This window comes from Pandoraea sp. XJJ-1 (assembly GCF_026802345.1).
Classification (GTDB): domain Bacteria; phylum Pseudomonadota; class Gammaproteobacteria; order Burkholderiales; family Burkholderiaceae; genus Pandoraea; species Pandoraea cepalis.
In genome coordinates this window covers 972593-1087935 of sequence record NZ_CP113827.1, presented here as the reverse complement: position 1 = coordinate 1087935, position 115343 = coordinate 972593, and the positions used below count along the sequence as shown (strand labels likewise).

General features: G+C 62.3%; 106 protein-coding genes, 2 tRNA genes, 3 rRNA genes and 1 pseudogene (1 of these 112 cut by a window edge). 48 read left to right on the top strand and 64 right to left on the bottom strand.

The window, feature by feature from the left end; translation table 11 throughout:
- Positions 1 to 50 precede the first annotated feature (50 nt).
- Positions 51 to 1256 carry a pyridoxal phosphate-dependent aminotransferase gene (locus OYT13_RS05010; protein WP_017235284.1) on the top strand — a complete coding sequence of 402 codons (1206 nt, stop codon included), beginning with the start codon at positions 51 to 53 and terminating at the stop codon, positions 1254 to 1256.
- A gap of 172 nt (positions 1257 to 1428) precedes the next feature.
- Here OYT13_RS05010 and OYT13_RS05005 read toward each other — a convergent pair whose 3' ends face one another.
- Complete coding sequence (locus OYT13_RS05005) at positions 1429 to 2472, bottom strand: lytic transglycosylase domain-containing protein (protein WP_051060320.1); 1044 nt, start codon at positions 2470 to 2472, stop codon at positions 1429 to 1431.
- Between the two features lie 570 nt (positions 2473 to 3042).
- Here OYT13_RS05005 and OYT13_RS05000 point away from each other — a divergent pair.
- Positions 3043 to 4593, top strand: a complete 1551-nt coding sequence (locus OYT13_RS05000; protein ID WP_261939139.1) for a UbiD family decarboxylase — start codon at positions 3043 to 3045, stop codon at positions 4591 to 4593.
- A gap of 537 nt (positions 4594 to 5130) precedes the next feature.
- Positions 5131 to 6747, top strand: a complete 1617-nt coding sequence (locus tag OYT13_RS04995) for an APC family permease (RefSeq protein WP_017235281.1) — start codon at positions 5131 to 5133, stop codon at positions 6745 to 6747.
- 94 nt (positions 6748 to 6841) lie between these two features.
- On the opposite strand, the gene OYT13_RS04990 is transcribed toward OYT13_RS04995, so the two are convergent.
- The 8 genes from OYT13_RS04990 to OYT13_RS04955 form a co-directional block, all read right to left on the bottom strand.
- Entirely contained in the window at positions 6842 to 8734 is a 1893-nt protein-coding gene (locus OYT13_RS04990) for an EAL domain-containing protein (RefSeq protein ID WP_261939140.1), read from the bottom strand.
- A gap of 420 nt (positions 8735 to 9154) precedes the next feature.
- Positions 9155 to 9967: a MetQ/NlpA family ABC transporter substrate-binding protein gene (locus OYT13_RS04985; RefSeq protein ID WP_017235279.1), complete on the bottom strand. Its 813-nt coding sequence runs from the start codon at positions 9965 to 9967 to the stop codon at positions 9155 to 9157.
- 57 nt (positions 9968 to 10024) lie between these two features.
- Entirely contained in the window at positions 10025 to 10678 is a 654-nt protein-coding gene (locus OYT13_RS04980; protein ID WP_017235278.1) for a methionine ABC transporter permease, read from the bottom strand.
- Complete coding sequence (locus tag OYT13_RS04975; protein ID WP_026132220.1) at positions 10668 to 11702, bottom strand: methionine ABC transporter ATP-binding protein; 1035 nt, start codon at positions 11700 to 11702, stop codon at positions 10668 to 10670. The genes OYT13_RS04980 and OYT13_RS04975 overlap by 11 nt, the downstream gene beginning before the upstream one ends.
- 158 nt (positions 11703 to 11860) lie before the next feature.
- Positions 11861 to 12283: a response regulator gene (locus OYT13_RS04970; protein WP_017235276.1), complete on the bottom strand. Its 423-nt coding sequence runs from the start codon at positions 12281 to 12283 to the stop codon at positions 11861 to 11863.
- A gap of 13 nt (positions 12284 to 12296) precedes the next feature.
- On the bottom strand, positions 12297 to 12941 hold the full coding sequence (locus tag OYT13_RS04965; RefSeq protein ID WP_017235275.1) for a response regulator: 645 nt from the start codon (positions 12939 to 12941) through the stop codon (positions 12297 to 12299).
- Between the two features lie 139 nt (positions 12942 to 13080).
- Positions 13081 to 13242: a DUF1328 domain-containing protein gene (locus OYT13_RS04960; protein WP_017235274.1), complete on the bottom strand. Its 162-nt coding sequence runs from the start codon at positions 13240 to 13242 to the stop codon at positions 13081 to 13083.
- Between the two features lie 97 nt (positions 13243 to 13339).
- On the bottom strand, positions 13340 to 13516 hold the full coding sequence (locus OYT13_RS04955) for a DUF1328 family protein (protein WP_017235273.1): 177 nt from the start codon (positions 13514 to 13516) through the stop codon (positions 13340 to 13342).
- 269 nt (positions 13517 to 13785) lie between these two features.
- On the opposite strand from OYT13_RS04955, the gene OYT13_RS04950 reads away from it, so the two are divergent.
- The 5 genes from OYT13_RS04950 (at position 13786) to OYT13_RS04930 (ending at position 17533) form a co-directional block, all read left to right on the top strand.
- Entirely contained in the window at positions 13786 to 15267 is a 1482-nt protein-coding gene (locus tag OYT13_RS04950; RefSeq protein ID WP_268567360.1) for a sensor histidine kinase, read from the top strand.
- Between the two features lie 267 nt (positions 15268 to 15534).
- Positions 15535 to 15741, top strand: coding sequence for a CsbD family protein (locus OYT13_RS04945; RefSeq protein WP_017235271.1), 207 nt, complete (start codon positions 15535 to 15537; stop codon positions 15739 to 15741).
- Between the two features lie 106 nt (positions 15742 to 15847).
- Positions 15848 to 15985 carry an entericidin A/B family lipoprotein gene (locus tag OYT13_RS04940; RefSeq protein WP_017235270.1) on the top strand — a complete coding sequence of 46 codons (138 nt, stop codon included), beginning with the start codon at positions 15848 to 15850 and terminating at the stop codon, positions 15983 to 15985.
- A gap of 117 nt (positions 15986 to 16102) precedes the next feature.
- Complete coding sequence (locus OYT13_RS04935; RefSeq protein WP_268567359.1) at positions 16103 to 16693, top strand: hypothetical protein; 591 nt, start codon at positions 16103 to 16105, stop codon at positions 16691 to 16693.
- Between the two features lie 537 nt (positions 16694 to 17230).
- The gene (locus tag OYT13_RS04930) at positions 17231 to 17533 is read left to right on the top strand and encodes a hypothetical protein (RefSeq protein ID WP_017235268.1); all 303 of its coding nucleotides are present in this window, start codon (positions 17231 to 17233) and stop codon (positions 17531 to 17533) included.
- 124 nt (positions 17534 to 17657) lie between these two features.
- On the opposite strand, the gene OYT13_RS04925 is transcribed toward OYT13_RS04930, so the two are convergent.
- Entirely contained in the window at positions 17658 to 19070 is a 1413-nt protein-coding gene (locus tag OYT13_RS04925) for a methyl-accepting chemotaxis protein (protein ID WP_017235267.1), read from the bottom strand.
- A 308-nt stretch (positions 19071 to 19378) separates the two neighbouring features.
- Here OYT13_RS04925 and OYT13_RS04920 point away from each other — a divergent pair, with 308 nt between their 5' ends.
- Positions 19379 to 20287 carry a LysR family transcriptional regulator gene (locus tag OYT13_RS04920; RefSeq protein WP_017235266.1) on the top strand — a complete coding sequence of 303 codons (909 nt, stop codon included), beginning with the start codon at positions 19379 to 19381 and terminating at the stop codon, positions 20285 to 20287.
- 67 nt (positions 20288 to 20354) lie between these two features.
- Here the strand turns inward: OYT13_RS04920 and OYT13_RS04915 are convergent, their stop codons facing one another.
- From OYT13_RS04915 to OYT13_RS04890, 6 genes are all read right to left on the bottom strand, one after another.
- A complete protein-coding gene (locus tag OYT13_RS04915) occupies positions 20355 to 20501 on the bottom strand; it encodes a flagellar hook-basal body complex protein FliE (protein WP_268567358.1) in 147 nt (48 codons plus the stop codon).
- Positions 20502 to 20714: 213 nt separating this feature from the next.
- Positions 20715 to 22313: an alkyl hydroperoxide reductase subunit F gene (gene ahpF, locus OYT13_RS04910; protein ID WP_268567357.1), complete on the bottom strand. Its 1599-nt coding sequence runs from the start codon at positions 22311 to 22313 to the stop codon at positions 20715 to 20717.
- A 206-nt stretch (positions 22314 to 22519) separates the two neighbouring features.
- A complete protein-coding gene (gene ahpC, locus OYT13_RS04905) occupies positions 22520 to 23083 on the bottom strand; it encodes an alkyl hydroperoxide reductase subunit C (protein ID WP_017235263.1) in 564 nt (187 codons plus the stop codon).
- Between the two features lie 191 nt (positions 23084 to 23274).
- Positions 23275 to 23952 carry a Vgb family protein gene (locus tag OYT13_RS04900; RefSeq protein WP_017235262.1) on the bottom strand — a complete coding sequence of 226 codons (678 nt, stop codon included), beginning with the start codon at positions 23950 to 23952 and terminating at the stop codon, positions 23275 to 23277.
- Positions 23953 to 23996: 44 nt separating this feature from the next.
- Positions 23997 to 25229 carry a helix-turn-helix domain-containing protein gene (locus tag OYT13_RS04895; RefSeq protein WP_268567356.1) on the bottom strand — a complete coding sequence of 411 codons (1233 nt, stop codon included), beginning with the start codon at positions 25227 to 25229 and terminating at the stop codon, positions 23997 to 23999.
- A 143-nt stretch (positions 25230 to 25372) separates the two neighbouring features.
- Entirely contained in the window at positions 25373 to 25615 is a 243-nt protein-coding gene (locus tag OYT13_RS04890; RefSeq protein WP_150563235.1) for a hypothetical protein, read from the bottom strand.
- Between the two features lie 241 nt (positions 25616 to 25856).
- On the opposite strand from OYT13_RS04890, the gene OYT13_RS04885 reads away from it, so the two are divergent.
- Positions 25857 to 26294, top strand: a complete 438-nt coding sequence (locus OYT13_RS04885) for a MarR family winged helix-turn-helix transcriptional regulator (RefSeq protein WP_051060326.1) — start codon at positions 25857 to 25859, stop codon at positions 26292 to 26294.
- Positions 26295 to 26346: 52 nt separating this feature from the next.
- Complete coding sequence (locus OYT13_RS04880; protein WP_017235259.1) at positions 26347 to 28101, top strand: chloride channel protein; 1755 nt, start codon at positions 26347 to 26349, stop codon at positions 28099 to 28101.
- A gap of 101 nt (positions 28102 to 28202) precedes the next feature.
- Here the strand turns inward: OYT13_RS04880 and OYT13_RS04875 are convergent, their stop codons facing one another.
- Positions 28203 to 29579: an MFS transporter gene (locus OYT13_RS04875; protein WP_017235258.1), complete on the bottom strand. Its 1377-nt coding sequence runs from the start codon at positions 29577 to 29579 to the stop codon at positions 28203 to 28205.
- Between the two features lie 268 nt (positions 29580 to 29847).
- Entirely contained in the window at positions 29848 to 31026 is a 1179-nt protein-coding gene (pobA, locus tag OYT13_RS04870) for a 4-hydroxybenzoate 3-monooxygenase (protein ID WP_261939147.1), read from the bottom strand.
- Between the two features lie 279 nt (positions 31027 to 31305).
- Between pobA and OYT13_RS04865 the strand changes: the two genes are divergently transcribed.
- Entirely contained in the window at positions 31306 to 32235 is a 930-nt protein-coding gene (locus OYT13_RS04865) for a helix-turn-helix domain-containing protein (RefSeq protein ID WP_051060325.1), read from the top strand.
- A gap of 94 nt (positions 32236 to 32329) precedes the next feature.
- Here the strand turns inward: OYT13_RS04865 and pcaD are convergent, their stop codons facing one another.
- From pcaD to pcaH, 5 genes are all read right to left on the bottom strand, one after another.
- Positions 32330 to 33136, bottom strand: a complete 807-nt coding sequence (gene pcaD, locus OYT13_RS04860; protein WP_017235255.1) for a 3-oxoadipate enol-lactonase — start codon at positions 33134 to 33136, stop codon at positions 32330 to 32332.
- 13 nt (positions 33137 to 33149) lie between these two features.
- A complete protein-coding gene (pcaC, locus tag OYT13_RS04855; RefSeq protein WP_268567355.1) occupies positions 33150 to 33575 on the bottom strand; it encodes a 4-carboxymuconolactone decarboxylase in 426 nt (141 codons plus the stop codon).
- Positions 33572 to 34948, bottom strand: a complete 1377-nt coding sequence (locus tag OYT13_RS04850; protein ID WP_268567354.1) for a 3-carboxy-cis,cis-muconate cycloisomerase — start codon at positions 34946 to 34948, stop codon at positions 33572 to 33574. Before OYT13_RS04850 ends, pcaC begins: the two co-directional genes overlap by 4 nt.
- Before the next feature lie 140 nt (positions 34949 to 35088).
- Positions 35089 to 35679 (bottom strand): protocatechuate 3,4-dioxygenase subunit alpha, encoded by a 591-nt coding sequence (pcaG, locus tag OYT13_RS04845; RefSeq protein WP_268567353.1) that lies wholly within the window; start codon positions 35677 to 35679, stop codon positions 35089 to 35091.
- A 3-nt stretch (positions 35680 to 35682) separates the two neighbouring features.
- Entirely contained in the window at positions 35683 to 36393 is a 711-nt protein-coding gene (pcaH, locus tag OYT13_RS04840) for a protocatechuate 3,4-dioxygenase subunit beta (RefSeq protein ID WP_017233227.1), read from the bottom strand.
- 119 nt (positions 36394 to 36512) lie between these two features.
- Between pcaH and pcaQ the strand changes: the two genes are divergently transcribed.
- Entirely contained in the window at positions 36513 to 37460 is a 948-nt protein-coding gene (pcaQ, locus tag OYT13_RS04835; protein WP_261939151.1) for a pca operon transcription factor PcaQ, read from the top strand.
- Between the two features lie 43 nt (positions 37461 to 37503).
- Here pcaQ and OYT13_RS04830 read toward each other — a convergent pair whose 3' ends face one another.
- The 19 genes from OYT13_RS04830 to OYT13_RS04740 form a co-directional block, all read right to left on the bottom strand.
- Positions 37504 to 38409 (bottom strand): amidohydrolase family protein, encoded by a 906-nt coding sequence (locus tag OYT13_RS04830; RefSeq protein ID WP_261939152.1) that lies wholly within the window; start codon positions 38407 to 38409, stop codon positions 37504 to 37506.
- Positions 38406 to 40148: an acyl-CoA dehydrogenase family protein gene (locus OYT13_RS04825; RefSeq protein WP_261939153.1), complete on the bottom strand. Its 1743-nt coding sequence runs from the start codon at positions 40146 to 40148 to the stop codon at positions 38406 to 38408. Before OYT13_RS04825 ends, OYT13_RS04830 begins: the two co-directional genes overlap by 4 nt.
- A 1-nt stretch (position 40149) precedes the next feature.
- A complete protein-coding gene (locus OYT13_RS04820; RefSeq protein ID WP_268567352.1) occupies positions 40150 to 42024 on the bottom strand; it encodes a feruloyl-CoA synthase in 1875 nt (624 codons plus the stop codon).
- 81 nt (positions 42025 to 42105) lie between these two features.
- On the bottom strand, positions 42106 to 43557 hold the full coding sequence (locus OYT13_RS04815) for an aldehyde dehydrogenase (protein WP_268567351.1): 1452 nt from the start codon (positions 43555 to 43557) through the stop codon (positions 42106 to 42108).
- 40 nt (positions 43558 to 43597) lie between these two features.
- On the bottom strand, positions 43598 to 44428 hold the full coding sequence (locus OYT13_RS04810; RefSeq protein WP_017233221.1) for a p-hydroxycinnamoyl CoA hydratase/lyase: 831 nt from the start codon (positions 44426 to 44428) through the stop codon (positions 43598 to 43600).
- A 141-nt stretch (positions 44429 to 44569) separates the two neighbouring features.
- Entirely contained in the window at positions 44570 to 45712 is a 1143-nt protein-coding gene (locus tag OYT13_RS04805) for a porin (RefSeq protein ID WP_017233220.1), read from the bottom strand.
- Between the two features lie 146 nt (positions 45713 to 45858).
- Positions 45859 to 47115 (bottom strand): 3-(3-hydroxy-phenyl)propionate transporter MhpT, encoded by a 1257-nt coding sequence (gene mhpT, locus OYT13_RS04800; protein ID WP_017233219.1) that lies wholly within the window; start codon positions 47113 to 47115, stop codon positions 45859 to 45861.
- Positions 47116 to 47396: 281 nt separating this feature from the next.
- On the bottom strand, positions 47397 to 47939 hold the full coding sequence (locus OYT13_RS04795) for a MarR family winged helix-turn-helix transcriptional regulator (RefSeq protein WP_268567350.1): 543 nt from the start codon (positions 47937 to 47939) through the stop codon (positions 47397 to 47399).
- A gap of 149 nt (positions 47940 to 48088) precedes the next feature.
- Positions 48089 to 48454, bottom strand: coding sequence for a response regulator (locus tag OYT13_RS04790; RefSeq protein WP_017233217.1), 366 nt, complete (start codon positions 48452 to 48454; stop codon positions 48089 to 48091).
- Positions 48455 to 48501: 47 nt separating this feature from the next.
- Positions 48502 to 49143 (bottom strand): chemotaxis protein CheX, encoded by a 642-nt coding sequence (locus OYT13_RS04785; protein ID WP_268567349.1) that lies wholly within the window; start codon positions 49141 to 49143, stop codon positions 48502 to 48504.
- A gap of 39 nt (positions 49144 to 49182) precedes the next feature.
- Positions 49183 to 49752: a hypothetical protein gene (locus OYT13_RS04780; protein WP_150563246.1), complete on the bottom strand. Its 570-nt coding sequence runs from the start codon at positions 49750 to 49752 to the stop codon at positions 49183 to 49185.
- Between the two features lie 16 nt (positions 49753 to 49768).
- A complete protein-coding gene (locus OYT13_RS04775) occupies positions 49769 to 50497 on the bottom strand; it encodes a methyl-accepting chemotaxis protein (RefSeq protein ID WP_268567348.1) in 729 nt (242 codons plus the stop codon).
- Positions 50494 to 52899, bottom strand: a complete 2406-nt coding sequence (locus OYT13_RS04770; protein ID WP_268567347.1) for an MCP four helix bundle domain-containing protein — start codon at positions 52897 to 52899, stop codon at positions 50494 to 50496. Before OYT13_RS04770 ends, OYT13_RS04775 begins: the two co-directional genes overlap by 4 nt.
- A gap of 316 nt (positions 52900 to 53215) precedes the next feature.
- Positions 53216 to 54853 carry a gamma-glutamyltransferase family protein gene (locus OYT13_RS04765; protein ID WP_261939161.1) on the bottom strand — a complete coding sequence of 546 codons (1638 nt, stop codon included), beginning with the start codon at positions 54851 to 54853 and terminating at the stop codon, positions 53216 to 53218.
- A 77-nt stretch (positions 54854 to 54930) separates the two neighbouring features.
- Positions 54931 to 55854 carry an ABC transporter permease gene (locus OYT13_RS04760; protein WP_268567346.1) on the bottom strand — a complete coding sequence of 308 codons (924 nt, stop codon included), beginning with the start codon at positions 55852 to 55854 and terminating at the stop codon, positions 54931 to 54933.
- A gap of 13 nt (positions 55855 to 55867) precedes the next feature.
- Positions 55868 to 56812 (bottom strand): ABC transporter permease, encoded by a 945-nt coding sequence (locus OYT13_RS04755; protein ID WP_017233210.1) that lies wholly within the window; start codon positions 56810 to 56812, stop codon positions 55868 to 55870.
- 40 nt (positions 56813 to 56852) lie between these two features.
- Positions 56853 to 58355, bottom strand: coding sequence for an ABC transporter substrate-binding protein (locus OYT13_RS04750; RefSeq protein ID WP_268567345.1), 1503 nt, complete (start codon positions 58353 to 58355; stop codon positions 56853 to 56855).
- A 41-nt stretch (positions 58356 to 58396) separates the two neighbouring features.
- The gene (locus tag OYT13_RS04745) at positions 58397 to 59494 is read right to left on the bottom strand and encodes an ABC transporter ATP-binding protein (protein ID WP_268567344.1); all 1098 of its coding nucleotides are present in this window, start codon (positions 59492 to 59494) and stop codon (positions 58397 to 58399) included.
- The gene (locus OYT13_RS04740) at positions 59491 to 60516 is read right to left on the bottom strand and encodes an ABC transporter ATP-binding protein (protein ID WP_425494730.1); all 1026 of its coding nucleotides are present in this window, start codon (positions 60514 to 60516) and stop codon (positions 59491 to 59493) included. Before OYT13_RS04740 ends, OYT13_RS04745 begins: the two co-directional genes overlap by 4 nt.
- 152 nt (positions 60517 to 60668) lie before the next feature.
- Here OYT13_RS04740 and OYT13_RS04735 point away from each other — a divergent pair, with 152 nt between their 5' ends.
- Positions 60669 to 61538: a LysR substrate-binding domain-containing protein gene (locus tag OYT13_RS04735; RefSeq protein WP_268567343.1), complete on the top strand. Its 870-nt coding sequence runs from the start codon at positions 60669 to 60671 to the stop codon at positions 61536 to 61538.
- Between the two features lie 82 nt (positions 61539 to 61620).
- Here the strand turns inward: OYT13_RS04735 and OYT13_RS04730 are convergent, their stop codons facing one another.
- Positions 61621 to 62955: an MFS transporter gene (locus OYT13_RS04730; protein WP_174975098.1), complete on the bottom strand. Its 1335-nt coding sequence runs from the start codon at positions 62953 to 62955 to the stop codon at positions 61621 to 61623.
- Between the two features lie 160 nt (positions 62956 to 63115).
- Between OYT13_RS04730 and cyoA the strand changes: the two genes are divergently transcribed.
- The 7 genes from cyoA (at position 63116) to OYT13_RS04695 (ending at position 71923) form a co-directional block, all read left to right on the top strand.
- Entirely contained in the window at positions 63116 to 64150 is a 1035-nt protein-coding gene (cyoA, locus tag OYT13_RS04725; protein ID WP_268567342.1) for a ubiquinol oxidase subunit II, read from the top strand.
- 65 nt (positions 64151 to 64215) lie between these two features.
- Positions 64216 to 66207, top strand: a complete 1992-nt coding sequence (gene cyoB, locus OYT13_RS04720; protein ID WP_261939164.1) for a cytochrome o ubiquinol oxidase subunit I — start codon at positions 64216 to 64218, stop codon at positions 66205 to 66207.
- Positions 66200 to 66868 carry a cytochrome o ubiquinol oxidase subunit III gene (gene cyoC, locus OYT13_RS04715; protein WP_017233202.1) on the top strand — a complete coding sequence of 223 codons (669 nt, stop codon included), beginning with the start codon at positions 66200 to 66202 and terminating at the stop codon, positions 66866 to 66868. The genes cyoB and cyoC overlap by 8 nt, the downstream gene beginning before the upstream one ends.
- A complete protein-coding gene (cyoD, locus tag OYT13_RS04710; protein WP_017233201.1) occupies positions 66865 to 67272 on the top strand; it encodes a cytochrome o ubiquinol oxidase subunit IV in 408 nt (135 codons plus the stop codon). Before cyoC ends, cyoD begins: the two co-directional genes overlap by 4 nt.
- A gap of 12 nt (positions 67273 to 67284) precedes the next feature.
- Positions 67285 to 68130, top strand: a complete 846-nt coding sequence (locus tag OYT13_RS04705; RefSeq protein WP_369751564.1) for an SURF1 family protein — start codon at positions 67285 to 67287, stop codon at positions 68128 to 68130.
- A 582-nt stretch (positions 68131 to 68712) separates the two neighbouring features.
- Positions 68713 to 70335, top strand: a complete 1623-nt coding sequence (gene ggt, locus OYT13_RS04700; RefSeq protein WP_232424580.1) for a gamma-glutamyltransferase — start codon at positions 68713 to 68715, stop codon at positions 70333 to 70335.
- A gap of 787 nt (positions 70336 to 71122) precedes the next feature.
- Positions 71123 to 71923 carry a serine hydrolase gene (locus OYT13_RS04695; RefSeq protein ID WP_315973449.1) on the top strand — a complete coding sequence of 267 codons (801 nt, stop codon included), beginning with the start codon at positions 71123 to 71125 and terminating at the stop codon, positions 71921 to 71923.
- A 237-nt stretch (positions 71924 to 72160) separates the two neighbouring features.
- On the opposite strand, the gene OYT13_RS04690 is transcribed toward OYT13_RS04695, so the two are convergent.
- The 7 genes from OYT13_RS04690 to OYT13_RS04660 all read right to left on the bottom strand — a co-directional run bounded on the left by OYT13_RS04690 (position 72161) and on the right by OYT13_RS04660 (position 79460).
- On the bottom strand, positions 72161 to 72382 hold the full coding sequence (locus tag OYT13_RS04690; protein WP_268567341.1) for a hypothetical protein: 222 nt from the start codon (positions 72380 to 72382) through the stop codon (positions 72161 to 72163).
- Between the two features lie 233 nt (positions 72383 to 72615).
- Positions 72616 to 72728, bottom strand: a 5S ribosomal RNA gene (rrf, locus tag OYT13_RS04685).
- A gap of 132 nt (positions 72729 to 72860) precedes the next feature.
- Positions 72861 to 75738 (bottom strand): 23S ribosomal RNA (locus tag OYT13_RS04680).
- A gap of 327 nt (positions 75739 to 76065) precedes the next feature.
- Positions 76066 to 76141: transfer RNA gene (locus tag OYT13_RS04675), tRNA-Ala, on the bottom strand.
- Positions 76142 to 76253: 112 nt separating this feature from the next.
- A tRNA-Ile gene (locus OYT13_RS04670) sits at positions 76254 to 76330 on the bottom strand.
- A gap of 64 nt (positions 76331 to 76394) precedes the next feature.
- Positions 76395 to 77927 (bottom strand): 16S ribosomal RNA (locus OYT13_RS04665).
- The 16S, 23S and 5S rRNA genes sit together here with 2 tRNA genes alongside, the layout of an rRNA operon.
- Before the next feature lie 834 nt (positions 77928 to 78761).
- The gene (locus tag OYT13_RS04660; RefSeq protein ID WP_198288634.1) at positions 78762 to 79460 is read right to left on the bottom strand and encodes a response regulator transcription factor; all 699 of its coding nucleotides are present in this window, start codon (positions 79458 to 79460) and stop codon (positions 78762 to 78764) included.
- A 232-nt stretch (positions 79461 to 79692) separates the two neighbouring features.
- Between OYT13_RS04660 and OYT13_RS04655 the strand changes: the two genes are divergently transcribed.
- Genes OYT13_RS04655 through OYT13_RS04645 form a run of 3 tightly spaced genes read left to right on the top strand, consistent with a single transcriptional unit; the run spans position 79693 to position 82560 of the window.
- Complete coding sequence (locus tag OYT13_RS04655) at positions 79693 to 80379, top strand: hydrolase (protein WP_017231634.1); 687 nt, start codon at positions 79693 to 79695, stop codon at positions 80377 to 80379.
- A 13-nt stretch (positions 80380 to 80392) separates the two neighbouring features.
- Positions 80393 to 82252 carry an amidohydrolase gene (locus OYT13_RS04650; RefSeq protein ID WP_268567340.1) on the top strand — a complete coding sequence of 620 codons (1860 nt, stop codon included), beginning with the start codon at positions 80393 to 80395 and terminating at the stop codon, positions 82250 to 82252.
- A gap of 26 nt (positions 82253 to 82278) precedes the next feature.
- The gene (locus tag OYT13_RS04645) at positions 82279 to 82560 is read left to right on the top strand and encodes a XapX domain-containing protein (protein ID WP_017231632.1); all 282 of its coding nucleotides are present in this window, start codon (positions 82279 to 82281) and stop codon (positions 82558 to 82560) included.
- A gap of 109 nt (positions 82561 to 82669) precedes the next feature.
- Here OYT13_RS04645 and OYT13_RS04640 read toward each other — a convergent pair whose 3' ends face one another.
- From OYT13_RS04640 to speB, 3 genes are all read right to left on the bottom strand, one after another.
- Entirely contained in the window at positions 82670 to 83272 is a 603-nt protein-coding gene (locus OYT13_RS04640) for a hypothetical protein (RefSeq protein WP_268567339.1), read from the bottom strand.
- Positions 83273 to 83561: 289 nt separating this feature from the next.
- A complete protein-coding gene (tauA, locus tag OYT13_RS04635) occupies positions 83562 to 84596 on the bottom strand; it encodes a taurine ABC transporter substrate-binding protein (RefSeq protein ID WP_150562489.1) in 1035 nt (344 codons plus the stop codon).
- 78 nt (positions 84597 to 84674) lie between these two features.
- Entirely contained in the window at positions 84675 to 85649 is a 975-nt protein-coding gene (gene speB, locus OYT13_RS04630) for an agmatinase (RefSeq protein ID WP_261939170.1), read from the bottom strand.
- A gap of 209 nt (positions 85650 to 85858) precedes the next feature.
- On the opposite strand from speB, the gene OYT13_RS04625 reads away from it, so the two are divergent.
- The 3 genes from OYT13_RS04625 to OYT13_RS04615 all read left to right on the top strand — a co-directional run bounded on the left by OYT13_RS04625 (position 85859) and on the right by OYT13_RS04615 (position 89086).
- Entirely contained in the window at positions 85859 to 86764 is a 906-nt protein-coding gene (locus OYT13_RS04625; protein ID WP_268567338.1) for a LysR family transcriptional regulator, read from the top strand.
- A 289-nt stretch (positions 86765 to 87053) separates the two neighbouring features.
- Entirely contained in the window at positions 87054 to 88304 is a 1251-nt protein-coding gene (locus OYT13_RS04620) for a tyrosine-type recombinase/integrase (protein ID WP_268567337.1), read from the top strand.
- 50 nt (positions 88305 to 88354) lie between these two features.
- Positions 88355 to 89086 (top strand): hypothetical protein, encoded by a 732-nt coding sequence (locus tag OYT13_RS04615; RefSeq protein ID WP_268567336.1) that lies wholly within the window; start codon positions 88355 to 88357, stop codon positions 89084 to 89086.
- A gap of 14 nt (positions 89087 to 89100) precedes the next feature.
- Here OYT13_RS04615 and OYT13_RS04610 read toward each other — a convergent pair whose 3' ends face one another.
- Together OYT13_RS04610 and OYT13_RS04605 are read right to left on the bottom strand one after the other, a co-directional pair.
- On the bottom strand, positions 89101 to 89940 hold the full coding sequence (locus tag OYT13_RS04610) for a hypothetical protein (RefSeq protein ID WP_268567335.1): 840 nt from the start codon (positions 89938 to 89940) through the stop codon (positions 89101 to 89103).
- A 590-nt stretch (positions 89941 to 90530) separates the two neighbouring features.
- Positions 90531 to 90755, bottom strand: a complete 225-nt coding sequence (locus OYT13_RS04605; RefSeq protein WP_268567334.1) for a helix-turn-helix transcriptional regulator — start codon at positions 90753 to 90755, stop codon at positions 90531 to 90533.
- A gap of 1253 nt (positions 90756 to 92008) precedes the next feature.
- Here OYT13_RS04605 and OYT13_RS04600 point away from each other — a divergent pair.
- Both OYT13_RS04600 and OYT13_RS04595 read left to right on the top strand, forming a co-directional pair.
- Positions 92009 to 93139, top strand: a complete 1131-nt coding sequence (locus tag OYT13_RS04600; protein ID WP_268567333.1) for an inovirus-type Gp2 protein — start codon at positions 92009 to 92011, stop codon at positions 93137 to 93139.
- Between the two features lie 78 nt (positions 93140 to 93217).
- Positions 93218 to 94428, top strand: a protein-coding gene (locus tag OYT13_RS04595) for an IS3 family transposase (protein ID WP_268567851.1) whose coding sequence is annotated in 2 segments (ribosomal slippage) — positions 93218 to 93536 and positions 93536 to 94428 — 1212 coding nt in all. Because the reading frame shifts where the segments join, the coding sequence is not laid out codon by codon here.
- A gap of 70 nt (positions 94429 to 94498) precedes the next feature.
- Here the strand turns inward: OYT13_RS04595 and OYT13_RS04590 are convergent.
- Positions 94499 to 95697, bottom strand: a protein-coding gene (locus OYT13_RS04590; protein ID WP_181762485.1) for an IS3 family transposase whose coding sequence is annotated in 2 segments (ribosomal slippage) — positions 94499 to 95382 and positions 95382 to 95697 — 1200 coding nt in all. Because the reading frame shifts where the segments join, the coding sequence is not laid out codon by codon here.
- Between the two features lie 109 nt (positions 95698 to 95806).
- Here OYT13_RS04590 and OYT13_RS04585 point away from each other — a divergent pair.
- The 7 genes and pseudogenes from OYT13_RS04585 (at position 95807) to OYT13_RS04555 (ending at position 103716) form a co-directional block, all read left to right on the top strand.
- Positions 95807 to 96844: a hypothetical protein gene (locus OYT13_RS04585; RefSeq protein WP_268567332.1), complete on the top strand. Its 1038-nt coding sequence runs from the start codon at positions 95807 to 95809 to the stop codon at positions 96842 to 96844.
- Positions 96845 to 96903: 59 nt separating this feature from the next.
- Positions 96904 to 98012 (top strand): IS3 family transposase gene (locus OYT13_RS04580; protein ID WP_150728839.1). Its coding sequence is split into 2 segments (ribosomal slippage): positions 96904 to 97153 and positions 97153 to 98012, totalling 1110 coding nucleotides; the frame shifts between segments, so codons are not numbered across the junction.
- A 566-nt stretch (positions 98013 to 98578) separates the two neighbouring features.
- Positions 98579 to 98845, top strand: a pseudogene (locus OYT13_RS04575) (IS3 family transposase); the annotation flags it as partial.
- Between the two features lie 352 nt (positions 98846 to 99197).
- A complete protein-coding gene (locus tag OYT13_RS04570) occupies positions 99198 to 100916 on the top strand; it encodes a Mu transposase C-terminal domain-containing protein (RefSeq protein WP_013521181.1) in 1719 nt (572 codons plus the stop codon).
- Between the two features lie 2 nt (positions 100917 to 100918).
- Complete coding sequence (locus tag OYT13_RS04565) at positions 100919 to 101827, top strand: TniB family NTP-binding protein (RefSeq protein WP_011137966.1); 909 nt, start codon at positions 100919 to 100921, stop codon at positions 101825 to 101827.
- Positions 101824 to 103041 carry a TniQ family protein gene (locus OYT13_RS04560; protein ID WP_011137967.1) on the top strand — a complete coding sequence of 406 codons (1218 nt, stop codon included), beginning with the start codon at positions 101824 to 101826 and terminating at the stop codon, positions 103039 to 103041. The genes OYT13_RS04565 and OYT13_RS04560 overlap by 4 nt, the downstream gene beginning before the upstream one ends.
- A gap of 60 nt (positions 103042 to 103101) precedes the next feature.
- Positions 103102 to 103716 (top strand): recombinase family protein, encoded by a 615-nt coding sequence (locus OYT13_RS04555; RefSeq protein ID WP_000904941.1) that lies wholly within the window; start codon positions 103102 to 103104, stop codon positions 103714 to 103716.
- A 52-nt stretch (positions 103717 to 103768) separates the two neighbouring features.
- Here OYT13_RS04555 and merE read toward each other — a convergent pair whose 3' ends face one another.
- Genes merE through merT form a run of 6 tightly spaced genes read right to left on the bottom strand, consistent with a single transcriptional unit; the run spans position 103769 to position 106916 of the window.
- Positions 103769 to 104005, bottom strand: a complete 237-nt coding sequence (merE, locus tag OYT13_RS04550; protein WP_001087809.1) for a broad-spectrum mercury transporter MerE — start codon at positions 104003 to 104005, stop codon at positions 103769 to 103771.
- Positions 104002 to 104367, bottom strand: a complete 366-nt coding sequence (gene merD / locus OYT13_RS04545; protein WP_003465059.1) for a mercury resistance co-regulator MerD — start codon at positions 104365 to 104367, stop codon at positions 104002 to 104004. The genes merE and merD overlap by 4 nt, the downstream gene beginning before the upstream one ends.
- 16 nt (positions 104368 to 104383) lie before the next feature.
- On the bottom strand, positions 104384 to 106030 hold the full coding sequence (gene merA / locus OYT13_RS04540) for a mercury(II) reductase (RefSeq protein WP_000136268.1): 1647 nt from the start codon (positions 106028 to 106030) through the stop codon (positions 104384 to 104386).
- Positions 106027 to 106272 carry a mercury resistance system transport protein MerF gene (gene merF / locus OYT13_RS04535; protein WP_000654684.1) on the bottom strand — a complete coding sequence of 82 codons (246 nt, stop codon included), beginning with the start codon at positions 106270 to 106272 and terminating at the stop codon, positions 106027 to 106029. Before merF ends, merA begins: the two co-directional genes overlap by 4 nt.
- 2 nt (positions 106273 to 106274) lie before the next feature.
- Entirely contained in the window at positions 106275 to 106550 is a 276-nt protein-coding gene (merP, locus tag OYT13_RS04530) for a mercury resistance system periplasmic binding protein MerP (protein WP_000735441.1), read from the bottom strand.
- A gap of 15 nt (positions 106551 to 106565) precedes the next feature.
- Positions 106566 to 106916: a mercuric ion transporter MerT gene (merT, locus tag OYT13_RS04525; RefSeq protein ID WP_001294667.1), complete on the bottom strand. Its 351-nt coding sequence runs from the start codon at positions 106914 to 106916 to the stop codon at positions 106566 to 106568.
- Between the two features lie 71 nt (positions 106917 to 106987).
- Here merT and merR point away from each other — a divergent pair, with 71 nt between their 5' ends.
- Positions 106988 to 107422 carry an Hg(II)-responsive transcriptional regulator gene (gene merR / locus OYT13_RS04520; RefSeq protein WP_000429838.1) on the top strand — a complete coding sequence of 145 codons (435 nt, stop codon included), beginning with the start codon at positions 106988 to 106990 and terminating at the stop codon, positions 107420 to 107422.
- Between the two features lie 124 nt (positions 107423 to 107546).
- Here the strand turns inward: merR and OYT13_RS04515 are convergent, their stop codons facing one another.
- Positions 107547 to 108011 carry a cytochrome P460 family protein gene (locus OYT13_RS04515; RefSeq protein WP_208458422.1) on the bottom strand — a complete coding sequence of 155 codons (465 nt, stop codon included), beginning with the start codon at positions 108009 to 108011 and terminating at the stop codon, positions 107547 to 107549.
- Between the two features lie 111 nt (positions 108012 to 108122).
- Positions 108123 to 108656, bottom strand: a complete 534-nt coding sequence (locus tag OYT13_RS04510) for a carboxymuconolactone decarboxylase family protein (RefSeq protein ID WP_013521184.1) — start codon at positions 108654 to 108656, stop codon at positions 108123 to 108125.
- 117 nt (positions 108657 to 108773) lie between these two features.
- Between OYT13_RS04510 and OYT13_RS04505 the strand changes: the two genes are divergently transcribed.
- The 11 genes from OYT13_RS04505 to OYT13_RS04455 all read left to right on the top strand — a co-directional run.
- Entirely contained in the window at positions 108774 to 109616 is an 843-nt protein-coding gene (locus OYT13_RS04505; RefSeq protein WP_079436164.1) for a helix-turn-helix transcriptional regulator, read from the top strand.
- Between the two features lie 177 nt (positions 109617 to 109793).
- Positions 109794 to 110084 (top strand): nucleotidyltransferase family protein, encoded by a 291-nt coding sequence (locus OYT13_RS04500; RefSeq protein WP_001247892.1) that lies wholly within the window; start codon positions 109794 to 109796, stop codon positions 110082 to 110084.
- The gene (locus OYT13_RS04495; protein ID WP_003100872.1) at positions 110081 to 110467 is read left to right on the top strand and encodes a HepT-like ribonuclease domain-containing protein; all 387 of its coding nucleotides are present in this window, start codon (positions 110081 to 110083) and stop codon (positions 110465 to 110467) included. The genes OYT13_RS04500 and OYT13_RS04495 overlap by 4 nt, the downstream gene beginning before the upstream one ends.
- A gap of 15 nt (positions 110468 to 110482) precedes the next feature.
- Entirely contained in the window at positions 110483 to 110656 is a 174-nt protein-coding gene (locus OYT13_RS04490; RefSeq protein WP_003154411.1) for a hypothetical protein, read from the top strand.
- A 47-nt stretch (positions 110657 to 110703) separates the two neighbouring features.
- Positions 110704 to 111060 (top strand): cupin domain-containing protein, encoded by a 357-nt coding sequence (locus tag OYT13_RS04485; RefSeq protein WP_003465043.1) that lies wholly within the window; start codon positions 110704 to 110706, stop codon positions 111058 to 111060.
- 254 nt (positions 111061 to 111314) lie between these two features.
- Positions 111315 to 111641 (top strand): hypothetical protein, encoded by a 327-nt coding sequence (locus OYT13_RS04480; protein WP_003100858.1) that lies wholly within the window; start codon positions 111315 to 111317, stop codon positions 111639 to 111641.
- 67 nt (positions 111642 to 111708) lie between these two features.
- On the top strand, positions 111709 to 112140 hold the full coding sequence (locus tag OYT13_RS04475) for a hypothetical protein (protein ID WP_011875607.1): 432 nt from the start codon (positions 111709 to 111711) through the stop codon (positions 112138 to 112140).
- On the top strand, positions 112137 to 112508 hold the full coding sequence (locus OYT13_RS04470) for a hypothetical protein (protein WP_003100853.1): 372 nt from the start codon (positions 112137 to 112139) through the stop codon (positions 112506 to 112508). Before OYT13_RS04475 ends, OYT13_RS04470 begins: the two co-directional genes overlap by 4 nt.
- The gene (locus tag OYT13_RS04465) at positions 112502 to 113059 is read left to right on the top strand and encodes a recombinase family protein (protein ID WP_003100847.1); all 558 of its coding nucleotides are present in this window, start codon (positions 112502 to 112504) and stop codon (positions 113057 to 113059) included. Before OYT13_RS04470 ends, OYT13_RS04465 begins: the two co-directional genes overlap by 7 nt.
- Positions 113060 to 113215: 156 nt before the next feature.
- Positions 113216 to 113839: a recombinase family protein gene (locus OYT13_RS04460; RefSeq protein WP_268567331.1), complete on the top strand. Its 624-nt coding sequence runs from the start codon at positions 113216 to 113218 to the stop codon at positions 113837 to 113839.
- Positions 113836 to 115343, top strand: partial view of a class I SAM-dependent DNA methyltransferase gene (locus OYT13_RS04455; protein WP_268567330.1) — the 5' portion only. The gene runs 1282 nt beyond the window's last position; 1508 of the gene's 2790 nt are visible here — the first part of the coding sequence; its start codon is at positions 113836 to 113838; its stop codon lies off the right edge, out of view. The genes OYT13_RS04460 and OYT13_RS04455 overlap by 4 nt, the downstream gene beginning before the upstream one ends.

Sequence of the window (115343 nt, the reverse complement as noted above, 5' to 3'; positions counted from 1 at the left end):
TTCGCCCCGCAAGTCCCCCACCCTCTCCTTCCTGTCTCCCCCCCGACATCATGGATCGAACGCCCGACCTCGCCCCCGCCGCACTGAAGCTGGCGCAACGTGTCGACGACATCGCCCCGTTTCACGTCATGGAGCTGGCCAAGCAGGCTGCGCTGCGCGAAAAGGCGGGGCATCGCGTCATTCACATGGGCATCGGCGAGCCGGACTTCACGGCCCCCGAGGCAGTGATCGAGGCGGCGGTGAAGGCTATGCGTGACGGGCGAACCCAATACACGGGGGCGATGGGCATCCCCGCCCTGCGGGAGGCCATCGCCGGTTATTACCGTAGCTTTTACGGCGTGGAGGTCGAACCGTCGCGTATTGTCGTGACGGCCGGTGCATCGGCCGCCCTCGTGTTGGCGTGTGCCGCGCTGGTCGGCGTGGGCGACGAAGTGCTCATGCCGGATCCCTGCTATCCGTGCAACCGACATTTCGTCTCCACCTTCGACGGAAAACCCGTGTTGATCCCCTCGGGCCCCGCGGAGCGATTCCAGCTGACGGCCGAGCGCATCGAATCCCATTGGGGCGCGGCAACGAAAGGGGTGCTCCTCGCCTCGCCGTCGAATCCAACGGGCACGTCCATCGAGACAGCGGAATTGGCCCGCATCGTCAAAGCCGTGCGCGCGCGCGGCGGCTTCACGCTTGTCGACGAGATCTACCAGGGCCTGTCCTACGACAGCCAACCCACCACGGCGCTAACCTTCGGCGACGATGTCCTGGTCGTGAGCAGCTTCTCGAAGTACTTCAATATGACAGGCTGGCGCCTCGGTTGGCTGGTCGTGCCGCCGTCGATGGTGTCGACGTTCGAGAAGCTCGCGCAGAATCTGTTCATCTGCCCCTCCGCCGTGGCGCAACATGCGGCGACGGCCTGCTTCCAACCGGAAACGATGGCGATCTTCGAGGCGCGCAAGAATGCCTTCCGTGAGCGACGCGACTACATCGTGCCGGCGCTCGAGCGCCTTGGCTTCCAGGTGCCCGTGATGCCTGACGGCGCGTTTTACGTCTACGCGGACTGCACCGGCGTATCGCATCCGGACGCCGCCGACAGCGACCGCCTCACGCAGTCTCTCTTGCAACAAGCCGACGTCGTGCTCGTGCCGGGACTCGATTTTGGTTTTTCCGAGCCGCGCCGCTACATCCGATTGTCATATGCCACGTCGCTCGATCAATTGCACGAGGCGATGGACCGCATCGAACGGGTGTTCGCTGCCGGCTGAGTCGCCGGCCAGCCCCGTATTCGGGACGCAGAAACAAAAAAACCCATCGAATCACTTCGATGGGTTTTTTCTTGGGCCGCGATGGCGCTCTCTATAGAGAACCGTCGCGTGCCGACGGCTCGACGGGAAAAACGATGCACCGGCCCAGGCACACCACGCCGCCGATGGCCGATCAGGCGGCGGTGCTGTCGTCCGCTTCGAGCGACTTGGCGGCCGCCTTGCCCACCGAGGCCGCCGGCGTCGCCACCGAATCCGTCGGTTCGCCCGACTTGCCAGCCGAGACCGGTTTCGCCACAGGCTTGGCCGAGCTGACGATAACCGGCGCTTGCGGCGCGTTCGGCGAGACCTTGTGTCCCATGGCAACGCTACGCAGTCGATCGCGCTCGGCGAGTACCTTGGCACCGTATCCACCGTCGCCTGCGCTGGTCGACCCCACATAGCGGCGCAGACCACCAGCGAGCGAGCCGCCGCTGGCGATACATTCCTTCAGGATCAGCGCACCCACCTTGATGTTGGCAATGGGGTGCAGGGCCGCCTCGGGACCGCCGAAGTACTCAAGCTTGTCACGATGCACCTTCGACATCACCTGCATGAGGCCCTGCGCACCCACGGTACTTTCGGCGTACGGGTTGAAGCCCGACTCGATGGCCATCACAGCCAGCAGCAGCAGCGGATCGAGGCCGACTTCCTTGCCGGTCGAGTACGCCGCGCGCACGAGGTTGCCCGTGACGTCTCCGGCCACGCGATAGCGACGTGCCAGATAGTCGGCGACGGCGATTTGCTCGCGCGAGTCCAGCGGCTTGGTGGCGCGCGCATCGGCGGCCACACGCTGATTCGGAATATAGGCCGCGAGCACGGCGGCCGACGGCACGTGCTGCGCCGCTTGCGCCATCATCGACGCGTCCGACGGCGAGCGCTCAGCGACCACAGCGCCGTTGCCGCCCGGATCGGCCGCATGGGCGGATCCCGTGGCGGCCTCGAGCAGCGGACCGACTTGCGACGCCAGATCGGCGCGCCACGTCGGCTGCGCCCACAGCGCCAGCGTGCCGACCACGGCAACCAGGCCCACCGCGCTGGACGTATAGAGTCCAACACGACCGCCGTGCCATGCGAGGCGACGCCAATCGCGACGAGCCAAGGCTACCGTTGCCGTACCTCGCGCGCCGAGCGCACGGATCACGGCCAGTAGCCAGGGTGATAAACCAGACTTCTTCATACTACGTACTCCGGTTACGCCGTCACCACGGGGTGGCCCCGGGGCGTATGGAAATGAGCCGCGATGCCCGCCAGGCATCCCGTGTAACGCTCATTTACGGCATAGGGAACAAGGCGGGGCATCGTGTGTGTCTTGGACGATGCCACTACCGCCGCAGCACGCCGACCTGTTCAGGTCTCTGGCGCTGACGAGCTATTGCCCGCGCTGCTTCCTAAAACACTGGTTTCCCGACCTCGGTGAGAAAACCAGCGACTGAAAATCCACGTCAATGTTGTAGTTGTCGCTAAGCTTGAGCGGGTCGGCCTACCCGTCTTCAAAGCCGCCTTTTTGGATTCAACGGGCGGATTGTAGCAGCCATATATAAACAGTCAATACTATTATCACGACAGAACATTACCAAAAGTAATTTGTAACAGCTGTTTTGCCGTGACGTCTGGACACCTTGACCGGTAAAATGCCCTGCCTAAACCCCGCGTTTACAAGGGTGTCACTCCGACTTTCCTGGAATTCAAACGGCCGTTTTCACCGGCCGTATGAATTCCGTAAAAATTTTTGGTAACGGTTTGTTTCATGAAATATGTCGATCTTCGTGACTTCACCGCGCAACTGGAGCGATCCGGCCAGCTTCGTCGCATAGACGTGCCGGTATCGCCGGTGCTGGAGATGACGGCGCTCGCCGACCGCGTCCTCAAAGCGGCCGGCCCGGCGCTGTGGTTTGCGCGGCCGACCGGTTACGACATGCCCGTGCTGGCCAACTTGTTTGGCACCCCTGAACGAGTGGCGCTCGGCATGGGCGTCGATAAAGGCGAGAACGCGCTCGGTTCGTTGCGCGATATCGGTCGCCTGCTCTCGACGCTCAAAGAACCCGAACCGCCACGCGGGCTCAAGGATGCGGGCAAGCTGCTGGGCATGGCCAAGGCCGTTTGGGACATGGCGCCCAAGGAAGTCGGCAGCCCGGTGTGTCAGGAGATCGTCTGGGAGGGCGACGATGTCGACCTCGCGCGGCTGCCGATTCAGACCTGTTGGCCCGGCGATGCCGCCCCGCTCATCACGTGGGGCCTGGTCATTACCAAAGGGCCGCATCGCAAACGCCAGAATCTCGGCATCTACCGCCAACAGGTCATCGGACGCAACCAGGTCATCATGCGCTGGCTCGCCCACCGGGGCGGTGCGCTCGACTTCCGCGAGTTCGCACAGGCGAACCCCGGCAAGCCTTTTCCGATGGCCGTCGCACTGGGCGCCGATCCGGCGACGATGCTCGGCGCCGTCACCCCCGTGCCCGATTCGCTGTCCGAGTATCAGTTTGCGGGCTTGCTGCGCGGCAGCCGCACTGAGCTGGCCAAGTGTTTGACACCGGGATTGGAGTCGCTGCGCGTTCCCGCACGTGCCGAGATCGTGCTCGAAGGCTTCATTTACCCCGCCGCGACACCGCCGCGCGCACCCGATGGCGCACCGCCGCCGCCGTCGCGCGGCGCGACAGCGGGTTACGCCCATGCGCTCGAAGGCCCCTACGGCGATCACACCGGCTACTACAACGAGCAGGAGTGGTTCCCGGTGTTCACGATCGAGCGCATTACCCTGCGCCGTAACGCGGTCTATCACTCCACCTACACGGGCAAACCGCCCGATGAGCCGGCCGTGCTCGGCGTCGCGCTCAACGAAGTCTTCGTGCCGCTGCTGCAGAAGCAATTCCCCGAGATCACGGATTTCTATCTGCCTCCGGAAGGCTGTAGCTACCGAATGGCCATCGTGCAGATGAAGAAGGCGTATCCGGGGCATGCCAAGCGCGTGATGTTCGGCGTCTGGAGTTTCCTGCGGCAATTCATGTATACGAAGTTCATCGTCGTGGTCGACGAGGACGTCGATATCCGGGATTGGAAGGAAGTCATCTGGGCCATCACCACGCGCGTCGATCCGACCCGGGATACGACGCTCGTCGACCAGACCCCCATCGACTATCTCGATTTCGCGTCGCCCACGGCAGGACTGGGCTCGAAGATGGGGATCGACGCGACCAACAAATGGCCCGGCGAAACGTCGCGCGAATGGGGACGCCCCATCGAAATGACCGCCGACATCGATGCGCGTATGGCTACCCTATACGCGGATCTCGGCTTGTAAGCACGGTCCGGGGGCCGGGGCGCACCGAGCGTCCTACCCCCTCCCCCGGCATCTGACAGCGACATCACACCGCGCCGTGCCCAGTGGCGAATTCGCGCCTCATTCGGGTCCGATATTCATCTGACCCTTTAATAATCTGTAATAAGGGCTTTCCCGCCCCCTGAGATCCGCATGCTGACTGGCTTGCGCGCATTTCGACCTGATGTCGGCGAACCCGATCCCATCGCGAAAGTGTCACAAAGTCCCACACAACGCCATTCCCTCGGGTAGAATCGCGCTTTTTTTCGCGAATGGGAACTCCGACCCCAATTCGGGGTAGCCGCGCTCGCAAGTACGCCGCGACGTGGAAATCGTTCGATATTCGCGAAACTCAGTAGCAGAAGTCAGAAGTCGCGCCCCGCCAGCGCCGCCCCCGAACCGTCAGGCCCGTGCTGACGGCGACCGGCCTGCGGGAAATTTGTCCGCCCTCGCGCAGCGTACCGCCCGCCCTCATCGGGACCGGTGCCTGCCCCCCCCCGGGCGTGGAGAAGACATCGAATGGATAACAATCAACCCCTCATGCGTAACATCGGGCCCTTCGCCCTGATGTTGACCGGTCTTGGCTCGATCATCGGCTCCGGCTGGTTGTTCGGTGCCTGGAAGGCCGCCAAGATCGCCGGCCCCGCCGCCCTTTTCGCGTGGCTCATCGGCGCCGTCGTCATCCTGGCCATCGCGCTCACTTACGCCGAACTCGGCGCGATGTTCCCCGAGTCAGGCGGCATGGTCCGCTACTCGCGTTATTCGCACGGCAGCCTCGTCGGCTTCATCGCCGCGTGGGCCAACTGGATTGCCATCGTCTCGGTTATTCCGATCGAGGCCGAAGCATCGATTCAGTATATGAGTACGTGGCCGTACGACTGGACGCACGCCCTGTTTGTCGACGGCACGCTCAGCACGAGCGGCCTCATGCTCTCCGCGCTGCTCGTGATCGGCTACTTCATGCTCAACTACTGGGGCGTGAAACTGTTCGCGCGCGCCAACACGGCCATCACGTTGTTCAAGTTCGCCATTCCGGCATTGACCATTGCCGGCCTGATGATCGCGGGCTTCCACCCGGGCAACTTCAACGTTGCGGAGCACGGCGGTTTCGCGCCGAACGGCATGTCGGCGGTGTTCACCGCCGTCGCCACGTCGGGCATCGTGTTCGCGTTCAATGGCTTCCAAAGTCCGGTGAACCTCGCGGGCGAAGCACGCGACCCGGGGCGCAGCATCCCGTTCGCGGTGGTCGGCTCGATCCTGCTCGCCACCGTCATCTACCTGCTGCTGCAAGTGGCCTACATCGGTGCGCTCTCCCCCGAACAGCTGGCCGGCGGCTGGCACATGGTGAGCTTCAGCTCGCCGTTCGCGGAATTGGCGATCGCACTCGGCCTGAACTGGCTGGCCATCGTGCTGTATTTCGATGCTTTCCTGAGCCCGAGCGGCACCGGCACCACCTATATGGCCACCACGAGCCGCATGATCTACGCGATGGAGCGCAACCGCACATTGCCCGCGATCCTCGGTCACGTGCATCCGCTGTATGGCGTGCCGCGCCCGGCGATGTGGTTTAACCTGGCGATCTCGTTCATCTTCATGTTCTTCTTCCGCGGCTGGGACTCGCTGGCCGCCGTGATCTCGGTCGCGACCGTGATCTCGTACCTGACGGGCCCGATCAGCGTGATGGCGCTGCGTCGCTCGGCCCCCGAGCTGCACCGTCCACTGCGCCTGCGAGGCCTGTCACTGATCGCACCGTTCGCCTTCGTGTGCGCGTCGCTGATTCTTTACTGGGCTCGCTGGCCGCTCACGGGCCAGATCATCGTACTGGTGATCGTGGCGTTGCCCGTCTACTTCTACTATCAGGCGAAGGATCGGTGGCAGGGTTTCGGCCGTGACCTCAAGGCATCGTGGTGGCTGATCGGCTACCTGCCGGCGATGGCGCTGTGCTCGTATATCGGCAGCAAGGAGTTCGGCGGTCTTGGCCTGCTGCCGTATGGCTGGGATATGGTGATTGTGGCCGCCATGTCGCTTGCGTTCTATCACTGGGGCGTGAAGGCCGGCTGGCGTACGCCGTACCTGGCGGGTGAGCGTGAAGAAGACGTCGCCAGCATGGAAGGCATGCCCGCGCTCTCGCACTAAGCGCTCCGAACATCGGCAGCGCCGACGGAAAAGCCCGCCTGCAATGCATTTGCGGCGGGCTTTTTTTACGTCATGTGCGGCATGCCGGGCACGCTCACCGGTGGGCGCGCCTACGCTCGACGAACAGGCTGTTGCCGAGCGCGCGCTTGGCCATCTTCTTGGCGTCGGCGGCCGCGGCCGAGACTTCCACGTGCGAGGGAAAGCTCTCCGGCGTGACCGCCACCACGCCGATCGACAAGCTCGTGATCGGGTGAAAGATGATCATGCCGCGACGATCTTCCGCTTCGAACCCGCCCGCCGCGATCTGATCCGGATGGAAGTATTCCGTCACGGCCTCGCCGAAGCGCCTGAGCGCCTCGCGGCAACGCGCCTCCCAATCGGGGCTGCGAAACACCACCAGAAAGTCGTCGCCACCGATGTGACCAAGGAAGTCGCGCTCAGGGTTGCGCACCGCCATGAGCACGCGCGCGACCAGTTGGATCAGGTCGTCGCCGCGCCGGTAGCCGAACACGTCGTTGAACGGCTTGAAGTTATCGAGATCGACATAGCAGGCGAAGAACGACTGCCGCTCACCGATCATGCGATCCATGTAGTCGTCGATCGGCACGTTGCCCGGCAGCAGCGTGAGCGGGTTGGCGTACCGCGCCGCGTCGAGCTGCATATCGGTGATGTGACGCATCAGCGCGTGGCCCTGCGCCACGCCCAGATATCGCCCTTGATCGGTGACGATCAAACCGCCCGCGATTTGCCGGCTGGCGCCTTCGGCAATCATGCGGCTCAGATCCTCAATGCGCGCGCTCTTGTCGAATGTGAGCGGGCGCGGCTCCATCACGGCCGAGCAAGGCTTGCGTCCGTAGAGTTCACGCGTAAAAGGCCGAGCGAACCGGCCGATCAGCGACGCGCGTCCGATCAATCCCACGGCACGGTCATGCTCGACCACCGGCAGCACGTCGAGCGTCGCATCGCTCTCGAAACGGGCCACGACATCTTCGCTGCGGATCTCCGGTGAGACTGGCTGCACATACGACGCGATTCGCTCCAGCGTCACATTGCCCGCACCGAGTTGACTCGGTTGTTGATGTACATAGGCGCGGCGCTCGTTGACAACCGCCCGCACGTGGGCCGTGATCGCCCGTTGCGGCTTCGCTTCCGGGCGCGCGATGAAATACCCCTGACCGAGGAAGATGCCGAGATCGCGCACGACCTGCAGTTCCTCGGCGTGCTCGATGCCCTCCGCGATGACCCGCGTGCCGCTCGCCTCCGCGATCTGGCGCATCGACCGCACGAACTGGAGTTTGACGGTGTCGGTGTCGATGCCGTCGACGAAATGCCGGTCAATCTTGACGTAATCGGGCCGCAGCTCGGACCACAGCCGCAGGCTCGCATAGCCCTCGCCCATATCGTCGAGCGCCACTTCGAAACCCAGCGCGCGATACGCCGTGAGCGAAGCGCGCGTGCTTGCCAGATCCAGCGCAGGCGCATGCTCCGTGAGTTCGAGCACGACACGCTCGGGGGCGAGGCGCAGCGGCTGGAGCATGGCAAACGTTTCGTCGAGACCCAGCGATTCGCTCACGCCGCCGACCGGGTGCGCTCGAGTGACCGGACCGATGTTCAGGAAGAGGCGTTCCGGCAGGTCCTGCTCGACGAAGCCACGCAGCACCGTGCGACGGCAAGCCAGTTCGAGCGGCGCGAGCAGACCGTGGCGACGCGCGGCGGCGAACAGCGCCAGCGGCGAATGGATCGCCGTGCCGGCGGGCCCCCGCACCAGCCCCTCGTAGCCGGCAACGCCCGACGTGCGAAAGTCGAGAATCGGCTGGAACACGCAGGTCAGACCGATACCCTCGCACAGCTCGGCGAGCCATGCGGCCTCGTCGGGTTCCGCATCGGGCACTGACGCCGCGACGGACGTCGATATCGCATCGTGCAGTGTTCCAGGCGCGGCAAAGCGCTCCGGCGGACGTATCGCGACAGGCGGGGGAAGGTTCAACGGGAACTCCGTAGGTCGGTGCGGTGCGCCGCCATCATGCAAATCGCATTGCGTTGTGCGGGCATGTGCCGGGCGCGTCCATACCCATCGAAGGCGCGCTGCGCTTCGATGAAGCGTTTCACCCGTTCCCCGTGCTTCGCTTGCGGTAGCTGCTCTATGGCCCGTATCCGCGTCTGTTGACGGTGCCCGCAGGCACCGTCTTTTACTTGCCCTCAGGCTATCGCCGTTGTTTGACAAATCTGTGACAGTGTCGGATTTGCCACACACGCCGAGACGGCGAAACCCCCACCGTCGAACACCCTGGATATCCATCGCGTGCGCCCGGCATTCCTCCGGCGCGGAGACGAAAAAAAACGGCAACGCCGCAAAGCGTTGCCGTTGCCTCGCGAGGGTGCCGCCGACCGGCGCGCCCTCCCGAACTTACCAGGCGGTGACCACCGAGCCGCCGAACTTCTTCTCGATGAAGGCCTTCACTTCCGGCGAATGGTAAGCCTTGATCAGCTTGGCCACCCAAGGCTTGTTCTTGTCGGCCGTGCGAATGACCAACACGTTGGCGTACGGGCCGTTGGCGTCTTCGATGGCAATCGAATCACGCTTCGGGTTCAGACCGGCTTCCATCGCAAAGTTCGTGTTGATGACGGCCACCGCCACATCGTCGAGCGAGCGCGGCAGTTGTGCGGCGTCCAGCTCGACGAACTTCAGCTTCTTTGGGTTATCGACCACGTCGAGCGGCGTCGCCTTCAGACCGGCGTCGGCACGCAGCTTGAGCAGGCCCTGCTTCTGCAGCAACAGCAGGGCACGGCCGCCGTTGGTCGGGTCGTTCGGCAGCGACACCTTGTCGCCGGCCTTCAGATCGGCCAGCGACTTGATCTTCTTGGAATAGATGCCCATCGGGAAGATCACGGTCTTGGCGATCGACTCAAGCTTGTAGCCACGGTCCTTCACCTGGGCGTCGAGGTACGGCTGGTGCTGGTAGCTGTTCGCGTCCAGGTCGCCCGACGACAGCGCGGCGTTCGGTTGCACATAATCGCTGAACTCGATGACCTTGATATTCAGACCGTCTTTGGCCGCGACCTTCTTCACTTCGTCGAAGATCTGCGCGTGCGGGCCGCCCGTGACACCGATCTTCAGATTGACGACATCGGCGGCAACCGCCGACGCGGCGAATTGCGTGGCGAAAACCGTAGCGGCACCGACACCGGCCAGCAGTTTGAAAAGCGTGCGACGTTGCATGGAAAAACCTCGTGTGTGTGATGTGCCGGTGCGCCGGCGACGTTGTTATATGAGATGTTACTTATGGCTCAGGCGACGCACCAGCCAGTCGCCGAACGTCTGTACCAACTGCACGAAGACGATCAGGATCAGCACGACGGTAATCATCACTTCGGGCAGGAAGCGCTGATAGCCGTATCGGATGCCCAGGTCGCCCAGACCGCCGCCGCCGATGGCGCCGGCCATTGCCGAATAGCCGACCAGACTGACGAACGTGATCGTCAGACCGGCCACGATGCCCGGCAAGGCCTCGGGCAGCAACACCTTGGTGACGATCTGGCCGGTGGTCGCGCCCATCGACTGCGCCGCCTCGATCAGGCCACGGTCGACCTCGCGCAGGGCCGTCTCCACCAGGCGCGCGACGAACGGCGCGGCGGCGATGGTGAGCGGCACCACGGCCGCCATCGTGCCGATGGACGAGCCGACAATCAGACGCGTGAACGGGATCACCGCGACGAGCAGGATGATGAACGGTGTCGAGCGCACCGCGTTGACGAGGATGCCGACGACACGATTGGTCGGCAGGTTTTGCAACACGCCGTTGCGATCCGTCAGATAGAGCAGCACGCCAAGCGGCACGCCGACCACGGCACCGATCAGGCCGGAAATCCCGACCATGATGAGCGTCTCCCAGAAGGAGGAGACGAAGAGATCGAACATTTCACTCCACATGGCTCAGCTCCTCAACGACAACACCTTGACTGGCGAGGAACGCCATGGCTTCGGCCACCCGGGCCGGGGTGCCGCCCGCCAGCACGGCGAGCGATCCGAACGCCTGCCCCTGGATCTCGTCGATCTGGCCGTGCAGGATGTTGAAATCGAGTTCGTAGCGACGAATCGCCTCGGAGAGCAGCGGCTGATCGACGCCTGCGCCGGAGAACGCCAGACGATATAGGTGATCGTGACCGTTGCCGATGCGCGACGCGACACGCTCGCGAACGCCCGCGGGCAGCTCCTGCGAAATCACGTCGCCGATAAGCGCACGCGTGACGTCGTGACGCGGGCGCAAGAACACTTCGATGACACGGCCCTGCTCGACCACACGGCCGGCATCGAGCACGGCGACGCGGTCGCACACCTGCTTGATGACTTCCATCTGGTGTGTAATCAGCACAATGGTCAGGCCCAGCTCGCGATTGATGCGCTTGAGCAACTCGAGAATCGAGCGCGTCGTTTCGGGATCGAGCGCCGACGTCGCTTCATCCGAGAGCAGCACCTGCGGCTCGCTCGCCAGCGCGCGGGCAATGCCCACCCGCTGCTTCTGGCCACCGGAAATCTGCGACGGATAACGATCCTTTTGTGCCGTCAGACCGACGAGTTCGAGCAGCGGCAGGATCTTCGCGCGAATCTCCGCCGCCGACAGACCCGCCAACTCCAGCGGCAACGCCACATTCTCGTAGACGGTGCGCGAGTTGAGCAGATTGAAGTGCTGGAAGATCATGCCGATGCGGCGGCGCGCCTGACGCAGCGCGTCGGACGACAGCGACGTGAGGTCCTGCCCGTCGACGCGCACGCTGCCGTCGCTCGGGCGATTGAGCAGATTGATGACACGCACGAGCGTGCTCTTGCCGGCGCCGCTTCGGCCAATGATGCCGAAGACTTCGCCGCGCTCGATCGACAGGCTGATATTGGAAAGCGCGTCGATCGGCCCCTTGGGCCCAGCGAAACGCTGGGTAATGTTCTGGAGTTCGATCATGCAAAAAAATAGCAGCCCCACTGCTGAAACCGCCCGCAGTGCCGCCGCCTTGACTCGATATTCAGTGCAAAGACAACATTCTAGCCCATGCATCTAAATAGATGAAAATAATAAAACTTGATCTCCTTATATCGGATTTCGACTGAACCTGACGGCGATCACGCTTGTCTGCGAGAGGCGAAGTCGTCGAGCACTTCGATCACGCGGTCAAATTCGAGCGATTTGTCGAAGAAGTACTGCACGCCCAGTTGCTGGCAACGCTTGCGGTACGTGGCCAATGCATAGTTCGTGAGCACGATGGCCATCAGTTGGGGCAGCAGTCCCGCGTCGTGCAGGTAGGAGAGCACGTCCATGCCCGAGCCGCGTCGCAGTTGAATATCGACGATCACCGCGTCGAACGAATCTTCCTGGAGTGTGCGGACCGCGTCGTCGGCCGTCTCCGCCACGCCTGTCACCTGGAGCATCCCGGTCGAACCGAGCGCTTCGGACAGGCTCTCGCGGATGACCGCCGAGTCTTCGATCAAGAGCACCTTGAGGGGCAAACCGGACCCCGTATGCGTTGCCGCGTTCCCGGTTGGCATGACAACCTCGCTATCAACTGATCAAGCCGTTCTTGAGCGCGTAGAGCGTCAGGTCGGCATTGGTTTTCAAATGCATCTTTTCCAGCACGCGCGCGCGATACGTGCTGACGGTCTTTACCGACAGATGCAACTCGTCCGCAATTTCGGTGGGCGTGCGGCCCTGCGCCAGCTTGCAGAACACCTGGAACTCGCGCTCCGAGAGTTGCTCGTGGATCGGTTCGTCGCCCGGCTGGTCCAGCTTCTGCGCGAGCAGGTCGGCGGTACCTTCGCTGACATAGCGGTGGCCGCGCGCCACCGTGCGGATAGCCCGGATGATTTCCTCGGGCGCCGCATCCTTCATCAAATATCCGTTCGCGCCGGCGCGCAGCAGGTTGACCGCATACTGCGCTTCAGGATACGTCGACAGGAACAGTACGCCCTGCGCCGGGCGCAATTGTTTGATCACGCGCAACGTGTCGATTCCGTTCTTGTCAGGCATGGCGATATCCAGCAACACGACGTCGAAGGCTGTATCGCGAACCGCACGGATCACTTCGTCGCCGCTCGCCGCTTCGCCCAGCACTTCCATGTCCGACTCGTCGGCAATGAATTGCTTGAAGCCGGTACGGACAATCGCGTGGTCGTCGGCAATCAGGATTTTTATTGTTGTCGGTGACATCTCAGCTCCAGTGACGCTCGGTCGCTCGAATAATGAATCATCTGCCGGTAACTCTCAATGGTGCCGCACGAGATCCTGCGCCTCCACAGCCAGCACGCCGGGCCGCCTGGCGAGCTGCCCGGGCGGCCCCAGACGTCGTCTATCGTCGGAACACCCCAAAGAGAAGCGTGACCAGGAAGATCACCAGAAAGATGAAGAACAGGATCTTTGCGATCTCTGCGGCACCGACGGCGATTCCCGTAAAGCCGAACACTGCAGCGATCAACGCGATCACGAAAAAAACGACAGCATAGTGAAGCATCGCAACCTCCTTGTAGGGGAACGGGCCGCGCGCGTCTGCATGACGCGTCACAGTATCGCTTCAGCGCACGGACAAGCCCCGTGCGGCAGCGCTCCGTCTAATCGACGATCTTCTTGGCGACAGTCAGTCCAAGCAGCAGGAAGATCACAAACAACACCAGGAACAGCACGAATAGAATCTTCGCGATCCCGGCGGCACCCGCGGCGATCCCGGTGAAGCCCAACAGGCCCGCCACGATCGAGATCAGTGCGAACATCAACGCCCACTTCAACATAGCGCTCTCCTCGGTCAATGCATCGTTTCCCGGAGACTTCGTTCGCCTCCGACGGCGCGACACCGGTTTGCGCAACGCGGCGCGAACCCTCGGACGCTGAGTGAATGGTAGAAAAACGGCGCGTAGGCGACTGCCCGGACCCCGCTGGTTTTTGCGTAGGAATTGACTGACAATTCGCGAAACAACGCGATTTTCGACTTATGATCGAAACGCGTTCGATCATCGGTATTCCCTGCACGCCCCTCCTCAACACCTCGCCACAGGCCCTCATGTCTCGATTGCTCACGTCCTGGTTGCGTCGCCGAAGCTGGATCATCGCCATGATCGCGGCGATCGCCATCACCGTTGGCAGCCTGATCGGGCTGGAGTCTGCGCACCGCCGACTGGCGTCCACCTACGAGGCGGCCTTGCAGGCCATGACCGCGGCCAACGAGCTCAACGAGATCATGGCGCGCACGTCGACCGTGGTGTCGAGCCAACGCGGCTATTTGCTCACGAACGACCCGATCTATCTCGATCCCTACCTGTCGGCCGTGCGACGCATTCGTGATCTCGCCGCCCTGATCGTGCGGCATTACGAAGCGACGGGTGACACGCAGGCCACGAAGGACTTTGCCAATGTGATGACGCTGTTCTCGCAGCGCATCACCGCCATGGAAACGGCACGCGCGGCGGTCAAGCAAGGGAAGATGAATTTCGAAGAGGCGCTCTCGCCTGCCAATCTCGGCATCGGCACGATGGAGCCGGTGCAAGACGGCATCACCGACCTATACAACCGCGAGCTGGCGCGCGCGCGCACCGCGCAGGACGACGGGCGCTTCGATCAGGCGATCTCGGCGATAAGCGCCGGCGCGCTCTCGGTGCTCACCATCCTGCTGTTCGTGCTGCTGTTTCGTTCCCTCGGCCGGCAGATGCGGCAGGAGCGACTCGCGCGCGACCGGTTGAGCGAACAGCAAGCGCATCTGGATCGCGTCGTGCGTGAGCGCACCGAGCAACTGGACGAGTTGGCCACCCACTTGCAGAACGTCAGCGAAGACGAGAAGACCCGTCTGTCGCGCGAGCTGCACGACGAACTCGGCGCGATTCTCACCGCCTGCAAGATGGACGTGACCTGGGCGCATCACAAGCTGCGCAACGTCGATCCGGTGATTGCCGAGAAACTCGCTCGCGCGCAACGCAATCTCGACGCCGGCATTCAGACGAAGCGCCGCATCATCGAGAATCTTCGTCCGACGGTGCTGATCAACTTCGGTCTCGTGACGGCGTTGCGCTCGCTCGCCGAAGAAACCGCCGATCAACAGCACTGGCAGCTCGATCTCGACCTGCCCGAAGAGGACTTCGCCCTGCCGGAGTCGACGGCCATCGTGCTGTTCCGCGTTGCCCAGGAAGCGCTCACGAACGCGGGCAAGTACGCGCGTGCCACCACCGTGCGCGTGGCCCTGGCATGCGACGATCAGCGGGTGCGTCTCGAAGTCATCGACAACGGGATCGGTCTCACGCCGGATCAGTTCAACAAGCCCAAGACACATGGTCTGTTCGGGATGCGCCAACGGGTCTCCGCCAAGGGCGGACGCATCGACATTCACTCGCTGCCGCTGCGAATCGGCACCGAGATCCAGGTCGTGCTGCCGCTGTGCAATCCGGCGGACGCGCCCAACATCGCGACCGAAGTCACCGAAAGCACCGCCACACAGACACCTGCCCCCGGGAAGCCCGACGACGGCGCGAGCGCCTCGCCGCAAACGCCTTGATCCCCTGACCCTCAAACTGGCGCCCTGGGTACTGCGTCCTCGGTACTGCGTCCTCGATACCGAGCACGTCGGAATGCGCCGACAGCGCAACCCGACGCCACCTACGCCGCGATGCTATCGCGGCTGACATCGCGAACACTTCGCACTCCCTACCATGGAATCTCGTGCCGCATCGAAAGCGCGGCAACGAGGCGCGCCGCTTTGCGTGCCGATGCGATGAAAATTCTCCGAACCGAACCTATCCCAACCCAATATGAAGGAGTTGCTATGAACTCGGATCTGATCAAGGGCAAGTGGAACCAACTCAAGGGCGAAGCGAAGAAGCAGTGGGGCAACCTGACGGATGACGATCTGCTCAAGATCGAAGGCAACCGCGACAAGTTCGTGGGGACGATCCAGGAACGATACGGCAAAGCGAAGGCCGAAGCCGAACGCGAAGTCGACACGTGGAACGACCAACACAAGCTCTGGTAAGCGCTTGCCGCCGTGCCCGCCGGGAGGCGGGCGCCCCGACGCGTCCCTTTCATTTCGCGCGCGTGCCGCGCGTCGCACACCATCCCCTTTCAAAGGAGACATTCAAATGAAACGACTGATCGCCATCGCACTGCTCTCCGGCTTCGCGCTGGGGCTCGCCGGTTGCAACACCATTCACGGCGCGGGCAAGGACGTCGAACGAGGAGGCGAAGCCATTCAGGGCGCCGCCGATCGCGCCAAGTAATCCGGCATATCGCCGAATCCACGTTCCCCGCATGTCCCCCCGCCCCCCCGAAACTTGTGATGCATCGGCATTGCGCCTCATGCGCATTCCATTGCCCGCCTGAAGGAGGACCCCGACATGTCACATCGAACTGTCATGAACATTCTGACCTGCGCCAGCCTGAGCGTGGGCACCGCGGGAATGCTGAGCACCGCGGCGGCCCACGCGGCGGACGCGGCGACCAAGGATCGCTACGAGGCGACGCAGAAATCGGCCGAGGCCGACTACAAGGCGTCGGTCGCGCGTTGCAAAGCGCTCAAGGACAACGCGAAGCGTGTCTGTGTCGCGAGTGCAAAGGGCAACGAAGCCATTGCCAAGGCCAATGCGCAAGCCGACTATGAGCAAACACCCAAGGCGCGCTACGAGGCCGCCGTCGCGAAGGCCGACGCCGATTACAGCGTTGCCAAGTTGCGCTGCGACGACAAGAAAGGCAACGACGAGGACGTTTGCGTCAAGGACGCCGAAGCCGCCAAAACCAAGGCCTACGGCGATGCCAAGGTCATGCGCACGAGCCGGGAATCGTCGAAGGACACGATGGCCGCGCGGCAGGACGCCAATGCCGAGGCGGACAAGGCGCAGTACAAGGCCGCGCTCGAACGCTGCGACGCGCTGGCCGGCAATCCCAAGGACACCTGCGAGGCGGACGCCAAGGCGCGCTTCCACCAGTAAGCGCAGGGATCTCCCAAACCATGCGGATCGCGGCCACGGATCCGTCCCAAAAACAGCAGATCCGGACGCACCGGGCGAACCGGTTAGGCCGGGAGGAGACGGCGGCGTTGCGTGCAGCCCCGCGACGTCGATGGTGGGCGAATGCGGCAAAAGCGGCATTCGCCTGCTGTTTTTGTGCCACAGGCGGCGAGCGTGCGTGTAAATGAATGTAACAAGCGCAGCCCGACCTGACGCTCCCCGACGCGAGCGCGGCAACGCAAGACGCTCACCGAAACGAGCGCAAATCGTTGATTCTGAATAGAATGACGACTTGATCTACACGTTTGGCGGCCGCTTTTCCTCGCCCGGACGTTCCCTGTGCCGTGTCAATGCGCATACTTTGCAACAATTGCGCCACGCCCGCGTTTCGGAACTTCAGTAAAGTTAAGCCAAGGAATCTGACGAACAACGGTGCTTAAGGGCACCCGGCGCGTCGCACGGCATGGTGCCGTCCGGGCGCTGTCATCAGTACGCTGCCAAGTCCGCAGGAGAAATGTCATGAAAACCAAGTTTGCCGCCCTTGCCATCGCGGGGATCGCGCTCGCTGCGGGTGCCGTCGGGACAGCGCAGGCTCACGTCTCGGTCGGTATCGGCATTGGCCTGCCGCTGGTCGTCCCGGCACCGGTCTATGCGCCGGCGCCCGTGTACGTCGCGCCCCCGCCGCCGGTCTACTACGCCCCGCCGCCCGTCTATGTCTCGCCCGCGCCGGTGTATTACGGTCCTCCGCCGGCGTATTACGGCCGTCCGTACTACGGGTACGGGCACGGTCGCTGGCGCCGCGACCACTGGCATCGCGATTGAGCGACGGCCGGCCCCACGCGGGCAAACGCATCGGATAACACACCGGTCGCCGAAAAATGAACGCGCCACCGACTGCGAAGTCGGTGGCGCGTTGTCTTTGGCCGCGCCGGTCGGCGCAACGCGGCTACCTGCCGACGCGATAGGCGATGCGAAAGCCGCCCCAATGACGCCCATTCACATAGATCGGCGCCGAGGCATCTTTCATCACCATGAACGCCCCGCCGCCCATATCTCGCCGGTAAGTCTGCAGCAACAGCGGTTGGGTGTTGCGTCCGGCGGCCGCGCCCGTGCGGTCGTTGAACAAACGCCGGTTGCGGCAATTCGCGGCATTCCAGACCGGATCGTTGGTCGGTGCCTGCGAGAACTTGCGGTTATGCGTCGGCAGATAGCCGTTCTCGTCGACGGCGGCGCAAAAGGCGATACGCTCGTTGAGCGCGAGCAACGGCTCCTGGATGGCCGGGAGCGTCTCGTCGGTAAAGCGCGTGAAGCTGGCCATCAACTGCTGCGGGTTCGAACCGGGGATCGGCTCGTAGCGGCGGTCAAACAATGCCTGCTCGGTGATCTTGCCCTTGGCAAGCGCCGCCTCGAAGCTCTCCCCCACCTGCTTGGCCGCGCGGCGTACCGCGCGAATGAACGGTGTGTCCTCCGTCTCGACGTCGCTGCCGGCGATCAGGCCGATCAGATGTTCCGAGACGCCTAGCAAACCGTTGATACGCTCGCGCGCACGCTCAACGTGTTCCGCCGAATGCGAAACGCCGTCGGCCATTTCATCGACGTGGGCGACGAGCGTGGCGCATTCGCTTTCGATGGCTTCGCTGGCCTGCGCGATCTGTCCGGCCTGACGGTCGAACGTGTCGAGCGCAGTCCCGGCCGTCTCGATCACGCTGGCGATGGCGCGGGTGCCTTCGCGGGCGTCGTTGGCGCGCGCGACGTTCGCGTTGCTCTCGCGCATCAGGCGCTCGGTGCGCTCGCCCAGCGTGGCGAGCGTGTGCTCGATCTGCTGCGTCGCCTCGGCCGTCTTGCTCGCGAGCAGTTTGACCTCGGTAGCCACGACCGCGAAGCTGCGCCCAGCCGCGCCGGCGCGCGCGGCTTCGATGGCGGCGTTGAGCGCCAGCAGATTGGTCTGACGCGCGATCACCGAAATACCCTCAGCCACCTTGCCGACGTGATCGAGCGCGTCGCGCAGCCCGGCGATCTCGCCGGCCATGCCGGAGACGCCCTCCACGAGACCGTGGATCGACGCCAGCGACGCGTCGGCCGTGTGGCGCGACGCCGCAATTTCGGCGCTCGCGCGATCGGCCACATCGCGGGCCTCACGCGCGGCGCTGGCGATACGTTGGTTGCCTTCGCTGGTCTCGGTGGCGGTTTGGTGAAGCGCCTGAAACACGTCGGCCTGACGCTTGATGCGAACGGCGATCTCGTCGACGTTACCGGCGATGTCGCACAGTTCAACGCCGAGGGTGCCGGCATTGGCCGCCACCTCCTTCATGATGTTGACGGTTTGCGCCGCTCCCCGGGTGCGCGTGAATAGCCCCATTGTCAGTCTCCTCGCGTCTCTGATCCACTTGTTATGACGAGGGCGCGACAGTCGCCGTACCGCACGGAAAACATCGGGGCAGACGTTCGCGCCACACGCTGGTGTGTCGAAAGAGATAACGGGAGAAAAAACGGTCGACTTGAGGGTTGCCTCACTGGTCGCCGCCCCGCGCTTCCGACTTTATAGGACCACCCTCTCATGCACGGCTTACGCGGGACTTACTGACCCGGCCGTGTCGCGTCGGCACGCAATCATCCGAATAGTGGCTATGATGGCGATCAATCATCACCCTATCCGATGGATTCGACATGACGCCGGACCAATTGCTGACCTTCGCGACCGTGGCCGAACTTGGCAACATCAGTCATGCGGCGCAAGCGCTGCACCTATCGCAACCGGCCGTCTCCGGCCAGTTGCGGCTGTTGCAGGAGTCGTTCGGCGAGCCGTTGTATCGACGCGATGGACGCGGTATCCGGCTGACGGCCGTGGGCGAGCAGGTCGCCGTATATGCCAACAAGCTGCGGCAGGACTATCGCCAGGCCATGGCACTGCGCGATAGCCTGCGCGGCATGGAAACCGGGGCGCTGCGCATCGGGGCGAGTACGACGCCGGCAAGCTACCTGCTGCCCTACGCGATTGCGGAATTCCATCAACGCTACCCTGCGGTCGCACTGCATATCATCGACGGCAACACCAGTGAAATCGTGGCGCAGCTCGATCGGCTCGACGTGGCATTCATCGAAGGCGCCGTGCCGCCGGGTCTGTCGCCGGAGATCGCGGTGCGTCCGTGGCGCGACGACGAAGTCGTTGCCATTGCCCGGGCCGACCATCCCCTCGCGCAGCATCCGCAAGGCGCATCGCTGCAGGCCATCGCCGAGTACCCGTTGATCCTGCGTGAACCGGGGTCGGGGGTACGCGCGCTGGTCGCGCGCGCGTTCTCGGTGGCCGGACTCGCGCCACGCGTGGCGCTGGAATTGGCCGGGGTGGAGAGTATCAAGGAAGCCGTGCGGGCGGGCATGGGCGTGGGCTTCGTGTCCGCGATGTCGATGCGTCACGAAGACGCGGCGCTCGCCTCGGTTCGCATCGATCCCCCGCATGGCCTCAAGCGACTGCTGACGGCGCTTGTGCCGCATGCCGATGCCCTGTCACGTCCGACCGAGCGATTTCTCGCCCAGTGCTTCGCCAGGGCCGCCGACGAACCGGCAACGTTGCGGTAACCGCGCGCGGTTCGTCCGTACGTCGGTACGGGTGCGCCAGCGACGCATGGCGCTTGCCGCATCCCGCTCAGAACGGCATGCGTACCCAGTCCTCCACGGCACCCACGACCTTGTCACGCGTTCGCATCAGCAACGAAAACGACAAATCGGCCTGAGCGCTCGACAGCATTGCACCGGTCAGGTCGTCGCTCTGGCCCAGATCGAATGCGCGCATGCGCTCGCTGGCGTCGCGCCCCCCCCGTCACGCTATCCAGTTAGCGCTGTGTCGCATGCATGCGACGCCTCTCGGCCATCAATGACTGTTCCATCGAGACGGGCATCGGCGATCGGCCCCACGCGTGGCCCATATGTAGCAAAGCCCTCACGCGCGTCACACGTGAGGGCTTTGCTGTCTTGCGGCAGCGGCGCCAGGCTGCGTCGGTTCGCGTCAGGCGGCGATTTTCTCAGGCGTTACCGCCTCGTCCTCCACCGAGCTGAGCATCAGATGTTCGAAGGCGCCCAGTGAGGCCTTCGCGCCTTCCCCGACGGCGATCACAATCTGCTTGAACGGCACGGTCGTGACATCGCCCGCGGCGAACACGCCGGGCACCGACGTCGCGCCCTTGGCATCGACTTCGATTTCGCCGTGACGCGTGAGCGACACGCTCCCCTTGAGCCACTCGGTGTTCGGCACGAGACCGATCTGCACGAACACGCCTTCGAGCGCAATCGTGGACGTCTCGCCCGAGGCGCGGTCGCGATACACAAGACCGTCCACCTTCTGCGCGTCGCCACGGATCTCGGTCGTCTGTGCGTTCATTAGCACACGCACATTCGACAGGCTGCGCAGCTTGCGCTGAAGCACGTCGTCCGCGCGCAGTTGCGTGCCGTATTCGATCAGCGTGACTTCCTTGACGATGCCGGCCAGATCAATGGCCGCTTCCACGCCCGAGTTGCCTCCCCCGACCACCGCCACGCGCTTGCCCTTGAAGAGTGGGCCGTCGCAGTGCGGGCAATAGGCCACACCGCGGTTGCGATATTCGCGCTCGCCCGGCACGCCGATTTCACGCCAGCGCGCACCGGTGGCCAGCACGACCGACCGCGCCCTGAGCACCGCGCCGCTGGCCAGATGCACTTCGTGAATCTTGCCGGGAATCAAGGCTTGCGCGCGCTGCGTGTCGATCACGTCGACGTCATACGTCTTCACGTGCTGTTCGAGTGCTGTGGCGAACTTCGGTCCTTCGGTGTGCGTCACCGAGACGAAATTCTCGATGGCCATCGTGTCGAGCACCTGGCCGCCGAAACGCTCGGCGACCACGCCCGTCACAATCCCCTTGCGGGCGGCGTAGATCGCGGCGGCAGCCCCTGCAGGGCCGCCGCCCACGATCAGCATGTCGTAGACAGGCTTGTTCTCGAGCGCCTTCGCGGCGCGCACGCTTGCACCCGTGTCGAGTTTCGCGAGCAATTCCTTCACGCTGGTGCGGCCCTGCGTGAACGATTCGCCGTTGAGGAACACGGTGGGGACCGCCATCACCCGACGCGCCTCGACTTCGCCCTGGAATAACGCGCCGTCGATGGTGACCTGCTGGATGCGCGGGTTGATCAACGCCATGACGTTCAACGCCTGCACGACTTCCGGACAGTTCTGGCACGACAGCGAGATGTAGGTCTCGAAGCGGAAATCGCCGTCGAGCGCACGAATCTGCGCGATGGTCTCGTCGTCGAGCTTGACCGGGTGACCGCCCACTTGCAGCAAAGCGAGCACCAGCGACGTGAACTCGTGCCCCATGGGCAGCCCGGCGAAGCGGATGCGCGGGGCTTCCCCCGGCGTGCCGATGGCGAACGACGGACGACGCTCGCCGGCGCTGTCGCCGCCCTCGGCGTGCGCCACGACGGCGATCTGTGGCGAGAGCGGGGCGATCTCGTCGACCAGCGCCTTCATTTCAGCCGACTTCGGACTATCGTCGAGCCACACGGCGATTTCGATCGGACGCGTGACTTTCTGAAGGTACGTTTGCAACTGGGCTTTGAGGTTCGCGTCCAGCATGGCGTTTCTCCGTCTCGATAGGGAGTGATGGGGTGAGCGAGGCCCACCGCGCGGGCCACAGGCAGGCGCAGGTCGGCGTCGGGGTTCGGGGTCAGGGGCCGGCGCGCCAGACTCAAGCGGCTGGCGCGCTGGCGAGGCGCTTGCGGCGGCGATCGTGCGTAGCGCAGGACGCGGCCCGTTAGTGCCCCGTAGCGCTTGGATCTTGCTTAGATCTTGCCGATCAGGTCGAGCGACGGGCTCAGCGTTTGCGCGCCCGGCGTCCACTTGGCGGGGCAGACCTCGCCCGGATGGGCGGCGATGTACTGCGCGGCCTGGACCTTGCGCAGCAATTCCTTGGCGTCGCGGCCGATGCCGTTGTCGTGAATTTCGCACAGCTTGATCTCGCCTTCCGGGTTGATCACGAACGTGCCGCGCAGTGCCAGACCTTCTTCCTCGATCAGCACGTCGAAGTTGCGCGAGATCGCCAACGTCGGGTCGGCAAGCATCGGGTACTGGATCTTCTGGATCGTGTCCGACGTGTCGTGCCAGGCCTTGTGGGTGAAGTGGGTATCCGTCGATACGCTGTAGATCTCGACGCCCAGTTTCTTGAACTCGTCGTAGTGATCGGCCAGGTCGCCCAGCTCGGTCGGGCATACGAAGGTGAAGTCGGCCGGGTAGAACACGACCACCGACCACTTACCCTTCAGGGTCTCGTCGGTCACGGTGATGAAATCGCCATTTTGGTAGGCGTTGGCTTTGAACGGCTTGATCTGGCTGTTGATGATCGGCATGTCGTTGTCTCTCTGACGGGGTGGAAAGTGTTGACAGTATGCCGAAAACTATTGATTTACTAAAATTGATTATTAAAATCTATGCAATTGGCTCAGGCTATCGGCGCCGATAGCCTTCGCGCGCGCTTCCGACATGGCCCGCCATGTCGTCCCTGCCGCGTCAGACCGGCCATTGTCCGACGCTCGGTGGCTCAGCGCTGCGGATAGCGCACCGCGCGAACCTTGCCGCTGCCACCGCCGCCGCAGAAGAACAGATCGGCACCGTTATGCTCCAGGCCGCTCACGCCAATGCCCTGCGGCATCTCCACGTGCATGAGCACTTCACCGCTGGCGGGGTCGACCTGACGCAGTTCGCTCTCGTCGTTCTCCCACGTGCCGTGCCACAGTTCATCGTTCACCCAGGTCACGCCGGTCACGAACCGATCGGACGCGATGCTGCGCAACACCTGCCCGGTGGCAGGATCGATCTGGAGAATGCGGCGATCGCGATATTGCCCGACCCAGAGGCTGCCCTCGGCCCACGTCAGTCCCGAGTTGCTGCCGCTGTCGGGCGCGGGAATCGACGAGACGACCTTGCCGGTCGACGGATCGATCTTGTCGATACGCGATTCGGCGATCTGATAGAGGTGCGTGCCGTCGAAGGCCGTGCCGGCGTCGCTCGGGGCGGCGATCGTGCGACGAACTTCGCCCGTGGCGGGATCGAAGGCGATCAGGGTATCGCCCGTTGCGGCCCATACCTGTCGGCCGTCGAACGTAACGCCATGGATTCGCTCGTTGCCCGCGAACGGACCGTACTCACAGGCGATATCGGCCGCCATCACGGCGGCTTGGGGACGCGGACGTTCCGCTCGTTGCAGTTTGCTTGTCATGTCAGGCTCCGGTTGTGACGCCGTCGTCGGCGTGCAAGTCCACTCTAGCCAAACGACCATCCAACAGGGAGTAACAATGTCGTCGTGAATTCGGCGAGGGGCGGCGATGTCCATCGACGAGCCCTTGCGCGGCCCAGCGCGCACACGCGGCCCTCGTGCTCCAGCGCGGACAAGGCGCGCTGCACGGTGCGTTGACTCGCACCGAGTGCAAGGGCCAGGGCGGAAGTCGACCACGCCGCACCGTCCGACAGCAGAGCGACAAGCGACGCGCGATTGCCGTCGATGGGCGGCAGCAGCACCGACACTGCGCGCCCACCTTGCGTGCGCAGCACGAACCCGCGCGGCGTCGCGTCGATGTCGGCGAGTCCCTTGAGCAACGCGCGCAGACGGCCAATCTCCACACGCAGGTGAGCGCGGTGGGTGTCGTCGGGGCGCCGCAGTCGAAACACTTCCGCGATGAGCGTATCGCGGTCGACGTCGCCGGGCCAGGCGCGCGCGAGTTGCAGCGCCAGGGTGAAGAGCGCCGGACGCCGTGCCAGCGGTCGCCAGCTGCTACCGGCTCTATTGCCGGCGCTGATGCCGCGCCGACAGGCATCGACAACGAGCCCATCCGAATGCAGCAGTCGTGCCACTTCGTCGAGGTTCAAGGCGCGCTCGCCGTCGGACTGCGCAAGGCGAGCCGCCGGTCGCGCCAGGGCGGCGTGCACGGTCTCGACTTCGGCGATCAGCGCGGGAATGTTGGCCGCGGACGCGGCCGTTTGGGCATGTGCGAGCATGGCATGCGCTTGTGGAATGCGCAGTGTGCGCAGCGCCAGCTCGGCACAGATCAGCGCATGTCCGGCGACGAGGCGCGCCGGGACGGCGTCTGACGGGGTGTCCTGCAGGGCTTGCGCAGCGGCGTCGACCTTGCCGAGCAGCACGAGGCGGCGGGCAAGCACCAGATGCGCAAGCATGGCATTGGGGATGTCCGCATGCGCAAGCAGCACAGCGGCGGCGGCGTGGAGCGATCGCGTCGACCCGCCAAGGTCGCGCATGGCGAGCGCGACTTCGGCGTCGGCGACTACACATCGAGCGCGTGCCAGGGCCTCATGCGGGCCGAAGCTACGCGCCGCCCGCTTGAACAGCTCTCGCGCGCGGGCAAACTCGCCCAGCTGTGCCATCGCGATGCCGCGCAGCGCGAGTGCTGGCGCATCGTCGCGCAACGCGATCCGACGCAAGGCACCCAGCGAATCGCCGGCAGCGAGCGCGCGCGCGGAAGCAGCAATGAGGGAGTCCATCGCGCGATATTACCGGGGATCACGCATGGCGCGCCGGAATGCAACGCAACCCAGAACACCATCACCGTCGGTCTGCGTGACGTTTTCTAAGCGGGAACGACGCGCCCTGCAAGAGGGCGCGGCAGGCATGCCGTGCGGACGATTCAATGGGACTGAGACGCCGGGTCGCCGCGACAATCGCTCCCGGAACAGGACGACGCCGCTTTGCGCACGTGCGCTCCCGGCCCGGACGACGTGCCCTGACGTCCGAAACCGATCTGCTGAAAAACGCCGCCACCCAGTTCAAAACCGGAGGCGTAGTGATAGGCGGCCACTGTGGAGCCCAGCGCCACCGATAGCAACAACAACGTTCCCGTACGCCAGCGGCGTCGGACCGTGGAAGCCATGTCTCCTCCCTGTCAGAGGTCGGCCCGCTCGAACGGCGCTTGTCACCGACTATCGGCAACGAGCGTTCCGTCATCTCGGCGGGGATCGAGTTCCCGTCACTACTGAGTCTCGTTTTTTCGCGATTCTGCACGCACTGGCCCCCATTTGTCATCCCGGCTATCCCTAAGCCCGCCAAATGTATCGCGATATGATATATTTTTTTGTTTTTGGACTATGCGGCGCTTCTCGCCCGCCCGACTCATGCCTGCGCCTGCCTCGCCCAATCCAACGGTCACCACCGATGCGCTGACCAAGAGCGATTTCGAAGCCCTATCGGAATTCCGCTATCGGCTGCGCCGTTTTCTCAATTTCAGCGAGTCCGCCGCACGCGACGAAGGCATCACGCCGCAGCAGTACCTGTTGCTGCTGCACGTCAAAGGTATCCCGGGGCGCGACTGGGCGTCCATCAGTGAATTGGCCGAGCGCCTGCAAGCCGTGCATCACAGCGTGGTGGCGCTCGTTGCGCGCTGCGAGAAAGCCGGGCTCGTCACGCGCCGCCAAAACGAAAGCGACCGGCGAGTGGTGGAAGTGCACCTCTCAGCGGCGGGCGACGCGTGCCTCATGAATCTCGCCGCCCAGCACCGCAACGAGTTGAGCACCTTTGCGGACATCTTCCACATTCGTGGCGTTCATTTGTAATCACGGCATTGTCATGGCTTCCGTTCCCCATACTCCTTCGCCTCACTCCACCATGGCCGCGCCCGCCCATGCACGGGACTTTTCGCGTGCGCCGGGCCTGCCTCGACTCATTGCGCTGGCCGCCGTCATCGGCTTTTGCGGTGTGCCTGCCGCGTGGTTGCTGCTGCACCTCATCCAGGGCTTCACCAACCTTTTCTTCTATCAAACGCTCTCGTTCGCGCCACGCTCGCCCGCCAATAACACGCTCGGCGCAGCGGTCATCGCTCTACCGGTCATCGGCGGACTGATCGTCGGCGCGATGGCCCGCTTCGGCAGCGACAAGATTCGCGGTCACGGCATTCCCGAAGCCATCGAGGCGATTCTGTTCGGCAAGAGCAAGATGTCGCCGCGCGTCGCCATCCTCAAACCGTTGTCCTCGGGCATTGTGATCGGCAGTGGCGGGCCATTCGGCGCGGAAGGCCCGATCATCATGACGGGCGGCGCCGTCGGCTCGCTCATCGCCCAATACTTTCACCTGAGCGCCGCCGAGCGCAAGACACTGCTCGTGGCCGGCGCCACCGCCGGCATGACGGCCGTATTCGGCACGCCGGTCGCCGCCGTGCTGCTCGCCGTGGAACTGCTGCTTTTCGAATGGCGTCCGCGCAGCCTGCTGCCGGTGATCGCTGCATGCGCGGTCGCCGGTTTCGCACGGCCGCTGATGCTCGACGCAGGTCCGCTCTTTCCGATGGCGGAATCCGTCGTCGCCCCCATCGCCCTGCTGTCGTGCGTGATCGCCGGCGTATGTGCGGGCGTTCTGTCCGCCGGCATGTCGCGCGCCCTCTACGCCATCGAAGACGGCTTTCACAAGCTTCCCGTGCATTGGATGTGGTGGCCGGCCATCGGCGGTGTCGCCATCGGCATTGGCGGCTATCTCCAGCCGCGTGCGCTCGGCGTGGGCTATGACGTCATCGCAGACCTGCTCGCCGGACACTTCACGCTGCATGCCGCGCTGGCGCTGCTGGTGGTCAAGGCGATCATCTGGGCGATTGCCCTGGGATCGTGCACCTCGGGCGGGGTGCTCGCACCGCTGCTCATGATCGGTGCCGGGCTCGGCACGCTCCTCGCACCGGTGCTGCCGGGTGGCGACGTCTCGCTGTGGGCACTGGTGTGCATGGCGGCAACGCTCGCGGGCGTGCTCGGCGCGCCGCTGACGGCCATCGTCTTCGCCCTTGGTCTCACACACAACGTGAACGCGTTGCTGCCGCTACTGCTCACTTGCGGCATCTCCTACGGCATCACGATCTGGATCATGCCGCGCTCGATCATGACGGAGAAGATCGCGCGACGTGGCCGTCACATCCACCGCGAATACGGCGTCGATCCGCTGGAGCGCCTGCACGTTGGCGAGTTGATGACCCGAGAGCCGGTGTCATTGGCCGCCAACATGCTCATCGACGAAGCCGCGCAGCAAGCCTTCGGCGCGGGCCAGCGCCATCGCGCCTACCCCGTGGTCGACGCCGAGCACAGCGTGCTCGGCATGGTCGACCGGCAAGCACTCACGCGCGCGCAGACACAAGGGTTGCAAACGCTGGGCCAACTGTATGGCGCGAATCCGCCGCTCGTCGCGCTGGCGTCGGAGACGGGGCGTATCGTGTCGGCACGCTTCGCCGCGCATCACCTGGAACGACTGCCGGTCGTGAGCGATGCCGCCTCACGCAAGCTCGTCGGCATCATCAGCCGCAGCGATCTGGTCAAACCGGCTGAGCACTGGCGCTCGGAAGAAGAAGTGCGCGAGCGCATGCTTCATCTCGGACGCCGACGTAGCTGATTCTCGATACGACGACGTAGCTGATTCTCGATACGACGACGCGCCGTCAACCAGGGTTGACGGCGCGTCAGAGCGAGAAGCGACGAGACGACCGTTATTGGTCAGTGCATCGGCGCCGAGTTGCGCGCGTCGCGCGACGCGGACGTCGAATTGCCGTGGGCCCGTTCCCAGGCATTCTTCGCTAGCAACGCCAGCATGGCGATCACAGCCGGCATGGCCAGCAGCGAGAACGTCGATGCGAACCCCATGTGACGGCGCATCAGTTCCGCGCCCAGCAACGCACCCGCAATCCCGCCGAAGCGCCCCACACCGAGCATCCACGCCACGCCCGTGGCGCGGCCGTGCGTCGGATAGAACATTGCAGCCAACGACGGCATCGACGACTGCGCACCGTTCATCGCCGTGCCTGCCAGGAAAATCAGCACGACCAGCGCGCCGATGTTGCCCATCGCCTGCCCCACCGCATACACCAGCACGGCCGTGAGCGCGTAGCCTACGGCGACCACTTTCTGCGCGTTGAACTTGTCCATGCACCAGCCCGACAGAATCGTGCCGATGCCGCCGCCCAGCGGGAACAGGGCCGTGATCAGCGCAGCCCGTTCGATGGTGAACCCGGCATCCTTGAACAGCAGCGGCATCCAGCTCGTGAGCAGATAGAAGATGACGAGTCCCATGAAGTAGGTCACCCACAGCATCAGCGAACCGAAGCCATATTGCTTCGAGAGCACGACACCGATGGCGGAACCGGCCCGCTTCGGGGCCGCTTCATTGACCGTAAAGGTGCCGACGTCATCGAGCGACTCGCCCGAAATCCGCGACAGGATGCGGCGCACCCGCTCGATCGGCTTTTGACGCACCACGAGAAACTTGACGGACTCCGGCAGGCAAAGCATCAGCAGCACCGACAGCACCAGCGGCAGCACGCCGCCGAGCACCAGCACGCTATGCCAGCCAAAGTGCGGAATCACCCACGAGGCAACGAATCCCCCCACCGACGCACCCAGCGGGAATCCGCAGAACATGGTGTTGACGATCACCGCGCGACGCGCTTCCGGCGCGTACTCGGAAATCAGCGTCACGGCATTTGGCATGGCCGCGCCGAGCCCCAGCCCTGTCAGAAAGCGCAGCGCCGTGAGCGTTTCGAGATCCTGAGCGAAAGCCGTCGCGAGACTTGCGATGCCGAAGAATACGACCGAGAGCACCAACAGCGTCTTGCGCCCGAGCTTGTCGGCGAGCGGCCCGGCGAAGATCGCCCCGCCCGCCAGACCGAAGAGCGCCGCAGAGAGCACCGGACCCAGCGAACCTCTGTCGATGTGCCACTGCTGCACCAGCGAAGGCGCAATGTAACCGATGGCCGCGGTATCGAAGCCGTCGATGGCGACGACGAAGAAGCACAGGATCAACGCCACCCACTGATAGCCGGAAAACCGGTGTGCGTTGATATAGGTGGGCACATCCACCGTTCTCGTCTGATGCATGAAACTGTCTCCTCGGGGCGTGGCCGCCCCGGTTGTCGTCCCGTCATTATTTTGGATTTCGCCGCCACCGATGCGCGTCCGGTGCCATGGCGTGGCGCGCTTGTCGGTCGGCTTGATTCGACGGATTTGCGGCGTCGATTTTGTGCCGCTACTGTAAGGCCTTCCAGTGGTCGTCAAAATGATCTTTCGTCAGATCATCCATAACGGCCGGTTATACGCGCGAGCAGGCGAGCACTGGCGCCCGCGCGCCGATGCCCCGCCCTGCGCCTCAGGCAAGCGGCAGCCCGACATAATTCTCCGCGAGCATGAGCGATGCCGCGCGCGAACTGACAACGTACTCCAGTTCCGAGCGCTGCATCTGTTGCTCGAACGGCGTGGCGTCGTCGAGGCGGTGCATCATGCGCGTCATCCAGTACGAGAAGTGCTCCGCGCGCCAGATCCGCTTGAGCGCCGCCTCCGAATATCCGTGCAAACCGGCTTCATTATCGCGATGGAAGAAATCGTCGAGCGCGCGCGCCAGACGCCACACGTCGGCCACGGCCAGATTCATGCCCTTGGCGCCAGTCGGCGGCACGATATGCGCCGAGTCGCCCGCCAGGAACAAGCGACCGTACTGCATCGGCGTGGCGACGAAGCTTCGCATCGCGATCACGCTCTTCTGGAAGATCGGCCCCTCCTTGAGGCGCCAGCCATCGTCGCTTTCCGTGCGCATGTGCAGCTCTTGCCAGATACGCTCGTCGCTCCACGTCTCGGCGCGCTCGCTCGGATCGCATTGGAAGTACATGCGCTGCACCGTCGGGGAGCGCGTGCTGATCAACGCGAAGCCGCGCTCGTGTGCCGCGTAGATCAGTTCGTCGGACGACGGCGGCGCCTTCACCAGCACACCGAACCAGCCGAACGGATACACGCGCTGATATTCCTTGCGCACCGAGGCGGGCATGGCCGGGCGGCACACCCCGTGGAAGCCGTCGCAGCCCGCGATAAAGTCGCACGTCAGCCGTCGCACCTGGCCGTCCACTGTGAATTGCACGCTCGGTTTCGTGCTATCGATGTCATGCACCGAGACGTCCGACACGTCGAACAGAATGTCGCCCTGCACCGCTTCGCGCGCTGCGATCAGATCCTTGATGACTTCGTGCTGCGCATAGACCGTAATGGCGCGGCCGGTCAGTTCGGTCAGCGCAATGCGATGACGCTGGCCGCCGAATGCCAGCTCGATACCGTGATGCAGCGCACCTTCGCGACGCATGCGCTCGCCCACGCCCGTCTCGTTGAGAATATCCATCGTGCCCTGCTCCAGCACACCGGCGCGAATGGTCGATTCCACGGCAGCGCGCGTGCGCGATTCGAGCACGATCGATTCGATGCCTTGCAGATGCAGCAGATGGGAAAGCAGCAGTCCGGCCGGACCGGCACCGACGATGACGACGGGGTAATGGGTTCGCATGCGTTGTCTCCTGTAGTGGCATTGCCCGTGCCTGGCACACCCGTGCCGGGGCATCTCGCGACGGGTCGACGGCCTGCATGCGGCTTGCATTTCTCTGCTGCCTTGCGCTTGCTGCACCGAATTGGGACTACGCGTAAACGAGCATCCCTGAACCGATGGACACGCCTTGTCACGAGGGGCGAATGCGTCATATCTTATGGACCGCACGCGTCGAGTTGAATGGATGAATCGACGCCTTTCTTGTACTTTTTCGACAACTTCGACCAAGGGAAAACCAGTATGTCAGGCGCGTCACCCCGGCTGCGCGCGGCGCGCGAGGCGATTCCGGAATTCTCGCTGTATGGTGAATTGACGGGCACCGACAGCGCCGATTTCGTCCATATCGAGTGGATTGAGACGCGCAGCCGCCTCTACGACTGGCATATCGACACGCACCGGCATCTGGGACTGTTCCAGGTGCTGGCGATCTTCGAAGGCGCGGTGGAGGCGAACGTCGACGACGCCACGTGGGAGGTGCAAGGCCCGGCCGTCATCACGGTGCATCCGTCGGCCGTCCATAACTTCCGCTTCTCGCGCGGCGCGCACGGCTTCGTGTTGACGATGGCGCAGAGCGTGCCGTTCGATGCCGCGCTCGGCGCCGATGCCGACATGGCGTCGCTGCTGCGCAAGCCGTGGCTATTCCCGCTGGGCGACGCACCGCAAACGCGCGACCGTCTCCATACGTTGCTCGGTCTCATCATGGACGAGTTTTCACGCCCGCAACTCGGGCATGCGGAAATGGTGGGATGGCTCACGCGCAGCGTGCTGCTGCTGCTCGCGCGCCTGCATGCGCATCACGATTCGGCGACACGGGCCGGACGCACGGAGCTGGATTTGTTCGCGCGCTTTCGCGCCCTTGTCGAGACGCATTACACCGAGGCATGGGCTGTACCGGCCTACGCCGAACGACTGCACGTCACCGAGAGCAAGCTCAATCGGTTGTGCCGTCGCATCGCGGGAAAATCGGCCTTCGATCTGGTGCAGGACCGATTGATGCTCGAAGCGCGCCGCAAGCTGATCTATATTCCCGCGCCGGTCTCGCACGTGGCTTACGAACTCGGATTCCAGGACCCGGCGTATTTCTGTCGCGTCTTCAAACGGCATGTCGGCGTCACACCGTCGGCGTTCCGCCGCAACGCGCAACATGCCCACTTGGGCGACGCCTCATAACCTGATGCCCCGGGGGGCGGGCCTTCCCTGTTGAAGGCCCGCCCCCCGGCGACGCACCGATTCGCAGATTCCCCGATGCGTCGGCGCTCAGTGCTTACGCATTGGCCGGCGTCGGCACGCGCAGGAAGCTCAAGAGCGCCTCAGTCACGGCCGGGGCACACTCGATATTGGAGAGATGCGCGCCCGGCACGACGATCTGCTGCGCGCCAGGAATCCGTTCGAGCATCGCGCTCGACATCGCGGGCGGCGTTGCGAGGTCCCCCGCGCCGGTCACGATCAATGTCGGCGCGGTGATCGACGCAATCTCGTCGAGCTGATTCATATCGCGCACGGCAGCGCAGGCGGCCGCGTAGCCCTGCGGCGACAGCGAGCGGAACATCGCCTTCATGCGCTCGATCAACGCCGGCTCCTGCTCCGCGAATGCGGGCGTAAACCAGCGCGACACCACGGCGTCGGCGACGGCAGCCATACCATCGGCCAGCACCGTGCGAATGCGCGCATTCCAGCCGTCTTCGCCGCCGATGTGCGCCGAAGAGCAAACGATAGCGAGACGCTCGATACGCTGTGGTGCGTGAATTCCCAGCCACATGCCCGTCATGCCGCCCATCGACACCCCCGCCACGCTCGCACGCTCGATATGCAGCGCGTCGAGCAGCCCGATCACGTCACGTCCCAATTGGTCGATGACGTAAGGGCCCGGCGTGACGGACGAGCCGCCATGTCCGCGCGCGTCGTAACGGACCACCCGGAATTCACGGGCGAGCGCCGGCACCTGCGGCGCCCACATCTCGAGCGTCGTGCCCAGCGAATTGGACAGCACCAACGCCGGTGCGCGGTCGTCGCCGTCGATCGCCACGCGCAGCGTAGCGTCGCCCACCTCGATAAGACGTTCCGTCGTCATTCGTTTCGGCTCCTCAGCGTTGTGCGGCGTCGCGCGCACGGGTCGTCGAACCGGGCTCGGCGGCTTCCATCTCCGCGAAGATCGTCTCGGCGTCGTGGATCGCCTGATTGGCGGCAGGCAGGCCGCAATACAGGGCAGCGTGTATGAACAGCTCCTTCATTTCCTCGCGCGTCACGCCGTTGTTGAACGCGGCGCGCACGTGCATGCGAAACTCGTCGCCGCGATTCAAGGCGATGAGCAGCGAGAGCGTCACCATGCTGCGCATATGGCGCGTGAGACCCGGACGCGTCCAGACATCGCCCCAGGCGAAGCGTGTGATGAAGTTCTGGAAGTCGTCGTTGAATTCGTTGCGGCGTGTGAGGGTGCGATCCACGTGCGCGTCACCGAGGACGGCGCGGCGCACCTGCATGCCGTTGTCGTAGCGTTCCTGATCGTTCATGTTGATTTCCTGCCGGGTTGTGAGGGTGTCACGGCGGCGTCGGCAAGCGCGAGAACTCGGCCCACAAACGTCTCGGCAGCACCCAGATAATGTTGCGGGTCCGTCAGTCGCTCGAGCGTTGCAATGCCGAGGCTGCGGGTAATGTCATCGTCTTCGCGCAGGATGTCGAGCAAAGGACGGTGCTGCGCGAGCGCACTGCGGCAATGTGCTTCGACACGCCGATGGGCTTCGAGACGCCCCATCGTTTCGCCCAACGCCATCGTCACGGCCTCGGCCATGATGAGGCCGTGCGTGATGTCGAGGTTTGCCCGCATGCGCGCCGTGTCGACCGTCCAGTCTTGCACGAGCGTGCGCGCGGTGGCCAGCGCACCACCGCACAGCATGAGCAGTTCGGGCAGCGTTTCCCACTCGGCGTGCCACGTGCCCAAACCGCGTTCGTGATCCTGCTGCATCGCAACGAACAACGTGGCGGCCAGTTGCGGCGTGCGGGTGGCCGCCGCGAGCATTGCCGCACAGCCAACCGGATTGCGCTTGTGCGGCATGGTCGACGAACCACCACGCCCGGGACCGGAGGCTTCGGCAATTTCGCCGACTTCGGTTTGCGTCAGCATCGCCGTGTCGCGCGCGAACTTGCCCAGCGAGCCCGTCAGCGACGCCGCCCAACTTCCCACGCGCACGATGCGATCGCGCTGGCCGTGCCACGGCGTGATCGCCTCCGACAGCCCCAGGTGACGCGCCAGCGCTGCGGCGACCACCGGGCCCAGCGTGCCGAGCGACGCCAACGTGCCGGCAGCCCCGCCGAACTGCGCGCACAGCACCTGCCCACGCACGTTCGCGAGATCGGCGCGCGCGCGCAACAAAGCGTCGAGCGTACCCGCAAGCTTGAGGCCGAACGTAATCGGCAAAGCGTGTTGCAGCCACGTGCGGCCGACCATGACGGTCGCACGATGCTGCCGAACTTGCACCGCGAGTTCGGCGATGAGGCCGTCGAGGTCGGCGCCAAGGTCGTCGAGCGCGCCACGCACCTGCAGGATGAGTCCGGTGTCGATGGCATCCTGACTGGTCGCGCCCCAATGCACGAAGCGCGCGGCATCGGCATCGAGCGCTTTTACACGCGCTGTCAGTTGCTTGACCAAGGGAATCGCGAGGTTGCCCGCGCCAGCCGCGGCGTCTCGCAGGGCGGGCCAGTCGAGATCGCCGGCCCGCGCGGCGGCGGCGATCGGGGCGACAGCGGCGGCCGGGATCAGGCCGGCCTCGGCCTCGGCGGCAGCCAGCGCCGCTTCGAAGTCCAGCATGCCCTGCAGCGTGGCGTCGCGCGAGAAACGCGCTGTCACGGCAGCGCCGCGCAGCAAAGAGTCAAGCAGTTCCGTCATCGGAGCGTCGAGAGTGATTAGGGTTGGGTCAGGCCGGGTCGCCCTGTTCCGTTGCAAAAAGGCGGAGACGGCCGCGGGCTGTCAGCACTTTCATGCCGACAGCCCGAAGCCGCGCCAGTGTCAGCCTTGCATGACCAGCATCAAAGGTCGAGGAAAACCGTCTCCTCGTCGCCCTGCATGCGGATGTCGAACCGGTACGACACACGCCCGCCGCTCACCTCGCGGCGTGCGATCAGCGTGTGGCGACGCTCGGCCGGCACTTGTTGCAGCACGGGGTCGAGCGCATTGGCCGCGGCCTCGTCGTCGAAATAGATACGCGTAAACAGATGATTGAGCAAGCCCCGCATCGTCAGAATCACATCGATGCGCGGTGCCTCGCCGGGCGCGGCCGCGCCCGGCTTGATCGTGTCGAAGACAAAACAGTGCTCGGCGTGGGTGCCGGTGCCGCAGCGGCCCGTGCCGGCAAAGCCGGTGCGCTCGATGTCCTCGGCGCTCTGCACGTAGCGCCCAGCGGCATCGGCCTGCACGACCTCGATCAACGCGTCGTTGATCGGTTGACCGGCGCCGTCGAGCACCTGTCCGATCACGCGGATGGCCTCACCTTCGGCACGATCGAGCGCCACCACGGGGGTGAAAGCGCTCTTGAAGTCGTAACGGTACTGCTCCGGCGACAGGCCATAAGCGAAGTACGGGCCGACGGTCTGCGACGGCGTTTGCTGATAATCGGACATGACTCAGGACTCCATCGGCGTTTGGTCGGCACCGCGCAGGACGATGTCGAATTCGTAACCCAGTGCGTACTCGGGCTCGGTGATATCCATCGAGAAGCGCGCAATCAGACGGTCGCGGGCATGCGCCGGCGTGGCCTGAAAAATCGGATCGTAGCCGAGCAGCGGATCGCCCGGGAAGTACATCTGCGTGACCAGCCGGGTCGCGAAATACTCACCGAACACCGAGAAGTGCAGATGCTGCGGACGCCACGCGTTGTGGTGGTTCTTCCACGGGTAAGCGCCTGGCTTGATGGTCAGGAATTTGTAACGGCCCTGCGCGTCGGTCAGCGCGCGGCCGGCACCGAGAAAGTTCGGGTCCAGCGGGGCGTCGTGCTGGTCGACTTTGTGCACGTAGCGGCCGCATGCATTGGCCTGCCACAGCTCGACAAGCGTGTTCGGCACCGGACGACCGCCTTCGTCAAGCACGCGGCCCGTGACGATCATGCGCTCGCCAAGCGGCTCGCCGTTGCGCACTGCATTGCGCGTCAGGTCGCTATCGAGCGCCCCGACGATTCCGTGACCGTAGACCGGCGAACGCAGGTTCGCGAGGTTCTGCTTGACGGGCACGAGCAGTTGCTTGGGGCCGCGCAGCGCCGTGGACTTATACCCGCTGTCGATCAGCTTGGGATGCGAATCCCAGTCGCGGGGGCGCAGGACGGTCGTCGAATTCGACATGGTCTCACTCCATTTTGTGTTGACGAATCTGGCTTGCCGCCAGCTGGTTTTCGACACTATATCCATAATCAATGGATATATTTATTGACATTTTCTTAGGTTTTTCATAACTTTTCGGCATGGAAAGACATCGACTCGACGGACGCATCAAGCTGCGCCATCTGCAATGCCTGCTGGCGGTTGCCCAACACGGCAGCCTGCAGCGTGCCGCGGAAGCCCTGTCCATTACGCAACCGGCCGTCAGCAAGACGATTGCCGAACTCGAAGGCCTGCTGGGCGTGCGTCTGTTCGAGCGCGGGCGCAATGGCGCGCGCCCCACCGCACAGGCCGAACTGTTTCTGCGGCATGCGGGCGCAAGCGTGAGTGCACTGCGTCAGGGCATCGACGTGCTCTCTCGCGCCAACGGCCAGACGGGCGGCGTGATCGAGATCGCCGTATTGCCCACCCTGGCGGCCGCCATGATGCCCAGCGTGCTCGAAACGTTCCGGCGCGAATGGCCGGGCATCGTCGTGCAAGTCCACACCGGCGCCAATCAACAGTTGCTCACGCAGTTGAAGTCCGGACAGGTCACGCTGGCGCTCGGCCGGATGTCGGACCCCGAGGGCATGGCGGGCCTCACCTTCGAGCACCTGTGCGCAACCCCGTTGAGCGTGGTGGTGCGTGCGTCGCATCCGCTCGTTCAGCAGCGTAGCGTGTCGATGGCCGACATTGCGCGCTATCACGTGGTGCTGCCGCCGAACGGCACAATCCTGCGGCATACCGCCGACGGCTTCTTGCGCGCGCATGGCGTGGGCATGCTCGACGACTATTCCGAGCTGCTCTCGATGTCGCTCGCGCGCGCGATGACCTTGCGCGACGATGTCATCTGGATCGCCTCCGAAATCACCGTGCAGGACGACCTTGCCGATGGCGTGCTGTGTGCTTTGCCGTTCGCGACGAAGGGCACCGAGGAGTCCATCGGCATTCTGTGGCGCAACGACACCGTCCCGACGCCGCCGGAACAAACGCTCATCAGCGCCATGCGCGAAGCGGCACGCGTGCGCTACGGCACACCGGGCGTACGCTGACCACAGCACGGCGCGACCGTTCACGCCCGCCGCCCGCCGCCCGTCACGCCGCCGACGCGATGTTCTGCTGCGTGTCCGCAAGCCCGAGCATGCGCACTGCGTTGTCCTTGAGCACAAGCGGTTTGACCTCGTCGCGAAACCCCGCCGTCTCGAAGTCGCGCAACCACCGGTCCGGCGCGATGAGCGGAAAATCCGAGCCGAACAGCATCTTCTCGCGCAGCAGCGAATTCGCGTATTGCATCAGCTCCGGCGAAAAATACTTGGGCGACCACCCCGACAGATCGATGTAGACGTTCGGCTTGTGCAGCGCGATGGACAGGGCTTGCGATTGCCACGGCCACGACGGGTGTGCGATCACGATGTTCATGTCCGGGAAGTCGGTCGCCACGTCGTCGAGATGGATCGGCTCCGAGAACTTGAGCCGCAACCCGCCGCCGCCGGGCATGCCTGAGCCGATACCGGAATGACCGCTATGAAAGACCGCAGTGAGCTGGTATTCGGCAATCAGCTCGTACATCGGGTAGGCCATGCGGTCGTTGGCGAAGAATCCCTGCATGGTGGGATGGAACTTGAAGCCGCGCACGCCGAATTCCTCGACGAGCCGCCTCGCCTCGCGCACGCCCATGCGTCCCTTGTGCGGATCGATGCTCGCAAATGCGATCATGATGTCCGCGTTCTCCTGCGCGAAGCCCGCGATCTCCTCGTTCGGAATACGGCGACGCCCGATGTTCGCCTCGCAATCGACGGTAAACATCACGAAGCCGATATTGCGCGCGCGGTAATGCTCGATGGTCTCGGGAATCGTGGGGCGGCGATTCTGCTTGAGCACCGTGCCGAAATATTTATCGGCCGCGTCGTCGAACGCCTTGCCGAACAGGTCCGGTGGCTCACAGCACGACACTTCCGCATGCACGTGCGTATCGATGGCGATGAGCTTGTCGAGATTCATTCGGCGGTCTCCGGGTCACGGATTTGCGCAGCGACGATCGCCATCGCACGACGCGTCTCCGGCAGGCTGAACTTCAACCAATAGCGCGCCGCGCGGCGTTTCCCATCGGCGACGGGCCCTTGGACGCGGTGCGCCGCCAGCGCCGCCTGCGCCCAGAGGCCTGCCATCGACAAGCCGTGCACCACGCGCATCACCTCGCCCGCGACACACAATGCCGCGCGGGGCGATGTTCGCGCCAACGCGATGACCGACGGCATCAGCAACGTCCACTCGTCGAGCACCGTCAGCGCGGCGTCGAAGCCATCGCGCGTGTCGACGACGATGCGCGCCTCGCTCACCTGCGCACGCGCCCACGTCAGCCATTGCGACAACGTGGCGCCGTCGTCCTTGACGACCTTGCGCAGCATCAGGTCGATGGCCTGAATTTCATTGGTCCCTTCATAGATCATCGGGATACGCGCGTCGCGCAGAAACTGCGAGATGCCGGTCTCTTCGACATAACCGTAGCCCCCGAAAACCTGTAACGCATCGCTGGCGCCCAGAAACGCCTGCTCGGTGAGCATCGCCTTGACCACCGGGGTGAGCAGCGCCGCCAGCGCATCGGCCTGCACGCGCGCCTGCGGCGTGTCGGCATGGTGAGCCTCATCGATGGCGAGCGCCGCGCGATACAACAACAGTCGCGCGCCCTCGACCGCCACGCGCTGCCCCTCGAGCAAGCGCCACACCGCCGGATGCCCGGCGATGGGCACGCCGGCATCGGCCCCCGGCACGCGCGATTGCACACGCTCAAGGGCATGTCGAACCGACATATCGTAGGCGCTCTGCGCCAGCCCAACGCCGGACGCCCCCACATGCAGCCGCGCCGAGTTCATCATCGCGAACATCGCCTCGAGTCCGCGATGCGGTGCACCGATGAGGTAACCGGTCGCGCCCTCGAACGCCATCGAGCACGTCGCGCTCCCGCGAATCCCCATCTTGTGCTCAATGCCCGTACAACGCACGGCATTGCGCTCGCCATGCGCAAGCACCTTGGGGACAAGAAAGAGTGACAACCCGCCGCTGCCCGGCGGGGCATCCGGCGTGCGCGCAAGCACGAGATGAACGATGTTCGGGGTGAGATCCTGCTCGCCGCCCGAGATGAAAATCTTCTCGCCGGTCACTCGCACCGTCTCGCGCGCCCCGTCGATCCATTCGGCGCGCGTGCGAATCTGCCCGAGGTCGCTGCCGGCGCCCGGTTCCGTCAACGCCATCGTGGCGAGCCATTCACCGCTGACCAGCGGCCCCAGCCACGCATCGCGCAGTGCGGCGCTGCCGAATCGGTGCACGCATTCATACGCGCCATGCAGAATGCCTGGGTACATCGTCCAGGCGAGATTCGCGCCGGCCGTGAGTTCCTGCACGGCCACCTGCACCACGACAGGCAACCCCTGTCCGCCCAATGACGGATCGCACGGCAGCGACGGCCAACCGGCGTTGCAATACTGGCGATAGGCATCGGCGAAGCCGCTGGGCGTGCGCACCTCGCCGTCGCGCCAGGTGCAACCTTCGCGGTCCCCCACAGCGTTGAGCGGCGCAAGCACTTCACGGGCGAAACGGGCGGCTTCGTCGACGACTTGCACGAGTGTGGCCGTGTCGAATTCACGAAACGGGGCGAGGCGTGTCAACGCGTCGCCCACGCCGAGCGTGTTCAGCACGAACGCGATGTCTTCGGCCGCGCCAAGCGATTGCGGGTACATCATGTCAGCGCCTTGCGGGTGCGAGGATGACGCGCGGGTCGCCCGCCTGCGCGGCATGCAACGCATCGACGGTCACGGCACGTTGGTCCTGCACCGCGCGCTGGTTGATCGATCCCTTGTCGGTGACTTCGCCCCGGTCGAGCGAGGGCGGAGTGTCGAGCAGCATGAGTCGCGCAACATACGTGGCGCTTCCCCCGGCGCTCGCATTCAGTCGTGCGAGCAGTGCCGAGAACGCTTCACGCACGGGACCGCTCACCAGCACGTCGCTCAGCGGCGCGTGTGACGGCAAACCGCTCAAGCGCCGGCAATCCTCGACGCGCGGGAAGACCATCAATCCGATATCGTCGCGATTGATGCCGGTGACAACCGCGTCCTGCACATAGGGCGCCCCTTCCGAAATCACGCGAGCCCGCAATGGCCCCACGCTCACGAATGTGCCTGAACTGAGCTTGAAATCTTCGGTGATGCGTCCGTCGAATTGCAGACCAACCTCCGGGTGCTGCGCGTCGACAAATGTGGCGGCATCCCCTGTGCAGTAGTAGCCCTCGTCGTCGAACACGGGATCGCCCGACGGGTGACGCCAATAGCCGGCCATGACGTTCGGTCCGCGAAAGCGCACTTCGAGCTTGCCGCCGACTGGGGCGAGCTTCACTTCGCAGCCGGGCGCGGGCAAGCCGATGTAGCCCGCACGCATGATCGGCCCGGTGGTGAACATGCAACTCGGCGACGTCTCGGTCATCCCCAACCCCGACATGATCCGGATACGCTCGCCGCAATGCGCCTCGGTCACGCGTTCAAGCCGGTCCCAGGCCGCCTGGGACAGCCCGGCACCGCCGAAGAAGTAGAGATTCACACGGGCGAAGAAGCGCTCGCGCAGGGCCGCGTCGTTTTCGAGGGCGATGGCGAGATCCTCCCATCCCTTCGGCACATTGAAATACACGGTCGGAGAGATCTCGCGCAGATTGCGCAACGTTTCCTCGAACTTGCCTGCGACCGGCTTGCCGTCGTCGATGTAGAGCGTGCCGCCGTTGTAGAGCGCGATGCCGACGTTGTGACTGCCGCCATACGTATGATTCCAAGGCAACCAGTCGACCAGCACGGGCGGCGCCTCGCCGAAGGTCGGGAACGTTTGCAGCAGCATCTGTTGATTGCTGCACAGCATGCGCTGGGTGGTCGGCACGGCCTTCGGCAGACGGGTTGAGCCGGACGTGAAGAGGATCTTGGCGATGGTGTCGCCGTTGACTTGCGCGTGAATGGCGTCGATGTCGCGCGGCACGGTATCGCGCAGCGCATCGAAGGCCAGCGTGCCCCCGTCGCCGCGCGCGGTGACGCGGACCACATTGTCGTCAAGCACGGCGTCCATGGCGCGACCGTAGGTGCCCGCATCCGTCGCGTACACCAGCCCCGGCTGCAGCAATTCCAGCGTATGACGCAGCTTCCCGAAGTCCGTCGACACGATCGAATACGCCGGCGAGATCGGCGCGAACGGCACCCCGGCGTACATCGCGCCGAGCGCGAGTTCAAAGTGTTCCAGATCGTTGCCGGAGAGGATCGCGATGGGACGTTGCGGCGACATTCCGCGATCACGCAATGCCTGGCCGATCGCACGCGCACGCTGCAGCATCTGCGCATACGTGATGCCGATCCATTGACCGTCGGGGCCGCGACGCGCTACGAGCCACCGTTCCGGGTGCCGTGCCGCGCCGGAGATGAGCCGGTCCGTGAGACGCGCCGGAAAATCGCCGAGCGGCTCACGCGAGCGCAGATACCAGCATTCGCCATCGAGAATCACGTCGACCCCCGGGTTGCCGATGGCGACCTGGCGATAGCGATGAGCCGCCACGTCGTGCGTGGCGGCGGTGTTGTTGCCTTGATTCAAAACACTGTCTCCTGCTTCGATCCCGCCGCGGCGCTCTCTCGGTAGCGTCCGCGCACGGGCACAGCCTCATCCTGCGAACGATCAGATCGGGTAATGGCGCGGCGTTGTCTGCACGGTGATCCAGCGCAGTTCCGTGAATTCGCCGATCGACGCCTTGCTGCCGAATCGGCCGTAGCCGCTGGACTTCACGCCGCCGAACGGCATCTGCGCTTCGTCGTGCACGGTCGGGCCATTGATGTGGCAAATTCCCGACTCGATGCGCTTGGCCAATTGCAGCGCTCGCGATACGTCCCGGCTGAAGATCGCGGCCGACAAGCCAAATTCGCTATCGTTGGCCACTCGCACCGCCTCGTCATCGCCGCTTACACGCTGGATCGTCACCATCGGACCAAACGACTCCTCGCGGTACAGTCGCATCGCCGGGCTCACGCCATCGACGATCGTCGCCTGCATGATCGCACCGTCAACCCGGCACCCCAGCGGCAGATGCGCGCCATGCGTGCGAGCGTCCTCGACCAGCGCCGCCACGCGCGACGCCGCCTGCGCGCTCACCATCGCACCGAGCACACTGTCGGGCGACGTCGGCGACCCGGCGCGCAAGGTCGCCGCCTTCGCCGTGAGCTTTTCGACGAAGGCGTCCGCGATGCGCGCGTCGACGATCACTCGCTCGGTCGACATGCAGATCTGCCCTTGATTGAAGAACGCGCCGAACGCAATGCCGTCGACGGCGGCGTCCAGTTCGGCGTCGTCGAGCACGAGCACCGGGGCCTTGCCGCCCAACTCCAGCAGCGCCGGCTTGAGATGTTCCGCGGCGAGGCGCGCGATGATGCGACCCACGTGCGTCGAGCCGGTAAAGTTCACGCGCCTGACAGCCGGGTGCGCAATCAGTCGCGCCACGATCTCGCCGGCATCGTGCGGCGCGTTCGTCACGACGTTGACCACCCCGTCGCCCAGCCCCGCATCGTGCAGGCAGGCACCGATCAACGCATGCACGCCGGGGCATTGCTCCGACGCCTTGAGCACGACCGTGTTGCCGCACGCGAGCGGCATGGCAAGCGCGCGCGTCGCCAGAATCACCGGGGCATTCCACGGCGCGATGCCGAGGACCACGCCGACCGGCGAGCGCACTGCCATTGCAAGACTGCCAGGCACATCGCTCGGAATCACGCTGCCGTCGATTTGCGTGGTCATGGCCGCCGCTTCGCGCAGCATGTTGGCCGCGAGCATGACGTTGAAGCCATACCAATTGGCCATCGCGCCGGTCTCGGCGGCCCCGATGGCGATGAACTCCGCCGCGCGGGCGTCCATGCGCTCGGCGGCCGCAAGCAAGCGTTGCCGACGCGCCGTCGGCGACAGCGCCGCCCAGGCGGGAAAGGCCGCTTGCGCCGCGTCGACGGCCGCATCGGCATCCGCCAGCGTCGCGGCCGGTGCCCGTGTGGCAACTTCGCCCGTCACCGGATCGATGCGCTCGAACGTTGCCCCACCCTGCGCGCCGCGCCACTGCCCCCCGATCAGCATCTGCACTTCATGCATTGCGCTCTCCCTCTTTCCGGTCACCGATGAACGTTGCGCCTCAGCGCTTGTAAGCCTGCAGGCCCGGCTTGATCGCCTTGTCGTCGAGGAACTGCTTCAAGCCTTGCTCGCGGCCGTGTTCCGGGTCGCGCAGCTGGGCCTGATCGAGTTTCGCGTACAGATAGTCTTCGCACTGCTCCCACGTCAGCTCACGCGAACGCTTGAAACCATGCTTCGCAGCGCGCAGCACGACCGGATTCTTCTCCAGCAACTTGGCGGCCAGGGCCAGCGTGGCATCACGCAGTTGGTCGAGCGGCACACTCTGGTTCACCAGCCCCATGTCCGCCGCTTCCACGCCCGTGAACGTGTCGCCGGTCATGATGTAGTGCAGCGCGCGGCGATGTCCCACCGTGTCGGCCATGGCCTTGCTCACCAGATTGCCCGGCGGAATGCCCCAGTTGATTTCCGACAGACCGAACACTGCCTCGTCGGCAGCGATCGCCAAATCGCACGCCACCAGCGGCGAGAAGCCACCGCCGAAGCACCAGCCGTTGACCATGGCGATGGTCGGTTTGGCGTACATGCGCAGGCGGCGCCATTGCCAATCCGACGCGTCGCGGCGTACGCGCTCCTGCACGACTTCCGGCCCGCCATCGATCTCGCGGAAGTATTCCTTCAGATCCATGCCCGCCGTCCATGCCGCTCCCGCGCCCGTGAGCACGACAACGCGGGCATCGGCATCGAGCTCGAGCGCGTCGAGCACCTGGATCATTTCCGTGTTGAGCGTCGGGCTCATGGCATTGCGTTTCTCCGGGCGATTGAAGGTGACCCAGCCAATGCCCCCCTCCACCTTCACGTCGATCGTCTTCCAGCGTCCTTCGTATGCAGTCATTTTGCGCAATTCCCAAGTGTTCCGGGCAACCTGTGCCGCGCGCCGGGAGTGGCGCGCGGTGTTGCCGACAGACACATTTAATATCAGGTAACCTTACATTGCAAGCATCACGCTTTCAGTGAAAACCCTGATCTCGAAATATCAGAACGTATGACGCATGCCGAGCATCACACCGGCCTGGCCCTCGCCGGCGGGCGGCGTGGTGCCGCCGCCTCCGCCGCTGACCGAGTACGCTGCGTGGGCGCTGTTGAAGAGGTATGCCGCCTGCGCGTAGACCGCGGTGCGCACCGAGAGCGAGTAAGTGGCGCGCAGCGTGGTCATCGTGCCGCGCGTGTTGTGATCGCTGTTGACGATGCGGTAGACCTCGCCGTCCACCAGCCACGCCGGCGTAATGCTGTACGCCGCGCCCAGGTAGAACAGGTTGGTGTGCGTATTGATGGCGGACGTCGACACGCGACGGCCCAGCCAGCCGCCGCCGACCTTCAATGCGCCGTACTTGTAGTACGCGCCGAGGGTCGTGCGGGTGTCCTTGTCGCCGCTGCTGGCGAACACCGAGGTGGGTTGTCCGTCGAAGAAGTTGACCGCGGCGTTGGTGCCGCCGCGCAGTTCTTCGTATGATGTGGCGACGCCGAAGTTGTTCGCGTCGTACTTGAGCATTACCGACCAGTCACGGCATTGCACCGACTGCCCCGGCACCTGTCCGGCGCAAGTGCCCTGCCCCGGCGAATTGCCCGTACCCGCCGCGTCGCGGCCGAACGAGTACCCCGCGCCGAAGCTCAGCCCCTGCCAGCCGACCTGATACGTGACCGAGTTATCGGTGCGCGCATTGGGAACGTACGCATCGAACGAGCCCATGCCGTAAATATCGGGGCCAAGGATATCGGAGCCCAGCAGCGCGTAGAACGTCATGGTGTACTGGCGGCCAAACGACAGCGTGCCATACGGGCCCTTCACGCCCACGAAGGCCTGGCGGCCGAACAGGCGACCGCCCTGGCCAAGATCGCCGCCACGCAGGTTGAAGCCGCTCTCCAGTTGGAAGATCGCCGCGAGCCCGCCGCCGAGATCTTCCGTGCCGCGCAGACCCCAGCGCGACGGAAATTCGCCGGTCACACCCGGCATGCGCAACACGGCACCGTTCACACTGGCGTGCGAGACGTACTCGATTCCGGTGTCGACAATGCCGTACAGCGTGATATTCGATTGTGCGCTGGCGATACCGGGCGCCACCAGCGCGGCGGCCACGGTCAATGAAGCGAGCGCATGAGCGCGATGGGGAAATGCCATGGGTGTCTCCAAATAATTGATGTTGTTATCGGTGTAGGCAAACCAGGAACGGCAGACCTGCGCGGCCCTTGCGCAAGAAAATGCGCGACGGCACAGCCCAGTGGCGTCCGTCGCGCACAAGCGAGGCCAACCGGCGTGACGCCGAATCAGTCAGCCGCGCGGGGACGACGAATGAGCATGAGGGCGGCCAGCGCGGCCACGATGGTGACGGGAATGCTCGCGCCGATCACCAGGGCGGCACTGCTGCCCACGGCAAGCAGCATGCCGGCGGCCAGTGGTCCGACCACCGAGCCGATGCGTCCGAACGCCACCGCTGCCCCCACGCCCGTTCCGCGCATGGCGGTCGGGTAGTAGGCGGCGGCGAGCGCATAGAGCACCGACTGGCCGCCGATGATGAACATGCCGGCGAAGAACGCCGCCGTCGCCAGTACACCGAAGCCCTGCGCCGCCGCGAGCCCGACAAGCGAGGCGATCATGCCCAGGTACATGCCGCCAATCACGAGCGACATGCGCGCGCGATCCATCAGGTAGCCGAGGGCGAGCACGCCAACGGCGCTCCCCACGTTGAAAAGAATCTGCACCCAACCGATATCGCCGCGCGCCAGACCGCGCGCCCCCATGAGCGACGGTAGCCAGTTGAGCAGGAAGTACAGCACGATGAGCGTGCAGAAGTAGGATAGCCAGAGCTGAATCGTCGAGATGCCGCGCCCCTCGGAGAACAGCACCGTCATCATCGGCGCGGGCGTGGCGCGCTGGCCTTGCGAGGTCGCGGCCGCAAACGCGCGAGACTCCGGCAGGCACCAGGCGAGCAACGGCAAGAGCAACAGCGGGCCAATGCCGCCCGCGTAGAAGATATGCCGCCAGTCGGCGTCGCTCACCGCCAGCATGCCAATGGTCGCGGCAATGCCACCGCCGAGCGGAATCCCGCAATACATGATGCTCACGGCCGTGCCGCGCAGGCGGGGCGGCACGGCTTCCGACGACAAGGCAATCAGGTTCGGCATTGCACCGCCCAGGCCGATGCCCGTGAGCACGCGCACGATCACCAACATCCAAAAGTCCGACACGAACGCCGTGGCAATCGACAACACGCCGAAGACCGCGGCCGAGAGCATCAGCACGCGCTTGCGGCCGATGCTGTCGGCCAAACGCCCGCCTACCATCGCCCCGGGCAGCAGGCCAAAAGTGCCCGCCGAAAAGGCGAGCCCCATCTGCGCGACGCTGAGTCCGAACTCCTTGGCCATGCCGCGTGCCGCCACCCCGACCGATTGCAGGTCGAGACCTTCGAGCAACGCCACGGCAAAGCAAAGCGCCAACGTGAGCGCCACCGGACTGGCGAGACTCGCTTGCCTGTCCGGCGCCAACGGCAACGCCTGCGCGTTGCCCTCCTGATTCGATTTCATGGTGTCTCCTGTCATCTTTGTCATGGACTTCGGTCGCCGCCCTGCGAGAGCGGCACCTGATGCGCAGTCAGCCGACGCCGGCGGCGACGCCCATTTAATCAGGTAACCTGATATATAGGGCGGACGTACGGCGGGCGCGACAATGCCGCGCGAGCCGCATATTGCGTTCGCCTTACCGTGCCACTGGAATGCTGTCGCCCGCTTCTCTGCGGCGACGGTCTCCATTTAATATCAAGCTACCTGACAATACAAGTGATCGGCAGGTCGGGACAAACCCGGGGTCAGTCGCGCAGATTGCGCACGAACATTTCGAGATGGCGTTGCACGGCGGCGGCGTCCTCGCGGCTCACATCGGCACGCATGCGCGTGTCGATTTCCTTGGCGACGGCTTCGCATTGCGCGAGCACCCGGCGCCCTTCGTCGGTGAGTTGCAACAGCACGATGCGGCCATGATTGGGGTCGGGCTCACGGGTGATCCACTGGCGCCCAGCCATGAGGCTCACGACCTCATTGGCCGATTGCGGCGTGATGAACGAGCGCTGGGCGAGTTGCGCATTGGAGAGCTTGCCGCGGGCGTCGAGCACCGATAGCGCGGTGAACTGGGCGAGCGTGAGGCCGAGCGGTGCCAGCGCTTCGGACATGTGGCGACGCAGCAGACGGTCGAGGCTGGCGATGACGTAGGTCAGACGCAACTTGGCCCGACGCGGCCGTGCCTCGGCCGAGCCCGCCGCCCCTTCGATCACTTCGGTGTCCGGTGCCCGCACGACATTGTCGTCGGCGCCTGCGGCTGCGGTCAGCTTCTTTTTCTCGGGTGCAACGCTCATGATGAGGAAGCGAGGATGCGCAAACAGCCTGCGTCAGTGCTCGCATAGTGCGGGAAAGTCAGCAGTGTAACGCCGCCGTCGCGCAGTGGCGACGGTCCGGCGGCGAGGCGTCGCGGACCGGCCCCCGCGGCACCGGTTGGCCTGCGATGTCAGCCGGCGAGCCGGCGGAACGTCTCGAGCACGGCGTCGCCCTTGAACGGCTTGACGATCCAGCCCTTCACGCCGGCCGCCTTGCCACGCTCCTTCATGGCCGGGCTGCTCTCGGTGGTGAGCATCACCACGTTGACGCTCTGGTTCGCGAGTTCGCCGCGAATCTTCTCGACCATCGTCAGGCCGTCCATATTCGGCATGTTCACGTCGCTGATGACGAGCTTCACGCCCGGGCTGGCCTTGATCTTGGCGAGACCGTCCTTGCCGTCAACGGCGGTGTCCACGTCCAGGCCGTTCTTGCGCAGAAAGCCGGCGACTTCGTCGCGCACAGTGCTCGAATCATCGACCACGAGAATCTTCGACATGGTGTTGTCCTTGTGTGTAAGAGGGAGTAGAGGTTCGCGTCGGGATCTCAGAACAGCTCCAGCGCCCCGGTTTCGACGGGCTCGGCGCTTGCCTGCGGGGCGTCGCGAAACGCCTCCGGCGACCAGTTGAGGCTAAAGACGAAATGCTGATGCAATGTCACGATCTGGCCGCTGACCGGATCGGTGAGGCGATAGACGAAACACAACTGCGGGTTGTCGGTGCCGAACGAAATGTACTTCTGCTTGTGATTGATGAGCAGCGGCACCTGCACCTGTGTGTGGCCCACTGCCGAGGGATCACCCATGTAGCGGTTCTTGAACGCGCCCCAGATCAGGTTCGTCAGCTCGCCCAGCATGCCGTTGAGTTCGCGAAAGCCCGCCGGCCCCTCGCAGCGGCCGGTATGTTCGAGCAGTTGCATGAACGGAACCTGCTCGGCCTGCATCATCATGTAGCCGCGGCACCAGGCGCTCTCGAGCGGGATCAGGCTGAAGACCTCACCGAAAATGATGCGATCGCGCACCACGCCGGGCGGCTCGCAGTGCACGGCGATGTCGCCGAACAAGCCGCGAAATACACCATCGGTGATATCGACCATGCCGCGCACGAGCGCTTCGGGGTATTCATGCTCGACGCTGTCGTCGAGGATCAGAAACTGGCTGACCGACTCGCGGGGGGTGCTTCGGTTCATTATCGTAATTTCCTAGGGCCTGACAAAACCATTGCCAATTCAAAACAATTCCAGTTCACCGCTGCTGTCTTCCGATTCGCTGACGTCGGCATTGAAGTCGAGCGGGGCGTGCGCGCAAACGCATAGCGTGGCCGCCAGACGCACCGAACCATCAAGCGTGATGTCCCACGAGGACAGCAGATTCGGCTTGAGTTGCGTAAGGTGCGGCACGCAGTGCGCACTCAGTACGTACGGCGTCGACATGCCCAGATCGGGGAAGTAGTTGAGCAACTCTTGATTGATCGCCCCGCAACACAGATTGCCAAGTTCGAGGAACACCTCGCGAAACGGCTTGTCGCGATCGTCGCCCGCGAAGTACGCGGCCGTCGCATCGTCCTCGTCGAAGTGCAGCACCAGCAGCATGCGAAAGCCGATGGACGAGATGGTGAACACCACCACGTTGGCATGCCGGGCGGCCAGATCGACCCCGACGTCCAGCGGCGGCGCGTCGTGCTGGCGCACTGAGAGCGGCACAATCTCGCACGCGCCGCTCACCGAGCGTGCGAGCCGGGTGCGTGCGGCTTTATGGAGAATGCGTTCGAAACTGTCGCGGGCGTGAGCGCTGATCACAACGAAACCTGCTGGCTTAGTGAAGACGGGAATGCAACTGCTGCGCGAGGGCTTCAACGCTCGAGAGGGAGGCCGCGATCATCTTGCCGCCCGCCTGAATGTCCTGGAACGTTGCCGTCGTCGTCACGTCGTTGCGAAGCAGGCTGTCGCGATAGCTCTTCGAGAGTTCTTCGGAGCGTGTGGCGAGCGAACGCACTTCGCTCGCGACGATGCCAAAGCCGCGCCCGGCCGGACCCGCGCGGGCCGCTTCGATGGACGCGTTGAGCGACACGATCAGAACGTGCCGAACGATCGACGCCAGTTCGTGGTTCTTCGCGTGCATGTCCTGGTTCTGCGTCATGAGGGAGATCATCTGCTCGTGCCAGCGCTCGAAGGTCGCCGCCAGTCCGCGCAGACGCCCCGCCTCGCCCGCAATGCGCTCGGCCTCGGCTTGCCAGTGACCTTTTGCTTCCAGCACGGCAGCCTCGGACTTGCGCGCCACTTGCAAATCGACTTCGGCCTGCGTCAAACGTGCCTGTTGTGCGGTGAGCGCCTCATCGTGCGCCTGTCCCTGTTCTTCGAGGCAGACGATCGCCAGACGCTCGCGTTCGAGCACCTGCGCCAGTGCCTCGTCATGCGCCTGGGTCAGTGCGCGCCAGTGTGCCGTGGCCAGCGCCATGCGCCACCGGTGCGCAACGAACGCCACAACGCCTGCGCTGATCACGCCCGCCATTCCACCCGCCAGCAACCATTGCACCGAGTTCATACTCGAATCGTCTCCGAGCGCGGCACGTCGACATCCAGCGCCGGTCTGTCGACAGCATCGGCCGCCACGCTGTTCAGGTCGAAACCGTCGACCACGAGGTTGTCCGGCAGACACACCACCGTCTGGAACTGGCGGAACTCAGCCCCCTTGTGCTCGTCGGTGAAGCGCAGCTCGATGCGGCCATGCTCGCGCCGCACGAAGTCCTGCACCGCATCCATGCCCACACCGCGCCCGGACACCTCGGTGACCTGCGCCGCCGTCGAGAAGCCCGGGCGGAAGATGAACTGGGCGATCTGCTCGTCCGTCACGTAGGTTTCGGCCGTAATCCAGCCGCGCTGCACGGCGATGTTGCGAATGCGGTGCAGCGCCAGGCCGCGTCCGTCGTCGCAGAGCGTGACTTGCAGCATGTTGTGATCGAGGCCGACTTCGATGTCGATGGTGCCGGCCTCCGGCTTGCCCTTCGCACGACGCTCGTCCGCGCTCTCCAGCCCGTGATCCATGGAGTTGCGCAGCAGGTGCATGAACACATCGCGCAGAATTCGCACGGCGGGCGAACGCAGGCGATAGCCGTTGTCGTCGACGCGCACCGCCGGCGCCGGCTTGCCGAGTTCGCTCGCCAGCGACGGCAGCGAATCGAGCACCCCGCCCAACGCTTCGCCCACGCCCTCGGTGCCCAGCAGGCGCAGGGTCTGATGCACGGCGTCGCGCATGGCGACGAGTTGATGCGGATCGTTCGGATCGGCCGCTTCGAGCATGCGCAGGCTCGCGCGGATGTGGGCACGGTCCACCACCATCGATTCCTCGTCGGCCGTCCTGCCCGGGCCTTTTCGACCGAGGCTCATCTCATTGATATGCGCATAGGTATCGACGGCATCGCGCACGCGCTCCAGTTCGCGCATCAGGCCATCCTGATCCCACAGGCGCGCGACGTCCGGCTGGCGCAGCTCGTGATAGCGCTGCTCGGTCTCGTGCACGACGTTCGTCAGGTACTGCAGGTTGTACGTGCGCGCGTTGCCCTTGATGGTGTGCATATTGCGGAACAACTCGGCAATGGCCGCGCTGTCGGCCTGCGAGTGCTTGCGTATGATGCGTTCATTCTCACGAATGAAGCCGGTCGAGCTTTCGATGAAGTGATGGAACTTCTCCTGGCTCACCGACAGAATCTCGCCGATCATCTCCAGCCGCTGCTTCTGCTCGCTGGCCTCGGCCGCGAGTTCGCGCAGCTCGGTCACGTCGCGTACACACAGCATGAGCCGCAGGATCGTGTCGCTCTCGTCGGTGATCGCCGACCAGGTCAGATCGAGTTGCTTGATGCGCCCGTCCGACATGCGCTTGCCGATCTCGCCCACCAGCAAGTGTTCGTTGAAGACAAAGTTGATGGCATCCTGCCCGATACAGGCCTCGACGGCGGCTTCGACCTGCGAGAGCGCATCCGCGCCCAGATCGCTGTCGCCGAACACCAGTTCCATGACGGGACGCCCCGCGATGTCCTGCGTCTCGAAGATCGCTTCGAGATAGGCCGAGTACTCCGCGTGCACTCGCGCGCCGTCGACGACCGTCAGAATGCCCTGCTGCATGTTCTGCAGCATCGCCTGAATATCAGCCGTCTTTTGCTTGAGTTGCGCCGAGCGTTCCTGAATCTTCTCGATCATGCCGTTGAATGCCACGATCGAGTGCCCGATTTCATCCATCCGACCGACCGGCACGCGACGGGTGAAATCCTGGCTTTTGGCGATCTCGCTCATCATCGCCTGCATGCGCGAGAGCGGACGCGTGATCTGGCGGTACAGCAACGCGCCGATGGCCGTGAGCAGCACGATCGCGAGTCCGGTCACGATGCCGATGGCCGTCGTGGTGGTCGAGAGCGTGTCATTGAGCGTTGCAATGGCCGAGTCCTGCTGGCGCGTCTTCTCGACGCGCAGCGTGTTGACCACCCCTTCGAGTTCGTCGCGATACTGCGCGACCATCGCGAAGAGGAACGCCTGCGCCATGTCCGTCTTGCCCGCCTGCTTGAGCTTGGCGGTGTCGTTGATGGCATTGAAGTAATTCTCGACGCTCTCGCGGGCCTGGGTCACCAATCCCTTCTGCGCATCGCTCGCCGCGCCTTCGGCCTGACGGGTCAGCGACCGGTCAATGTCGCCGCGCAGCTTCTTGAGGGTGTTGAGCGCCTGTTCGACGACAGTGTCGTCCTGCGCGTAGACCAGCGTCATCGTGGCAATCTGCACCGCCTTGACTTGCGAGACGAGATCGGCGGAAGCGAGTGCGCTCGGCACCACGCCTTCCGTCACCTGCCGAACCTTGTGAGCGCTGGCGCGGGTCTGGTAGACCGCGTAGCCACCGATGATCGAGAGCGCGATAAACGTCAGGATCACCAATAGCGTAATTCGATGACGGATCGTCATGGCGTCGTTTCCCCGGGTCGCACCGGCCCCCGGTGCCACGCGCGATTCGACGCAGTAGATCGGTTGCCGAATTAGTTGGTATAGGCTTCGTGCGACGTGATTATTGCCGGTGAACTGTGACGATTCGATGAATCAACAGAATCTTAATGTGTTCTGTACGCCGTAACGCCGTGTAGGAATCCGAGATGAGTGAGCGCACGCCAACATCGCCTCTGGACACGACTTGGCATGCGCAGCGCCGCCCCATAAGAAAACAGCGCCGGTGGCGCGGTGCGATGCACACCGCGCCACCGGCGCTGCGGGACCAACCGCTGGCTCAGTAGCCGGCGGCGAGACCGTCGCGACGACTGTCGCTCGCGGCGACGTAGCCTCGATCCGGATCGTTGCGATCCAGGCGCCAAATGTACTGACCCGAGCCGAAGTCCATGTACGGGTCGTCGATGGACTTCAGGGAGTGCCCCATCGCCACCAGTCCGGCCACCGTCTCGCGGTCAAGCGTCGATTCGATATCGACGGTAAAGTCGCGATTGACCTTCCAGCGCGGTGCGTCGCATGCCGCCTGGGGTTGCTGGCCGTAGTCGATCATCCGCACGATCGATTGCAGATGGCCCTGCGGCTGCATATCGCCGCCCATCACCCCGAAGCTCATCACGGCCTCGTGCTTGCCGTCGACCTTTTGCGTGAGGAACGCCGGAATGATGGTGTGGAACGGTCGTTTACCGCCTTCGACCACGTTGGCCGACTTCGGATCCATGGAGAACCCGCAGCCTCGGTTTTGCAGCGCGATGCCCAGATCGGGCACCACCACGCCGGAACCGAAGCCCATGTAGTTCGACTGGATGAAGCTCACCATCATGCCCTGCTCGTCGGCGGCCGACAGATAGATCGTGCCGCCGGCCTTCGGCATGCCGAAGTCGAAATGCGACGCCCGCTCGGGGTCGATCAGCTTCGCACGCGCGGTGAGGTAGGCGTCGTCGAGCATCTGCTCAGGCGTCACCTCCATCGAGCGGGGATCGGCGACGTATCGGTAGAGATCGGCAAAGGCGAGCTTCATCGCCTCGATCTGCAAGTGTTGCGAATGCACGCGATCGACCGCCAGACGAGACACATCGAACTTCTCCAGAATGCCCAACGCCATGAGCGCGGCAATGCCCTGCCCGTTCGGCGGAATCTCGTGCACCGTATAACCGCGATAATCCTTCTCGATCGGCTTGACCCAATCGGCGCGGTAATTGCGCAGATCGTCGGTCGTCATCGCCCCGCCATGCTCTGCCGACCAGGCGGCGATGCGCTGTGCAATCTCGCCTTCGTAGTACGCGCGCGGCCCCTCCTTCGCGAGCAGGCGCAGCGTGCGCGCATGGCCGGGCATACGGATCATCTCGCTGGTCATCGGCGCACGGCCATGCGGCATGAACGTCTGCGCGTAACCAGGAAGGTCCTTCAGCTCAGGCACCGCCGCCGCCCATTTGCGTGCGACGATATGCGCCACGGCATGTCCGCGCTCGGCGATCTCGATCGCCGGCGCCATCAGATCCGCGAACGGCAGCTTGCCGAACTTCGCATGCAACGCCTCCCAGCCCGCGATCACGCCGGGCACGGTCACGGTGTCGAGACCGCGCGTCGGCTGCTTGGCGATGCCATGCTGCTCACCATATTTCTTGCGGAAGTAATCGATGTTCCACGCGGCCGGCGCCACGCCCGAGGCGTTCAGGCCGTGGAGTTCCTTGCCGTCCCAGACCAGCGCGAAGCAATCGCCGCCCAGGCCGTTGGAGACCGGTTCGACGATTGTCATGCACGCGGCAGCGGCAATCGCGGCGTCGACGGCGTTGCCGCCCTGCCACAGCATGCGCAGCCCGGCCTGGGCGGCCAGCGGATGCGACGTCGACACAATGTTGCGGGCAAACACCGGCAGGCGCGGCGTCGGGTACGGATTCTGCCAATTGAAGTGCGTCATGGGACTGGCTGATGACCTTGGTAACGAATCGTGAAAGTGGCCCACCGGGCGGCGCGGCTGAAGAATCTCGTGCCGCGCTATTGTTCGCGCGGATCGAGCGCGTCGCGCAAACCGTCGCCCAGCAGGTTGAAACCGAGTACCGTCAGGAAAATGGCGATACCGGGGAAAATCGACATCCAGGGCGCCTGCTCGACGAAGTCCTTGGCCGTGTTGAGCATCGAGCCCCACGACGGCGAGGGCGGCAACTGTCCAAGCCCCAGAAACGACAGGCTTGCCTCCGCGATGATCGCGGTCGCCACGGTCAGGCTCGCCTGCACAATGATCGGCGGCAGCACGTTGGGCAGGATATAGCGCACGATGATGCGCGCATCCGTCAGGCCGATGGCGCGCGCGCCTTCCACATACTCCTCCGCCTTGACGGTCAACGCCTGCGCGCGGGCAAGCCGGACGAAACGCGGCATGGCCGACACGCCGATGGCAATCATCGCGTTCGTAAGGCTCGCGCCGAGGAACGCGGCCATCGCAATCGCGAGAATCAGGAACGGGATCGAGAGCAGCGCATCGGCCAGACGCGAGACAATCGCGTCGACGCACCGGCCGAAGTACCCTGCGAGCAAACCCAGCGGCACGCCGACGATCACCGCGATGCCCACCGACACCACCCCCGCCGCGAGCGAGGCGCGCGCACCGAAGATCATGCGGGCGAGCACGTCGCGACCCAGCTCGTCCGTGCCGAACCAGTGCAGCGCGCTCGGCGCCTGCCGCACCGTCATGAAGCTCGTGGCGATCGGATCGTACGGCGACAACCACGGGGCGAACAGCGCGACGATCACGGCGAACGCCACGATGATGGCCCCCACGACCGCCGCCCGGTTACGTGCGAACTTGCGCAGCCCGCGATGGCGGCGGCGCGGCAACCGTTCGGGGCTGGCAACGGCCGCGGCGGGTCGGCCCCCTTCGGCGCTCTGCGATGCAGTGGAAGTCGTAGGCAATGCGGCCATGTTCGAAGAGGTCTCAGGCGCGACGCAGGCGCGGGTTGAGCAAGACGTAAAGCACGTCGGCCAGGAGGTTGAGTGCGATGAAGCTCACGGCGGTCACCAGGACCACGCCTTGTACCACGGCATAGTCACGATTGAACACGGCATCGACGACCAGCTTTCCGAATCCCGGAATCGTGAAGACCTGTTCCGTGAGCACCGCGCCCGCGAGCAGTTCGCCAAAGAGCAGCGCGAGCACCGTCACGATAGGAATCAGCGCATTGCGCAGCGCATGCTTGAGCACCACGGTGCCACGCAACAGACCCTTGGCGCGCGCCGTGCGAATGTAGTCGGTGCGCAGCACGCCAAGCATGGCGCTGCGCGTGTGGCGCATCAACTGAGCCCCCAGCGCCGCGCCGAGCACGAACGCCGGCATGACCATCGTCTTGAAGCTCATCCACAGGTCTTCGGCAGGCGATACGTAACCCGACGACGGCAGCAGGTGCCAACGCACCGAGACCAGAAAGATCAGCAGAATACCGAGCCAGAAGTTGGGGATCGACATGCCGGACAAGGCCAGCACGTTCGCGCCGTAATCGATGGCCTTGCCGCGGTTGGCCGCCGACAGGATGCCCAGTGGGATACCGATCCCGATGGCAATCAGCAATCCGAACATCGCCAGTTGCAGTGTCACGGGCAGCTTCTGCGCGATCAGTGTCGTGACCGGCTCGCCTGTGCGCAGCGAGTTGCCGAGGTCGCCGCGCAGCACGTCGCCGATCCAGAGCGCGTACTGCGTGGGCAGCGGCTTGTCGAGGTGGTACTTCTCGCGCAGCGCGGCGATGACCTGCGGGTTCTGATCCTCGCCGGCCATCGCGAGCACGGGATCGCCGGGCAACATCTTCTGCAGCCCGAAGATCATCATCGACACGATGATGAGCGTGGGTATCGCGACCAGCGCACGATGGAGGACGAGGCGAAGCATGACGGCTCCTGTTTCCCTGGTAATGCCGGGCGGTCCCGGATTATCCCTTGAGGCTCACGCCACGCAGACGAATCAGTCCGTCCGGATAGGCAACGAATCCCTGCACCTTTTTGGTAAGCACATACGGCCACGGCTGCACGTACAGATAAAGGATGGGATTGTCTTCGGACAGGATCTTGTCGGCGGCGTCATAGAGCGGCTTGCGCTCCGCCACGCTGGATTTCACGCGCGCCTCGTTGAGCAGCTTGTCGACATCGGCATTGCAGTACTGCCCGTAGTTCAGGTTGCCCTTGCACGTGACGAACTGATGCAGGTTACCGTCCGGATCCACGCGTCCCGACCAGCCGTTGTAGAGCACGTCGAAGTCGCCGCGATGGGCGGCGTCGAGCGCCGCCGCGTAATCCATCGGCCGCAATTTCAGTTGAATGCCCGCCTCGGCGAGCATCGCCTGCAGCATCTGCGCCATCTGATTGGAGACCGTGTTGTTGCCGAAGCTCAGCGTCACGTCGACCTTCTCGAAGCCCGCCGCTTTCAGCAACGCTTTTGCCTTGGCAACGTCGCGCTTGGTCGTCTTGATCGACGCGTCGTAGTACTGTCCCGAGCGCGGCAATGCCTGATTGGCCGGGGTGAAGATACCGCCGCCGATCACCTTGTTGATGGCGTCGCGATCGATGGCCAGATCGAACGCCTGACGCACGCGCTTGTCGCGCAATGCCTTGGGCGCGTTCGCCGCCACATTGAACGTCAGGCCGTAGTAACCCAACCCGTCGATGGAGACGAACTTCAGGTTCGCATCGCGCTTGACCGAGGCCACATCCGACGGCGCGAGGCGTTCAAGCATGTCGAGCGATCCCGAGCGCACGTTGGCCAGGCGCACCGTGGTGTCGGGAATCGGCAGGAAAACGACCTTCTGGATCGGATACTTGTCCGCTTCCCAGTAGCCCGGGAATTTCTCCAGCACCACACGATCGTTCTGTACACGCTGCACGAACTTGTACGGACCGGAGCACACGGGGTGGGACTGCACGGAGGCATCGTCGCTCAGGGTCTTGGGCGCGAGCATCATGCCCGCGCGATCGGACAGCGTGGCGAGCAGCGCGGAATCCGGCGCTTTGAGCACGATGTTGACGGTGCTGTCGTCCACGGCGTCGACATGATCGATCGACGACAGCTCGCTCTTGCGATTGCTCGCGGGCAGGCTACGCGCGCGGTCCAGATTCGCCTTGACGGCGCGGGCGTTGAACGGCTCGTCGTCGTGGAACTTCACGCCCTGGCGCAGCTTGAATGTCCACGTCTTGCCGTCGGCACTCACGCTCCACGAGGTGGCGAGCATCGGCACGAACTTCAGATCGGTACTGATATCGACCAGCGAGCTGCACAGCGAGCGCAGCACCATGCGGTCGACGACCTGCGAACTGCGCGCGGGATCGAGCGAGCCGATGTCCTCCTGCAAGCCGATGCGAAGCGTCGATTGCGCCATCGCGGCGGCTGCGCCGGTCGTCAACGACGCCGCCAGTACAAGATCGAGCAGAACTTTACGCATGCGTGAGATCCCTTGTGGATGTGAGTGGGGAGAAAGTGTTGTTATCTGCCGACGGCCGCATCGGCCTGGGCTTGGCGCGCACGATACAGCGCAAGTCGCGCGCTCAGCGCATCGCTCGGCGCCGCGGCGCGCGCCGGACTGGCCCCAGCATTCTGAATCTCGCGCCAGAAATGACAGGCGACTTGCCGACCGTCGGGCAGCGTTTCGTCGACCGGCTTGTGCTCGCGACACGCGGCGCGCGCATGCGGGCAACGCGGATGGAAGCGGCACCCGGGCGGCGGCGCGGTCGGGCTGGGCAATTCGCCGCCGAGTGGCGCGCGTTCGCGCCGCAGGTGCGGATCGCTCGCGGGGATTGCTTGCAGAAGGGCCTGCGTGTAAGGGTGCAGCGGCGTGTCGAAGAGCGCGTCCGCGCTGGCCAGCTCGACAATCTCCCCGAGGTACATCACCGCCACACGATCACTCATGTGGCGAATCACCGCCAGATCGTGGGCGACCATGATGAGCGTCAGTCCGAAGTCGTGCTTGAGGCGTTCGAGCAAATTGATGACCTGGGCTTGCACGGAAACGTCGAGCGCCGAGACCGGCTCGTCGCCAACGATCACCCGAGGCTCCCCCGCCAAGGCTCGCGCAATGCCGATGCGCTGTCGCTGACCGCCGGAGAACTCATGCGGAAAGCGTTGTGCGTAATCGGGTTGCAGGCCGACGGTGCGCAGCAGTTCGGCCACGCGTTCGTCCCGGGCACGCCCACGGGCGAGGCCGTGCAACGCGATCGGTTCGCCGATCAGTCCCCCCACGGTCATGCTGGGATTGAGCGACGCGAACGGGTCCTGGAAGATGATCTGAAGTTCGCGCCGAAGACGCCGCATGGCGCTCGCACCCAACGTCATGATGTCCTCGCCCTGATAGCGCACTTCGCCGCGCGTGGCATCGAGCAAGCGCAACAACAGCCGCCCCAGCGTGGATTTTCCGCAACCGGATTCGCCCACAATCGCGAACGTCTCTCCGGCCTGCACGGAAAATGACACGCCGTTGACCGCATACACCGTGGGCGCACGAGAGAAGCCGACGCGATGACCGCCGAAGTGCTTGGTCAGGTCGCGCACGTCCAACAGCGGGTGCACAGGGGCGGGGGCGTTCATACGGCAACCTCTTCCATCGGGAATGCGGGCGGTGTCAGGGCCTCCACCGGTGCCAGCCAGCAGGCCACGCGATGCTTGCCGGACAACGTACGCTCGACAGGGGCTTCCTGCGTGCAGCGGGCTTCGGCAAACGGACAGCGCGGCGCAAAACGGCAACCGGCAGGCATGCGTTCCGGTGAAGGCACCGCGCCACGGATGGTCGCGAGCGTGCCCTCGCGTTTGCCAATCGACGGAATCGCCCCCATCAGACCGATGGTGTAGGGATGCTGCGGATCATCGAAGATCTCGTTCACCGAGCCGTATTCGACGATGCGCCCCGCGTACATCACCGCGACATCGTCGGCGACTTCGGCGACCACGCCCAGGTCGTGCGTGATGAGCACGACGGCGGTGCCGGTTTCGCGCTGCAAGGTTTGAATGAGCGTGAGTACCTGCGCCTGAATCGTCACGTCGAGCGCGGTGGTCGGTTCGTCGGCAATCAGCAGCGCGGGCCGGTTGGCAAGCGCCATCGCAATCATTACGCGCTGACGCATGCCGCCGGACAGTTCGTGCGGATAGTTGTCGAGCCGTGTCTCCGGTGCGGGGATGCGCACCCGCTTGAGCATTTCGAGCGCCTCGGCGCGCGCGGCGCGGCGATCCAGACCGCGATGGCGCCGAATGCCCTCCTCGATCTGATGACCGATGGTGAACGACGGGTTCAGCGAGGTCATCGGCTCCTGGAAGATCATCGCGAGACGATTGCCGCGCAGGTCGGCAAAGTCGCGCTCCCCCAACGTCAGCAGATCCCGACCTTCGAACATCGCGCGCCCCGCCACGACATTGGCGGGCGGACTCGGCAACAACCCCATGAGGGCGAGCGACGTCACGCTCTTGCCGCATCCCGATTCGCCGACGATGCACAGCGTCTTGCCGGGATACACGGCAAACGAGACGCCATCGATCAGATTCGGCGCGTCGGGCGCTTTCGAGAACTTCAGCGACAGTCCGGTGACATCAAGCACCGGCCCAGCGTCTGCGGGCATGGTCATGGGCGCGTTGTAGGGGTCATCAATCGTCTTGCCCCGGTTCCGGAAAGCCGGTCGCGAGGGATGTGCGTGACACGATTATGTCTTCCACGCACGCAAAAGAAATATTAATATTTCTTTTTCAAACGTAAATTATTCTTAACCTCTCGATGCTTACGTTGCGCATGTTGAAGACGTTCCGGCTGGTGGCACAAACCGGCTCGTTTGCGGCGGCCGCCGAGCGTGCCGCGCTGACGCAAGCGGCCGTCAGCCTGCAAATGCGCGGTCTCGAAGATGCCGTCGGTCAGCGGCTGTTCGATCGGCGCGGCCGGCAGATCACGCTCACGCGTCAGGGACGCGACTTGTTTCCGCGCGTCGAGCAGATCCTGGCGCTCACCGCCGAGCTGAGCGCCACCTCCGCCGGCACCATGCAGGGCCCGGTCACCATCGGCGCCGTGGTGTCGGTCATTGGCGCACTGTCGATGGCTGTCGCGGAACTCAAGACCGCGCACCCACGGCTCGATGTGCGGCTCACGTCGGCGCGCTCGGACGAACTGACCGATCTCGTCGAGCAGGGCGAGGTCGACATCGCCGCCGTGGTCGCGCGCGCCGACGATGCGCGCGTCGACGGCCTGGTGTGGACGCCCCTCTATACCGAGCCGATGGTCATGGTCGTGAATCGCGACGTCACCGAACCCGACCCGCAGCGCATTCTGGACGAGCACGCGTTTTTGCGCTTCGACCGGCGCGTTCGCACCGGCATGGTGGTGGAGCAGGCGTTACGCGCGGCGAAGCTCGGCGTGACCGAATACCTGGAGCTGAACTCCATCGAGACGATCGTCGCGCTCGTGCGCAAGAACGTCGGCGTATCGGTGCTGCCGCAACTGCATCGCGGCGATTGGCAGTCCGACCCGTTGTTGCGCATCGTGCCGATTGCCGAGCCGCCCTTGCTGCGCACGGTCGGCATGATTCATCGTGAGCATGACTCACGCACGCACGACATCACGGCCGCCATCGCCAGCATGTTGCACGACGTGTGAGTGGATGATGCGACGAGGGAAAAACGGCGCGAACCCTGTCGCGCCGTGACCGAAAATGAGAAGCCTGCAGCCGCGCATGCGATCAATCGCGCGTCTCGAAGGCCTTGTTGATGCGCAGTGCCAGAAGCGTGCAGACAGTGCCGGAGAGCAGATAGGCGCTCACTGCGATCAGCCCGAACTCGGACGACAATCCCAGTGCCACGAGCGGTGCGAAGGCCGCGCCGAACAGCCACGCGAAGTCGGTCGTCAGCGCCGCCCCGGTGTAGCGGAAGCGTTGCTCGAAGTTCGACGTCACCGTGCCCGCCGCCTGCCCGTACGACAATCCGAGCAGGGCGAAGCCGACCAGGATGAAAATGTCTTGCTGCGTGGAGCCGCCGCCCATCAGGAACGGCGCGAAGAGTGCGAATATGCCGATGAAGATGGCGAAAAGGCCCAGCGTGGTACGTCGGCCGATGCGGTCGGCAATGCGCCCGGAAATGACCGTGCACACGATGGCGATCGCCGCGCCGCACAGCTGCACGATAAGCACATTGTTCAGATCCTGGCTGTTTTTCAGCGCGATCCACGACAGCGGGAACACCGTCACCAGGTGAAAGAGCGCGTAGCTCGCGAGTGCGGCGAAGGCGCCGAGAAAGATGTTGTAACCTTGCGAGCGCACCATCTCGCGCGTGCTGATCGGCTCCAGTTGGCCCTCTTCGAGCATCTCCGTATATTCGTGCGTCACCACCAGACGCAGCCGGGCAAACAGCGCGACCACGTTCACGGCGAACGCCACATAGAACGGATAACGCCACCCCCACGTTAGGAAGTCGTCGGACTCAAGGCTCGAGTGCAGGAACAGGAACAGCGAGGCCGCGATGATGAAACCGATCGGCGCGCCCAGTTGCCCCATCATCGAATACCAGCCGCGCCGCTGAGGTGGCGCGTTCATCGCGAGCAGCGACGGCAGTCCATCCCACGAGCCGCCAAAGCCGATGCCCTGCACGAGCCGGAAGAACCCGAGCAGCCAGATGGCGCGGTCCCCCAGTACCGCATAGCCCGGCAGGAACGCCATGCCGGCTGTCGCCGTGCCGAGCACGAACAGCGCGGCGGTGAGCTTGACACTGCGTCCCCAGCGGCGCTGCGCGTTCATGAACAGCGCGGTACCGAACGGGCGCGAAATAAACGCGAGGGAGAAGATCGCGAACGCGTACAGCAGGCCATGCAGGCTGTCGGCGAACGGGAAGAAAACTTGGGGGAAGACGAGGACGGCGGCAATGCCGAACACGAAGAAGTCGAAGTACTCGGAGGCGCGTCCGACCACTACGCCGACCGCGATTTCCTCGGGCGCAATGCGCGACTTGCTCCCGTGATCGTGCGCTGTCGATGCGGCAGTCACGCCGGGCGGCGTCGGCGATTGATGAGCACTGCTTGACATTATCGGACCCCCTTGCGGATCGGGATGACCATGACACTCGTGCCAGAAGAGCATCGCAGGTATCGCGAATCGACGCCATAGGGTTTACCCTAAATTGCCGCATCATGGAGGGCAGTCCATGATGAACCCGGTCTAAGGCTACGGTTCCATCGATCGCAGCATGACTTCCCCCAAGTGCCTTCGCGGGGTATTTTTGCTCCCCGCCACCGCGTTGCTGTCCGGTTGCAATACCGTATTGATGTCGCCCTCGGGTGATCTTGCGGTAAGGCAGCGGGACATCATCATCATTTCCACTGTCCTGATGTTGCTGATCATCGTTCCGGTGATCGTGCTGACACTGGTCTTCGCATGGCGTTACCGAGCGTCGAACAAGCGTGCCATCTACACGCCCGAATGGGATCACTCGACGCTGCTCGAACTGCTGATCTGGGCCGCGCCGCTGCTGATCATCATCGCGTTGGGCGCGCTCACCTGGGTCAGCACGCACAAGCTGGACCCCTACCGGCCGCTTGAGCGCATCGACGCCAAACGCGAGATCCCCCCCGACACGCGCCCCCTCACGGTGCAAGTGGTCGCCATGGACTGGAAGTGGTTGTTCTTCTATCCCGATCTGGGCATTGCGACCGTCAACGAACTGGCCGCCCCCGTCGATCGGCCGATCCGATTCGAAATCACATCGACGACGATGATGAATTCGTTCTTCGTGCCCGCCCTGGCCGGACAGATCTACGCGATGCCGGGCATGGAAACGAAGCTGCATGCGGTCATCAACAAGCCCGGGATCTATGACGGCTTCTCCGCGAACTTCAGCGGCGCGGGCTTCTCGGGCATGCGCTTCAAATTTCACGGACTGTCGGCAGACGGTTTCGACGCGTGGGTCAAACAGGTCAAGGCGCGCGGCGACAACCTCACGCGCGACAAGTACGAGGCCCTCTCCCAGCCGAGCGAATGGGTGCCCGTCCACTACTACGGCGACGTGGCGCCCAATCTTTATGACGCGATTCTGAACCGCTGCGTGCAACCCGGGCAGACCTGTCTGAAGGACATGATGGATCAGCCCAATCATCCGCGCGCCAGCCGGGCGCGCACAGGAACGTCCGAGTCGTTGCTCGCCGACGCGATGTGCACGGCGCAAAACACCGTGCAGTTCGCGTCCGACACTCGGCACGCCCCCGGCGAGAGACGTACGCAGTGACGCATACCGCGCCCAACCGTCGACAATGATGCGCCTTGTGCGCGATTGATCCCAGGCTCGAGCTTATGGACATCGTCAAGTTGATCTTCGGCCGCCTCACGCTCGAGGCGATCCCGTACCACGAACCGATTCTCGTTGCGACCTTTGCCGGGGTAGCGTTCGGAGGCATCGTCGTACTGAGCGCCATCACCTACTTCAAGTTGTGGGGATACTTGTGGCGCGAGTGGTTCACGAGCATCGATCACAAGAAGATCGGCATCATGTATGTGATCCTGGGCATCGTCATGCTGTTGCGCGGCTTTGCCGACGCCGCGATGATGCGCATGCAGCAGGCGATCTCGTTTGGCGACAACATGGGGTATCTGCCGCCGCACCACTACGATCAGATCTTCACCGCGCACGGCGTGATCATGATCTTCTTCGTGGCAATGCCGCTGGTGACTGGCCTCATGAACTTCGTGGTGCCGCTGCAGATCGGCGCGCGCGACGTGGCGTTCCCGTTCCTCAACAACTTCAGCTTCTGGATGACGACCAGCGGGGCCATGCTCGTAATGCTCTCGCTCTTCGTCGGCGAATTCGCAGGCACTGGGTGGCTGGCTTACCCGCCGTTATCGGGCATCCTGCAGAGCCCTAACGTCGGGGTCGATTACTACATCTGGGCACTGCAGATCGCCGGGATCGGCACCCTGCTCTCGGGGATCAATCTGCTCGTGACCATCGTGAAGATGCGCGCCCCCGGCATGACGATGATGCGCATGCCGGTCTTCACATGGACCTCGCTGTGCACGAATGTGCTGATCGTGGCTGCCTTCCCGGTGCTGACTGCCGTGCTCGCCCTGCTGGCGCTGGATCGCTACGCCGGCACCAACTTCTTCACGAACGATCTCGGCGGCAACGCCATGATGTACGTGAACCTGATCTGGATCTGGGGCCACCCCGAGGTCTACATTCTCGTGCTGCCCGTGTTCGGCGTGTTCTCCGAGGTGGTCGCCACCTTCTCCGGCAAGCGCTTGTTCGGCTATGCGTCGATGGTCTATGCGACGGTCGTGATTACGGTGCTGTCGTACCTCGTGTGGCTGCACCATTTCTTCACGATGGGCTCCGGCGCGAGTGTGAACTCGTTTTTCGGCATCACTACGATGATCATCTCGATACCGACCGGCGCGAAGATTTTCAACTGGCTGTTCACCATGTATCGCGGGCGCATCCACTTCGAAGTGCCGATGCTGTGGACGGTCGGCTTCATGGTGACGTTCGTCATCGGCGGCATGACCGGCGTGCTGCTCGCCGTGCCGCCGGCCGACTTCTCGCTGCATAACGGCCTGTTCCTGATCGCTCACTTCCACAACGTGATCATCGGCGGCGTGATCTTCGGGGTCATGGCGGCAATCACCTACTGGTTCCCCAAGGCCTTCGGCTACCGGCTCGATCCGTTCTGGGGCAAGTGCTCGTTCTGGTTCTGGTTCATCGGCTTCTACGTCGCCTTCATGCCGCTGTACCTGCTGGGCCTGATGGGCGTGACCCGTCGCGTGAGCCACTTCGACGACATGTCGCTGCAAATCTGGTTCCAGATCGCCGCCGTGGGGGCACTGCTCATCGCCATCGGCATTGGATGCTTCATCGTCCAGCTCGTCGTGAGCTTCATCCGCCGCGAGCAACTGCGCGACGACACGGGCGACCCGTGGAATGGCCGCACACTGGAATGGTCGACGTCGTCCCCCCCGCCGGCCTACAACTTCGCCTTCACGCCGATCATTCACGACAACGACGCCTGGTGGCAGATGAAGCAGCACGGCTTCAAGCGTCCGGAGCACGACTTCATTCCGATCCACATGCCGAAGAACACGGGCGCGGGCATCATCCTCGCGGGGCTTGCGACGGTATGCGGCTTCGGGCTCATCTGGCACATGTGGCTGGTGGTGATCGTGGCGTTCGTGGCGCTGCTGGCGACCGCCATCGGCCACACGTTCAACTACCACCGCGAGTACTACATCCCGGCCGATCAGGTCGAACAAACGGAGGCAGCGCGCACGCGCCTGCTCGCGCAGCATGTCTGATACGACGGCACCCTTCCCGGCCGGTGGCGCCCCGCTCGGGGCCCACACGCCCAGCGCGCCGCACGACGGCGAGTTGAAGTTCATGATGACGAGCGACTACCACCCGCCCAACGGGACGCTGCTCGGCTTCTGGGTCTACCTGATGAGCGACTGTCTCGTCTTCGCCTGCCTGTTTGCGGCGTATGGCGTACTCGGGCGCAACTACGCAGGCGGGCCGACCGGTGCGGAGTTGTTCGAACTGCCGCTCGTAGCGGTGAATACGACCTTCCTGCTGCTCTCGTCGATCACCTATGGCTTTGCGATGATCGAGATGCAGCGGCGACGCCAGGGCGCGGTGCTCGTCTGGCTCGCGGTCACCGGCGTTCTCGGTGCGGCGTTTCTCTCGCTGGAACTCTACGAGTTCGCGAACCTCATTCACGAGGGAGCGGGGCCCTGGCGCAGCGCGTTCCTGTCTTCGTTCTTCACGCTGGTGAGCACCCACGGGCTGCACGTCACGTTCGGCATCGTCTGGCTCATCACCCTGATGGTGCAGGTCGGCAAGCATGGCCTCACCGCGCCCAACCGCCGCCGGCTCATGTGCCTGTCAATGTTCTGGCACTTTCTCGACGTGGTGTGGATCGGCGTCTTCACGTTTGTCTATCTGATGGGAGTGCTGCCGTGAGCACCCACGACTCGACCCTGCACAATGCCGACGGGCACGGCCACGATCACGATCACGACCATGGCGACGAAGGACCGCACAGCACCCTGCGCGGGTATGCGACCGGCTTCATCCTGTCGGTCATTCTCACCGCCATTCCCTTCTGGTTCGTGATGGGCGGTGTATTCGAGAAATCGAGTACCACCGCGATCATGATCCTGTTCCTGGGCGCCATTCAGATCGTCGTGCATATGATCTACTTCCTGCACATGAACGGGCGCTCCGAAGGCGGCTGGAACCTGTTGTCGTTGATTTTCACGATCGTGCTGGTCGTGATCACGCTGTCGGGTTCGCTATGGGTGATGTATCACCTGAACCAGAACATGATGGCGGGTATGATGCAGGATACGAAAAACCTCCCTTGAACGGCACTTCCCTTGAGCAGCAATCGACTTCATGACTCGGGGGGCGCACAGCGTCCCCCGCGCACTTCCGGCGCGCCCGCCCGCCCGTCTCCCCTTCGACTGATCATCCTTGGCGTTATCACGTTGGTGCTGGTCAGCGTCTTCGTCTCGCTCGGGACCTGGCAGCTTCATCGCCGCGCCTGGAAGCTCGATCTGATCGAGCGTGTGAATTCGCGCGTGCATGCGCCGCCCACCCCGGCGCCCTTGCGTGGCCAGTGGGCCTCGGTCAACGCGGCCGCGGATGAGTATCGCCACGTCTCGCTCAGCGGCACGTACCAGTTCGACAAGGACACGCTCGTGCAAGCCGTCACCGATCTGGGCGGCGGGTTCTGGGTGCTCACGCCGTTGCGCACAGCAGATGGCGGCGAAGTGCTGATCAACCGCGGCTTTGTTCCGCCGGGCTGGAAGGAATCCGTGCCGGCCGTCCCGGCGGGTGAGGTCACCGTCACCGGTCTGCTGCGCATGCCCGAGCCGGGCGGCGGATTCCTTCGCAAGAATGCGCCGTCGGAGAACCTCTGGTACTCGCGCGACGTCGCGGCCATTGCGACCGCGCGCGGACTAACGAGCGCCGACGTGGCGCCCTTCTTCGTCGATGCCGACGGCAAGCCGGGCGCAGATGCAAGCCGCGCGCTCGTCAGCGGCGATGCTGAAGCCGTCACCGGCCGGGCACCGGCACTCGACTACCCCGTGGGCGGGCTCACCGTGGTGCAGTTCCCGAACAACCATATGAGCTATCTGCTGACGTGGTACGCGCTGGCGATCATGTCGGCCGTGGCCGGCGGGTTCGTCATCCGACTCGAACTCCGTAAGGGCGGCTAGTCGAAGGCCCTGCGGCCGCGACGCGGTCTCGTGTCGCATCCTTCCGAAATCGCGTTCACGACAACGTGGTGACAGCGCAACAGCTGCCAGGCGGAACCTCATCGTTTCAACCGGTTCCGCCTGCCGATCTGCCTCGATTCCCGCAGCGACCGCCCATCCACATCTGACCCCATATAGCAACAAGCGCTTGTCGGCAATGACAAGCGGGCACTTCCGCGGAATGTCCAGAGCCACTCGATCTCGCAATGTGGCCCGTCACGCGGACGTGTGAGACATCATTCCCTAATTAGCCGATATGCGTTAACGTTCCATGGTCGACGGAACTGTTACGCATGCCGAAACCAAGGCAGCGGAGACGTCGCCCCGCAACCGTGCCAGCCTCAGGTGCGCCGCGCGGGCGAGCTGCTGGTCGTGCGTCCGTCGCCAGCGAAGTTGAAATTTCCCCCTATCTCGCTCAAACAAGAACATTTAAAGACGATGAAAAATCCAACCTTATCCAAAGCGTTTTTGGCGACAGCGCTGAGCTGTGCGTTGTTCAACGTTCACGCGGCCTCGCAGGCACCGGTCGGTGCCGAGAACGGCATGGTGGTCACCGCCCAGCACCTGGCGTCGAAAGTCGGCGTGGACGTGCTCAAGGCCGGTGGCAATGCCGTCGACGCGGCCGTGGCCGTGGGATATGCGCTCGCCGTGGTATATCCGGCAGCCGGGAATCTCGGCGGCGGCGGTTTCATGACGATCCAGCTTGCGGACGGCCGCAAGACCTTCCTCGATTTCCGCGAGAAGGCCCCGCTGGCCGCGACGGCTAACATGTATCTCGACAAAGACGGCAACGTCATCAAGGGTGCCTCGACCACGGGCTATCAGGCAGTGGGCGTACCCGGCTCCGTGTCGGGCATGGAATACGCCCGTGAAAAGTATGGCACCAAGACTCGTGCGCAACTGATCGCGCCCGCCGTCACGCTGGCGGAAAAGGGCTTCGTGCTCGATCAGGGCGACGTCGACATGCTTTGGACGGCGACCAAGAATTTCGAGAGCGACCGCGCCAATTCGGGCGCCATCTTCCTGAACAAGGGCCAGCCGTTCCAGCCAGGCGAACGCCTTGTGCAGAAGGATCTTGCACGTACGTTGAAGCTGATCAGCGCGAAGGGTACCGACGGTTTCTACAAGGGAGAGGTCGCCAACAAGCTGGTGGCGTCGATGAAGGCGGGGGGCGGCATCATCACCCAGGCCGATCTCGATCAGTACAAGACGCGCGAACTGGCGCCGGTCGAGTGCGACTATCGCGGCTATCACGTGGTCTCTGCCCCGCCGCCCAGCTCGGGCGGCGTGGTGATCTGCGAGATCATGAATATCCTCGAAGGCTACCCGATGACCGAGCTGGGGTATCACTCGGCGCAGGGGGTGCATTACACCATCGAGGCGATGCGCCACGCGTACGTCGACCGCAACAGCTATCTGGGCGATCCCGATTTCGTGAAGAACCCGATTGCCCACCTGCTCGACAAGCAATACGCGGCCAAGATTCGCGCGGCCATCAACCCGCAGAAGGCGGGTATCTCACAGGAGATCAAGCCGGGGGTGGCGCCGCATGAAGGCAGCAACACCACGCACTACTCGATCATCGATCGCGACGGCAACGCGGTGTCGGTCACCTACACGCTCAACGACTGGTTCGGCGCAAAGGTGATGGCCAACGGCACGGGCGTCATGCTCAACGACGAAATGGACGACTTCACCGCCAAGGTGGGCGTGCCGAACCTGTATGGCCTGATCCAGGGCGAAGCGAACGCCATCGGCCCGGGTCGTCGTCCGCTGTCGTCGATGAGCCCGACCATCGTCACGAAGGATGGCAAGCCGGTCATGGTCGTTGGCACGCCGGGCGGTAGCCGCATCATCACGGCCACCCTGCTCACGATGCTCAACGTCATCGACTACGGCATGAATCTGCAAGAAGCCGTGGACGCCCCGCGCTTCCACCAGCAGTGGATGCCGGAGGCGACCAACATCGAGCGGTTCGCCCTGAGCCCCGACACGCAGAAAATCCTCGAAAGTTGGGGTCAGAAGTTTGCCGGCCCGCAACCGGCGAACCACGTCGCCGCCATTCTCGTGGGCGCGCCGTCGCTGGGCGGCAAACCGATCGGGAAGAACCGCTACTATGGCGCGAACGATCCGCGTCGCAACACGGGACTCGCGCTCGGTTATTGATTGAGGGCGTGTGATCCAAACGACATTGGGATCGAAGGAATTGATGGGGCCGCGCGCGCGGCCCCATTTTTTATGGATGCCGTCTGCGAACGTGTGTGTCGCAGCGTCTTCGTACCCCGAGAGTTAGACATTTGTAACATTTTGTAATGCGTCGTTTGAACGCTCAGGAACTCCTCGCGCGCGTAACGTCCAACAGGTTTCCCGTGTATTTCGCCTGCATCGCGTGCGGTGGCTGCTGCCGCGAGTTGCCTTGTTGTGTGCACATGTCGACCGTATCTTCTGACTATGGAACCGCGTGAAGATGTCTGCCCTGTGGTACCCATTGTTTAGCTCGTCGTTGCCTCGTCTTCGTCGCCTCCCTCGCCGCCCTCGTCTCTCCCGGTTCCCTCGTCTGACGCCACGCATCGTCGCGCTCGCTCGCCTGGCGCTCTTTGGCTTGACGCTGCTCGTTGCCGGGATGCCAGTCAGCGATGCGCTCGCGGTGACCAGCCATCATTCGGGTCATGGCAAGCGCCACCTCCAACCGGCGAAGCACAAAAAGATGGCAGCAAAGACGACGTCGAAGCCCGCGCGTCGGAAAGCAACGGCTGCGCGTGCGCCGCACCATCGATCGGCACATCATCGGGCAAAGACCCATGCAGGCCGTAAAGCGGCGAAACCTGCGCGTCGGGCGCAGACGACGGTGAAGCATCGGGCTAATGCTACGCGGCAGCATGCGACGCCGAAAGTGTCGAGAGCAGCGGGAGCGGTGCGCACTGCTGGCGCGGTAACGAACGCGACCGCGCGCGTGCACACTGCTGCCAAACCACGCCTGCTCGCACGGTGCGGCTTCACGCCGGCATCACGCAAGCGGCTTTTCTCGCGCGCCGTTTATATTGTCGACGAGAATACCAAAACGCCGCTCTTCTCCCTCAACGCCAATCAAGTGCGCCCGATCGCCTCGCTGTCGAAGCTGATGACGGCAGTCGTCTGGCTCGATAGTGGACCGGCCATGCGTGCCCCCCTCACGGTCACGAATGCGGATCTCGATACGCTCAAGTTCAGCCATTCACGTCTGGCGGTAGGCTCGACGCTTTCGCGCGCCGACATGCTCCACATCTCGTTGATGGCGTCGGAAAACCGTGCTGCTGCCGCATTGAGCCGCGACTATCCGGGTGGACGTCCAGCCTTCATCTCCGCCATGAATCGCAAGGCACGCGCCTTGAACATGCCCAACACGCGTTTCGCGAACTCGACCGGGCTATCACCGAACAATGTATCGACGGCGCGCGAACTGGCGCGTCTGGTACGGGCGTCGAACGCGTATCCGCTGATCCGTCGCTATTCGATTGATCATCAGCAACGGGTGAATACGGGCAAGGGACAGTTGCAGTACGTCAATACAAACCGTCTGGTGCGCTACGGGAAAGTGGATGCAAGCGTCCAGAAGACCGGCTTCATTAACGAATCGGGGCATAACATGGTGATGCGCGTGCTTGTGCACAAACGGCGTCCCGTGATCGTGACGATGCTTGGCAGCGACACGCCGGAAGGCTCCCGCCTCGATGGCGTGCGCATCGCCCATTGGTTGTCGTGCTCGTTGCGATGACGCGCGGCACGGGGCGTGTGAAGGCGCACGCTTCAACGGCGCACGTATCGCTCATTGGTTGTCGTACTCGTTGCGACGACGCGCGGCACGCGCGTGTGAAGGCGCCCACCTCAACGACGTCACTGTCTATCGGTTGTCATGCTCGTTACGACGACACGCGTGTGATAACTGGCGCGGTTGGCATATCTAAGTGAGACGGCACCTTGGCGTCTGCGGGTGGTCCAGCGTCCTGATACGTCAGTCGCGCGAGGCCATGCGCGGGCGATAACGCTGTTCGATCACCCAGCGCATTGGGACAGTCGAGGCGCCCCATTTCGGCAACGGCATCCACCGAAGACCGTCCGGCGAACTGGTTCCGAAATGGTGGATTGGTGGATTGGTCATGGGAATGTCAGCCAGATCAAGCTGCCCCGTCACGACCTGGGCATCGAGCCACGCGGGCGCTCCGGTGCTGGGCATTATCGCCGTGGACACGACCTTGGCATCGAGCCAACGCAGCCACGCCGGCGCTGGGCATTACCGACGTGGACACGACCATGGCATCAAGCCATGCAGGCGCTCCGGCGCTGGGCGTTATCGCTGTCGACACGACCATGTCATCGAGCCGCGCAGCCGCGCCAGAGCTGGGCGTTATCACCGGGGAAAAGCAAAAACCCCTTGCTACACGAGTTAGCAAGGGGTTTTTAGGGGGAGCCTGACGATTACCTACTTTCACACGGGTATCCGCACTATCATCGGCGTGGAGTTGTTTCACGGTCCTGTTCGGGATGGGAAGGGGTGGTTCCAACTCGCTATGGTCATCAGGCATAACTTGTATGTTCTGCTGAGCGGGGCTCAACAAAACCAATTTGGAAGAAGCGTAGTACTACATTGGTTGGGTTGTGAGTTGTATCGGCACACTGCACGACACTCACACCAGGAAAAACACACTGGTTATAGGATCAAGCCTCACGGGCAATTAGTATCAGTTAGCTTAACGCATTACTGCGCTTCCACACCTGACCTATCAACGTCCTGGTCTTGAACGACCCTTAAGGGGAATCGAGTTCCCAGGGAAGTCTCATCTTAAGGCGAGTTTCCCGCTTAGATGCTTTCAGCGGTTATCTCTTCCGAACATAGCTACCCGGCGATGCCACTGGCGTGACAACCGGTACACCAGAGGTTCGTCCACTCCGGTCCTCTCGTACTAGGAGCAGCCCCCTTCAAACTTCCAACGCCCACGGCAGATAGGGACCAAACTGTCTCACGACGTTTTAAACCCAGCTCACGTACCTCTTTAAATGGCGAACAGCCATACCCTTGGGACCGGCTACAGCCCCAGGATGAGATGAGCCGACATCGAGGTGCCAAACACCGCCGTCGATATGAACTCTTGGGCGGTATCAGCCTGTTATCCCCAGAGTACCTTTTATCCGTTGAGCGATGGCCCTTCCATACAGAACCACCGGATCACTATGACCTGCTTTCGCACCTGCTCGACTTGTCAGTCTCGCAGTTAAGCACGCTTTTGCCATTGCACTATCAGCACGATTTCCGACCGTACCTAGCGTACCTTCGTACTCCTCCGTTACACTTTGGGAGGAGACCGCCCCAGTCAAACTGCCTACCATGCACTGTCCCCGATCCGGATTACGGACCTAGGTTAGAACCTCAAACAAACCAGGGTGGTATTTCAAGGACGGCTCCACAGAAACTAGCGTTCCTGCTTCAAAGCCTCCCACCTATCCTACACAGACCGGTTCAAAGTCCAATGCAAAGCTACAGTAAAGGTTCATGGGGTCTTTCCGTCTAGCCGCGGGTAGATTGCATCATCACAAACACTTCAACTTCGCTGAGTCTCGGGAGGAGACAGTGTGGCCATCGTTACGCCATTCGTGCAGGTCGGAACTTACCCGACAAGGAATTTCGCTACCTTAGGACCGTTATAGTTACGGCCGCCGTTTACCGGGACTTCAATCAAGAGCTTGCACCCCATCATTTAATCTTCCGGCACCGGGCAGGCGTCACACCCTATACGTCCACTTTCGTGTTTGCAGAGTGCTGTGTTTTTATTAAACAGTCGCAGCCACCAGTTTATTGCAACCCTTTCACCCTCCTGGCGCAGGCCAGTCAAGCTACAAGGGCGTACCTTATCCCGAAGTTACGGTACCAATTTGCCGAGTTCCTTCTCCCGAGTTCTCTCAAGCGCCTTAGAATACTCATCTCGCCCACCTGTGTCGGTTTGCGGTACGGTCTCGTATGACTGAAGCTTAGAGGCTTTTCTTGGAACCACTTCCAATTGCTTCGTACCCGAAGGTACTCGCCCCACAGCCTTGAATTACGCGCCCGGATTTGCCTAAGCGCCTTCTCCACTGCAGGGACCGGGACTTCCAACACCCGGACAACCTTCCGCGATCCGTCCCCCCATCGCATCATACGACGGTGCAGGAATATTAACCTGCTTCCCATCAGCTACGCATCTCTGCCTCGCCTTAGGGGCCGACTCACCCTACGCCGATGAACGTTGCGTAGGAAACCTTGGGCTTACGGCGAGGGGGCCTTTCACCCCCTTTATCGCTACTCATGTCAGCATTCGCACTTCTGATACCTCCAGCATCCTTCACAAGACACCTTCACAGGCTTACAGAACGCTCTCCTACCATGCGAGCAAGCTCGCATCCGCAGCTTCGGTATATTGCTTAGCCCCGTTACATCTTCCGCGCAGGACGACTCGATCAGTGAGCTATTACGCTTTCTTTAAAGGGTGGCTGCTTCTAAGCCAACCTCCTGACTGTTTTAGCCTTCCCACTTCGTTTCCCACTTAGCAATATTTAGGGACCTTAGCTGGCGGTCTGGGTTGTTTCCCTCTTGACACCGGACGTTAGCACCCGATGTCTGTCTCCCGTGATTGCACTCTTCGGTATTCGGAGTTTGCTATGGCGAAGTAATCCGCAATGGACCCTTCAACCATGACAGTGCTCTACCCCCGAAGGTGATACACGAGGCACTACCTAAATAGTTTTCGGAGAGAACCAGCTATTTCCAAGTTTGTTTAGCCTTTCACCCCTATCCACAGCTCATCCCCTAATTTTTCAACATTAGTGGGTTCGGTCCTCCAGTACGTGTTACCGCACCTTCAACCTGGCCATGGATAGATCACTTGGTTTCGGGTCTACACCCAGCGACTGAACGCCCTATTCGGACTCGCTTTCGCTACGCCTTCCCTATTCGGTTAAGCTTGCCACTGAATGTAAGTCGCTGACCCATTATACAAAAGGTACGCAGTCACCCCTTGCGAGGCTCCTACTGTTTGTATGCATGCGGTTTCAGGATCTATTTCACTCCCCTCCCGGGGTTCTTTTCGCCTTTCCCTCACGGTACTGGTTCACTATCGGTCGATTACGAGTATTTAGCCTTGGAGGATGGTCCCCCCATCTTCAGACAGGATTTCACGTGTCCCGCCCTACTTTTCTCAAGCTTAGTTCCACACCAGGGTTTTCTCATACGGGGCTATCACCCACTATGGCCGGACTTTCCATTCCGTTTTGATAACACCGGTGCTAAATCTTGAAGGCTGGTCCCATTTCGCTCGCCACTACTTTGGGAATCTCGGTTGATTTCTTTTCCTGCAGCTACTTAGATGTTTCAGTTCGCCGCGTTCGCTTCACTAGACCTATGTATTCAGTCTAGGATGACCCAAAGGGCCGGGTTTCCCCATTCGGACATTTGTGGATCAAAGCTTATTTGCCAGCTCCCCACAACTTTTCGCAGGCTATCGCGTCCTTCATCGCCTGTAATCGCCAAGGCATCCACCACATGCACTTATTCGCTTGACCCTATAACGAGTGTGTCTTCTCGATCATCGTTTGCGCTTTGGCGCTTACGAGGATCCGATGCAGAGCACCGACTCTTTATAGGTTGAGTTTTCGCGTTGTGCCGTATTCCAAGTCATCTTTCGATCACTTAAATACTAGTTGATACAATCACAACCCGTACAATTTCCACGCGCCATCTCTAACGCGCTTCCGTTGTACTACTACTTCTTCCAAATTGTTAAAGAACAAATACTGCATGACATTGCTGTCATTCAAAAACATTCACACTTGGGGATTTACCACAGACGTAAAAGCTTTTGACTGACATCGATGTGCGATCTAAGGAATTGGTGGAGGCAGACGGGATCGAACCGACGACCCCCTGCTTGCAAAGCAGGTGCTCTCCCAGCTGAGCTATGCCCCCCAAATCAGTCTGATGCGGCGTTACAAAAAACCTTGCATACCGATGTATGCGGCGGCCTTTTGTGCCTTGCCTCAGCCAGATTTCTTTCTACCAGGCGTCGGTGGAAAGAGTTTGGTGGGTCTGGAAGGACTTGAACCTTCGACCCCCGCCTTATCAAGACGGTGCTCTAACCACCTGAGCTACAGACCCGACTTAGATCTACGCAGTCAACAACCGATAAGCGTGAACACTCAACTTCCAGTGCATGCTCTAGAAAGGAGGTGATCCAGCCGCAGGTTCCCCTACGGCTACCTTGTTACGACTTCACCCCAGTCATGAATCCTGCCGTGGTAAGCGCCCTCCTTACGGTTAGGCTACCTACTTCTGGCAAAACCCACTCCCATGGTGTGACGGGCGGTGTGTACAAGACCCGGGAACGTATTCACCGCGACATGCTGATCCGCGATTACTAGCGATTCCAGCTTCACGCAGTCGAGTTGCAGACTGCGATCCGGACTACGATCGGTTTTCTGGGGTTAGCTCCACCTCGCGGTTTGGCAGCCCTCTGTACCGACCATTGTATGACGTGTGAAGCCCTACCCATAAGGGCCATGAGGACTTGACGTCATCCCCACCTTCCTCCGGTTTGTCACCGGCAGTCTCCCTAGAGTGCTCTTGCGTAGCAACTAAGGACAAGGGTTGCGCTCGTTGCGGGACTTAACCCAACATCTCACGACACGAGCTGACGACAGCCATGCAGCACCTGTGTTACGGTTCTCTTTCGAGCACTCCCACCTCTCAGCAGGATTCCGTACATGTCAAGGGTAGGTAAGGTTTTTCGCGTTGCATCGAATTAATCCACATCATCCACCGCTTGTGCGGGTCCCCGTCAATTCCTTTGAGTTTTAATCTTGCGACCGTACTCCCCAGGCGGTCAACTTCACGCGTTAGCTTCGTTACTAAGGAAATGAATCCCCAACAACTAGTTGACATCGTTTAGGGCGTGGACTACCAGGGTATCTAATCCTGTTTGCTCCCCACGCTTTCGTGCATGAGCGTCAGTATTGGCCCAGGGGGCTGCCTTCGCCATCGGTATTCCTCCACATCTCTACGCATTTCACTGCTACACGTGGAATTCTACCCCCCTCTGCCATACTCTAGCCTTGCAGTCACGAATGCAGTTCCCAGGTTAAGCCCGGGGATTTCACATCCGTCTTACAAAACCGCCTGCGCACGCTTTACGCCCAGTAATTCCGATTAACGCTTGCACCCTACGTATTACCGCGGCTGCTGGCACGTAGTTAGCCGGTGCTTATTCTTCCGGTACCGTCATCCCCCCGAGGTATTAACCCAGAGGATTTCTTTCCGGACAAAAGTGCTTTACAACCCGAAGGCCTTCTTCACACACGCGGCATTGCTGGATCAGGCTTTCGCCCATTGTCCAAAATTCCCCACTGCTGCCTCCCGTAGGAGTCTGGGCCGTGTCTCAGTCCCAGTGTGGCTGGTCGTCCTCTCAGACCAGCTACAGATCGTCGCCTTGGTGAGCTTTTACCCCACCAACTAGCTAATCTGACATCGGCTGCTCTTGTAGCGCGAGGCCCGAAGGTCCCCCGCTTTCCTCCTCAGAGCGTATGCGGTATTAATCCGGCTTTCGCCGAGCTATCCCCCACTACAAGGTACATTCCGATGTATTACTCACCCGTTCGCCACTCGCCACCAGGTGCAAGCACCCGTGCTGCCGTTCGACTTGCATGTGTAAGGCATGCCGCCAGCGTTCAATCTGAGCCAGGATCAAACTCTTCAGTTTAAACCTGTTACTGTTTTCGGTTTTTCGTGATAAATCACTCGAACCGGTCGCTCTCAAAGTATGCTGACAAGTTAATTACTTAACTTACCTATTACTTATGTGAGCCTCAATAAATTTAAAGCTTATCTGCCGAAGCAGACGCACTATTCATCGAGTGCCCACACTTATCGGTTGTCTAGTTTTTAAAGATCAATCGCATCGAACTTCGCTTCGTCGCACACTTACCGCGCCGTCGCTTCGTTTTCTGCGTCGCTGCATCTGCAGCAGAGAAGCAAGATTATGTCGCAGCTTCTCGTCGTCGTCAACAGTTTTTTTCGCCTTCTTCGCTCGTCGCCGTAGCAACTCACCAGCTCCAAAACCACCAACCACCGGGCTTTCCAGCCCGCCGCCCCCACCGCTTCGCCGCTTTCGCTGCGTCGCCGTCGTTGCGAGAGACGGAATATTAGACAGGTTCGACCAACCGCGCAAGCCCTTCGTGAAACTTTTTTGAAGGCGGCGACGCGTCCCTGCCGTTTAGCGCCGTGTTCGATGCTCGACACGCGCCTCACCAACGAAAAATGCTTGCACGCCGGAACGGTCTACAAGTGATCCGCAGCCGCGTAGCGCGACGTCGTCCCATGCCATCTTTCTATATATATGGATCGGCTGGTCGCGTCGCCGCTGGAGATGGCGGGATAAATTTCCGGCAAATAACGATGCGCCAAGCGCATACGACGCCCCGGTCGCCCAGTTGAGCGTCGAGCCGTCGATCTGTCGGGAGTTGGCGCGCCAGGAATCGATGCGTCCGGAGACGGGGCAACAAGATATGAAGGTGCGCGAACCGCGCGCCGTCGATCAGGCGGTCTCTCGGCGATTTCGGCCAATACCGCCGTGATAAAGCGCTGGGGACGTCATGCCTAGCTTGTGCGCCATGATGACGAGATCCGCAAAGGAGCGGGCTTCCATTTTGCGCATGGCATTGCCGCGATGAATCTTGACAGTGACTTCGCTGATGCCCAACTCGTCCGCAATATGTTTGTTCATGCGGCCCGCCGCGACCAATGCCATCACCTCGCGCTCGCGCGGCGAGAGCCGCTGCGCCCGGTCGGCGACGGTCGTGCTCACTTTCTCGCGTGCGAGGCGCAGACGATCCTGCGCGAGCGCGGCGCCCACAGCATCAAGCAACACGCCTGCGCCAAACGGCTTGGTGAGAAAGTCGACCGCCCCCGCCTTCATGCCCTGGACGCTCGTCGCCACATCCGCGTCATCGGCGATGAAGACCACCGGGATCGGATCCCGCATCGCGACAAGGGCGCGCTGCAAAGCCAACCCGCTCCCGACCACATCGAAATCCATATCGACCACAAGGCACGCAGGCCCAGCAGCACGTTCGCTCGCAAGGAACGATGCCCCGCACGCAAAGCCGCGCGCACATACGCCGGCGGCGAAGAGCTGCGCGCAAAGCGTGTCTCTGCTCGCCGGTTCGTTGTCGACGACGTAGACGGTCGCGGTATCGTTATCCGAAAGCCCGTTCATGCGGATAGGCAGTGTCATGATTCAGTGCGGACGAGTATACGATAGCAGCGAGACATATCGTTCGACGCCATAGAAAAGCACGAACGTCCGCGCTATTCTCGGTAAACATTGCCGGACGGACTGCGTCAGAAAGGGGATGACGGACGCTAATACGAAGAGACGATAGTCCGAGCAACATGAACGGCATAGGCTTCGGAAGATCTGCCGCCGTGGCATCACCCCCATGTCCGCATTACCACCGGAGCCCCTCATGTCGAATCCCAAGCTCGAAGTCCTCACCCCGCAAAACAGCCAGCTCATCTTCATCGATCATCAACCGCAGATGGCCTTCGGCGTTCAGTCGATGGATCGTCAAGCACTCAAGAACAACGCGGTCGGTCTGGCCAAAGCCGCGCGCATCTTCAATATTCCGACGACGATCACGACCGTGGAGACTGAATCGTTCTCGGGCTTTACCTATCCGGAACTGCTCGACGTCTTCCCGAACCAGAAGTTGCTGGAACGCACCTCGATGAACTCGTGGGATGACCAGAAGGTGCGCGACGCCCTCGCCGCCAACGGTCGCAAGAAGGTCATCGTCTCTGGCCTGTGGACCGAAGTCTGCAACACCACATTCGCGTTGTGCGCGATGCTTGAAGGCGGCTACGAGATCTATATGGTTGCCGATGCGTCGGGCGGCACCTCGAAGGAAGCTCACGACTATGCGATGCAGCGCATGGTGCAGGCGGGTGTCGTGCCCGTGACGTGGCAGCAGGTGCTGCTCGAATGGCAACGAGATTGGGCACATCGCGACTCGTACGATGCCGTGATGAAGCTCGTCAAGGAGCATTCCGGTGCCTACGGTATGGGCGTCGACTACGCCTACACGATGGTCCACAAGGCGGCGCAGCGCACCGCAACGCCGCACGACGCCATCCCGGCCGTGCCCGCTCGCTGACAGGAGGGACGCCATGTCCGCCCCCACCCCCGATCTGATTCTCATCAACGGCAAGTTCGCCACGCTCGATCGCGCCAATCCGCAGGCGGATGCCGTGGCGCTCACCGGCGGGAAGTTCACTGCCGTGGGCACACGCGACGACGTGATGCGTCTGGCCGGCAGCGGCACCGAGGTCATCGACCTGCGGGGCCGCCGCGTCATCCCGGGACTGATCGACAGTCATATGCACATCATCCGGGGCGGTCTCAACTACAACATGGAACTGCGCTGGGACGGGGTTCGCTCGCTGGCCGACGCCATGCGCATGTTGAAGGCGCAAGTCGACCGTACGCCTGCGCCGCAATGGGTTCGGGTGGTGGGTGGGTTCACCGAGCATCAGTTCGCCGAGAAGCGTCTGCCGACGATCGACGAACTGAATGCCGTTGCCCCCGATACGCCAGTGTTCATCCTGCATCTGTATGACCGTGCGATTCTCAACGGCGCAGCCCTTCGTACGGTGGGCTATACGAAAGACACGCCCAACCCGCCGGGCGGGGAGATCGTGCGCGACGCGTCGGGCAATCCGACCGGGCTGCTGCTGGCCAAGCCGAACGCGACCATTTTGTATGCCACGCTCGCCAAGGGCCCGAAGCTGCCCCCGGACTATCAGAAGAACTCGACGCGCCACTTCATGCGCGAGGTCAACCGGCTCGGCGTGACGGGCGTGATCGACGCGGGCGGCGGGTTCCAGAACTACCCCGAGGACTACGACATCATCGAAGCGCTGCATCGCGAGGGACAGCTCACGGTGCGCCTCGCCTATAACCTGTTCACGCAGAAGCCCAAGGCCGAACTTGAGGATTTCAGTCAGTGGGTCAAGCAAGTCAGCCCCGGCCAGGGCGACGATCTCTATCGTCACAATGGCGCGGGCGAGATGCTCGTGTACACGGCCGCCGATTTCGAGGACTTTCGCGTCGAGCGGCCCGAGATGCCACCATCGATGGAAGGTGATCTCGAGCCGGTCGTGCGGCTGCTTGCGGAAAACCGCTGGCCGTGGCGTCTGCATGCCACCTACGACGAGACCATCTCCCGCGCGCTCGACGTCTATGAAAAGGTCGCGAAGGATGTGCCGTTCGACGGCCTGCATTGGTTCTTCGATCACGCCGAGACCATCAGCGATCGCAACATCGATCGCATCGCGGCCCTGGGCGGCGGCATTGCCGTGCAGCACCGGATGGCCTATCAAGGCGAGTACTTCGTAGAGCGCTATGGCGCGCGTGCGGCCGAAGCCACACCGCCGATCCGCCGCATGCTGGAGCGCGGCGTGAAGGTCGGCGCAGGGACGGACGCGACGCGGGTCGCCTCCTACAACCCGTGGGTCTCGCTTTACTGGCTCGTGACGGGCAAGACCGTGGGTGGGCTGCGCCTGTCCGCGCCGGGCAACCTGCTCGATCGCGACGATGCGTTGCGCCTTTGGACGGAAGCCAACGCATGGTTCTCGTCTGAGGTTGGCAAGAAGGGGCAGATCAAAGTGGGGCAACTCGGCGATCTGGCGGTGCTCTCCGACGACTACTTCAGCGTGCCTGAAGACGAAATCCAGGACATTACGTCGGTGCTTACATTGCTGGGCGGAAAGGTTGTCTACGGCGACGGCGACTTCGGCGGCCATGCCCCGGAAATTCCGCCGGCCATGCCGGACTGGTCGCCGGCACGGCATGGCGTGGGCTACTCGCCTCGCCAGCCGCAAGTGCTTAACGTGAGCGTGAGTTGTGCATGCGCGACGTCGTGCGGGGTACATGGTCATGCGCATGCGAGGGCGTGGTCGTCCAGTGTGCCGGCGTCTGACGAAAGCGGCTTCTGGGGTGCGCTCGGCTGCTCGTGCTGGGCGTTCTGATCGTTCGGACGGTTCGGAGAATCCTCATGAAGCTATATCTCGTATCGCTCGGCGTCGGCGTGCTCGTCGGCATCATTTACGGCGGTCTCGGCGTGCGTTCCCCGGCACCGCCGGCTGTCGCGCTCATCGGGCTGCTCGGCATGCTGATCGGCGAACAGGTCGTACCGCCGGTCAAGCGACTGCTCGCTGGCGAGCCGGTCAATCTCGTCTGGTTCCATCGCGAATGCGTGCCGAAGATCACCGGCTTGCCCGGGCCAGTGGCGCAACCGACGAAGGAAGCTGCCGAGAGCGACTCGCGCAAGGCTTGATCTGTCGTCGGAGAGGGATAGGTCGCTTGTTGGCGCCCGGCGGGTAACGAACCGCGCAACGCGGAGGGGTATCGTTTCCCACCGGGCACGTCAAAGGGAGTTCGGCGGCTTACATGCCTATTTCATACTGGCGAATCAACTCACGCACCCGATCCTTGTCCGCATCGGGGATACGATCCAGCCCGATGTATTCCCAGAATTCCTCCGCAGCGGCCATCCCCTCTTCACCGTCCGCGAGCAAACACGCCAGCGCATCCGCCCTACGGTTTGGCGGCAGCACGTCGATGCATAGCATCAGCGCATCCATCACGCGTTGCTTCCGGCTGCCTTTAAAGAAGCGGACACTGATGTCGTCGACGAATCGGCACCATGCTTCGGATTGACTACCGGCGCTCGCCGCTTCCCCCCATTGACTCAGAAGTGTTTCGTTCTGCTTCAAAGGCTCGCGGAAAAACGCGAAGTCGACGGCCGGTTCCGGATCTGGCAAGTTCTCCAGGTTATTGACGGACAGAAGCGGCAGCGAGCGTTGTGAGGTGTCGTCACGCGTTCGTACCGCCAATGCCGCCATGGGCGAGCGGAGCCTTCCCGCCGCCTGGAGTCCAACAGCCCGGAGATCTGCGATGAAACGCTCACTCGGGCGATCCAAAGGCCGGTGCTCGGTGCTGGGCACCATCGGTAAGGTGCTGATCGTTGCGGCGCCTACATGATTCATGGACAACCTCCGTGGGTGGTGGGAGATTGCATCCTGCCATCGCCTTGGCGCCACACTTTTCCATACGAGCGGCGGGCTTGCAGTTCTGGCGAACACGCGGCGACCCGATGACAGTCCGCACAATCCCCGAGCCCCCCGCCATGGACCGGTCATTGACTCGATTCGAGAAATCGCGCCACGCCACCGTCGCTTGTTCGCGTGTGTGATTGCTTGCGACGTGAGGCTCCGGCGCGCGACCCGACATCGTGGGCGATTAGCGCACCGGGCCGCGTTGCGACGCCTTAATCGTTCATTTCGGCGTCAGGCTGGATGCCGCCTCGGGATACCGGACCGCCACCGCACCCCGATAGTCGGACTTCACGACATCGATCTTCTTCTGCTGGAGCAGAAACTCGGCCGTCGACTTCAGCGTTTGTGCCGCACCGCCCTTCTCCCCGCACCCAAGCCACTGACATGAGACCTGCTCCGCCAACGTCGGATACTTGTACAGTGCCATTTCTTCTGCCGCGTCGTTGGCATTGCCACCGAGCCCGCGCAGCACTGCCGCCATATTCTTCGAACCGGCCCCCCATGCGTCGGGGTGCTCTATGAAGTCTCGATTCGTCGCGTTCAGCACCGCAATGAACTTGGCCATGAATTCAGGATTGCCGGCCCCGAACGTCTTCGTCACGGCCATCCCCTCAAACGTGCAACGGCCCAGCGCGCATATCTGCCCTGCCGTGATCAATGGCTTTCCGGTGGGCCGGATCCGGCCGAGCGCCGGCCCCCAGATGAAGGCAGCGTCGACGTCGCCTCGCTCCCATGCGGCGGCGGCCTGCGTCGGCGTCATATTGACCAGCTTCACCTGCTGGGTGATGCCCCATTTGTCGAGCATGTACATCAACTGGTAATGGCTTGTGCTGGCCACCGGCACCGCGATGGTTTTGCCCACCAGGTCCTTGGGCGATTGGATGTTCGCCGCGTTACGCACCATGAGCGCCTCGGCGTTGGCGATGTCCTCCAGAATCCAGAACAACTGAATGTCCATTCCGCGGCTGGCTGCCGCCGCCAGCGGGCTCGATCCCAGCACACCGATGTCGATGCTGCCAGACGCCATTGCACTCATCACCGCCGCGCCGGAATCGAACTTCTTCCAGTGGATCTGGTAGCCGGTCGCCTTTTCAAACGCGCCATTCACCATCGCCGCAATCCAGGGGCTGTAGGTCGTCTGATACGCCACGTTGACGACCTTCTCGGCTGCGCGGGCCGGGGCCAATGCGCCACCGCACGCCAACAGAAACACGCCACATACGAACGAACCGACGATTTTTGTCAGGTATTTCATTCCGTCTCTCCCAATTCGGCGTAGCGAGACAGGACTGGCGAGCATCGTGCCCGCCCCCCTCCACGCCCGCCACTGTGGTCAAAGTGATTTGCGGCTGCGAATACTTTCCGCGAGCACACAGAGAATCTCGAACATCAGCGTCGCCCCCACCAGCGCGGTATTGCCGCTCGGGTCGAACGGCGGAGAGACTTCCACGACGTCTCCGCCGATCAGGTTCAATCCTTGGAGCCCGCGAATCATGCGCTGCGCGTCGAGGGTCGTCAGGCCGCCAATTTCCGGCGTTCCGGTGCCTGGGGCGTACACCGGATCCAGGGCGTCGACGTCAAAAGTGACGTAAGTTGCACCGTCGCCGACGACTCGCCGTGCTTCGGCAATGACCCCCTCGACGCCCAACGCGCGGCATTCCTCGATATCAATCACGCGAATGCCCTGTCGTTCACCCCAGTCGTTCTCGCTGTCGTTGTACAACGCGCCCCGAATGCCGATTTGTACCGTGCGCTTGGGATCGAGCAAGCCCTCCTCGATGGCGCGCCGAAACGGCGTGCCGTGGGTGTAGGCGTTATCGCCGAAATATCGATTCCACGTGTCTGTATGCGCATCGAAGTGCACCATGCCCACAGGCCGGTGCTTGGCCACGGCGCGCAAGATCGGCAGCGTCACCAGATGATCGCCGCCGACGGACAGCGGCGCGATGCCGGCATTGCAGACCTCATCGTAAAACGCCGCAATACGCGCAAGGGAATCCATGAGGTCGACCGGGTTCACTGGGGTGTCGCCCAGATCGGCACAATTGCAAAGCTCGAAGGGGTTGATGCCGCTCGCCCGATTGACATTGCGCACCATCGTCGAAAGATCGCGCACCTGGCGCGGCCCATGGCGCGCCCCTGGCCGATTGGTGGTGCCACCGTCCCAAGGCACACCGATCAGGCCGACATCCACGGCGCGAATGCTTTCGTCGTCAAGACCGACATAAGGCAACCGCATGAGTGTCGCCAATCCCGAAAACCGAGGCATGACGGTACCGGTAATGGGTGCGAATTTATTTTCTTTCATAGACAATTCCTGGGTGGCAAGGGGTGTCTCGGACTGGATCGCCCGACGCGCACTGGTAAGCGGCACCGAGCGATGCGTGAAGCGAGTGTGTCCGTTGCGCACGTCCTATGGAATCCCGATTGTTCGAACTTTAGTTTGGTATTTTCCGAAGCATTACCGCCACCCTTGCGTGCCGATCCCTCGTTTGCCTGGCCCATGAGTCCATCGTCATGATCAAAGTAACTGACTTCGATCTGCGTCTGCTGCGTATATTCAAAACAGTGTCGGACTGCGGCGGCTTCTCGGCGGCGGAGTCTGCGCTGAACATGAACCTGTCGACCATCAGTACGCATATGGCCGACCTGGAAGCACGCCTGGGCATTCGCCTTTGCGAGCGCGGGCGCCGTGGCTTCCGGCTGACGGAAGAGGGCCACTCACTTTATCGAGCCGCTGAGCGGCTGCTCGAGTCTGTCGAGGTGTTCCGCACGGACATTGGGGAAATACGCGGTCAGATCAGCGGCGAGTTGGCGATTGGCGTCGTCGACAATACGATTACCGATGCGCAATCGCACATTGCACGCGCCATCGGCATGCTCAAGCAACAAAGTCGAGATCTGGAGATCAGATTGGAGATCAAGTCGCCCAGGGAAATCGAGGCCGGGGTGTTGGAGAGAAAGCTTCATCTCGGCATCGGACCGTTTCGAGATACGCGACCGGGCCTGATCTATGAGCCGCTGTATCGAGAGGAAATTCAGCTTTATTGCGGCGCGGGGCATCCGCTCTTCGCACTGGCGCCCGATGACGTTGACATGCAGAGCGTGAGTGGTCTCGACTATGTCGCGCGGGGATATTTACGGGAGACGAAAGAGTTCGGCATCCTCACGAACCTCAAGGTCGGCGCGAGCGTTTTCCACATGGAGGCCGTCGCCACGCTCATTCTTTCGGGAAAGTTTGTCGGCTACCTGCCCACGCACTACGCGCAGCATTGGATCCGGCAAGACCTGATGCGGTCATTACGCCCGGATCACCTTACCCACCACGCCGAGTTTCGACTCATTACCCGAAAGGACCGCGAGACGACTGTCGCCGCACGGGCATTCCTGGATGCGTTGCGCGGCGGAGCAAATGGCAAGTGAAGATGGCGCAGTTCACACACCATGACGGTGATGTTGCTGTCTGGCGCACGTTGAATCACGGCGTCGGGCATATGAGCCGCCAACGTACAAAGGGCTTCCACTCGGGAAGCCCTTTGTTTATCCGTGGCGGAGAGAGGGTCCGCTCACCTCATGTCCAGCTGCGACTACCAAAATCCATAAAACCTCTATAGATAAAGGCAATGCAACTGCTCCACGTCTTGGGTTGTCTTGCAATATCCGATGAAATCGGATTCAATTGCATGGGTAAATTCATGGGTAGAGGATTGCCGTGGCAGGTGGAATTAATAAGCTTTCCGCATTGGGAGTGCAGCGCACGAAGACTCCAGGGTACTACGGTGATGGCGGCGGTCTGTGGCTGCAAGTGAGTAAGCTCGGGGGTAAGTCGTGGGTGTTTCGATACTCTAACAACGGCAAGGCGCGCGAAATGGGGTTAGGGCCGGTGCATACGGTCTCATTGGCAGAGGCCAGAGAGAAGGCGTTGCAGTGCCGCAAGGCTGTTATCGACGGACGCGATCCTATCGAAGAGCGACGAGCTCTTCAAAGGCACACGCGCTTGGAAGCCGCAAAGAGCAAGACATTCGAGGAGTGCGCGGCGGCCTACATCGAAGCTAACCGGACAGGTTGGCAGAATGAGAAGCACGTTCAGCAGTGGGAAAATACACTCGCCACTTACGTGTTTCCTAAGTTCGGCAAACTGTCCGTGAGCGCCATCGATACTGATCGTGTGCTTGGTGTCTTGCAGCAGGAAGTTAAGAGCGGCGACGGCATGGCCCCCCTGTGGCACGCGAAGACGGAAACGGCTAGCCGCCTTCGCGGGCGCATCGAGTCTATTCTCGATTGGGCCGCGTTCCGAGGCTATCGAGAGGGTGAAAATCCTGCTCGCTGGAAGGGGCATCTTGAGCATGAACTGCCCGCGCGCAGCAAAGTGCAGAAGGTCGAACATCATGCCGCACTGCCCTATGCGAAAATTGCAGAATTCATGACCGAGCTTCGCAAGCGTGAGGGAGCCTCAGCCCGAGCGCTCGAGTTTGCTGTGTTGACGGCAGCCCGCTCAGGCGAAGTACGGGGCGCCATCTGGAGTGAAATAGATTTTGAATCGCGGATCTGGATCGTTCCGTCAGAGCGAATGAAGGCCAGGAAGGAACATCGTGTGCCGCTCTCGGATGAGGCACTTCAGTTGCTCAAGAAAATGCCTCGCATCGTCGGTTGCGAGTTCGTTTTTCCTGCTCCGCGCAACGGCATGCTCTCCGATATGGCGCTGACTTCCGTGTTACGCCGCATGGGACGCGTAGGACTGACGCAGCATGGTTTCCGCTCAACATTTCGCGATTGGGCAGGTGAGACTACCGCCTATCCAAGAGAGGTTTGCGAACATGCACTGGCCCACAAACTGGCCGACGGCGTTGAGGCTGCGTATCAACGCGGTGACCTGCTCGCGAAGCGCGCCCTGTTAATGTCCGACTGGGCGCGATTTTGCGGGCAGCCGGCTTCACCCCCCACAGCTAACGTCACGACCTGAAGTGTTGGCCTGTTAGACATCCTCAGTAATGGTTTTTACGTAAATACGGCATGACCAAGATCGTAAGGCAGATGTACGACGAGAGCATCGGCGCGTTCACGATTAGCATGGATCCACTTCCGGTGCCTACATTGGAAGAATCCATTGATAATCTTGGCCGCCGTCTAGTCGAGTGGATTAACGCAGCCGGCGACGCGAAGGCCCAGCGCTTTTTTGCGTGCAAGGCTGCGGCATGCCGGGCAATCGATAGCGATGACGACAGCGCCAAGAAATACCTAACCGATACACTTGGGAGGTATTTTGAAACGGTTCCAGACGACCAAACGCTGGTCCATGCCACGCAGGCATTCCTGCTGTGGGTCCTAGCCGACCGAGTGATGAAATCACTTGCCGAAGCCAGTCCGTCTGAACAGGATGCAATTCGCCAGCGCGTGAGAAAGTACCTTGATGAGGCACAACTGAGTTGCAATGCGACGGATGATGGCTTTTACGCCGCAATGCAAGCCCATGCCAAGCGCAAACGAGCATCAAACGCTGGCAAGAAAAATGCCGAACGATACATGCCGGCAAAGCTTGAATGCATCCGCTTACTTAAAGCGATGCGCCCGGAGGAAGGCTGGAGATCCCGCGACCAGGCCGCCCAAAGTATCGAACCTGCTCTGGCTGAGTTTATCGAACAGCATCCGGAATTGAAGATGAGCCCCCAAGTGCATAAGCGGATTCTCATTTGGTTTCGCGAAGACGCAGCGGTCAGAGGAGCATTTGGCGACCGTGAATGTTAGGCCATAGCCGAACCTTAAGAAACGATATTTGCGCCATTACCCCTAGGGCCTTTGGCGGCATTCGTTTTCACCGATGCGGTTCGGGGGCGCCCTCGTTTCCTTTCGACGCTTTCGGCCTTGGGAAGATTGCCCTTCTCGAAGACGTGCCGATCAGGGGCGTCGAGTTTTGCGTAGTAGTCGCCGCAAACGAGTTCCGCAGCCACCGTGTTCTTTAGATACTCAACGTCTGCGAGACTATCGCGATGCAAATACCCGATTCGCGAATCTGGCAGTGCGTTGAAGTTGTAAAAGCTACCCTGCCCTCCAGTGACCTGATTAACCCAAAAGTCCCCGAGGCATTGGGCAGCCATGGAGCCGACCCACATCGTATCGGTACGGTAGAAAAGCAACATGTCGATCGAATACGAATTCAGGCCGCTGTGATTTAGCTTCCAGATGAATCCAACGCGCTTGAGCGAAGGAAGCGTTGCTGTCAAACGAAGAAACTCAAGGCGATGCATCGAGACTAGCGCTGCATCCGCGAGTGACGGCATTGCACTCGCCGCGCTGATTGCCTCGTGCGCATACCCTAAATTCAAGCGAACGACGTACAACTGTCCATGCTCGCGCAACAGCGCGTCGACATATGCGCGTTGGGCGGAAATTCGCCGGCGTGCGGTCTTTATGAACTCATCACGTGCGCGGACAAATGCTACGGTTTTCCCACGCTGTCGAAGTGCCGTTACGCAACGATTGAGCCACTCAATATCGCTAACAAGCGGTCTTCTTTCCGACAATGAGTTTTGCAGCCCATTTTCCGCTACATATGCCTCCAGCAGTTCGAAATGCGGATGCAAAATGTGCTTCGGAAACATGCGGCGGACTGCGGAGAAGTCAGTGGCAACGGCGCTAGCAAGAGCGCGCCCAAGTAGGGCCGCAGGGAAGACTCCTGTGCGGCGCGAATGCCTCTCGGGCACCGCGCCAAAGAGTGTGGTGCGCGACCTAACAACACGCTGCATTGTTGCCGTCACGCTGCAAAGGCGGCGTACGGCGCCGACCTCTACGGTCTTCGCGGCGAAGTTGCCACCGTACCGCTGTCGAAGGACCACCGCAGCGCCCTCTACGGCTTTTTTTCCTGCTATCCGGATTGAATCTGCGCTAGTTGTCATAGTTAGTTTCCGTGTCGTCGATCGGCGCTGGGCCGGTCAATGTGCATTGTGGTTGAAAATCACCTTCCCCTTGGGTAACTGCCGCGAAATCGGCATCGAGGCTTGGTTCCATGTTGCGGCTTGTGATCGTTACTCGATATGACCTCCTAGCTGAGAATCAACAGCCGAGCGGGTTTGATTGCAACGTCCTAGAGTGCGAGTTATCGCAGCAATAGGGGATGCCGCTTTTCTGTGCGCGCAAGCGATATGTTCTCTCCCAAATTTCTAGGCAATGGCGTCTGTAAAAGGCCTTCTGTTTAGCAAGTACGGTTGGCGGCAATCTTCGCCTGAAGCCATTGCTCGATTTCTGCCTCCACAAACAATGTGCGACGGCCGAGCTTGAACGGCACAGGGAATGCTGCGTCGTAACGTGGCGACTTCTTATTGAGCGCCTCGTAGATCGACGCGCGGGAACGCCCCACACGAAGCGCCACTTCGCGCAGACCAATAGCGCGCGTCACGGTGTAGTTGCTCGGTTCCATTTCGATATTTGCACCCTTGTCAAAAATGACTCGCTGAGTCGATGGACCGAAATCTAGGGATCGCCATCAAATCGACCAAGCCTGCTACTCGACATAAAAAAATATTCAAAGAGCCAGGGTTGCAACTATTTGCGTTTTGTGGATGAAAAAATTCGCCTCGATGAGCAGAGCCTTGGGCCTGCTCCCGGGTGATCGTTATCCGTCTCGGATCAAGCGGCACGCGCTCGAAATTCACTGCTTGTTGCCAGTGAGTTTCGACGAGAAAGTTATGCCCGTTTTTTTGACAGAGCCACGCCAGATGGGGCCTGATTGATCGGAAATACGCCAGCTACACGGGCCAAAGACCGATCCCAATTACAGGAGCCGATCTCGTAAATCGGTGTACGCCAAAGGGGCGACCGTCCAGATTGGCAGCGTGCGGTCGAGACAAATACGTGGCTCGCCACGAAGCCATCACAACAACTTCGACGGTCTGGCTAGTCACTCCAAAGGCAAGGCCGGCCACTGCGAATGGAGAAAATATTATTTTCGAGGGGAGACTCTAATCATCTGTTGGCAGCGCTCTCGTCGACGCTTACTGACGGATTGAGCCGGGAATGTCCACGGTCGTAGACGCCGCTGCGGCAATTCGTCATCGGGAGGGCGGTCCCTGTTAGCCACTGGCCAGTCCTCGTCATCCACCGAGGCACTTCCCATCACGTACTGAGAATCAGTGTCAGTCGTCCGTCTCGGGGGCAGGATGGCGATTCTGTCGCGCCGAAGCAGTGTCGGATCGCTCGGCGTACATCTCGCCTGAAGCTTGGCGGCTCCATAGTCAGCGGTGAAATTTCACTGCCAGATAATTTTTTATTGCGTGGGTAAGTATGTATATGAGAGGTGCAGGTGAATTGCTGGCTTCTCCTGGAACTCGATGATCGGAATCTCTGTGAATCCCTAGCGTAGTCGGTCACCACTACTTTCGCTTCCTATGGAATAGGGTTAGCAATAGGAGACGCAGGGGTATTGGTGCTGGGGCACACGAATAGGTAACGACAGTCATGGATCGGAACCTAGGCAGGCAGATGCACTAGTCAGGGATTGGGCAGTAGCTGAAGCCGAAGCAGCTGCGATGCAGCGGCAACACTCTTCCCTACTTCGTTTGTCGATCAACGAGTTTCCAGACACGTAATGGCCTTGGCCGTATCGTGGCCCTGCCAGCATGGCAGGTGCGCGCGGCATGAGGCGAATCATCAATCGCCGTCGTGGTCCACACGATGGCTCTTCCTTTTCTCATCATGTACAACTTCAACGAAGACCACGAAGCGGTGGAGGTCATTGCTCGTCTCAACAAACGTATTCACCTTGATGTATCGGATCTAGGCGGTGAACGAACGTGGACAGCCCACAAGGGCTATGGGTCACGGCACTTGTATCGGATCGAGCGATTCGTCAAAGATATCGAGCAGGGATGCACTGGCAGCTTCTCCATCAAGTATGACGGTGCCGGGATTCTGCCTGTGCTGCAGGAGCAATATCTCGGGAAGGAGCATTACCCGCGACTGAACCAGTGGCTTGAGCGTTATAGCGACCTTTACCGTTACTCCGCTCGCGTCGAGGCTTTTTACGACGCCTGTAAAGAACTCGGCCTGATCGGTGCTCGTCATTTCGCATTCGGTGAGCCGGGAGCATATCTACCCACGGGTAACACACGGTACATGGACGTATTCGAGCAACTGATCGAATCGATTCGTGTCCGTTGCCAGGCCCGGGAGTTCACGGAGCGCGAGCGACTTCGGTTGGAAAATGCTAAGCGTAATGAGCAGAATGTTCTGGCGTTTGAGTTGGCGATGTTCGACGAACAGACTGGAAGATCCCGCTGGCTGATGCTATCACTGACGTTGCGCTATAAGCGTGAGTTCCGCGACCAGATTACGTTGGAGCTTATCCAGCAGCATCGAGATCGCCTATTCGGAGCTAAGCGCACCAACAAACTCATTGGCGGGATCATGAATCAAGTTTGGGCGATCGAGCAAGGTGAGGACACGGGGTTGCATCTGCACGTGATCCTGTTCTATTCCGCTGATCACAATCACGATGAGCACATCGCCAAACTGATCGGTGAATACTGGGTGGAAGTCGTTACCAAGGGGATGGGGGATTACTGGAACAGCAATGGAGGGGCACTCAAGCCAGATTACAAGAAGCGCGGACACGGCATTGGCGTCGGTCAGGTCAACTGGTACGACGCTGAGAAGCGAGAAGCATTGCGTACGAACCTCGTGTATCTCGCGAAGGCTGAGCAGTACCTGATGCTCAAGTCGGCTGATCGGGTGAAGACGTTCGGGATGGGGGAGTGGCCGCAGAAGGTGAAGTCCGGGAGACCTAGGGCTGGATTAGCCCCTTGAATCGCCGGACACAGTCACCCACGTAAAATTACGGGTAGGCATACGATTGTGTTTTTGACTAACAACAAGCTAGAAGTGATGGAAGTGTTGACTGGGCCGGAGCGCCGGCGGAGATGGTCGGCGGATGAAAAGCTGGCGATGGTGCGTGAGAGTTTCGAGCCTGGCAAGTCAGTCTCGATGGTGGCGCGCCGCAACGGCGTCAATCCGAATCAGCTATTCCACTGGCGCAAGCTGTATCAGGACGGTAGCCTTTCGGCGGTCAGCTCGGGCGAGGAAGTTGTCCCTGCATCGGAATTGAGTGACGCCCTTAAGCAAATCCGGGAGCTTCAGCGGATGCTTGGTAAAAAGACCATGGAGAACGAAATTCTTCGTGAGGCGGTGGAGGTAGCGAAGTCGCGAAAATGGATTGCGCGCTCACCCTCATTGCCGGGGGACGACCAGTGAAGCGGGTCTGTGACGTCCTCGGTGTAGCGCGCTCGAATGTGGCGAAAAAACTGGCACGGCCGGCTGATTGGCAGGACGGACGTACGGCCCGAAGCACCGATGATGCGGCTCTGGTCGAAGAGATTCAGTCTGCCGTGACCGGACTGCCAAGCTACGGCTATCGTCGCGTCTGGGGTGTACTGCGCCGAGAGCGGGAGCTTCTGTGCGCCGCGCCCATCAACGCCAAACGGGTGTATCGAGTCATGCGCGTTCACGGCCTGCTGCTGCAACGAAGGTCAATGCCGCCACGACCGCAACGCCGTCATGATGGCAAGGTCGCTGTGGCTAAGAGCAACCGACGCTGGTGCTCAGACGGTTTCGAGTTTCGTTGCGAGAATGGCGAACCGTTGCGCGTGACCTTTGCGCTGGATTGCTGCGACCGGGAAGCGATGAGCTGGGCGGCAACGACCGGCGGGCACAGTGGCGACGTGGTGCGTGATGTCATGCTGGCCGCCGTCGAGAACCGCTTCGGCAATGTGATGCGGGCACCGGCCGAGATTGAATGGCTCAGCGACAACGGTTCGGGCTACACGGCCGCCAAGACCAGGCGCTTCGCGTCGTCCATCGGCTTGAAGCCATTGACTACGCCAGTGTGCAGCCCGCAGAGCAATGGCATGGCGGAGAGCTTCGTGAAAACGATGAAGCGCGACTATGTTGCCTTTATGCCAAAACCGGACGCCGCGACCGCTGCACGTAATCTCGCAATTGCATTTGAACACTACAACGAGAAACATCCCCATAGCGCGCTGAAGTACCGCTCGCCACGCGAGTTCAGGCGCAGGACCGAATCATCAACCTTGGTGTGAGACGGTGTCCGGAGGTGCAGGGGCAAATCCAAGTGGAGTTGCCCCTGTAACTCAGGACACGCGGACACCGTTAGGTTGATGACACCGCATTACGCCTGAACTCGCGAGGCGAGCGGTATTTCAGGGCTTTGTGCGGATGGCGCTCATTGTAGTGTTCAAACGCGATAGCCAGACGCGAGAGCGCTGTTGGTGCGTCAGACTTGTCCATATAGGCGACGTAATTGTGCTTCATGGTCTTCACGAACGATTCGGCCATGCCATTGCTCTGCGGCGAACGAACCGGCGTGGTCAGCGGCTCAAGACCCAGTTCGCGAGCGAAGCTGCGCGTGCGGTGGTCGATGTAGGCCGAGCCGTTGTCCGTCAGCCATTCAATGGGCTGCGCGGCCTGCGTGGTGCCGAAGCGCTGTTCGACGGCGGCCAGCATCACGTCGCGCACCACATCACCGCTATGCCCGCTGGTCGTCGCTGCCCAGCTAATCGCCTCGCGGTCGCAGCAGTCCAGCGCAAACGTCACGCGCAGCGGCGTACCATCGTCGCACCGGAACTCGAAGCCATCGGAGCACCAGCGGGTGTTGCTGCGGTCCACGGCAACGCGACCGTCATGTCGCCGCTTGTCTCGCCGCACGCCAGGGCGGCGCAGCAGCAACTGATGCTCCCGCATGACCCGATACACGCGCTTGGCGTTGATGCACGGCGCACCGGTCTGCTCCCGACTGCGGCGCAGCAGCGCCCAGACACGCCGGTAGCCGTAGGTCGGCAGATGCGCCACATGGGCCTGAATCTCCTCGACCAGCCCGGCATCATTGGTCATGCGGGCACGGCGACCATCGCGCCAGTCAGACGAGCGAGTTCGCTTCACCGCCACGGCAGAGCGCGCCACGCCGAGAACTTCGCAGACCGTCTTCATCGGTCGTCCCCCGGCAGCAAGGGCGAGCGCGCAATCAGGTTTTTTGAACGGCCCCATTCCACGGCTTCTTTCAGGATTTCGACCTCCAGCGTCTTCTTCCCGAGTAGCCGTTGCAGTTCCTTGATTTCCTTGATGGCGGCGGCCAGCTCAGATGCCGGCACAACGGTTTCGCCTGCCTTCACCGCCGCCAGACTGCCTTCCTGGTATTGCTTGCGCCAGCCGAACACCTGGTTGGCATTGACGCCGTGCCGACGTGCAACGGCCGACACCGACGCTCCCGGCTCCAATGTTTCCTGCACGATGGCGATTTTTTCTTGCGCCGTGCGCCGGCGACGGCGCTCCGGCTCGGTCAGAATTTCGATGCTTTCCACGTAATGACTAGGCTTACTGATAGGCACAAGACTATCCCTTATTTTAAGAGAGTCCTCGTGTCCTCAGATACGTGGGGCCGCTCCAGGAGCCGCGATATCGTTGGGTTTGCTGTTGGTGCCAGCGGTGCTCAATGTGCTCGGCATATGGCCATCCTTTTCGGCGGTTCCTGACTCGTTCGTGTTGGGCGGAACTGGTGTTTTAGGTGCGGGCTATGGGATGGCCTGCCTCATGTTGCTGGGCGTATTCGGCGGTTGGTGTGTTGCGATAATCTTTACTGATTTGGTTCGCATCAGGGATAGGTTCTGGCATCTCTACGATCACTTCTGGGTTATTGCCGGGTTGCTTGCGGGCATCTTCTTTGTGGCGGACTCGCAAGTCTCTCGTCACGCGACAGAGTTGCAAGCAACGTCTACTGAGGTGAAACAGGCGAGCGCATATTTACTGCGCCAACTCGAGTCTTTCGATCGGTGGTGTCGTGAAAATGAGGCAAGTGCGCAAGTGTCGTGCCGGTGGGCTTCCTCGGTTCAACAGAAGCTGCTCGACTACTCATATGACCATGAGAGCATTTTTGTCGAATTTGGCCCTCAAACGTCGGCAGATATCTACGTGATCGGTGAACACCGCGCTCAGCTATCGACCTCGGAAGAGATTCGAACGGAAATCGCCGCTTATAACCAAGGGCTTTGTCCAGTGCAAGAACTGGGCGAGGGATTTGGCCGAGACGCACCGTCATCGATGATTTGCCGTAGTACGCCCGGGGGAATGTGTCAGGCGACGCCTGATCCACTAGGCGGTCGTACGGACGAGATGCACCTCCACAGTACAAAGGCACTTGATACCGAGTGCCTTATTCCGACGTTGGTCTTGTTGCGAAAGCGTGAGGCGGCGTTGATGCCGAAGGTGAAGGCCGACCAGATGTCGAGGCACTACCGCTGGCTCTATTACCTATTCTTCTCGTTTGCATCAGGAGCGAAAATTGCAGGCTCTACGATCAAGTTCGCGTCAATGAGCTCACGCGGCAACTGTGAAGTACGGAGAAGTGTCTACCTAGCTCGCAGGTTTTGCGTGATTCTCAGCTTTCTGCTGAAGGGCGGCTACAGAGCACTGGCATTTCTGAGTAGATGTGACCTGTCCTGAAAATTTCGTACCAATCAGATCTAGGGATAATGGCGCCTCAGCTCAGATGAGGAGTTGGTATGAAGAAGAGCCGGTACAGTGACGAGCAGATCGTGCGAATTCTGCGTGAAGCGGATCGAGATACGATCCCCGAGGTGGCCAAGCGCCACGGCGTGAGCGAGGCGTCGATTTACGCTTGGCGAAAGCGCTTCGGCGAGATGGTCAGTGATGACGTCAGACGCCTCAAAGCGCTCGAAGCAGAGAATGTCAGGCTGAAGAAGCTGGTCGCGGACCAAGCACTGGATATTCAGGTCTTGAAGGAGATCGGCGCAAAAAAGTGGTGAGCGTGCAGGCTCGCTGCGAGCAAGTCCGGTTCGCAATCGAACGGGGCTTGAGCCACCGGCGAGCGTGTGCGCTTATGCAGATCAGTCGATCAAGCTTAGGCTACACACCAAAGATGCCCGGCAAAAATGCACCGGTGATCGAGGCAATGCGAACTTTGTCGGCGCAATTCCCGCGCTTCGGTTCGCGTCGCATCCGAGTGCTGCTGGGCCGAGAAGGTATTGTCGTCGGCCGTGATCGATGTGCCTCGCTTTGGGCGCAGGCGGGCCTGCAAGTGCCGAAGAAGCGGCGTAGACGTCGCGTGGCTGGCAGTCGACCAAGACCCCATGCGCCGGCAACTCGAAACTCGGTATGGTGTTATGACTTCGTATTCGATGCCTGTGCAAACGGTCAGCAAGTCAAATGCCTGACGGTGGTCGACGAATATACGCGGGAATGCCTGGCGATCGATGTGGCGGGATCGATTCGCTCACGTCGAGTTATTGAGGTACTCAGTCGATTGATCAGCCTGCACGGCGCACCGCGCTATCTTCGGTCAGACAACGGGCCTGAGTTTGTCAGTACAGCGTTGTTGAAATGGGCCGCCCAGGAGCGGATCGAGACAGCACTGATTGATCCAGGCAAGCCTTGGCAGAACGGCACCAACGAGAGCTTCAACGGAAAATTCCGTGATGAGTGTTTGGCGATGGAGTGGTTTCGCAACCGGATCGAGGCGAGAATCGTGATCGAAGACTGGCGGACTCATTACAACGAAGTTCGGCCGCATTCAAGTTTGCAGTACCAAACCCCGGCCGATTTTCGTCGGGCTAGCGAACGTAGTTCAACCACTGGGGCCGTGAATCTCTAGATACCAGTGGTACGAAAAAATCCGTCAGGTCAGATGGATGCTGCGCGGTACACGGATTGCGTCTCGAAGCTTGTGGCGTGTGATTGCTCGTCTGAGAGCTTTCATGGGCAAGTCGGTCGCGAAGTGAGCTGAGATCAACATTGGTACGCGGAGCACCAAATACACTCAACAGAGCAGATCCAGCTCAGGGGGCCAAGTTCGTTGAATATCTGGTCTGGTATTTCACGAAGGACAAACAGCAAATGGTGCGCGTCAAGCCGACTGAAAAGGCTCGTGCGTTGACCATGGGGCGCTGATTCCGAAAGGGGGGGCGCCGAGTTGTGGCACGTGCTCTAATTTTACTTTCTGGATCACAGTCGCGATGAGTGCCTCGCCCAACTGATCGGTGAATACTAGGTGGAAGTCTGAATGAGGCGACGCGGCTTGTTCAAAGATGGTCTTGGGATGCACCAAGATAGGTGCCCTTGTACAGGTGTGGTCGTACTTTTGATCAAACTGTCAACGCCGACTGAATTCTGACTCCGCGGGGATGCGGACAAAATCTTGGACTACTTTGGAGGTAGTCCATGTACTCATACCAAGAACGCGTTCGGGCGGTCGAGTTGTACCTGAAACTCGGGAAACGCAGCAAAGCGACCATTCGCCAGTTGGGTTACCCGACGAAGAATTCTCTCAAGGCGTGGTGTAACGAATTCGAGAAGAGTGGCGATCTGCAGAGGGGGTATGTTCGCGTAAAGCCGAAGTACTCGGAAGAACAGAAGAACGTAGCACTCGAGCATTACGTCAATCACGGGCGCTGCTTCGCCTTCACCCTCAGGACATTGGGCTACCCGCAAGCGGTCCTTGGCGGGTGACCGCTTCTGGCTGCGGATTCAACCGGTCAATGCCCACTACCCATCAGGGGAGCAGAGCCGCGCGGAGGCACAGCCGGCGCACTGTCTGCAAACGCGTGCTCGGGTTTCTTTCCACTCATAGTCAACTTCTGCTATTCGTCTGCAGGATGGCGTACATCTCGGAATGTGTCCATCAAACGGTCGTTTGGTGAACACATGCCGCCTCATGCCAACTGACCGCTAGAAGTGTCATTTTCAGAAGACGACTGCACCATTCAGCGCGGTTTGAAGCCTCTTGTGCATACGGCTCCTGACAGCCAGATATCAGGACTCCTCTGCACGAAACTCGTCTATGCTCAATACTCGTGTGCACCAAAGCGAGATGAGCATGGCGACCGATACCGCACCGATTACCGAGCACGGCGTGGCCACCCTGCCAGAACAGGCATGGGAGCGTGCGCGTCGTCGCGCGGAGATCATTGGGCCGTTGGCGCAGTCGGAGACGGTTGGGCATGAAGCGGCCGACGCGGCAGCCCAGGCATTGGGGCTGTCCCGGCGGCAGGTCTACGTCCTGATCCGCCGTGCCCGGCTAGGATCGGGGCTGGTCACTGACTTGGCTCTTGGGCAGTCGAGCGGTGGCAAAGGTAAAGGCCGCTTGCCGGAGTCGGTCGAACGAATCATCCGCGAGTTACTGCAAAAGCGCTTCCTGACCAAGCAGAAGCGTAGCTTGGCGGCGTTCCACCGCGAAGTTGTGCGGGCGTGCAAGCTGCAAAAGCTGCGGGTGCCGGCGCGCAACACGGTGGCTCTGCGGATCGCCGGCCTCGATCCGCGCGAGGTCACTCACCGCCGGGAAGGACAAGATGCCGCCCGCGACCTGCAAGGTGTTGGTGGTGTTCCGCCACCCGTCTCCGCGCCGCTGGAGCAGGTGCAGATCGACCACACAGTCATCGACCTGATCGTGGTGGACGAGCGCGACCGGCAACCGATTGGCCGTCCATACCTGACCCTCGCCATCGACGTATTCACCCGCTGCGTGGTTGGCATGGTCGTTACGCTGGAAGCCCCGTCCGCCGTCTCGGTCGGCTTGTGCTTGGTGCATGCCGCCTGCGACAAGCGCCCTTGGTTGGAAGGGTTGAACGTAGAGATGGATTGGCCGATGAGCGGCAAGCCCAGACTGCTCTACTTGGACAACGCGGCTGAGTTCAAGAGCGAGGCGCTGCGCCGTGGCTGCGAGCAGCATGGCATCCGGTTGGACTATCGCCCGCTCGGGCAGCCGCACTACGGCGGTATCGTGGAACGGATCATCGGCACGGCGATGCAGATGATCCACGACGAATTGCCGGGGACGACCTTCTCCAATCCTGACCAGCGCGGGGAATACGCCTCCGAGAAGATGGCCGCCCTGACACTGCGCGAGCTGGAGCGCTGGCTCACATTGGCGGTCGGCACCTATCACGGCTCCGTGCACAACGGCCTGCTCCAACCGCCGGCCGCGCGCTGGGCCGAAGCTATCACGCGGACCGGCGTGCCAACCGTCATCACTCGCGCTACGGCTTTTCTGGTCGATTTTCTGCCCATCATCCGCCGCACGCTGACCCGCACCGGCTTCGTCATCGACCACATCCACTACTACGCCGATGCGCTCAAGCCGTGGATAGCTCGGCGGGACCGCTTGCCTGCGTTCCTGATCCGGCGCGACCCGCGCGACATCAGCCGCATATGGGTGCTGGAACCAGAGGGGCAGCACTACCTGGAAATTCCCTACCGTACCTTGTCGCACCCGGCTGTCACCCTATGGGAACAACGGCAGGCGCTGGCGAAATTACGGCAGCAAGGGCGCGAACAGGTGGATGAGTCAGCGCTGTTCCGCATGATCGGCCAGATGCGAGAAATCGTGACCACCGCGCAGAAAGCTACGCGCAAGGCGCGGCGCGACGCGGATCGACGCCAGCATCTCAAGGCAACGGCACCGCCTGTCAAAACCACGCCACCACCAGATGCGGACATGGCTGACCCACAGGCCGACAACCAGCCGCCGGCCAAACCGTTCGACCAGATTGAGGAGTGGTAGCCGTGGACGAATATCCCATCATCGACTTGTCACACCTGCTGCCAGCGGCACAGGGGCTGGCTCGGCTGCCGGCGGACGAGCGCATCCAGCGCCTTCGCGCCGACCGCTGGATCGGCTATCCGCGCGCGGTCGAGGCGCTGAACCGGCTGGAAACCCTGTATGCGTGGCCAAACAAGCAACGCATGCCCAACCTGCTGCTGGTCGGCCCGACCAACAACGGCAAGTCGATGATCGTCGAGAAGTTCCGGCGCACGCATCCGGCCAGCGCCGACGCCGACCAGGAGCACATTCCGGTACTGGTCGTGCAGATGCCATCCGAACCGTCGGTAATCCGCTTCTACGTCGCGCTGCTCGCGGCGATGGGTGCGCCATTGCGACCGCGCCCACGGCTGCCAGAAATGGAACAACTGGCGCTGGCACTGCTGCGCAAGGTCGGCGTGCGCATGCTGGTGATCGACGAGTTGCACAACGTCCTGGCCGGTAACAGCGTCAACCGCCGGGAATTTCTCAATCTCCTGCGCTTCCTCGGCAATGAACTGCGCATCCCACTGGTCGGGGTCGGCACGCGCGACGCCTACCTGGTCATCCGCTCCGATGACCAGTTGGAAAATCGCTTCGAGCCGATGATGCTGCCGGTATGGGAGGCCAACGACGATTGCTGCTCACTGCTGGCCAGCTTCGCCGCTTCGCTTCCACTGCGGCGCCCCTCGTCGATTGCCACGCTGGACATGGCCCGCTACCTGCTCACACGCAGCGAAGGCACCATCGGCGAACTGACGCACTTGCTGATGGCGGCAGCCCTCGCCGCCGTGGAGAGCGGCGAGGAAGCGATCAACCATCGCACGCTGAGCATGGCCGATTACACCGGCCCCAGCGAGCGGCGTCGGCAATTCGAGCGGGAACTGATGTGAAGCCAGCGCCACGCTGGCCACTGCATCCGGCTCCCAGGGAAGGTGAAGCCTTGTCTTCGTGGCTCAACCGCGTGGCCCTTTGCTATCACATAGAGGTGTCCGAGCTGCTGGAGCACGATCTTGGTCACGGTCAGGTTGATGACCTGGACACCGCGCCACCACTGGCGCTGCTGGCGATGCTTTCCCAGCGGAGCGGCATCGAACTGAACCGGCTGCGTTGCATGAGCTTTGCCGGCTGGGTGCCTTGGCTACTGGACAGCCTTGATGATCAGATTCCAGATGCATTGGAGACCTATGCGTTCCAGCTCTCGGTGTTGCTGCCGACACACCGCCGTAAGACGCGATCCATCACGAGCTGGCGTGCCTGGCTGCCCAGCCAGCCGATACACCGCGCCTGTCCGCTATGCCTGAACGATCCGGAGAACCAAGCCGTACTGCTCGCGTGGAAGCTGCCCCTGATGCTGAGCTGCCCGCTGCATGGCTGCCGGCTGGAATCCTATTGGGGCGTGCCAGGGCGGTTTCTAGGCTGGGAGAACGCCGACGCCGAACCGCGCACCGCCAGCGACGCGATTGCGGCGATGGACCAGCGTACCTGGCAGGCACTGACGACCGGTCACCTGGAGCTGCCGCGCCGACGCATCCATGCCGGATTGTGGTTTCGGCTGCTACGCACGCTGCTCGATGAGCTGAACACACCGCTTTCGGCGTGCGGAACCTACGCGGGGTATCTCCGCCAAGTCTGGGAAGGCTGCGGGCATCCGCTGCGTGCTGGGCAAAGTCTGTGGCGACCGTATGAAACCCTGAATCCGGCAGTACGGTTGCAGATGCTGGAGGCGGCGGCAACGGCAATCAGCTTGATTGAGGTGAGGTACATAAGCCCGCCAGGCGAGCAGGCAAAGCTGTTCTGGTCCGAGCCCCAAACAGGGTTCACCAGTGGCCTGCCGACGAAAGCGCCGAAGCCCGAACCCATCAATCACTGGCAGCGTGCAGTCCAGGCCATCGACGAGGCCATCATTGAAGCGCGGCACAACCCCGAGACGGCACGCTCGCTGTTCGCGTTGGCTTCCTATGGTCGGCGCGACCCCGCTTCCCTGGAACAGTTGCGCGCCACCTTCGCGAAGGAAGGCATCGCCACGGAATTTCTGTCACATTATGAGCCTGACGGATCCTTTGCATGTCTTAGACAGAATGACGGGTTAAGTGACAAATTTTGACGACCTTAACTTTCCGGCGCACACTGTCACATAATCGAACGTATATGTGACAGGTACGACATGCTGATAGGCTACATGCGGGTATCGAAGGCGGACGGCTCCCAGGCTACCGATTTGCAGCGCGACGCGCTGATTGCCGCCGGGGTCGATCCAGTACATCTTTACGAGGACCAGGCATCCGGCATGCGCGAGGATCGGCCCGGCTTGACGAGCTGCCTGAAGGCGTTGCGAACTGGCGACACACTGGTCGTGTGGAAACTGGATCGGCTCGGACGCGACCTGCGACATCTCATCAACACCGTGCACGACCTGACTGGGCGCGGCATCGGCTTGAAGGTATTAACCGGGCACGGCGCGGCCATCGACACCACGACCGCCGCCGGCAAGCTGGTCTTTGGCATCTTCGCCGCCCTGGCCGAGTTCGAGCGCGAGTTGATCGCGGAGCGCACGATTGCCGGCCTAGCCTCGGCCCGCGCGCGCGGGCGGAAAGGCGGCCGGCCGTTCAAGATGACCGCCGCCAAGCTGCGGCTGGCGATGGCGGCAATGGGTCAGCCAGAGACCAAGGTCGGCGACCTGTGCCAGGAACTTGGCGTCACGCGGCAGACCCTGTATCGGCATGTTTCACCCAAGGGTGAGCTACGTCCAGATGGCGAGAAGCTACTCAGCCGAATTTGATGCCGGCATGAGGCAACGTAGCGACAGCGTGGTTTGTCTCAATGGGAAGCGCTCATGATCGATCTTTGAAGGCCCGCAGCAGTCGTGTCACAGACAGGACGAACAAACCGGTCAGCGTGAGGGCTGCGATACCCCAGTACTCTCCGATGAACGCGCCGGCCGTCGTGCCGGCCAGCACAATGGCGAGAATCGGCAAATGGCAGGGACAGGTGAGCACGGCCAGCGCGCCCCACAGGTAGCCGGTGATCGGTTTGTGCGTCTCGGACGGCAAGCGCTCGGGGCTGTTCATGGCAGACTCTCCGCGTGCTGTGCCGGCTCGGTCGGCATGGTGGCCAACTGCACCTCCAGATCGGCCAACGCTTCGCGCCGACGCTCGACGAACTGGCGCAGAACGGCAAGCTGCGCGGCCGCTTCATCGCCGTCCGCAGCATCCAGCGCCCGGCACAGCCGCGCCAGCGCGTCCAGGCCGATGCCCGCCTCGAAGGCCGCCCGCACGAAGCACAGCCGTTGCAAGGCGGCATCATCGAACAGGCCATAGCCGCCCGGGGTGCACGCCACCGGACGCAGCAATCCGCGCAGCAGGTAGTCGCGCACGATATGCACGCTCACCCCGGCATCAAGGGCCAGCCGGGACACGGTGTAGGCGCTCATTGAAAACCTCCTTTTTTTATCCAGCGCAGCAGGAAAGCTGCTTCACGTCCTTGTTGAAGGTCTGCGCCGCAAGCTTCAACCCCTCGACCATTGTCAGGTAGGGGAACAACTGGTCGGCCAGTTCCTGCACCGTCATGCGGTTGCGGATGGCGAGCACCGCCGTCTGGATCAGTTCGCCCGCTTCCGGGGCCACCGCCTGCACGCCGATGAGCCGTCCGCTACCTTCCTCGATGACCAGCTTGATGAAGCCGCGTGTGTCGAAGTTGGCAAGCGCTCGCGGAACGTTGTCGAGTGTCAGCGTGCGACTGTCGGTCTCGATGCCATCGTGGTGCGCTTCCGCCTCGCTGTAGCCCACGGTGGCGACTTGCGGGTCGGTGAACACCACTGCCGGCATCGCGGTCAGATTGAGGGCTGCGTCGCCGCCGGTCATGTTGATCGCGGCACGGGTGCCGGCGGCCGCTGCCACGTAGACGAACTGCGGCTGGTCGGTGCAGTCGCCGGCCGCGTAGATGTTCGGGTTGCTCGTGCGCATGCCTTGGTCGATAACGATGGCCCCTTGCGCATTGACAGTGACCCCCGCCGCGTCCAGCGCGAGGCTGCGCGTATTCGGTGCCCGACCGGTGGCAACCAGCAACTTGTCAGCGCGCAATTCACCGTGTCCGGTGGTCAGCACGAATTCGCCGTTCACATGGGCGACCTGGCTGGCTTGCGTGTGCTCCAGCACCTCGATGCCCTCGGCGCGGAAAGCGGCTGTCACGGCCTCGCCGATGGCCGGGTCTTCCCGGAAGAACAAGGTGCTGCGTGCCAGGATCGTGACCTGGCTGCCGAGCCGGGCAAAGGCTTGCGCCAATTCCAACGCCACCACCGACGAACCGATCACGGCCAGGCGTGCGGGAATGGTGTCGCTGACAAGCGCTTCGGTGGAAGTCCAGTAGGGTGACTCTTTCAGGCCCGGAATCGGCGGCACGGCCGGACTGGCACCGGTGGCGACCAGGCAGCGGTCGAACGTTACCTCGCGCTCGCCACCCTCGTTCAAACGGACGACCAGGCTCTGGTCGTCCTTGAAACGCGCTTCACCGTGCAAAACGGTGATGGCTGGATTGCCGTCCAGGATGCCTTCGTATTTGGCGTGCCGCAGTTCATCGACACGGGCCTGCTGCTGGGCCAGCAGTTTGCTGCGGTCAATCGCAGGCACAGTTGCCGCAATACCGCCGTCGAACGGACTTTCCCGGCGCAGATGGGCAATATGGGCAGCGCGGATCATGATCTTGGACGGCACACAGCCGATATTGACGCAGGTGCCGCCGATGGTGCCGCGTTCGATCAGCGTGACCGTCGCGCCTTGCTCGACGGCCTTCAGCGCCGCCGCCATCGCGGCCCCGCCGCTGCCAATGATGGCGATATGCAAACCGGCGCCCTCAAGTGCATCACGGATTTTTGGTTCATCTTTGAAATCACCAACCCGGATCGAGCCTTGATAACCCAATGCGGCGATGGCGGCCAGCAGTTGGTTGTGGCTCACGGCGGTGTCTGCCATGACTTGCGCGCGGCTTTCTGGATAGGACACCACAGCGGCATTCACGCCGGGAATCTTTTCCAAAGCATCTTTGACATGGGTGGCGCAGGATGTGCAGGTCATGCCATTCACGGTGATTTCGGTCATTTTTTTACTCCATTGAATTTCGGGGTGCAGCAGGCATCGGCTTGGCGTTTTCGTTGGATGGCGTAGATGGTCAAGCCGATGAAAATCGCCAGCGCAGGCAGCAGCACATAGTCCAGATAGCCGGTCAGCGCGGACAAGCCGACCACACCGAGCAAAATGACCAGAACAGGGGTGAAGCAACACAGCGCCACGAGGGTTGTGCCAATGATGCTGACCCGCAGCAGTGTCTTCGGGTCTTTCATGATCAGTTCTTGACTGATGATGGGTAGCCCGCATCCTCGGTAGCCTTGGTCAGTTTCTGCACGCTGGTCTTGGCATCATCGAAGGTGACCACCGCTTCGCGCGTCTCGAAGGTCACGTCAACTTTACTGACGCCATCGACCTTGGAAATCGCCTTCTTGACAGTGATCGGACAGGCCGAGCAGGTCATGCCCGGTACGGACAGCGTAACGGTCTGGGTGGCGGCCCACACGGGGGCAACAACGGCAGCGAGGGCAAGGGCGGAAAGCAGCTTTTTCATGGTGAACTCCTGTGATCAATAGAAAAATGGCACGACGTAGGGAAATCCGAGCGCGACCAAAACCAGCACGGCCACGCCCCAGAAAATGAGCTTGTAAGTAGCTCGCACTTGGGGAATCGCGCAAACCTCACCCGGTTTGCAGGCGGCTGACGGCCGGTAGATGCGCCGCCAGGCGAAGAACAACGCCACCAGCGCCACGCCGATAAAGATGGGGCGATAGGGTTCCAACACCGTCAAGTTGCCGATCCAAGCGCCGCTGAACCCCAAGGCGATCAGAACCAGCGGCCCGAGGCAGCAAGCCGAGGCGAGGATGGCGGCCAGCCCGCCAGTGAAGAGCGCGCCGCGCCCGTTTTGAGGTTCAGACATACGTTTGTCCTTTCGAATCTGAATTGGATAGCTTAAGCTTACTTCCGTAGTTATGTACGGAGTCAAGCGATATGGAAAACAATTTGGAGAACCTGACCATTGGCGTTTTCGCCAGGACGGCCGGGGTCAATGTGGAGACCATCCGGTTCTATCAGCGCAAGGGCTTGCTCCCGGAACCGGACAAGCCTTACGGCAGCATTCGCCGCTATGGCGAGACGGATGTAACGCGGGTGCGCTTCGTGAAATCAGCCCAGCGGTTGGGCTTCAGCCTGGATGAGATCGCCGAGCTGCTGCGGCTGGAGGATGGCACCCATTGCGAGGAAGCCAGCAGCCTGGCCGAGCACAAGCTCAAGGACGTGCGCGAGAGGATGGCTGACCTGGCGCGCATGGAGGCCGTGCTGTCTGATTTGGTGTGCGCCTGCCATGCGCGGAAGGGGAACGTTTCCTGCCCGCTGATTGCGTCACTGCAAGGGAAGAAAGAACCGCGCAGTGCGGACGCGGTGTAGCCCGAGGGAACTACGCCTTAGCGTGCTTTATTTTCCGTTTTCTGAGGCGACTCCAACGTCAGAAAAGACCGTGCGGTCGACTTTTGATATTTCGTGCTGTCGCCTTCTGAAAGTGACAAGCAAGTCAGTGCTGGGTCAGTGTCGGATAGCCCTGGATGAATACGCGGTCGGTCTTGGCCGCCGGCACATGGCAGCCCATGCAGTCGGCTGCGTAGCTGACGGCGACATTCTTGGCGGGGGCGTCGGCCTTGAACAGCGCCCAGCCCCAGCCGTCGCCCCACAAGGGGTTGCTGGCGAAACGGCCTTTGGCGTCCTTGACCATCACGAACCACACGGCCGCATCGGAACCCCAGACCACAGGGTCGCCGGTGGTCATGGCGCTGGTTTCGAGCTTGCGGATCTCTTTCACCAGCGTGGCGCCGTCCGGGAACTTGCCGGTCTTGCGGTAGTGCTCGGCCGAGGCCTTTTCGGTGTACACATCGTGCAGGCCGCGAGAGGCGGATTTTTCGTCCAACACCGCATATGAGCCCAGGTGGACGAAGTTTGTGCGGAAGTCTGTGGGGCGGCTGATGCCGCCCTGGCTGTCCACATAGGGCGAAAAGTCGCCGGCCGTGACGGCCAGTGGCAGGACGAGGGCGCTGGCGAGCAGAGCGCCGGTGAGTGCGATTTTCGTTGTGTTCTCCTTATATGCCTATGGAGATCAGACGGCGACCACGGGGAAATCCACCGTGGTGTCGGCGATGTGGTTGGTGTAGTTGGTGAGCGTGTTCAGCGCGATGTTGGCGATCACTTCCAGTATCAGGCCGTCGTCGAGCCCCGCGCGGCGGTAGTTGGCCATGGCGTCGGCCGACACCACGCCGCGTTGCTCGACCAGCGCGCGGGCAAAGCCGGCAATTGCATCGTCAAGTGCGTTGGCCGCCTGGCCGGTGCGGGCCGCGGCGATGGCCTCTGCCGACAGTCCGGCACCTTTGCCGATCAGGGTGTGTGCGCTCAGGCAGTACTGGCAGCGATTGGCTTGACCGGCAGCCAGCGCAACGATCTCGCGCTGGGTGGCACTCAGGCGGCCGGTGCCCAGCGTTTCGGACAGGCCGAGGTAGCCGTTGAGCGCTGCCGGCGCGTGGGCCAGCGTGGCGAGCAGGTTCGGCACCACGCCGAGCTTGGCTTTGACGGCCTTGAGTGTGGCAGCGGTAGCGGCGTCAGCGGTGTCGATGGTCAGGGGGGCGATTTGGGTCATGTCTATCTCCGTAGTGGGTGAGGTGCAAGAGCACGTGGGCATGATCGCCCTTTGTTTGGTACGATATGGCACGTAAAGTATCAAATACGTAACCTATCGTCTTATATGGAGAGTGGAATGGCGGATCGACTGGCCGGCTTGCTCCGGCACTACTCGCTTTCGGCGCGCGTTTTTCACAGCGGCGCCTTCTGTGGGCAGCATCATTACGCGGCGCCGCATGGCTATATCCATCTGGTGCGGCGCGGCCCGATTACGGCGCGTTCGCCCGTGCATGAAGATCTGCTGGTTACCGAGCCGAGCCTGCTGTTTTATCCGCGCGTGGCGTCGCATCGTTTTGTCGCCGCCCCCGGCGATACCGCTGAGCTGTTGTGTGCGGAGGTCGATCTGGGCGCTTCGACGGGCAATCCGTTGGCCATGGCCTTGCCGTCGATGCTGCTGATTCCGCTGGCGGACTTGCCCGGCCTCGGGCCGACGCTAGAGCTGCTGTTTGCCGAAGCCGAGCGCGACCAGTGCGGTCGGCAGGCCGCCATCGACCGCTTGTGCGAGTTGCTACTGATCCAGTTGCTGCGTTATCTGATGGATGGGCGGCTTGGCGCCACCGGACTGCTGGCGGGACTGGCCGACCCGAAACTCGCGCGCGCCATAACCGCCATGCACGATGCGCCGCAGACCGCGTGGTCGCTCGAGGCGCTGGCGGCGCAGGCGGGCATGTCACGCGCGCGCTTCGCCGCCGCGTTCAAAGACGCGGTGGGCGTCACGCCGGGCGACTATCTGGCCGACTGGCGGATGAACGTCAGTTGCACCCTGCTCAAGCAGGGGCGTCCGGTGGCGGTGGTGGCCGACCGCGTCGGCTACGGCAGCCCGAACGCGTTGGCGCGCGCCTTCCGCGTGCGCATGGGCTGCGCCCCGCGCGACTGGCTGGCGCAGCAGCGCGGTGACGCGTCGCTCAGCGGTTCGTGAGTTTGAGGTCGATTCGCCGGTTCTTGGCGTAGGCGGCGTCGGTGTTGCGCTCGTCGAGCGGGTGAAATTCACAGGCGCGGCACGGGAATCAAGGCATTGCGATTCTCGAAAATAGTTCTTGAAATTCTATTCTTGATTGCATATCATCTCAACGAGTTTCGATAAGAAAGGATGCGCATGCGACCGTCTGTTGTGCTTGACATGAAGCGAAGCGCAGTGCGTGAAGCGGTAGGCCGCTTTCGCGCCGCGAACCCGCGCGTCTTCGGCTCGGTGCTGCATGGCACCGACCGGGATGGCAGCGACCTCGACCTGTTGGTCGATGCGCTGCCCGGTGCCACGTTGTTGGACTTGGGCGATTTGGAAGAAGAACTGAAATCGCTGCTCGGCGTTGACGTCGATCTGCTGACTCCCGGCGACCTGCCGCCGAAGTTCCGGGCCAAGGTGCTCGCGGAGGCGCAACCGATATGAGCGAGAACCGCCTGCCCGATTACCTCGACCACATTCAGCAGGCCGCAACCGATGCGCGCAGCTTCGTGGAAGGGATGGCCAAGGACGACTTCTTGGCCGACAAGCGCACCCAGCAGGCCGTCATCATGAGCCTGATCGTCATCGGCGAGGCGGCCACAAAGGTGATGGATGGCTACGTCGAGTTCACCCAGGCGCATGCCGACGTGCCGTGGCGCAGCATGCGCAATATGCGTAATCGCATGGCTCACGGCTATTTCGACATCAACCTCGATGTGGTGTGGGAGACGGTACAGGAATGGCTGCCGGCGTTGCTCCAGCAATTGCCCGCCGTGCGTCAGGATGCCGACGATGAAGACCGTAACGACAAAGGCATGGAGCCATGACCAATCAAGCCGCCGATGTTCGGCCCCTCTGGCGTGTTCGATCCCGCGACCTATGAGCCGCGCTCGGGCAAGACCTTCTGGATGGCCGCAACGGACGTGAGTTCGCTGGTGGGCAAGGAGGCAGCAGCCGACACGCTCATCGGCAACTGCACGACCGCACGACCAGCCTCCCGTTCAAATTCGAGTTAGAATTCATATCCAGCCTGTCTGGGGGCACTGTGAAAGAGGGATCTCCGATGACTGTTGAATCGAGAATATTTTCTGTAGCCGAGTATGTTCAGCCGTCCGAAGGCGAGCCTATTCGTTCCGTTGTGCTTGAAACCCGAGACTCAATTATCGTGGTTTGGCATGTCCATCCCGGGCAGGAAATTGCGGCTCACATTCATCCTCACGGCCAAGACACGTGGACTGTTTTGTCGGGAATGGCTGATTACTTTCAGGGCAATGGGATTGTTCGTGCCCTCAGGGAAGGTGAGATAGCCGTGGCAAGACCGGGCCAAGTGCACGGGGCGCGAAATACAGGTACCGAGCCATTTGTGTTCGTCTCGGTTGTGGCATCAGCCAATGCCGGTTTCGTATTGGCTGAGCGATAGAGCCCAATCTCTGGAGTTGGTCCAATGAGCGGTCGGGGAGATAGGTAACAGACATGCAGCGGACACGGCTGCTAAACCAGGTCGCAAACCTCCTTGCGTCGCAGCGTGCCGCAAGCGACGCGATCAATCGAATGGGGTCGGCATGAGACTGAACACCATCCAGTTCCCGACCGCGTAGCCGCCTGTCCTGCCGATCAGGTCTTGACCATCGACGCCTGGGATCAGTCCTGAATGTTCTTGGAGACCACTACGTTATGAGCCGCAGCCGCCGCAAAACACCCATCGTCGGGCACACGACCTGCGGCAGCGAGCGCGAGGACAAGAAGCTCTGGCATCAGCGCTGGCGCACCCGTGAGCGCACGGCGCTGACCAGCGCGTCGCCCGAAGCCCTGAGCGCCCATCTGCCCCTGCTGGAAAACCAGGCCAGCAGCGTCTGGTCGATGGGCAAGGATGGCCGCTCCTACTGGCCCGTCAAGCGCCAGGCCGCCACGGCGGATCGCATCGCCAATCACAAGGGACGCAACCCGCAAGAACGCGCCTCCCTGAAAAAGCGCCTGCTGCGCAAGTGGATGAGCAAATGAAGCTCTCCTTCCATATCAGCACATTGCGCTGTTCTGGATGATCGGTGCTCCGGGCGTCTTCGCGCCCGTGATCGAGAACGCCAAGCGGCCCGATGCCGGCGCCGTCATGGCGTGGGGTGTCGCGATCGTGGCGGTGATGATCCTCTTCACCCCTTTGCTGCTGCGCTGTCCACCATTCCGGCGCTGGTATGGCCGGACGGATGCGCTGTCGGAGCGGCAGCGCCAGGCGCTTGCCGAGCGCGGCCTGCGCCGCTACTACCAGACCGCTTTCGATGACGGCTACGTGCCCCGCGTGATGCCCTACGTGTGGCGCATCATCTGGACGGTCGGCGGGTTGATGGCTGTGACCGCCGTACTGCCTACCAACACCGGACGGCCAGCCTTCGATGCCTTGGTGGTCTTCTCGACCTGGTATCCGATAGGCGTGATGCTGCTGGTTTTCGCGTCGAGGCCCCTTGGCCGGTTGATTCGCCAAAGAGCACAGGAGCGGCGGAAATGAGCACGTCAACCATCGAGGCGCTGGCCAGCGCCTGGGCAAGGATTGCCGAGGAAGCGGAATTCCCCGCTGACTACGAGGGGACTGCCACACCACAAGCGCATCGGGCTAGCGAAGCTATTCAGGAGCAGATTCGGGAGCGCATCGTCGCCACCAACGACATGCGGCTGTTCAGCCTGCTGCACCTGCTGGGTCAGGCGTCGCTGCGCATGGAGCAAGCGCTGTGGCCGGAGGATTACGAGCGGATGACGCGCGAGGTTGAGGAAGCCCTGCGGCAAGCCACCGACGCCAACGCCAGATCGTACACCCACGAAGAAGTGATGCAGGCGATGCAGGAACGCATCGACCGGGCGCGAGACAAGCCATGTTGATTGGCTATGCGCGCGTCTCGACGCAGGATCAGAACCTGGAGCTGCAACGCGAAGCCTTGAGCAAGGCCGGATGTAAAAAGGTCTTCGAGGACAAGGTGAGTGGCACGCGGGCAGACCGGCCTGGCTTGGCCAAGACGCTCGAAATGCTGCGCGAAGGCGATACTTTGGTCGTCTGGAAGCTCGACCGGCTGGGCCGGTCGGTCAAGCAACTGGTCGATCTGGTCGGCGATCTGCACAAGCACGGTGTCCAGTTCAGGAGCCTCACCGACTCCATCGACACCGGCACACCATCCGGGCGGTTCTTCTTCCACGTCATGGCGAGCCTTGCCGAAATGGAGCGCGAGCTGACCGTCGAGCGCACCCGCGCCGGGCTGGAAGTCGCCAAGCAGCTCGGCCGCAAAGGCGGCCGCAAGCCGAAGATGACCGACAGCAAGATCGAGTCGGCCAAGAAGCTGCTGGCCAGCGGGGTGCCGCCCAAGGACGTGGCCAAGAACCTCGGCGTGTCCATTCCGACGCTGTACCGCTGGGTGCCAGCCTCCACGCACGCTTAGCGTGCTTTATTTTCCGTTTTCTGAGACGACCCCAATAGACGACTGCACAACAGCCTTCAAACCGCGTTGTCTGGTGCAGTCGTCTTCTGAAAATGACAAGAAGCGCCTTCGGTCTGTTAAAATTCGCATCAATTTTTCAACGTCCGGCAACTGTCAATGAATCAACGGATCGGCTATGCCCGCGTTTCGACAGATGACCAGAACCTGGACCTGCAGCGCGATGCGCTGTGCCTAGCAGGGGTGGGATCCATCTACGAAGAGGCGGCTAGCGGCAAGAATGCTGCTCGGCGGGAGCTTGACCACTGTTTGAAGGCGTTGCGAGCGGGCGATACCCTTGTAGTCTGGCGGCTGGATAGGCTCGGGCGTAGCTTACCGGACCTTGTAAACATCGTTGCTGGACTGGAGGAAAAGGGCATCGGCTTCGAGAGCATCACCGAGAAGATCGAGACCACTAGCGCGGCCGGGAAGCTGGTCTTCCATGTTTTCGCGGCGCTGGCAGAGTTCGAGCGCAACTTGATTCGGGAACGGACTCGGGCCGGCCTGGTCGCGGCACGAGCACGTGGCCGCTCTGGGGGGCGCAAGCCGAAGCTGGATGCACGACAAATAAGGGAGATCAAGCGCTTGATGTCTGATCCGACGATCCCTGTCGCTCAGATTGCGGAGCGCTACAGGGTCTCGCGGACAACTATTTACAAGGTGGCTCCCCGCAGTGCTGTTCCGGCTAGTGAGCCTCAGTCGGATGTGAATGGGAAAAAATCACCTAGGCAAGATGCCGCATGAACGCAGTAGAAATCGAACAAGCCATCACGAACCTGGCGGAGCGGCCCTTCGACCCCGCAGAGTTCCCCTACGCCTTCCTTGAAGCCTTCGGCAACAAGGCGACGACCATCAAGCGCCTGCGTGCTGGGGCGTCGAACAAGTCCGATCTGGGCGGCGTTCTCCAGACCAGCAACATCCACATCCTGACTTGCGATGCGGGGAGAGTGACGCAGACGCTGGCCGCCCTCAAGGCTAGCCCGGCGACGGCCAAGGCCAAGGCCAAGTTTATCCTTGCTACGGACGGAGCGGACTTCGAGGCCGAAGACCTGATCAGCGGCGAGACCGTCGCCTGCGCCTTCAAGGACTTTCCCGATCACTTCGGCTTCTTCCTGCCGCTGGCGGGCATCAGCACCGTCCGCCAGATCAGCGAAAACGCTTTCGACATCCGGGCCACCAGTCGTCTGAACCGGCTGTACGTTGAATTGTTGAAAGACAACCCTGCCTGGGGCACAGCGGAGCGCCGCCACGACATGAACAAGCTCATGGCGCGGCTGATCTTCTGCTTCTTCGCCGAGGACACCGATATCTTTGGCGGCAGGGGCAAGTTCACCGAGACCGTCGCGCGGATGAGTGCGGGGGATTCGGCCAATACGCACGAGGTCATCGCCACGCTGTTCCGCACCATGAACACCAAGCGTGAGGACCGGGCGGCCGCCGGGCTTCCCCGGTGGGCCAATATCGACGATTTCCCCTACGTCAACGGGCAATTGTTCTCTGGCGGCGATGAAGTGCCCCGATTCAGTAAGATCGCCCGGTCCTACCTGTTACACGTCGGGGGTTTGGACTGGACCAAGATCAACCCTGACATCTTCGGCTCAATGATCCAGGCCGTCGCTGAGGACGAGGAGCGCGGCGAGCTGGGGATGCACTACACCAGTGTCCCCAACATCCTTAAGGTGCTGAATCCGCTGTTCCTTGACGACCTGCGTTCCAAACTGGAAGAGGCGAGTGACAACCCTCGTATGTTGCTCAACCTGCGCAAGCGCATCGCCAAGATCAGAGTCTTCGACCCGGCTTGCGGTTCGGGCAACTTCCTGGTCATCGCCTACAAGGAAATGCGCTCCATCGAGGCCGAGATCAATCAGCGGCGCGGTGAGCCTGATCGAGCATCAGAAATCCCGGTCACCAATTTTCGCGGGATCGAGCTACGCGACTTCCCGGCGGAGATCGCACGCCTTGCGTTGGTCATCGCCGAGTACCAGTGCGATGTCCTGTATCGGGGCCAGAAGCTGGCGTTGGCGGAGTTTCTACCGCTACGTAATGAAAACTGGATTACCTGTGGCAACGCGCTGCGGCTGGACTGGTTGAGCATTTGCCCCCCAACGGGGACGGGCGTGAAGGTTCAAGCTGATGACTTGTTTGGGTCGCCACTCGATCAAGCCGAAATCGACTTCGAGAACGAGGGTGGCGAGACGTACCTATGCGGCAATCCGCCGTATGCGGGCAAAGGGAAGAAGTCGCCCCA

Excerpts from the sequence above, each read along its gene's own strand:
- OYT13_RS05010 (WP_017235284.1), top strand. The coding sequence starts at position 51 with ATGGATCGAACGCCCGACCTCGCCCCCGCCGCACTGAAGCTGGCGCAA.
- OYT13_RS05005 (WP_051060320.1), bottom strand. The coding sequence starts at position 2,472 with ATGAAGAAGTCTGGTTTATCACCCTGGCTACTGGCCGTGATCCGTGCG.
- OYT13_RS05000 (WP_261939139.1), top strand. The coding sequence starts at position 3,043 with ATGAAATATGTCGATCTTCGTGACTTCACCGCGCAACTGGAGCGATCC.
- OYT13_RS04995 (WP_017235281.1), top strand. The coding sequence starts at position 5,131 with ATGGATAACAATCAACCCCTCATGCGTAACATCGGGCCCTTCGCCCTG.
- OYT13_RS04985 (WP_017235279.1), bottom strand. The coding sequence starts at position 9,967 with ATGCAACGTCGCACGCTTTTCAAACTGCTGGCCGGTGTCGGTGCCGCT.
- OYT13_RS04980 (WP_017235278.1), bottom strand. The coding sequence starts at position 10,678 with ATGTGGAGTGAAATGTTCGATCTCTTCGTCTCCTCCTTCTGGGAGACG.
- OYT13_RS04975 (WP_026132220.1), bottom strand. The coding sequence starts at position 11,702 with ATGATCGAACTCCAGAACATTACCCAGCGTTTCGCTGGGCCCAAGGGG.
- OYT13_RS04970 (WP_017235276.1), bottom strand. The coding sequence starts at position 12,283 with ATGCCAACCGGGAACGCGGCAACGCATACGGGGTCCGGTTTGCCCCTC.
- OYT13_RS04965 (WP_017235275.1), bottom strand. The coding sequence starts at position 12,941 with ATGTCACCGACAACAATAAAAATCCTGATTGCCGACGACCACGCGATT.
- OYT13_RS04960 (WP_017235274.1), bottom strand. The coding sequence starts at position 13,242 with ATGCTTCACTATGCTGTCGTTTTTTTCGTGATCGCGTTGATCGCTGCA.
- OYT13_RS04955 (WP_017235273.1), bottom strand. The coding sequence starts at position 13,516 with ATGTTGAAGTGGGCGTTGATGTTCGCACTGATCTCGATCGTGGCGGGC.
- OYT13_RS04950 (WP_268567360.1), top strand. The coding sequence starts at position 13,786 with ATGTCTCGATTGCTCACGTCCTGGTTGCGTCGCCGAAGCTGGATCATC.
- OYT13_RS04945 (WP_017235271.1), top strand. The coding sequence starts at position 15,535 with ATGAACTCGGATCTGATCAAGGGCAAGTGGAACCAACTCAAGGGCGAA.
- OYT13_RS04940 (WP_017235270.1), top strand. The coding sequence starts at position 15,848 with ATGAAACGACTGATCGCCATCGCACTGCTCTCCGGCTTCGCGCTGGGG.
- OYT13_RS04935 (WP_268567359.1), top strand. The coding sequence starts at position 16,103 with ATGTCACATCGAACTGTCATGAACATTCTGACCTGCGCCAGCCTGAGC.
- OYT13_RS04930 (WP_017235268.1), top strand. The coding sequence starts at position 17,231 with ATGAAAACCAAGTTTGCCGCCCTTGCCATCGCGGGGATCGCGCTCGCT.
- OYT13_RS04925 (WP_017235267.1), bottom strand. The coding sequence starts at position 19,070 with ATGGGGCTATTCACGCGCACCCGGGGAGCGGCGCAAACCGTCAACATC.
- OYT13_RS04920 (WP_017235266.1), top strand. The coding sequence starts at position 19,379 with ATGACGCCGGACCAATTGCTGACCTTCGCGACCGTGGCCGAACTTGGC.
- OYT13_RS04915 (WP_268567358.1), bottom strand. The coding sequence starts at position 20,501 with ATGCGCGCATTCGATCTGGGCCAGAGCGACGACCTGACCGGTGCAATG.
- ahpF (WP_268567357.1), bottom strand. The coding sequence starts at position 22,313 with ATGCTGGACGCGAACCTCAAAGCCCAGTTGCAAACGTACCTTCAGAAA.
- ahpC (WP_017235263.1), bottom strand. The coding sequence starts at position 23,083 with ATGCCGATCATCAACAGCCAGATCAAGCCGTTCAAAGCCAACGCCTAC.
- OYT13_RS04900 (WP_017235262.1), bottom strand. The coding sequence starts at position 23,952 with ATGACAAGCAAACTGCAACGAGCGGAACGTCCGCGTCCCCAAGCCGCC.
- OYT13_RS04895 (WP_268567356.1), bottom strand. The coding sequence starts at position 25,229 with ATGGACTCCCTCATTGCTGCTTCCGCGCGCGCGCTCGCTGCCGGCGAT.
- OYT13_RS04890 (WP_150563235.1), bottom strand. The coding sequence starts at position 25,615 with ATGGCTTCCACGGTCCGACGCCGCTGGCGTACGGGAACGTTGTTGTTG.
- OYT13_RS04885 (WP_051060326.1), top strand. The coding sequence starts at position 25,857 with ATGCCTGCGCCTGCCTCGCCCAATCCAACGGTCACCACCGATGCGCTG.
- OYT13_RS04880 (WP_017235259.1), top strand. The coding sequence starts at position 26,347 with ATGGCCGCGCCCGCCCATGCACGGGACTTTTCGCGTGCGCCGGGCCTG.
- OYT13_RS04875 (WP_017235258.1), bottom strand. The coding sequence starts at position 29,579 with ATGCATCAGACGAGAACGGTGGATGTGCCCACCTATATCAACGCACAC.
- pobA (WP_261939147.1), bottom strand. The coding sequence starts at position 31,026 with ATGCGAACCCATTACCCCGTCGTCATCGTCGGTGCCGGTCCGGCCGGA.
- OYT13_RS04865 (WP_051060325.1), top strand. The coding sequence starts at position 31,306 with ATGTCAGGCGCGTCACCCCGGCTGCGCGCGGCGCGCGAGGCGATTCCG.
- pcaD (WP_017235255.1), bottom strand. The coding sequence starts at position 33,136 with ATGACGACGGAACGTCTTATCGAGGTGGGCGACGCTACGCTGCGCGTG.
- pcaC (WP_268567355.1), bottom strand. The coding sequence starts at position 33,575 with ATGAACGATCAGGAACGCTACGACAACGGCATGCAGGTGCGCCGCGCC.
- OYT13_RS04850 (WP_268567354.1), bottom strand. The coding sequence starts at position 34,948 with ATGACGGAACTGCTTGACTCTTTGCTGCGCGGCGCTGCCGTGACAGCG.
- pcaG (WP_268567353.1), bottom strand. The coding sequence starts at position 35,679 with ATGTCCGATTATCAGCAAACGCCGTCGCAGACCGTCGGCCCGTACTTC.
- pcaH (WP_017233227.1), bottom strand. The coding sequence starts at position 36,393 with ATGTCGAATTCGACGACCGTCCTGCGCCCCCGCGACTGGGATTCGCAT.
- pcaQ (WP_261939151.1), top strand. The coding sequence starts at position 36,513 with ATGGAAAGACATCGACTCGACGGACGCATCAAGCTGCGCCATCTGCAA.
- OYT13_RS04830 (WP_261939152.1), bottom strand. The coding sequence starts at position 38,409 with ATGAATCTCGACAAGCTCATCGCCATCGATACGCACGTGCATGCGGAA.
- OYT13_RS04825 (WP_261939153.1), bottom strand. The coding sequence starts at position 40,148 with ATGATGTACCCGCAATCGCTTGGCGCGGCCGAAGACATCGCGTTCGTG.
- OYT13_RS04815 (WP_268567351.1), bottom strand. The coding sequence starts at position 43,557 with ATGCATGAAGTGCAGATGCTGATCGGGGGGCAGTGGCGCGGCGCGCAG.
- OYT13_RS04810 (WP_017233221.1), bottom strand. The coding sequence starts at position 44,428 with ATGACTGCATACGAAGGACGCTGGAAGACGATCGACGTGAAGGTGGAG.
- OYT13_RS04805 (WP_017233220.1), bottom strand. The coding sequence starts at position 45,712 with ATGGCATTTCCCCATCGCGCTCATGCGCTCGCTTCATTGACCGTGGCC.
- mhpT (WP_017233219.1), bottom strand. The coding sequence starts at position 47,115 with ATGAAATCGAATCAGGAGGGCAACGCGCAGGCGTTGCCGTTGGCGCCG.
- OYT13_RS04795 (WP_268567350.1), bottom strand. The coding sequence starts at position 47,939 with ATGAGCGTTGCACCCGAGAAAAAGAAGCTGACCGCAGCCGCAGGCGCC.
- OYT13_RS04790 (WP_017233217.1), bottom strand. The coding sequence starts at position 48,454 with ATGTCGAAGATTCTCGTGGTCGATGATTCGAGCACTGTGCGCGACGAA.
- OYT13_RS04785 (WP_268567349.1), bottom strand. The coding sequence starts at position 49,143 with ATGAACCGAAGCACCCCCCGCGAGTCGGTCAGCCAGTTTCTGATCCTC.
- OYT13_RS04775 (WP_268567348.1), bottom strand. The coding sequence starts at position 50,497 with ATGAACTCGGTGCAATGGTTGCTGGCGGGTGGAATGGCGGGCGTGATC.
- OYT13_RS04770 (WP_268567347.1), bottom strand. The coding sequence starts at position 52,899 with ATGACGATCCGTCATCGAATTACGCTATTGGTGATCCTGACGTTTATC.
- OYT13_RS04765 (WP_261939161.1), bottom strand. The coding sequence starts at position 54,853 with ATGACGCACTTCAATTGGCAGAATCCGTACCCGACGCCGCGCCTGCCG.
- OYT13_RS04760 (WP_268567346.1), bottom strand. The coding sequence starts at position 55,854 with ATGGCCGCATTGCCTACGACTTCCACTGCATCGCAGAGCGCCGAAGGG.
- OYT13_RS04755 (WP_017233210.1), bottom strand. The coding sequence starts at position 56,812 with ATGCTTCGCCTCGTCCTCCATCGTGCGCTGGTCGCGATACCCACGCTC.
- OYT13_RS04750 (WP_268567345.1), bottom strand. The coding sequence starts at position 58,355 with ATGCGTAAAGTTCTGCTCGATCTTGTACTGGCGGCGTCGTTGACGACC.
- OYT13_RS04745 (WP_268567344.1), bottom strand. The coding sequence starts at position 59,494 with ATGAACGCCCCCGCCCCTGTGCACCCGCTGTTGGACGTGCGCGACCTG.
- OYT13_RS04740 (WP_425494730.1), bottom strand. The coding sequence starts at position 60,516 with ATGCCCGCAGACGCTGGGCCGGTGCTTGATGTCACCGGACTGTCGCTG.
- OYT13_RS04735 (WP_268567343.1), top strand. The coding sequence starts at position 60,669 with ATGCTTACGTTGCGCATGTTGAAGACGTTCCGGCTGGTGGCACAAACC.
- OYT13_RS04730 (WP_174975098.1), bottom strand. The coding sequence starts at position 62,955 with ATGTCAAGCAGTGCTCATCAATCGCCGACGCCGCCCGGCGTGACTGCC.
- cyoA (WP_268567342.1), top strand. The coding sequence starts at position 63,116 with ATGACTTCCCCCAAGTGCCTTCGCGGGGTATTTTTGCTCCCCGCCACC.
- cyoB (WP_261939164.1), top strand. The coding sequence starts at position 64,216 with ATGGACATCGTCAAGTTGATCTTCGGCCGCCTCACGCTCGAGGCGATC.
- cyoC (WP_017233202.1), top strand. The coding sequence starts at position 66,200 with ATGTCTGATACGACGGCACCCTTCCCGGCCGGTGGCGCCCCGCTCGGG.
- ggt (WP_232424580.1), top strand. The coding sequence starts at position 68,713 with ATGGTGGTCACCGCCCAGCACCTGGCGTCGAAAGTCGGCGTGGACGTG.
- OYT13_RS04690 (WP_268567341.1), bottom strand. The coding sequence starts at position 72,382 with ATGCCCAGCACCGGAGCGCCCGCGTGGCTCGATGCCCAGGTCGTGACG.
- OYT13_RS04660 (WP_198288634.1), bottom strand. The coding sequence starts at position 79,460 with ATGACACTGCCTATCCGCATGAACGGGCTTTCGGATAACGATACCGCG.
- OYT13_RS04655 (WP_017231634.1), top strand. The coding sequence starts at position 79,693 with ATGTCGAATCCCAAGCTCGAAGTCCTCACCCCGCAAAACAGCCAGCTC.
- OYT13_RS04650 (WP_268567340.1), top strand. The coding sequence starts at position 80,393 with ATGTCCGCCCCCACCCCCGATCTGATTCTCATCAACGGCAAGTTCGCC.
- OYT13_RS04645 (WP_017231632.1), top strand. The coding sequence starts at position 82,279 with ATGAAGCTATATCTCGTATCGCTCGGCGTCGGCGTGCTCGTCGGCATC.
- OYT13_RS04640 (WP_268567339.1), bottom strand. The coding sequence starts at position 83,272 with ATGAATCATGTAGGCGCCGCAACGATCAGCACCTTACCGATGGTGCCC.
- tauA (WP_150562489.1), bottom strand. The coding sequence starts at position 84,596 with ATGAAATACCTGACAAAAATCGTCGGTTCGTTCGTATGTGGCGTGTTT.
- speB (WP_261939170.1), bottom strand. The coding sequence starts at position 85,649 with ATGAAAGAAAATAAATTCGCACCCATTACCGGTACCGTCATGCCTCGG.
- OYT13_RS04625 (WP_268567338.1), top strand. The coding sequence starts at position 85,859 with ATGATCAAAGTAACTGACTTCGATCTGCGTCTGCTGCGTATATTCAAA.
- OYT13_RS04615 (WP_268567336.1), top strand. The coding sequence starts at position 88,355 with ATGACCAAGATCGTAAGGCAGATGTACGACGAGAGCATCGGCGCGTTC.
- OYT13_RS04610 (WP_268567335.1), bottom strand. The coding sequence starts at position 89,940 with ATGTTTCCGAAGCACATTTTGCATCCGCATTTCGAACTGCTGGAGGCA.
- OYT13_RS04605 (WP_268567334.1), bottom strand. The coding sequence starts at position 90,755 with ATGGAACCGAGCAACTACACCGTGACGCGCGCTATTGGTCTGCGCGAA.
- OYT13_RS04600 (WP_268567333.1), top strand. The coding sequence starts at position 92,009 with ATGGCTCTTCCTTTTCTCATCATGTACAACTTCAACGAAGACCACGAA.
- OYT13_RS04570 (WP_013521181.1), top strand. The coding sequence starts at position 99,198 with ATGCTCAATACTCGTGTGCACCAAAGCGAGATGAGCATGGCGACCGAT.
- OYT13_RS04555 (WP_000904941.1), top strand. The coding sequence starts at position 103,102 with ATGCTGATAGGCTACATGCGGGTATCGAAGGCGGACGGCTCCCAGGCT.
- merE (WP_001087809.1), bottom strand. The coding sequence starts at position 104,005 with ATGAACAGCCCCGAGCGCTTGCCGTCCGAGACGCACAAACCGATCACC.
- merD (WP_003465059.1), bottom strand. The coding sequence starts at position 104,367 with ATGAGCGCCTACACCGTGTCCCGGCTGGCCCTTGATGCCGGGGTGAGC.
- merA (WP_000136268.1), bottom strand. The coding sequence starts at position 106,030 with ATGACCGAAATCACCGTGAATGGCATGACCTGCACATCCTGCGCCACC.
- merF (WP_000654684.1), bottom strand. The coding sequence starts at position 106,272 with ATGAAAGACCCGAAGACACTGCTGCGGGTCAGCATCATTGGCACAACC.
- merP (WP_000735441.1), bottom strand. The coding sequence starts at position 106,550 with ATGAAAAAGCTGCTTTCCGCCCTTGCCCTCGCTGCCGTTGTTGCCCCC.
- merT (WP_001294667.1), bottom strand. The coding sequence starts at position 106,916 with ATGTCTGAACCTCAAAACGGGCGCGGCGCGCTCTTCACTGGCGGGCTG.
- merR (WP_000429838.1), top strand. The coding sequence starts at position 106,988 with ATGGAAAACAATTTGGAGAACCTGACCATTGGCGTTTTCGCCAGGACG.
- OYT13_RS04510 (WP_013521184.1), bottom strand. The coding sequence starts at position 108,656 with ATGACCCAAATCGCCCCCCTGACCATCGACACCGCTGACGCCGCTACC.
- OYT13_RS04505 (WP_079436164.1), top strand. The coding sequence starts at position 108,774 with ATGGCGGATCGACTGGCCGGCTTGCTCCGGCACTACTCGCTTTCGGCG.
- OYT13_RS04500 (WP_001247892.1), top strand. The coding sequence starts at position 109,794 with ATGCGACCGTCTGTTGTGCTTGACATGAAGCGAAGCGCAGTGCGTGAA.
- OYT13_RS04495 (WP_003100872.1), top strand. The coding sequence starts at position 110,081 with ATGAGCGAGAACCGCCTGCCCGATTACCTCGACCACATTCAGCAGGCC.
- OYT13_RS04490 (WP_003154411.1), top strand. The coding sequence starts at position 110,483 with ATGTTCGGCCCCTCTGGCGTGTTCGATCCCGCGACCTATGAGCCGCGC.
- OYT13_RS04485 (WP_003465043.1), top strand. The coding sequence starts at position 110,704 with ATGACTGTTGAATCGAGAATATTTTCTGTAGCCGAGTATGTTCAGCCG.
- OYT13_RS04480 (WP_003100858.1), top strand. The coding sequence starts at position 111,315 with ATGAGCCGCAGCCGCCGCAAAACACCCATCGTCGGGCACACGACCTGC.
- OYT13_RS04470 (WP_003100853.1), top strand. The coding sequence starts at position 112,137 with ATGAGCACGTCAACCATCGAGGCGCTGGCCAGCGCCTGGGCAAGGATT.
- OYT13_RS04465 (WP_003100847.1), top strand. The coding sequence starts at position 112,502 with ATGTTGATTGGCTATGCGCGCGTCTCGACGCAGGATCAGAACCTGGAG.
- OYT13_RS04460 (WP_268567331.1), top strand. The coding sequence starts at position 113,216 with ATGAATCAACGGATCGGCTATGCCCGCGTTTCGACAGATGACCAGAAC.